The 85,817-nt window shown below is 71.4% G+C and carries 76 protein-coding genes (1 of these 76 cut by a window edge); 40 read left to right on the top strand and 36 right to left on the bottom strand.

Features of this window, described 5'->3' with window-relative positions:
• The coding region (locus tag KME80_RS10790; RefSeq protein ID WP_308125701.1) for a ferritin-like domain-containing protein at window positions 1-953 on the bottom strand (953 nt) is incomplete at its 3' end.
• A gap of 212 nt (window positions 954-1,165) precedes the next feature.
• Between KME80_RS10790 and rimP the strand changes: the two genes are divergently transcribed.
• From rimP to truB, 8 genes are all read left to right on the top strand, one after another.
• Complete coding sequence (rimP, locus tag KME80_RS10785; RefSeq protein ID WP_219503587.1) at window positions 1,166-1,651, top strand: ribosome maturation factor RimP; 486 nt, start codon at window positions 1,166-1,168, stop codon at window positions 1,649-1,651.
• Window positions 1,652-1,663: 12 nt separating this feature from the next.
• Window positions 1,664-2,668 carry a transcription termination factor NusA gene (nusA, locus tag KME80_RS10780; protein ID WP_308125700.1) on the top strand — a complete coding sequence of 335 codons (1,005 nt, stop codon included), beginning with the start codon at window positions 1,664-1,666 and terminating at the stop codon, window positions 2,666-2,668.
• Window positions 2,652-2,948, top strand: coding sequence for a YlxR family protein (locus KME80_RS10775; RefSeq protein WP_219503585.1), 297 nt, complete (start codon window positions 2,652-2,654; stop codon window positions 2,946-2,948). Before nusA ends, KME80_RS10775 begins: the two co-directional genes overlap by 17 nt.
• 126 nt (window positions 2,949-3,074) lie before the next feature.
• A complete protein-coding gene (gene infB / locus KME80_RS10770) occupies window positions 3,075-6,179 on the top strand; it encodes a translation initiation factor IF-2 (RefSeq protein WP_219503566.1) in 3,105 nt (1,034 codons plus the stop codon).
• A 118-nt stretch (window positions 6,180-6,297) separates the two neighbouring features.
• Window positions 6,298-6,594 (top strand): DUF503 domain-containing protein, encoded by a 297-nt coding sequence (locus tag KME80_RS10765; RefSeq protein ID WP_219503616.1) that lies wholly within the window; start codon window positions 6,298-6,300, stop codon window positions 6,592-6,594.
• A gap of 46 nt (window positions 6,595-6,640) precedes the next feature.
• Window positions 6,641-7,093, top strand: a complete 453-nt coding sequence (gene rbfA, locus KME80_RS10760) for a 30S ribosome-binding factor RbfA (RefSeq protein ID WP_219503564.1) — start codon at window positions 6,641-6,643, stop codon at window positions 7,091-7,093.
• Entirely contained in the window at window positions 7,090-8,133 is a 1,044-nt protein-coding gene (locus tag KME80_RS10755) for a DHH family phosphoesterase (protein WP_219503545.1), read from the top strand. Before rbfA ends, KME80_RS10755 begins: the two co-directional genes overlap by 4 nt.
• The gene (gene truB, locus KME80_RS10750; protein ID WP_219503542.1) at window positions 8,133-9,005 is read left to right on the top strand and encodes a tRNA pseudouridine(55) synthase TruB; all 873 of its coding nucleotides are present in this window, start codon (window positions 8,133-8,135) and stop codon (window positions 9,003-9,005) included. Before KME80_RS10755 ends, truB begins: the two co-directional genes overlap by 1 nt.
• On the opposite strand, the gene KME80_RS10745 is transcribed toward truB, so the two are convergent.
• Window positions 9,002-10,021 (bottom strand): TRM11 family SAM-dependent methyltransferase, encoded by a 1,020-nt coding sequence (locus tag KME80_RS10745; RefSeq protein WP_219503537.1) that lies wholly within the window; start codon window positions 10,019-10,021, stop codon window positions 9,002-9,004. The two genes, truB and KME80_RS10745, sit on opposite strands and share 4 nt — an antisense overlap.
• 85 nt (window positions 10,022-10,106) lie before the next feature.
• Between KME80_RS10745 and KME80_RS10740 the strand changes: the two genes are divergently transcribed.
• Window positions 10,107-11,033 carry a bifunctional riboflavin kinase/FAD synthetase gene (locus tag KME80_RS10740; RefSeq protein WP_219503535.1) on the top strand — a complete coding sequence of 309 codons (927 nt, stop codon included), beginning with the start codon at window positions 10,107-10,109 and terminating at the stop codon, window positions 11,031-11,033.
• 8 nt (window positions 11,034-11,041) lie between these two features.
• On the opposite strand, the gene KME80_RS10735 is transcribed toward KME80_RS10740, so the two are convergent.
• Window positions 11,042-11,617 carry a TetR/AcrR family transcriptional regulator gene (locus KME80_RS10735; RefSeq protein ID WP_219503532.1) on the bottom strand — a complete coding sequence of 192 codons (576 nt, stop codon included), beginning with the start codon at window positions 11,615-11,617 and terminating at the stop codon, window positions 11,042-11,044.
• Window positions 11,618-11,687: 70 nt separating this feature from the next.
• Here KME80_RS10735 and KME80_RS10730 point away from each other — a divergent pair, with 70 nt between their 5' ends.
• From KME80_RS10730 to KME80_RS10705, 6 genes are all read left to right on the top strand, one after another.
• Window positions 11,688-12,089 carry a VOC family protein gene (locus tag KME80_RS10730; RefSeq protein WP_219503530.1) on the top strand — a complete coding sequence of 134 codons (402 nt, stop codon included), beginning with the start codon at window positions 11,688-11,690 and terminating at the stop codon, window positions 12,087-12,089.
• A 139-nt stretch (window positions 12,090-12,228) separates the two neighbouring features.
• Window positions 12,229-12,498, top strand: coding sequence for a 30S ribosomal protein S15 (gene rpsO / locus KME80_RS10725; protein WP_049573881.1), 270 nt, complete (start codon window positions 12,229-12,231; stop codon window positions 12,496-12,498).
• Between the two features lie 276 nt (window positions 12,499-12,774).
• Window positions 12,775-15,105 (top strand): polyribonucleotide nucleotidyltransferase, encoded by a 2,331-nt coding sequence (locus KME80_RS10720; RefSeq protein ID WP_219503528.1) that lies wholly within the window; start codon window positions 12,775-12,777, stop codon window positions 15,103-15,105.
• Window positions 15,105-16,412, top strand: a complete 1,308-nt coding sequence (locus KME80_RS10715; RefSeq protein WP_219503613.1) for a M16 family metallopeptidase — start codon at window positions 15,105-15,107, stop codon at window positions 16,410-16,412. Before KME80_RS10720 ends, KME80_RS10715 begins: the two co-directional genes overlap by 1 nt.
• Before the next feature lie 19 nt (window positions 16,413-16,431).
• Window positions 16,432-17,169 carry a 4-hydroxy-tetrahydrodipicolinate reductase gene (gene dapB / locus KME80_RS10710; protein ID WP_219503524.1) on the top strand — a complete coding sequence of 246 codons (738 nt, stop codon included), beginning with the start codon at window positions 16,432-16,434 and terminating at the stop codon, window positions 17,167-17,169.
• A gap of 140 nt (window positions 17,170-17,309) precedes the next feature.
• Entirely contained in the window at window positions 17,310-17,789 is a 480-nt protein-coding gene (locus KME80_RS10705) for a GNAT family N-acetyltransferase (protein ID WP_219503521.1), read from the top strand.
• Between the two features lie 33 nt (window positions 17,790-17,822).
• Here the strand turns inward: KME80_RS10705 and KME80_RS10700 are convergent, their stop codons facing one another.
• Complete coding sequence (locus KME80_RS10700) at window positions 17,823-18,602, bottom strand: AAC(3) family N-acetyltransferase (protein ID WP_219503519.1); 780 nt, start codon at window positions 18,600-18,602, stop codon at window positions 17,823-17,825.
• 271 nt (window positions 18,603-18,873) lie between these two features.
• Here KME80_RS10700 and KME80_RS10695 point away from each other — a divergent pair, with 271 nt between their 5' ends.
• Complete coding sequence (locus tag KME80_RS10695) at window positions 18,874-20,163, top strand: MFS transporter (protein ID WP_219503515.1); 1,290 nt, start codon at window positions 18,874-18,876, stop codon at window positions 20,161-20,163.
• A 3-nt stretch (window positions 20,164-20,166) separates the two neighbouring features.
• On the opposite strand, the gene KME80_RS10690 is transcribed toward KME80_RS10695, so the two are convergent.
• Together KME80_RS10690 and fxsA are read right to left on the bottom strand one after the other, a co-directional pair.
• On the bottom strand, window positions 20,167-22,146 hold the full coding sequence (locus tag KME80_RS10690) for an nSTAND1 domain-containing NTPase (protein ID WP_219503511.1): 1,980 nt from the start codon (window positions 22,144-22,146) through the stop codon (window positions 20,167-20,169).
• A gap of 164 nt (window positions 22,147-22,310) precedes the next feature.
• Window positions 22,311-22,469 (bottom strand): FxSxx-COOH cyclophane-containing RiPP peptide, encoded by a 159-nt coding sequence (gene fxsA / locus KME80_RS10685; RefSeq protein WP_219503507.1) that lies wholly within the window; start codon window positions 22,467-22,469, stop codon window positions 22,311-22,313.
• A gap of 168 nt (window positions 22,470-22,637) precedes the next feature.
• On the opposite strand from fxsA, the gene fxsT reads away from it, so the two are divergent.
• The gene (fxsT, locus tag KME80_RS10680; protein ID WP_308125699.1) at window positions 22,638-25,151 is read left to right on the top strand and encodes an FxSxx-COOH system tetratricopeptide repeat protein; all 2,514 of its coding nucleotides are present in this window, start codon (window positions 22,638-22,640) and stop codon (window positions 25,149-25,151) included.
• 26 nt (window positions 25,152-25,177) lie between these two features.
• Here the strand turns inward: fxsT and KME80_RS10675 are convergent, their stop codons facing one another.
• From KME80_RS10675 to KME80_RS10650, 6 genes are all read right to left on the bottom strand, one after another.
• Window positions 25,178-26,458, bottom strand: coding sequence for an HEXXH motif domain-containing protein (locus KME80_RS10675; protein WP_219503505.1), 1,281 nt, complete (start codon window positions 26,456-26,458; stop codon window positions 25,178-25,180).
• Window positions 26,455-27,687: an FxsB family cyclophane-forming radical SAM/SPASM peptide maturase gene (locus tag KME80_RS10670; protein WP_246644455.1), complete on the bottom strand. Its 1,233-nt coding sequence runs from the start codon at window positions 27,685-27,687 to the stop codon at window positions 26,455-26,457. The genes KME80_RS10675 and KME80_RS10670 overlap by 4 nt, the downstream gene beginning before the upstream one ends.
• 111 nt (window positions 27,688-27,798) lie before the next feature.
• Window positions 27,799-30,474, bottom strand: a complete 2,676-nt coding sequence (locus KME80_RS10665; RefSeq protein WP_219503502.1) for a P-loop NTPase family protein — start codon at window positions 30,472-30,474, stop codon at window positions 27,799-27,801.
• A gap of 9 nt (window positions 30,475-30,483) precedes the next feature.
• Entirely contained in the window at window positions 30,484-31,452 is a 969-nt protein-coding gene (locus KME80_RS10660; protein WP_219503499.1) for a hypothetical protein, read from the bottom strand.
• Between the two features lie 3 nt (window positions 31,453-31,455).
• Window positions 31,456-32,697, bottom strand: a complete 1,242-nt coding sequence (locus KME80_RS10655) for a KAP family P-loop NTPase fold protein (protein ID WP_246644500.1) — start codon at window positions 32,695-32,697, stop codon at window positions 31,456-31,458.
• A gap of 65 nt (window positions 32,698-32,762) precedes the next feature.
• Complete coding sequence (locus tag KME80_RS10650; RefSeq protein WP_219503493.1) at window positions 32,763-32,999, bottom strand: glutaredoxin domain-containing protein; 237 nt, start codon at window positions 32,997-32,999, stop codon at window positions 32,763-32,765.
• A 130-nt stretch (window positions 33,000-33,129) separates the two neighbouring features.
• Between KME80_RS10650 and KME80_RS10645 the strand changes: the two genes are divergently transcribed.
• From KME80_RS10645 to KME80_RS10625, 5 genes are read left to right on the top strand one after another with little or no spacing between them, the layout of a single operon-like run.
• Window positions 33,130-34,743, top strand: coding sequence for an ABC transporter substrate-binding protein (locus tag KME80_RS10645; protein ID WP_219503475.1), 1,614 nt, complete (start codon window positions 33,130-33,132; stop codon window positions 34,741-34,743).
• Window positions 34,716-36,575 carry an alpha/beta hydrolase family protein gene (locus KME80_RS10640; protein ID WP_219503472.1) on the top strand — a complete coding sequence of 620 codons (1,860 nt, stop codon included), beginning with the start codon at window positions 34,716-34,718 and terminating at the stop codon, window positions 36,573-36,575. The genes KME80_RS10645 and KME80_RS10640 overlap by 28 nt, the downstream gene beginning before the upstream one ends.
• On the top strand, window positions 36,575-37,528 hold the full coding sequence (locus KME80_RS10635) for an ABC transporter permease (protein WP_219503469.1): 954 nt from the start codon (window positions 36,575-36,577) through the stop codon (window positions 37,526-37,528). The genes KME80_RS10640 and KME80_RS10635 overlap by 1 nt, the downstream gene beginning before the upstream one ends.
• Complete coding sequence (locus KME80_RS10630; RefSeq protein ID WP_219503466.1) at window positions 37,525-38,337, top strand: ABC transporter permease; 813 nt, start codon at window positions 37,525-37,527, stop codon at window positions 38,335-38,337. The genes KME80_RS10635 and KME80_RS10630 overlap by 4 nt, the downstream gene beginning before the upstream one ends.
• A 1-nt stretch (window position 38,338) precedes the next feature.
• Window positions 38,339-40,084 (top strand): ABC transporter ATP-binding protein, encoded by a 1,746-nt coding sequence (locus KME80_RS10625; RefSeq protein ID WP_219503462.1) that lies wholly within the window; start codon window positions 38,339-38,341, stop codon window positions 40,082-40,084.
• 40 nt (window positions 40,085-40,124) lie between these two features.
• On the opposite strand, the gene KME80_RS10620 is transcribed toward KME80_RS10625, so the two are convergent.
• The 5 genes from KME80_RS10620 to KME80_RS10600 form a co-directional block, all read right to left on the bottom strand.
• Window positions 40,125-40,718, bottom strand: a complete 594-nt coding sequence (locus KME80_RS10620; protein ID WP_219503459.1) for an XRE family transcriptional regulator — start codon at window positions 40,716-40,718, stop codon at window positions 40,125-40,127.
• A 42-nt stretch (window positions 40,719-40,760) separates the two neighbouring features.
• Window positions 40,761-41,636, bottom strand: a complete 876-nt coding sequence (locus KME80_RS10615; RefSeq protein WP_219503456.1) for a 1,4-dihydroxy-2-naphthoate polyprenyltransferase — start codon at window positions 41,634-41,636, stop codon at window positions 40,761-40,763.
• Window positions 41,636-42,196: a GNAT family N-acetyltransferase gene (locus tag KME80_RS10610; RefSeq protein WP_308125698.1), complete on the bottom strand. Its 561-nt coding sequence runs from the start codon at window positions 42,194-42,196 to the stop codon at window positions 41,636-41,638. The genes KME80_RS10615 and KME80_RS10610 overlap by 1 nt, the downstream gene beginning before the upstream one ends.
• Window positions 42,197-42,288: 92 nt before the next feature.
• Entirely contained in the window at window positions 42,289-42,810 is a 522-nt protein-coding gene (locus KME80_RS10605) for a CGNR zinc finger domain-containing protein (RefSeq protein ID WP_219503450.1), read from the bottom strand.
• A gap of 24 nt (window positions 42,811-42,834) precedes the next feature.
• A complete protein-coding gene (locus KME80_RS10600) occupies window positions 42,835-44,232 on the bottom strand; it encodes an aminotransferase-like domain-containing protein (RefSeq protein WP_219503447.1) in 1,398 nt (465 codons plus the stop codon).
• Here KME80_RS10600 and KME80_RS10595 point away from each other — a divergent pair.
• The 3 genes from KME80_RS10595 to KME80_RS10585 are packed head-to-tail and all read left to right on the top strand — an operon-like array spanning window position 44,231 to window position 46,629.
• Window positions 44,231-45,142 carry a DMT family transporter gene (locus KME80_RS10595; RefSeq protein WP_219503443.1) on the top strand — a complete coding sequence of 304 codons (912 nt, stop codon included), beginning with the start codon at window positions 44,231-44,233 and terminating at the stop codon, window positions 45,140-45,142. The two genes, KME80_RS10600 and KME80_RS10595, sit on opposite strands and share 2 nt — an antisense overlap.
• Before the next feature lie 42 nt (window positions 45,143-45,184).
• Complete coding sequence (locus tag KME80_RS10590; RefSeq protein WP_219503440.1) at window positions 45,185-46,207, top strand: hypothetical protein; 1,023 nt, start codon at window positions 45,185-45,187, stop codon at window positions 46,205-46,207.
• Between the two features lie 23 nt (window positions 46,208-46,230).
• Window positions 46,231-46,629 (top strand): ASCH domain-containing protein, encoded by a 399-nt coding sequence (locus KME80_RS10585; protein ID WP_219503438.1) that lies wholly within the window; start codon window positions 46,231-46,233, stop codon window positions 46,627-46,629.
• A 136-nt stretch (window positions 46,630-46,765) separates the two neighbouring features.
• On the opposite strand, the gene KME80_RS10580 is transcribed toward KME80_RS10585, so the two are convergent.
• Both KME80_RS10580 and KME80_RS10575 read right to left on the bottom strand, forming a co-directional pair.
• On the bottom strand, window positions 46,766-47,257 hold the full coding sequence (locus tag KME80_RS10580; RefSeq protein ID WP_219503435.1) for a GntR family transcriptional regulator: 492 nt from the start codon (window positions 47,255-47,257) through the stop codon (window positions 46,766-46,768).
• Between the two features lie 26 nt (window positions 47,258-47,283).
• Window positions 47,284-47,772, bottom strand: a complete 489-nt coding sequence (locus KME80_RS10575) for a GntR family transcriptional regulator (protein WP_308125697.1) — start codon at window positions 47,770-47,772, stop codon at window positions 47,284-47,286.
• Window positions 47,773-47,877: 105 nt separating this feature from the next.
• On the opposite strand from KME80_RS10575, the gene KME80_RS10570 reads away from it, so the two are divergent.
• A complete protein-coding gene (locus tag KME80_RS10570; RefSeq protein WP_219503429.1) occupies window positions 47,878-48,291 on the top strand; it encodes a hypothetical protein in 414 nt (137 codons plus the stop codon).
• A 249-nt stretch (window positions 48,292-48,540) separates the two neighbouring features.
• A complete protein-coding gene (locus tag KME80_RS10565) occupies window positions 48,541-49,359 on the top strand; it encodes an NmrA family NAD(P)-binding protein (protein ID WP_219503424.1) in 819 nt (272 codons plus the stop codon).
• Window positions 49,360-49,687: 328 nt separating this feature from the next.
• On the opposite strand, the gene KME80_RS10560 is transcribed toward KME80_RS10565, so the two are convergent.
• A complete protein-coding gene (locus KME80_RS10560) occupies window positions 49,688-50,386 on the bottom strand; it encodes a JAB domain-containing protein (RefSeq protein ID WP_219503422.1) in 699 nt (232 codons plus the stop codon).
• A gap of 181 nt (window positions 50,387-50,567) precedes the next feature.
• Window positions 50,568-51,284, bottom strand: a complete 717-nt coding sequence (locus KME80_RS10555) for a GntR family transcriptional regulator (protein WP_219503420.1) — start codon at window positions 51,282-51,284, stop codon at window positions 50,568-50,570.
• A 527-nt stretch (window positions 51,285-51,811) separates the two neighbouring features.
• On the opposite strand from KME80_RS10555, the gene dapA reads away from it, so the two are divergent.
• The gene (gene dapA, locus KME80_RS10550; RefSeq protein WP_219503418.1) at window positions 51,812-52,729 is read left to right on the top strand and encodes a 4-hydroxy-tetrahydrodipicolinate synthase; all 918 of its coding nucleotides are present in this window, start codon (window positions 51,812-51,814) and stop codon (window positions 52,727-52,729) included.
• A 66-nt stretch (window positions 52,730-52,795) separates the two neighbouring features.
• Window positions 52,796-54,481 carry a ribonuclease J gene (locus KME80_RS10545; protein WP_219503416.1) on the top strand — a complete coding sequence of 562 codons (1,686 nt, stop codon included), beginning with the start codon at window positions 52,796-52,798 and terminating at the stop codon, window positions 54,479-54,481.
• A 198-nt stretch (window positions 54,482-54,679) separates the two neighbouring features.
• Here KME80_RS10545 and KME80_RS10540 read toward each other — a convergent pair whose 3' ends face one another.
• From KME80_RS10540 to KME80_RS10525, 4 genes are all read right to left on the bottom strand, one after another.
• The gene (locus KME80_RS10540) at window positions 54,680-55,816 is read right to left on the bottom strand and encodes an NAD(P)/FAD-dependent oxidoreductase (RefSeq protein ID WP_219503414.1); all 1,137 of its coding nucleotides are present in this window, start codon (window positions 55,814-55,816) and stop codon (window positions 54,680-54,682) included.
• Between the two features lie 479 nt (window positions 55,817-56,295).
• Window positions 56,296-57,648 carry a YcaO-like family protein gene (locus KME80_RS10535; RefSeq protein WP_219503412.1) on the bottom strand — a complete coding sequence of 451 codons (1,353 nt, stop codon included), beginning with the start codon at window positions 57,646-57,648 and terminating at the stop codon, window positions 56,296-56,298.
• On the bottom strand, window positions 57,641-58,672 hold the full coding sequence (locus KME80_RS52680; RefSeq protein ID WP_219503409.1) for a TOMM precursor leader peptide-binding protein: 1,032 nt from the start codon (window positions 58,670-58,672) through the stop codon (window positions 57,641-57,643). Before KME80_RS52680 ends, KME80_RS10535 begins: the two co-directional genes overlap by 8 nt.
• Window positions 58,669-59,574 (bottom strand): SagB/ThcOx family dehydrogenase, encoded by a 906-nt coding sequence (locus KME80_RS10525; protein ID WP_219503405.1) that lies wholly within the window; start codon window positions 59,572-59,574, stop codon window positions 58,669-58,671. Before KME80_RS10525 ends, KME80_RS52680 begins: the two co-directional genes overlap by 4 nt.
• Before the next feature lie 880 nt (window positions 59,575-60,454).
• Here KME80_RS10525 and KME80_RS10520 point away from each other — a divergent pair.
• From KME80_RS10520 to KME80_RS10510, 3 genes are all read left to right on the top strand, one after another.
• Window positions 60,455-61,876, top strand: coding sequence for a sensor histidine kinase (locus KME80_RS10520; RefSeq protein WP_219503402.1), 1,422 nt, complete (start codon window positions 60,455-60,457; stop codon window positions 61,874-61,876).
• On the top strand, window positions 61,873-62,514 hold the full coding sequence (locus tag KME80_RS10515; protein ID WP_219503400.1) for a response regulator: 642 nt from the start codon (window positions 61,873-61,875) through the stop codon (window positions 62,512-62,514). Before KME80_RS10520 ends, KME80_RS10515 begins: the two co-directional genes overlap by 4 nt.
• Window positions 62,515-62,691: 177 nt before the next feature.
• The gene (locus KME80_RS10510) at window positions 62,692-63,207 is read left to right on the top strand and encodes a DUF402 domain-containing protein (RefSeq protein WP_219503397.1); all 516 of its coding nucleotides are present in this window, start codon (window positions 62,692-62,694) and stop codon (window positions 63,205-63,207) included.
• A 110-nt stretch (window positions 63,208-63,317) separates the two neighbouring features.
• On the opposite strand, the gene KME80_RS10505 is transcribed toward KME80_RS10510, so the two are convergent.
• Complete coding sequence (locus KME80_RS10505; RefSeq protein ID WP_219503394.1) at window positions 63,318-64,466, bottom strand: hypothetical protein; 1,149 nt, start codon at window positions 64,464-64,466, stop codon at window positions 63,318-63,320.
• A gap of 725 nt (window positions 64,467-65,191) precedes the next feature.
• Window positions 65,192-66,463, bottom strand: coding sequence for a glucarate dehydratase family protein (locus KME80_RS10500; RefSeq protein WP_246644453.1), 1,272 nt, complete (start codon window positions 66,461-66,463; stop codon window positions 65,192-65,194).
• 86 nt (window positions 66,464-66,549) lie between these two features.
• Here KME80_RS10500 and KME80_RS10495 point away from each other — a divergent pair, with 86 nt between their 5' ends.
• Entirely contained in the window at window positions 66,550-68,019 is a 1,470-nt protein-coding gene (locus tag KME80_RS10495; RefSeq protein WP_219503391.1) for an aldehyde dehydrogenase (NADP(+)), read from the top strand.
• 310 nt (window positions 68,020-68,329) lie between these two features.
• Here the strand turns inward: KME80_RS10495 and KME80_RS10490 are convergent, their stop codons facing one another.
• The 5 genes from KME80_RS10490 to KME80_RS10470 all read right to left on the bottom strand — a co-directional run bounded on the left by KME80_RS10490 (window position 68,330) and on the right by KME80_RS10470 (window position 73,138).
• Complete coding sequence (locus tag KME80_RS10490) at window positions 68,330-69,235, bottom strand: 5-dehydro-4-deoxyglucarate dehydratase (protein WP_219503388.1); 906 nt, start codon at window positions 69,233-69,235, stop codon at window positions 68,330-68,332.
• A gap of 13 nt (window positions 69,236-69,248) precedes the next feature.
• Entirely contained in the window at window positions 69,249-70,010 is a 762-nt protein-coding gene (locus KME80_RS10485) for an IclR family transcriptional regulator (protein ID WP_219503377.1), read from the bottom strand.
• A 67-nt stretch (window positions 70,011-70,077) separates the two neighbouring features.
• A complete protein-coding gene (locus tag KME80_RS10480; protein ID WP_219503375.1) occupies window positions 70,078-70,938 on the bottom strand; it encodes a carbohydrate ABC transporter permease in 861 nt (286 codons plus the stop codon).
• Window positions 70,935-71,822, bottom strand: coding sequence for a carbohydrate ABC transporter permease (locus KME80_RS10475; RefSeq protein WP_219503372.1), 888 nt, complete (start codon window positions 71,820-71,822; stop codon window positions 70,935-70,937). Before KME80_RS10475 ends, KME80_RS10480 begins: the two co-directional genes overlap by 4 nt.
• Window positions 71,819-73,138 (bottom strand): sugar ABC transporter substrate-binding protein, encoded by a 1,320-nt coding sequence (locus KME80_RS10470; protein ID WP_219503370.1) that lies wholly within the window; start codon window positions 73,136-73,138, stop codon window positions 71,819-71,821. Before KME80_RS10470 ends, KME80_RS10475 begins: the two co-directional genes overlap by 4 nt.
• Before the next feature lie 136 nt (window positions 73,139-73,274).
• On the opposite strand from KME80_RS10470, the gene KME80_RS10465 reads away from it, so the two are divergent.
• The 6 genes from KME80_RS10465 to KME80_RS51765 all read left to right on the top strand — a co-directional run bounded on the left by KME80_RS10465 (window position 73,275) and on the right by KME80_RS51765 (window position 80,274).
• Window positions 73,275-74,069, top strand: coding sequence for an NAD-dependent epimerase/dehydratase family protein (locus KME80_RS10465; RefSeq protein ID WP_246644452.1), 795 nt, complete (start codon window positions 73,275-73,277; stop codon window positions 74,067-74,069).
• 274 nt (window positions 74,070-74,343) lie between these two features.
• Complete coding sequence (locus KME80_RS10460) at window positions 74,344-75,330, top strand: carbohydrate ABC transporter permease (protein ID WP_219503367.1); 987 nt, start codon at window positions 74,344-74,346, stop codon at window positions 75,328-75,330.
• Entirely contained in the window at window positions 75,314-76,183 is an 870-nt protein-coding gene (locus KME80_RS10455; RefSeq protein WP_219503363.1) for a carbohydrate ABC transporter permease, read from the top strand. The genes KME80_RS10460 and KME80_RS10455 overlap by 17 nt, the downstream gene beginning before the upstream one ends.
• 42 nt (window positions 76,184-76,225) lie before the next feature.
• Entirely contained in the window at window positions 76,226-77,515 is a 1,290-nt protein-coding gene (locus tag KME80_RS10450; protein ID WP_219503358.1) for an ABC transporter substrate-binding protein, read from the top strand.
• 63 nt (window positions 77,516-77,578) lie between these two features.
• Window positions 77,579-78,859 carry a Gfo/Idh/MocA family protein gene (locus KME80_RS10445; protein WP_281426929.1) on the top strand — a complete coding sequence of 427 codons (1,281 nt, stop codon included), beginning with the start codon at window positions 77,579-77,581 and terminating at the stop codon, window positions 78,857-78,859.
• 335 nt (window positions 78,860-79,194) lie between these two features.
• Window positions 79,195-80,274 carry a dienelactone hydrolase family protein gene (locus KME80_RS51765; protein ID WP_219503354.1) on the top strand — a complete coding sequence of 360 codons (1,080 nt, stop codon included), beginning with the start codon at window positions 79,195-79,197 and terminating at the stop codon, window positions 80,272-80,274.
• Here KME80_RS51765 and KME80_RS10435 read toward each other — a convergent pair.
• From KME80_RS10435 to KME80_RS10420, 4 genes are read right to left on the bottom strand one after another with little or no spacing between them, the layout of a single operon-like run.
• Window positions 80,264-82,150 carry a DUF6807 family protein gene (locus tag KME80_RS10435; protein WP_308125696.1) on the bottom strand — a complete coding sequence of 629 codons (1,887 nt, stop codon included), beginning with the start codon at window positions 82,148-82,150 and terminating at the stop codon, window positions 80,264-80,266. The two genes, KME80_RS51765 and KME80_RS10435, sit on opposite strands and share 11 nt — an antisense overlap.
• A gap of 5 nt (window positions 82,151-82,155) precedes the next feature.
• Window positions 82,156-83,205, bottom strand: a complete 1,050-nt coding sequence (locus KME80_RS10430) for a mandelate racemase/muconate lactonizing enzyme family protein (protein WP_219503352.1) — start codon at window positions 83,203-83,205, stop codon at window positions 82,156-82,158.
• Window positions 83,202-84,104: a 5-dehydro-4-deoxyglucarate dehydratase gene (locus KME80_RS10425; RefSeq protein ID WP_219503349.1), complete on the bottom strand. Its 903-nt coding sequence runs from the start codon at window positions 84,102-84,104 to the stop codon at window positions 83,202-83,204. The genes KME80_RS10430 and KME80_RS10425 overlap by 4 nt, the downstream gene beginning before the upstream one ends.
• On the bottom strand, window positions 84,101-84,988 hold the full coding sequence (locus KME80_RS10420) for an NAD-dependent epimerase/dehydratase family protein (RefSeq protein WP_219503346.1): 888 nt from the start codon (window positions 84,986-84,988) through the stop codon (window positions 84,101-84,103). Before KME80_RS10420 ends, KME80_RS10425 begins: the two co-directional genes overlap by 4 nt.
• 224 nt (window positions 84,989-85,212) lie before the next feature.
• Here KME80_RS10420 and KME80_RS10415 point away from each other — a divergent pair, with 224 nt between their 5' ends.
• Window positions 85,213-85,817, top strand: the 5' portion of a protein-coding gene (locus tag KME80_RS10415) for a LacI family DNA-binding transcriptional regulator (protein ID WP_219503343.1). The gene runs 367 nt beyond the window's last position; only the first 605 of its 972 coding nucleotides appear in the window; it begins with the start codon at window positions 85,213-85,215; the stop codon falls past the right edge of the window.

Below are 85,817 nucleotides of genomic sequence, written 5' to 3'. Positions count from 1 at the left end.
GGGGTGGCGGGGGCGGGCAGGCCGGGGAAGGGCGTCATGCCCGGGGTGAAGGCGTGGGCGCGGGCCGCCGCCTCCTGCATGGCCGTGGCCCCGTACTGGCGCAGGCCGGCGTCCGTGGCGGCCGTCAGCTCCAGGTAGGCGGCCATGAGGCCCGACTCCACCTGCCCGGCGAGCCGGGTGGCGGCCGCGGCGCTGGAGGGGACCGACGGGAGGGCGTAGGAGGCCTCGGGCTCGACGGGCCGGTCGCCGCGGGCGGTGATGAGGACGCGCAGCTCGTCGCGCCGCTCGCGGTGGGCGTCGAAGTTGCCGGCGAGGCGGGCGCGCAGGGGGCCGGTGGTGCGCGCGCCGAGCACCCCGTACGCGAAGATCGCCGCGTGCTCGGCGGCGAGCGCCTTGCGGAGCTTGCCGAGGTCGGCGGCGCTGGTGGTGCCGGCGGCGGCCGGCGGGGCGGGGGCCTTGACGGAGGTGCGGGCGTGGAGCGCCTCGCAGGCGCCGATGCTGGCGACGAGCTGGGCGAGCGACGGCGTGACGCCGGCGATCTGGCGGGGCCGGGCGGCGGCGGCCTTGCGTTCGATGCCGCGCAGCTGCGACAGCGTCACCTTCGGCGGCGTCGGCGTGGCCGAAGAGGAAGCGGTGGGGCCCGGCGAAGCGGTCCCGGTGGTGGCCGGGGCGGCCGGGCGGAGGGCGGGGAAGCGGCGGCGGAGCTCGGCCAGGTGGGCCTCGTGGCGCTGCCGGTAAGGGACGAGCTTGGCGGACCCCTTGGCGATCATCGCCGCGTACAGGGAGATCGTCCGCTGCTTCTCGGCCATGAGCACGCGGGCAAGCGCTTGGTCAGGGGTGTCCGGCGCCTGCGACGGCGGGCCGGCCTCGCGCGGTGCGCTGCACCCGGCGAGCGCCAGGACGACCGCTCCGGCCGCCAGCGCGGTGCGCCGGGAGAGGTGTGGCTGGCGCACGGGCAGGGACCTCCAGTGTTACGGACCGCAAGAAAGCATCGTACGGGCTCGTACCCCCGCTCGCGGTCAGGCGCGAGCCGTGCCGAGTGACGCTTCCTCCGCCCCTTCCTACAGATAGGGTGTCAACTGTCGTCGCTGGCTGAGCGGCCAGACGACGGGAGAGCCAGGGGCGAGGTCCGCCCGGCTGAGACATGACAATAGGGGAGGTCGATATGGGCAGCGCATCACCCCGCGACCACCTGATGAAGCTCCTGGAGCCCGTGGTCGGCGCGGAGGGCCTCGATCTCGAGGACGTGACGGTCACGCAGGCCGGGAAGCGCAAGCTGCTGCGCGTGGTCGTCGACCGTGACGGCGGCGTGAGCCTAGACGACGTGGCCGACGTGAGCCAGGCGGTGTCCGCGGCCCTCGACGAGGACGACACCATGGGCCAGTCGGCCTACACGCTCGAGGTGTCCTCGCCGGGCGTCGACCGGCCGCTGACGGAGCCGCGCCACTGGCGGCGGGCGGCCAAGCGGCTGGTGAAGGCCGAGCTGCGCGACGGCACGGTGGTCGAGGGCAGGGTCGTGGCCGCCGACGACAGCGGTGTCGACCTCGACGTCGATGGAGCCGGCCGCAGGCTCGACTATCAGGACCTCACCCGGGGCAGGGTGCAGGTGGAGTTCCGCCGGATCGACGACGTCGACGGCGACGAAGGCTAAGGGGGAAGCCTCGTGGACATCGACATGAGCGTCCTGCGCAGCCTGGAGCGGGAGAAGGACATCTCCTTCGACCTGGTCGTCAAGGCGATCGAGGACGCGCTGCTGATCGCGTACTTCCGCACGGACGGCGCGGCTCCCAAGGCGCGGGCCGAGCTCGACCGCGCGAGCGGTCACGTGACGATCTGGGCGGCGGAGCTCGACGACGACGGCGAGATCGTCCGGGAGTTCGACGACACTCCTGGCAACTTCAGCCGGATCGCGGCGACCACCGCCAAGCAGGTCATCCTGCAGCAGCTGCGTGACGCCGAGGACGAGATCAACTTCGGCGAGTTCGCCAGCCGTGAGGGCGAGCTGGTCTCGGGCGTGATCCAGCAGGGCAAGGACCCGCGCGTGGTGCTGGTCGACCTCGGCAAGATCGAGGCCGTGCTGCCCGCGCACGAGCAGGTCCCGGGTGAGGAGTACGGCCACGGCGAGCGCATCCGCGCCTACGTGGTGCAGGTGAAGAAGGGCCACAAGGGCCCGTCGGTCACGCTGTCGCGCACGCATCCCGGCCTGGTGAAGAAGCTGTTCGCGCTGGAGGTGCCGGAGATCGCCGACGGCACCGTGGAGATCGCCGCGGTGGCGCGAGAGGCCGGCCACCGCACCAAGATCGCTGTACGGTCCCGCAAGCCGGGGGTCAACGCGAAGGGCGCCTGCATCGGCCCGATGGGGTCGCGGGTGCGCAACGTGATGACCGAGCTGCACGGCGAGAAGATCGACATCATCGACTGGTCGGAGGACCCGGGGGAGTTCGTGGGGAATGCCCTGTCTCCCGCCCGTGTTTCCCACGTCGAGGTTCTCGATCTCGACGGACGGGTGGCGCGGGTCATCGTGCCCGACTATCAGCTCTCGCTGGCCATCGGCAAGGAGGGGCAGAACGCCCGCCTGGCCGCGCGGCTGACGGGCTGGCGGATCGACATCCGTCCCGACACCCAAGCCGAGGATGCCGCCGGTTCCGTAGATGCGTCGACACGGTAAGCTGGAATATGGTTGCCACGCGGCCCCACAGCGCACCTGTGTGGGCTGCAGGGTTCGCACGGCAAAGTCCGAGCTGCTCCGTTTGGTGCGGGTCGAGGACCAGGTGGTCCCTGACCTGCGAGGACGGCTTCCCGGCCGGGGCGCATCGCTGCACCTGTCCGTGAGCTGTCTTGAGCTCGCCGAGCGTCGCCGAGCGTTCCCGCGCGCGTTTCGCGTGCTGGGGCCGCTTGACGTCTCGCGAGTGCGGGCGCACCTAGAAGGAGAACCACATGTCATGTAGGACGCCGAGTTGATGGGGCGGAGTCAGATTGCTATGAGCGCCTGATGAGCACGCGGCGATGAAGACGTCAAGGTAGCGACGGTCCGGACGGCACAGCCAGCCTCCCGGGCCGAGTAAGGGAGTGCAGTGGCGAAGGTCCGGGTATACGAGCTCGCTAAGGAGTTCGGCGTAGAGAGCAAGGTCGTGATGGCCAAGCTCCAGGAAATGGGAGAGTTCGTCCGTTCGGCGTCCTCGACCATCGAGGCGCCGGTCGTCCGCAGGCTCACCGAAGCTCTGGGCGCATCGAAGGGTGGGCCCTCCAGAGGCGGCGGTTCGTCGTCCAACAGGCCGCAGCCGCCGAAGGCTGCGCCTCGGCCGGCTGACGGCCAGGCAGGCAACGGCGCCCCGCAGGCGCCTGCTCCAGGTCCGCGTCCGGGTCCGGCTCCCAAGCCGGGTCCCCGTCCGGGTCCCGCGGGCGGCGGCACGCCGCGTCCGTCGGTTCCCATGCCCCAGCAGCAGCAGCAACAGCCGCCGCAGCAGCAGGAGCAGCCTGAGGCCGCGCGCGGCGAGACGTCGGGCGCGCCGCAGGCGCGCTTCGACAGCGGCACCCGTCCGCCGGCCCCGGGCCCGCGTCCGGGCCCTGCCGCCCGTCCGGGTCCCAAGCCCGGTCCGGCGCCGCGTCCGGGCACGCCGTCCGGTGGTGGCGGCGGCGGTCAGGCCCCGCGTCCGGGTGCTCCGGCCGGTGGCGGCCCGCGCCCCGGTCCCGGCCCCAAGCCGGGCCCGCGTGGCCCGCGTCCGGGCAACAACCCGTTCTCGTCGAACGCCAGCGGCATGGGCCAGTCCCGTCCGCCGCGTCCCGGCGGCAACCGTGAGGGCGGCGACCGCGGCCCGCGTGAGCGTCGTGAGGGTCCGCCGCGTGACGGCGCGATCCCGCGTCCGCCGCAGAACCGCGGCGCGGGCGGCGACGCCAGGCCGGCGCCCGGCCCCCGTCCGGGTCCGCCCGGTGCGGCGGGTCCGCGTCCGGGTCCCGGCGCCGGTGGCCCGCGTCCGGGTGGGCCGCGTCCCAACCCGATGATGATGCCGCAGGGCCGTCCTGCCGGTCCCGGCGGCGGTGGCCGTCCGGGCGGCGGTGGCGGTGGCGGCGGCCGTCCCGGTGGCGGCGGTGGCCGTCCGGGTGGCGGCGGTGGCGGTCGTCCCGGTGGCGGCGGCGGTTTCGCCGGTCGCCCGGGTGGCGGCGGCACCGGTCAGCGCACGGGCACCGGCGGTCCCGGTGGCGGCGGCTTCGGCGGTCGTCCCGGCGGCGGTGGCCGTGGTCGTGGCGGCGGCACGGCGGGAGCCTTCGGGCGTCCCGGTGGCCGTCCGGCGCGTGGCCGCAAATCCAAGCGTCAGAGGCGCCAGGAGTTCGACAACATGTCGGCTCCGGCGATCGGCGGTGTGCAGGTCGCCCGTGGCAACGGCGCGACGATCAGGCTGCCGCGCGGCGCCTCGCTGTCCGACTTCGCCGACCGCATCGGCGCCAACCCCGCCTCGCTCGTGCAGATCATGCTGCACCTCGGCGAGATGGTGACGGCGACCCAGTCGGTCAACGAGGAGACGCTGCAGCTCCTCGGCGCCGAGCTCGACTACAACATCCAGGTCGTCAGCCCGGAGGAGGAGGACCGCGAGCTTCTCGAGGCCTTCGACATCGAGTTCGGCGAGGACGAGGGCGACGAGGCCGACCTGGCCCCGCGTCCGCCGGTCGTGACCGTCATGGGTCACGTCGACCACGGTAAGACGAAGCTGCTCGACGCCATCCGCAAGACCAACGTGGCGGCGCGCGAGGCCGGCGGCATCACCCAGCACATCGGTGCCTACCAGGTCTCCACCGAGCACGAGGGCGAAGAGCGCCGGGTCACCTTCATCGACACCCCGGGTCACGAGGCGTTCACCGCCATGCGTGCCCGAGGCGCCAAGTCCACCGACATCGCGGTGCTGGTGGTCGCGGCCGACGACGGTGTGAAGCCTCAGACGATCGAGGCTCTCAACCACGCCCAGGCGGCCGACGTGCCGATCGTGGTCGCGGTGAACAAGGTCGACAAGGAGGGCGCCGACCCGAACAAGGTCCGTGCCCAGCTCACCGAGTACGGCCTGGTGGCCGAGGAGTACGGTGGCTCGACCATGTTCGTCGACATCTCGGCGAAGAACGGCACCGGCATCGAGGCTCTGCTCGAGGCGATCCTGCTGACCGCCGACGCCGAGCTCGACCTGCGGGCCAACCCGACGATGGACGCTCAGGGCATCGCGATCGAGGCTCACCTCGATAAGGGCCGCGGCCCTGTCGCGACCGTCCTGGTCCAGCGCGGCACGCTGCGCGTCGGCGACTCGATCGTCTGTGGCGAGGCCTTCGGCCGCGTCCGGGCGATGCTCGACGACAACGGCGACGCGGTCGACGAGGCCACGCCGTCGCGTCCGGTCCTGGTCATGGGTCTGACGGCGGTGCCGAGCGCCGGTGACAACTTCATCGTGGTCACCGACGACCGGATGGCCCGGCAGATCGCCCAGCAGCGCGCGGCGCGCAAGCGCAGCGCCGACATGGCCAAGTCGAGCCGTCGCCGCACCCTCGAAGAGCTGTTCAGCGACCTTGAGAAGGGTCGTGTCGACGAGCTCAAGCTCATCATCAAGGGTGACGTGTCCGGTTCGGTGGAGGCCCTGGAAGACGCCCTGCTCAAGATCGACGTCGGCGACGAGGTCAGGCTCCGTGTCCTGCACCGCGCGGTCGGCGCGATCACCGAGTACGACGTCAACCTGGCCGTCGCCGACGACAACGCGGTCATCATCGGCTTCAACGTCCGGCCCGAGCCCCGGGCCCGCGACCTGGCCGAGCGCGAGGGCGTCGACATCCGCTACTACTCGGTCATCTACCAGGCGATCGAGGAGATCGAGGCGGCCCTCAAGGGCATGCTCAAGCCCGAGTTCGAAGAGGTCCAGATGGGCACCGCCGAAGTCCGCGAGGTCTTCAAGGTGCCGAAGATCGGCAACGTCGCCGGTTCGCTGGTCCGCTCCGGTCTGATCGTGCGCAACAGCAAGGCCCGGATCATCCGCGACGGCGTCGTCGTCGCGGACAACCTGACCGTGTCGTCGCTGCGCCGCTTCAAGGATGACGCGACCGAGGTCCGTGAGGGCTTCGAGTGCGGCATCGGGGTCGGCTACAACGACATCAGGGTCGACGACGTCATCGAGACGTTCGAGATGCGGGAGAAGCCGCGGGCCTGACCCGTGGCCGGGCGCCCGGCGGACCATCCGCCGGGCGCCTTCCGCACGCCTGGGCAGGGTTGCCGCCGCACCAGGCCGGGCGTGCTCAGGACACCAGCACAAGCGGCGCTTGCCAACGATGTATGTGGGTGCCCTTACCCTGGACATCCTGCTCGGCGACGTGCATTCGCTGAAGCAGAAGCGATCTGTCGTGCGGCCTCTGGTCGCCGAGCTCCAGCGGCGCTTTCCTGGTGTCGCCGTGGCCGAGACCGGCCATCACGACCTGCACCGCAGGGCCGAGGTCGGCATAGCGGTGGTCTCCGCCTCAGCGGGTAACTGCAAAGAGGTGATGGACTCCTGCGAGCGGCTGGTGGCCTTCCGCCCCGAGATCGAGCTGCTGTCGGCCAGGCAGCGGCTCTACAACGACGAAGAGTGAACGACAGCACGACGGCCGCCCCGTCGTGCGTGAGGGGGGAGCGAACATGGTGGATGCCGCACGAGCGCGCAAGCTCGCCGATCGCATCCAGCAGATCGTCGCCGAGATGCTGGAGCGCCGGATCAAGGACCCGCGCCTGGGCTTCGTCACCGTGACCGACACGCGGATCACCGCCGACCTGCGTGAGGCGACGGTGTTCTACACGGTGTTCGGCTCCGACGCCGAGCGTGCCGACAGCGCGGCCGCGCTGGAGAGCGCCAAGGGCATCATCCGCTCCGAGGTGGGCCGCCAGACGGGCGTCCGCTTCACCCCGACGCTCACGTTCCGGCACGACCCGCTGCCCGACAGCGCCCGCCAGCTCGACGACCTGATCAACGCGGCGCGGGCGCGGGACGCCGAGGTGGCGGCGAAGGCGGCGGGCGCCGCCTACGCGGGCGAGGCCGACCCCTATCGCAAGCCCGATGAGGAGGACGACGAGCAGGCGGGACCCGCGGCGTGACACCCGACGTGCGCGACAGGCTGGACCGCCCGCCCCGCGTCTACGCCGACACGGCGCAGCCGGCGAGCTCGCCGGTGCCCGAGTCGGCGTGGCGGCGCGCCGTCCAGCTCATCTCGCAGACCGAGGACATCGCGCTGGCCTGCCATGTGTCGCCCGACGGTGACGCGCTCGGGTCCATGCTGGCCGTGGGCTTCGTGCTGCGTTCGATGGGCAAGCGCGTGGCGGCCTCGTTCGGCGACCACGACTTCACGGTGCCGAGGCTGCTGCGGTTCGTGCCGGGGCAGGAGATGCTGGTGCCGCCGGCGGACTACCCGGCCGAGCCCGAGCTGATGATCACCTTCGACTCTCCGTCGGTCGCCCGGCTGGGGCTGCTCGGCGAGAGCGTCAGGCGGGCGCACCAGCTCATCGTGGTCGACCACCACCCGTCCAACGACGGGTTCGGCACCCTCGACCTGATCGACCCGGGCGCCCCGGCGACGGCGATGCTGGCCGAGCAGCTGATCTACCGCCTGGGCGGCTCGCTCGACCGTGACATCGCCACCTGCCTCTACACGGGGCTGGTGACCGACACCGGGTCGTTCCGTCACTCCTCGACCACGCCCGCCGCGCACGAGATGGCGGCGCGGCTGGTGGCGACCGGGCTGCACACCGACGAGATCGCCAGGGAGCTGTGGGACCGCTCCCCGTTCGGCTATCTCAAGGTGATGGCCGCCGCGCTCGACCGGGTGGTGCTCGACGACGGCCTGGTGTGGACGTACGTCACCCGGGTCGACCGGGCGGCCCGCGGCCTGCCGTACTCCGAGCTCGAAGGGCTGATCGACGTGATCCGCCGCACCGACGAGGCGGAGGTGGCGGCGGTGCTGAAAGAGGACGACCAGGGCGCCTGGCAGGTGTCGACGAGGTCGAAGGGCCGCGTCGACGTGGCGGCGGTCTGCGCCGCGCTGGGCGGCGGCGGTCATCACAACGCGGCAGGGTTCACCTCGCACGACAGTGTCGAGGAGACCGTGGCGAAGTTCCGGGAACTGCTGAGAGAGGCGTGATGGCCGAAAGTGGCCTGATCATCGTGGACAAGCCGGCCGAGTGGACGTCGCACGACGTGGTGGCCAAGCTGCGCCGCCTGGCGGGCACCCGCCGCGTCGGCCACGCGGGCACGCTCGACCCGATGGCGACGGGCGTGCTGGTGGTGGGCGTGGAGAAGGCGACCCGCCTGCTCGGGCACCTGGCGCTGACGGAGAAGGTGTACGAGGCCACGATCCGGCTGGGCGTCACCACCAACACCGACGACGCCGAGGGGCTGGTGACGGCGACGGCTTCGGCGTCGGGCGTGACGCCGGAGGCCGTCCACGAGGGCGTCGCCGCGCTCACGGGGGAGATCATGCAGATCCCGCCCCAGGTGAGCGCGATCAAGGTGGACGGGCAGCGCGCCTACAAGCTGGCGCGCGCCGGTGAGGACGTGGAGCTGAAGGCGCGGCCGGTGACGGTGCACGGCTTCGAGGTCACCGACGTGCGGGTGAAGGACGACCTGGTGGACGTGGACGCCACGATCCGCTGCTCGTCCGGCACGTACATCCGGGCGCTGGCCCGTGACCTGGGCGCCGGGCTCGGCGTCGGCGGCCACCTGACGGCGCTGCGCCGCACCCGGGTGGGCCCGTACGACCTGAGCGGGGCCAGGACGATCGAGCAGCTCACGGAGGAGTGCGTGGTGCTGCCGATCGGCGAGGCGGTCGCGGCGGCGTTCCCGCGCCGGGACGTGACGCCCGAGGAGGCGCGCGTGGTGCGGCACGGCGGCCGGCTGCCGGCGGCGGGCCTGGGCAAGGGGCCGATCGGCATGTTCGGGCCCGACGGGGAGCTGCTGGCGCTGGTGGAGGAGCAGGGCAGGCTGGCCAAGCCGCTCGCGGTGTTCGTCTCCTAGGCGGGTTTGCGGGCGACCATGATGTCGCGCACGATCGCCTGGTCGACCCAGTGCTCGAAGTCGGGGTAGGCGACCACGTCGAGGCCGGCGGAGGCGAGGATCGCGGCGAGGTCGTCGCGGGTGCCGCCGTAGGTGTTCCAGGAGATGCCGAGGGCGCCGCCGGGGCGCAGCAGGCCGGCCCAGACGGGCGCGGCCTTGGCGATCAGCTCCAGCGGGCTGCGGGACAGCCCGCTGCCGCCCTTGCTGCCGTGCTGCACGCCGTAGGGGGCGTCGGTGGCGACGAGGTGGAACGTGCCCGGCTTGAAGAACTCGCGCGAGCGCAGGGTGTCGGCGTTGACTACCGTGACGTGCTGGGTGTCGCCCGCCTTGAACGCCTCCTTGGTGAGCCCGAACGTCACCTGCAGCCGCCGCCCGACCAGGGCGCGCTCGCGCCGGACGGGGACGGTCTCGGCGGTGTGCTTGAGCCGCTTGTCGCGCAGCCACTTCTTGATGAAGCCGGAGTAGGCTTCGAAGTCCTTGGCGTCAACGTCAACGCCATAGGCGTCATATCCGTACATGAGGGCCTGGTTGAGCGTCGTGCCGCGCCCGCACATCGGGTCGAACACGGACAGCCGGGCGTCCATCGGGAAGTCGGTGGCCAGCGCCGTGACGTTGAGCAGCAGCTTGGTGAAGTGCTCGTTCGTCTTGCCGGCGTACTTCTGGATCGTGATCAGGTCGCTGCTCAGCCGGTCGAGCGGGCGCATCGTCAGCGGGCGCAGCAGCTCGCCCTCCCGCTCGAACAGCGCGTAGACCGACGACAGGTTGGACAGGCGCGCGACCTCGTCCGCGCCGAGCGGCCCGGCCGTCTCGAACGTGACGTAGGGCAGGCCGCCGATCAGCCGCTCCTCGATGCCCGAGACGCCGCCCGGCAGCGCCCGTCCGGCGAAGACCGCCAGCTCGGAGCGGGTGAGCCGGGGCGCGCTCTCCCCGTAGACGCGGTTGAAGGCAGGCAGGATGAGAAAGGCGTACTGAGGCATGGTGGGGACGATCGTACCCGCCCGATTGCGGGTAACGGGGCCGCGCATGGCAGGCTTGTTCAGGGATTGATCCGCCACGAAGCGAATGGGGCCGGGCGTGCGGGATTCGGAGAGGTCTGTCGTCACGATCGGCGTGTTCGACGGGGTGCACCGGGGTCACCAGCGGGTGGCCGGGCGGGCCGTGGAGATCGCCCGCGAGCGCGGGATGCGGTCCGTGGCGCTCACGTTCGAGCCGCATCCGGAGGAGGTCGTGCGGCCCGGCTATCGGCCGCTGCGGCTGACGGCGGCGCGCCGCCGGGCCGGCCTGCTGGCCGGGCTGGGCGTGCAGGAGGTGCGGGTGCTCGGGTTCACGGTGGAGATGTCGGAGCTGAGCCCGGCCGAGTTCGCCCAGGAGGTGCTCGCCGACGACCTGCGCGCGGCCGTGGTCGTGGTGGGGGAGGACTTCGCGTTCGGCCACCGCGCCGCCGGTGACGCCGAGGTGCTGCGCGCGCTGGGCGACAAGTTCGACTTCACGGTTGAGGAGGTGCCGCTGCTCGACGCGGTCTCCTCGACGGAGATCCGCAGGCGGGTGGCCGACGGCGACGTCGCGGGCGCCGCCGCCGACCTGGGCCGCCCGCACCGGGTGGAGGGCGTCGTGGTGCGCGGCTACCAGCGCGGCCGTCAGCTCGGCTTCCCGACGGCCAACGTCGAGACCCCGCCGCAGACGGCCATCCCCGCCGACGGCGTCTACGCCGGCTGGCTGGAGTGCGTGCCCGTGGCCAACCTGCCGGCCCTCTACGAGGGCGAGCGCTGGCCCGCCGCCATCTCCGTCGGCACCAACCCCACGTTCGAGGGAGTGCCGCGCACCGTCGAGGCGTACGCGCTCGACCGCGACGACCTGGAGCTGTACGGCGTGCACGTGGCGGTGGAGTTCGCGGCGCGGCTGCGCGGCAACACCCGCTTCGACTCGATCGAGGAGCTCGTCGCGCAGATCCACGCCGACGTCGACGAGGCCAGGCGGCTGACCTCCTAACACGCTCCTCAACGCAGGGAGTCGAGCAGTCTCGACAGCGCGGCCTGGGTGTCGGCCAGGTCGCCGGGCCGCGCCGATCCGGCCAGCCAGAGCGCGGCCTCGTTCATCGCCCCCGACAGCAGGTGGGTCAGCGGGGCGACCGGCTGGGGCGCGATCACGCCCTCGTCGATCAGCGCGGTCAGCGCCTCGGCCAGGTGGCGGGCCGAGGCGGCCTCGTCCATCGCCCGCCACTCGCTCCAGCCCAGCACGGCGGGCCCGTCGACCAGCATGATGCGCTGCACCTCGGGGTCCGCGCCCGCCGCCAGGAACGCGGCGCAGCCCGCCTTGAGCTGCGCCCACGCGCCGGACTCGGCGTCGGCGGCGGCCGCCACCCGGGCCGCGACCTCCTGCTGCACCTCCTCCAGCACGGCCCTGAACAGCTCGGCCTTGCCGTCGAAGTGGTGGTAGAGGGCGCCCTTGGTGACGCCGGACTCGCGCACGATCTCGGCCAGCCCCACCGCCGCGTAGCCGTGCCCGGCGAACAGCCGCCTGGCCACGCTGATCAGCGTCTTCCTGGTGCGTTCGCGCTGCTCTGCCCTGGTCATCCTGCGCTCCTCTTTGACATACCGTCGGTATGCCATTTAGCGTACCATCGGTATGTGAAAGGAGTTGGGCATGGAGCTCAGCAGTTACTATCCGGTCATCTGCACCGACAAGGTGGCCGAGTCGCGTGACTTCTACGTCGAGCGGTTCGGGTTCGAGGTGACGTTCGAGGCAGACTGGTACGTGAGCCTGCGCCGGGGCGCGTACGAGCTGGCGTTGCTCGACCACACGCACCCGACGCTGCCCGAGGCGTACCGGAAGAGGGCCGCCGGCGTGCTGCTCAACTTCGAGGTCGCCGACGTCGACGCCGAATGGCGGCGGCTCGTCCTCGACGGCGGCCTGAAGCCCGAGCTGGAGCTGCGCAGCGAGGACTTCGGCCAGCGTCACTTCATCGTCGCCGACCCCACGGGCGTGCTCATCGACGTGATCACCAACATCGAGCCGACGGAGGAGTACGCCGCGCAGTACGCATGAGGTGGTAACCTTGCATGTCGGCTCTGTAACGGCGGTGCTGTGCGCTGCCCTGACGGCCTTCGCGCGGCGACTGTAGGCACGCACGGTCGTTCGCAACATTTCTGTTTCATTCACGCGTGCCCGTAGAAGAAGGAGAGCCGTGTCCCTCGACACCGCTGCCAAGAAGACCATCATCGCGGAGTACGCGACCGTCGACGGTGACACCGGGTCGCCCGAGGTGCAGATCGCGCTGCTCAGCAAGCGCATCAGCGAGCTCACCGAGCACCTGAAGACCCACAAGCACGACCACCACAGCCGTCGTGGCCTGCTGCTGCTCGTCGGTCGCCGTCGTCGCCTGCTGAAGTACCTGCAGAAGGTCGACATCGCGCGTTACCGTTCGCTCATCGAGCGGCTCGGCCTGCGCCGATAACATGGAAAGGGAGCGGCGTGCCTCGCCGCTCCCTTCTCATATGGTCCGGCGCGTCGAGCGGCACCGCCGCACGCGCCTGACGTACAACTGAATATCCGAGACACTGAGAGCCCCCGCGTCCGCTCAGCACCATGCGACCCGCGACGCCTGCGGGCCGGTCCTCGGTAGTGGCTTCCGGTAACCAAGACCGGGCGCTTCGATCGAAGACCGGCGCTGCACCTAACGAGGGTGCCGGTGAAATGGGCGCGGGAGACCGACTGACCAAGGAGGTCCCCCGTGGAGGGTGTCCACACTGCTGAAGCCGTCATCGACAACGGCTCATTCGGCACGCGCACGGTCCGGTTCGAGACCGGCAGGCTCGCGCGTCAGGCGGCCGGCAGCGCCGTCGCCTATCTCGACAACGACACGATGGTCCTGTCCGCGACCACCGCGTCCAAGAACCCCAAGGAAAACCTCGACTTCTTCCCGCTCACGGTCGACGTCGAGGAGCGCATGTACGCCGCGGGCCGCATCCCCGGCTCGTTCTTCCGCCGTGAGGGCCGTCCCTCCGAGGACGCCATCCTCACCTGCCGCCTGATCGACCGGCCGCTGCGCCCCTCGTTCGTCAAGGGCCTGCGCAACGAGATCCAGGTCGTCGCGACGATCATGGCGCTCAACCCCGAGCACCTCTACGACGTGGTCGCCATCAACGCCGCCTCGCTGTCCACCCAGCTCGCCGGGCTGCCCTTCTCCGGCCCGATCGGCGGCGTGCGCGTCGCGCTGATCGACGGCCAGTGGGTCGCCTTCCCGACCCACCCCGAGCTGGAGCGCGCCACGTTCGACATGGTCGTGGCCGGCCGCCTGCTCGACGACGGCGACGTCGCGATCATGATGGTCGAGGCCGAGTCCACCCGCGACACGCTCAAGCTGGTCGCCGACGGCGCCGTCGCCCCCACCGAGGAGACGGTCGCCGAGGGCCTGGAGGCCGCCAAGCCGTTCATCAAGGTGCTGTGCGAGGCCCAGGGCCGCATCGCCCAGGTCGCCGCCAAGGAGACGGCCGAGTACCCGGTCTTCCCCGACTACCAGGAGGACGTCTACGCCGCGGTCGAGGCCGCGGTGAAGACCGAGCTGGCCGCCGCCCTCACCATCGCGGGCAAGCAGGAGCGCGAGAACGAGCTCGACCGCATCAAGGCGGTCGCCGCCGAGAAGCTGCTGCCGGAGTTCGAGGGCCGCGAGAAGGAGATCTCCGCCGCCTACCGCTCGGCGATGAAGAAGCTCATGCGCGAGCGGGTCATCAACGAGGGCGTCCGCATCGACGGCCGCGGCACCAAGGACATCCGCGCCCTGTCGGCCGAGGTCCACGTGGTGCCCCGGGTGCACGGCTCGGCCCTGTTCGAGCGCGGCGAGACCCAGATCCTGGGCATCACCACGCTGAACATGCTGCGCATGGAGCAGGTCATCGACACGCTCAACCCCGAGCGGACCAAGCGCTACATGCACAACTACAACTTCCCGCCCTACTCCACCGGTGAGACCGGCCGCGTGGGCTCGCCCAAGCGCCGCGAGATCGGCCACGGCGCGCTCGCCGAGCGGGCGCTCATCCCGGTCCTCCCCTCGCGCGAGGAGTTCCCGTACGCCATCCGCCAGGTCTCCGAGGCGCTCGGCTCCAACGGCTCCACCTCGATGGGCTCGGTCTGCGCCTCCACGATGGCGCTGCTCGACGCCGGTGTGCCGCTCAAGGAGATGGTCGCGGGCATCGCGATGGGCCTGATCGGCGAGGGTGACGACTACGTCACGCTGACCGACATCCTCGGCGCCGAGGACGCCATGGGCGACATGGACTTCAAGGTCGCCGGCACCCGCGACGTCATCACCGCGCTCCAGCTCGACACCAAGCTCGACGGCATCCCCGCCTCGGTGCTGGCCGGCGCGCTCAAGCAGGCCAAGGGCGCCCGCCTGGCGATCCTCGACGTCATGCAGGAGGCCATCGCCTCCCCGGCGGAGATGAACCCGACGGCGCCGCGCATCATCACGATCAAGGTCCCGGTGGACAAGATCGGCGAGGTCATCGGCCCGAAGGGCAAGATGATCAACCAGATCCAGGACGACACGGGCGCCGAGATCACCATCGAGGACGACGGCACGATCTACATCGGCGCCACCGACGGCCCCTCGGCCGAGGCGGCCCGGTCGGCGATCAACGCCATCGCCAACCCGCACATGCCGGAGGTCGGCGAGCGCTACCTGGGCACGGTCGTCAAGATCGCCGCCTTCGGCGCGTTCATCTCGCTGATGCCCGGCAAGGACGGCCTCCTGCACGTCTCGCAGATCCGCAAGCTGCACGGCGGCAAGCGCATCGAGAACGTCGAGGACGTGATGAGCGTCGGCGAGAAGATCCAGGTGGAGATCGCCGAGATCGACCAGCGCGGCAAGCTCTCCCTGGTGCCCGTCGAGGTCATCGAGAAGGAGGCGGCCGAGAAGGAGGCCAAGGCCGAGGCCGGCGGCGACGCCGAGCCCGAGGCCGCGGCCCCGGCAGGCGACGACAAGCCGCGCGAGGAGCGTCCGCGCCGCACCCGCACCCGGGTCCGCGCGCCCCGCGCCGACGACGGGGACGACCGCAACTCGTGATCACAACCACGCTGCATCCCGGCCGGGACGGGGCCGGGGTCGTCAAGCGCACCGTCCTCCCCGGTGGGCTGCGCGTGGTGACCGAGACCATGCCGACCGTGCGCAGTGTCGCGGTCGGCATGTGGGTCGGCATCGGCTCGCGTGATGAGGCCCCCGAGCACATGGGGGCCACCCACTTCCTCGAACACCTGCTGTTCAAGGGCACGCCCACCCGTGACGCCATGGAGATCTCGGCGTCCGTCGAGGGCATCGGCGGGGAGATCAACGCCTTCACCGCCAAGGAGTACACCTGCTACTACGCGCGGGTGCTCGACGAGGATCTGCCGATCGCCGTCGACGTGCTCGCCGACGTGGTGACCAGCTCGCTCGTCACCGAGGACGACGTCGAGTCGGAGCGGGGCGTGATCCTGGAGGAGATCGCCATGCACGACGACGACCCGTCCGACGTGGTGCACGAGCAGTTCGCGGCCGCCCTCTACGGCGACTCGCCGATCGGGCGGCCCATCCTCGGCACGGTCGAGTCGATCAACGCGCTCGGCCGCGACCGCATCGCCGAGTACTACCACCGCTACTACCGGCCGCTGCGCACGGTCGTCTCGGTGGCGGGCAACGTGCGCCACGAGGAGGTCGTGGAGCTGGTCATGCGGGCCTACGAGCGCTCGGGCGCCCTGACGGGCCCGGTCGACTACGCTCCGCCGCGCACCAGCGGCCCCGGCGCCCCGGCCCGCTCCGGCGTCCGCGTCCTCGACCGGCCGACCGAACAGGCCAACCTCGTCCTCGGCACCACCGGCATGTCGCGCACCGACGACCGCCGCTTCGCGCTCGGCGTGCTCAACGCCGCGCTCGGCGGCGGCATGTCGTCGCGGCTGTTCCAGGAGATCCGGGAGAAGCGCGGCCTGGCCTACTCCGCCTACAGCTACACCTCGGCCTACGCCGACACCGGCCAGTTCGGCATCTACGTCGGCTGCCTGCCGTCGAAGATCGACGACGTGCTCAAGATCTGCCGGGACGAGGTGGCCAGGGTGGTGGCCGACGGCCTGACCGAGGACGAGATCGTCCGCGGAAAGGGCCAGATGCGCGGCGGGCTCGTGCTCGGCCTGGAGGACACCGGCTCGCGCATGTCGCGCATCGGCAAGAACGAGCTCGTCTACGAGGAACTGCTCTCCGTGGACGAGGTGCTCGCCCGCATCGAGGCCGTCACCGCCGACGAGATCGCCGGCGTGGCCGCCGACGTGTTCAACCGGCCGCTCACGCTCGCCGTCATCGGCCCGTACGGGGACAAGGACTTCTCCGGCGCGATCGCCTGAGCGGTATAAGGTTGACCCCGTGATCAGGGTAGGTGTGCTCGGCGCGCGAGGCCGCGTGGGCGTCGAAGTGTGCAGGGCGGTCGAGGCGGCCGCCGACATGGAGCTGGTGGCCGCGCTCGACAAGGACGACCCCATCGAGGGCCTCGACGGCGCGGAGGTGGTGGTCGACTTCACCCATCCCGACGTGGTCATGGGCAACCTGGAGTGGGCCATCGCGCACGGCGTGCACCCGGTGGTGGGCACCACCGGGTTCGACGCCGGGCGGCTCGACACCGTGCGCGGCTGGCTGGCCGCCTCCCCGGGCACCAACTGCCTCATCGCCCCCAACTTCGGCATCGCCGCCGTGCTCATGATGCACTTCGCCGCCCAGGCGGCGCGTCACTTCGAGTCGGTCGAGATCGTCGAGCTGCACCACCCCGGCAAGGCCGACGCCCCGTCGGGCACCGCCCGGCGCACCGCCGAGCTGGTGGCCGAGTCGCGCGCCAAGGCCGGGTCCCCCGCCATGCCCGACGCCACCACCACCGAGCTCGACGGCGCGCGCGGCGCCGACGTCGACGGGGTCAGGGTGCACGCGGTGCGCCTGGCCGGGCTGATCGCCCACCAGGAGGTGCTGCTCGGCGGCGACGGCGAGACGCTCACGATCCGCCACGACACCATGAGCCGCTCCGCGTTCGCCCCCGGCGTGCTGCTCGGCGTGCGCCGGGTGCGCGAGCTCCCTGGCCTCACCGTCGGCCTGGAGCCCCTGCTCGACCTCTAGACGGAGGCCGTGCCCGCCACCTCGGGACGAGGTCGCGGGCACGGGTGAAGGAGGGGTTCCCGGCTCCGCACAGCCGAGCCTACGATCATCACACTAATATTCGCGGGCGTCCGCGTCGGCAATCATGAGACCGTGTCGGCATGGTGCGATGGGCTGAATCCGCGGATCTTCCCGGCCTGACGGCTGTGGAGCTGGCCGCCGACGGGCTGTTCGAGCAGGTGGGCATCACGTTCCCGCCGGGCACGACGATGATCGAGGAGGTCACCGACCCCGGCCCGGTGCTGGTGGAGGGCGACCCGCCCGACGGTTTCGCCCTCGTCGGCCACGTCGACGGCAACCTCCACCTCGAACAGCTCGCCGTACGCCCCGAGCGGATGCGCCGGGGCATCGGCGGCCGGCTCGTCGCCGCCGTCCTCGACCACGCCCGCGCCACGGGCGCCCCCGCCGTGACGCTGACCACCTTCCGCGACGTGCCCTGGAACGCCCCCTGGTACGAGCGCCACGGCTTCCACGTCCTGCCCGCCGAGGACTGGGGCCCTGAGCTGCGCGCCCTGGTGGAGCACGAGCGCGCCCTGGGCATCGACGTGGCCCCCCGCGTCGTCATGAGCGCCATCCCCTGACAGCGGGGCCCCTGCCGTGACGGCGGAGTGCTTCTAGCGGTTGGCGGTGAGCCAGGCGACGGCGAAGTCCACGGCCGTCCTCAGCGGGAACAGCCGCGCGGTAGCGTCCCCCACCGGCCCGCGCCGCACCCGGCAGGCCCGCTCGAACGCGGCGCCCAGCGCGGCGAAGTCGCCCGCGTCGAGGTCCACGTCCTCGAACTCGCACCACTCCCGCCCCCGCCCGTCGTCCACCACCCCCCGGTACGACCGGCGCGGCGGATCGTCACGGAAGCGGTACTCGGCCAGGTGGAAGGCCGTGCACCGGTCGTAGCCGACGCCGAGCAGCAGCACGAGCGCCCCGGCGTCGTACAGCCGGCCGAGCGGCGAACGCTCGCCGAGCAGGCAGTCACGCGCGTGACCGTCGATGACGGCGGCGGCGTGCGGCCCCACGGCGGCGAACGAGGTGTGCGGGTGCGCGCTGCGCCGGGCCCCGGGAAGCTGCCGGACGTGCTCGGGTATGCGCCCCATCAGCGCCGTCGGCGTCGTCGCCGGGTCGTACGCGGGCATGGCGGCCCGATGCCGGGCGACCTCCTCGGCGCTCATCCCGGCGACGAGGGCGCGATAGCAGGAGGAGGTGTCGGAGTTGGCCGGGGTCCCGGTGGGGACCACGAGCGTGCCGCCGGGCCCCAGCAGGTCACGCAGCGCGGCGACGACGGCCGGAGCACCGCCGTGAACCCGGCCGATGGCACTGAGCGAGGAGTGCACCAGGACGACCTGTCCGGGCGCGACGCCCAGCGCCGCGAAAGCGTGCCTTAAATGGTGATAATTGGGCATCTAACACCTCATTCCTGCTCAATGGCGCTTTCTATACACGAGAGTCGAATAAATGATCTTTCGCAAGCAAATGGCCATATTTCGTGCTGGTGAGGCGTGCTTTCCGGGGTGAGAGACGGCTGACGGGTCCTGATCGCTCCCATATAATTCGACGGGCCGTACGCGGCCAAAATCCTGTATCCACTCCCCACTGAGGCGGGTCGTCGCCGTGGCAATCGCCTCCTGTGAGCCTAAGGTCAACTCCGGGAAAGAACGGGGTGAGGCGAGGGGATTGAGGAGTACGGGTGGGGCACGCGGCCGCCCGCGTCTGCCCAAGCGGCTGGAATTTCCGGTCGCCTGGACCAGCTCCGCCCTGTCCACGGTCGGCACCCGGACGCTCCACGTCGCCTATCCGCTCCTCGCCCTCGCGCAGACCGGCTCGCCCACCGCCGCCGGTTGGACCGGGTTCGCCCTGACCATTCCCATTCTGGTCTTCTACGTCCCGGGTGGCCTCGTCGTCGATCGCCTGTCACCACGGACGATCATGTTCGTCGCCGAGCTGGGCCGTTTCCTCACCGTGCTGTCGGTGCTGGCCTCGCTGGCGTTCGGCGAGCCCCACCTGGTGCATCTCATCCTGGCCGCCCTCCTGGAGGGCACGCTCTGGGTGATGTACAACCTCGCGGAGACGTCGCTCCTGCCGTCGCTGGTGGAGCCGGTGAAAGTACGCAGCGCGCTGGCCAAGAGCGAGGGGGCGGGGCATCTGGCCTCGCTGGCGGGCCGGCCGCTCGGCGGCTACCTGTTCGGGCTGGGGGCGATGGTCCCGTTCGTGCTGAACGCCGTCCTGTTCTTCCTCTCCTCGCTGCTGACGCTTCCGCTGCTGCGCCGCTCCGGCCCCCGGCCGCCCCGCGCGTCGCTGCTGCACGACCTGTCGGGAGGGTTCCGCGTGCTGCGCAGGCAGGTCTTCCTGCGGGGCGCGATCACGCTGGTGACGCTGACCAACCTGCTCGTCAACACGCTCGTGATGATCTTCATCGCGGGCTCCGAGGGCATGTCGCCGCTGACCATCGGGCTGGTGCTGGCCGTGGGCGGCGTGGGCGGGGCGCTGGGCGCCCTGCGGGCCCACTACAGGAAGCCGAGCGGCTCCACCCTGCTGGTCCACGCGTGGATCTGGGCCGGGGCGATGTTCCTGGCGATGGTCGGCGCGCTGCTGCAGGCGGTGCTGGGCACCACCTGGCAGTTGTGGCCGATCTTCTTCGCCCTCGCCTTCATCACCACCGGCTACGGCGGCGCGATGAGCAACGTGGCGATCAGGGTGACGGAGGTGGAGCACATCGCGCCCCGCGAGCTGGCACGGGTGATCGGCGTCTCCCGGCTGTCCTCCTACGGCGCCCTCTGCTTCGCCGCGCCGCTCGGCGGCCTGCTCGTCACCTGGTGCGGCATCGAGGGCGGGTCGATCGTGCTGTTCGTACTGATGCTGGTCCTGGCGCTCGCGGCGACCTACCTGCCGGGCGTGCGGAACTGGCTGACCCCACCCCTGCCGAGCAGGCTGTACGAGCAGCACACCCCCGCACAGGCCGTGTGACCGCTACACGCTGACGAGCCGCCTGGCGTCCTTCTCCATGTGGCCGGGCAGGGGCGGCGCCGAGGCGGAGATGGCCCGCCGCGCCAGGTCGGCCGCGGACGTGGTCTGCCCCGCCAGCTCCTTGACCTTGGCCGCGTAGAGCAGCAGGGGGCCGTGGTCGCCGACCTCGGCCAGCGCGTCGGCCATCTCCCGCTCGGCCTCGGCGAGGCTGTCGACCTGAGCCAGCGCGAGCGCGTGCGCCACCCGGGCGAACGGCCGGCGGAGCGGCCGGGCCCGCTCCAGGTCCCGCAGCGCGTCGCGGCCCCGGCCCATCCCGGCCAGGATCTGCCCCCGGCCGAGCAGCGCGTCGAGGTTGTTGCCCTCGCGGTCGAGCACGCCGTCGAGCACCCCGAGGGCCGCCTCGGGATGGCCGCCGTGCCACAGCGCCCAGGCCAGCTCGGTCTGGACGGCGAGGTCGGCGGGCAGGCGGATCATCGCCGCGCGCAGGTCGCGGACCGCCTCCTCGGGCGAGCCCTGAGCCAGCCGCAGCCGGCCGATGGCCGTGAGCAGCGGCCCGACGGCGGTCGCCACCCCGGCGCTCTCGAAGCCCTTGGCGGCCCTGCTGTAGCGGGAGACGGCGGCGGCCAGGTTGCCGCGCCGGTGGTCGACGTTGCCCAGCAGCGATTCGATCTCGGCGCGCAGCTCCAGCTCGTCGTCCTGGGAACGCGCCAGCGCCTCCTCGCCGCGTCTGGCGGCGAGGGCCAGGTCACCCTCCCGCAGGGCCCCCTCGGCGGCCCGCAGGCAGTCCTCGGGCGGTGACGGCGCCCTGGGAGGGGCGTGCACCGGCTGGACGTCCTGAGGGCGTGGCAACCGGTCGTAGGCGAGCTCGTACCAGCCCTCGCCCTTGTGCCGGCCGGCTCGCAGCAGGTGGCGCTTGACGAGCAGCTCGAACGCGGGCTCGCCGATCCCGGTGACCCCGGCCAGGCCCTGGCCGACCGCCCGCCCGCCCGCGGGCGAGGCGCCGAAGGTCAGCCGCAGCCAGGTGCGCAGCCCGTGCTCGTCGCCGTCGAACCGCTCGGCGGCCAGGTCGGCGATCAGCCGGTCGTAGTGGCGGGCGAGCACCGAGTCCGCGTCGCCGTGCCGGAGCACGTCGCGTACCGAGATCGTCCCGCCGTGCGGCGGCAGCGCCTTCCACAGAGCCTCGCAGACCACCTGGAGCTGGACCGGCTCCACGCCCTCCCCGTGGCGCGCGATGTCCGAACGGGCCCTGATGTCGGCCAGGTCGTTCACCAGTTGCTCGGCGGCGGCCTCGGACAGGGCGCGGCCGGTGCCGGCCATAGGCCGCGTGACCGCTTCCAGTGCGGCGTCGGGCCCGAGGGGCCCCAGCTCGTAGCGTGCCGCTGCGGAGCCGGCCAGCGCCCGCTCGTACGGTTCGACGTCGGCGAGGTGATCGGCGCGGACGGAGAGCAGGACGCGCAGGCCCGGATCGGCCTGGAGCGCCTCGGCGAGCTGGCCGAAGAACCAGTCGCGGTAGGGCTGGTCCCGCCCGTCGGCGGTGAACAGCTCCTCGGCCTGGTCGATGCTCACCATGGTGAGCGTGCGCTCCCCGTGGACGTCGCGCTTGACCGGACGGGACCGCAGGAACGCGCGGATTGTCAGACCGGCCAGCCGCGTGGGCGGCGCCATCGGCGACCACGACAGCAGAAGGGCCAGCACGTACGGATCGTGGTCGGGCAGCGCGGCCTGTGGATAGGCCGAGCCGTACGTGACCCGGCCGACCGGGAGCACGTCGGTCCGGTTGGGGCTGAGCAGCGGGATGACCCCGGCCTGGAGCAGGGACGTCTTGCCCGTGCCCGACGCGCCGTACAGGACCGTCAGCGGCCGGCTCTCCCAGAGCTCGCGGATGTCACGGGCTTCGCCGTCGCGTCCGAAAAAGGCGTGGTGATCCTCGGCGTGATAGGGGCGTAAACCTTTGTACGGTCCCGCCGCCCGCCGCGTTCTCATGCCGGAAGTCACCATGTCGATCCCATCCGCAGCCGCGTTTCACCGCACAGGTCCCCGGTGTAATGGTGCGCGATATCCTCGCACGTGCGGTCGGACCGGCACACCTGCCCGCGGGGACAAAGTGTTCTCCGGAACGCGGTTTACCGCCCCTCCGGGGAGGCGTGTCAGATCGAATTCGAGAATGCGGCGACCTGCTCCTTGTCGTCGCCCAGGCAGGAGGCCACCGCCGCACGCAGGGCCGCGCTCTCCAGGTCCTCCAGGTTGCGTAGCGACACGGAGGTGACGTCGATCAGCTGACCTGATCCGTACTGCCGGTCACGCATGTGCACTCCTCTGTTTCGGCCTGCCCGAATACCGATTGGCGCGATGGCAAATTATGAGCGTGCGTGATACTTCTGATTATGATTCTGTGATAAGCGGGTCGAGTAATCAAGCTCTAGGATGAGCCATATGATTGCCCGGCGCGTCCGGGTGCGGAGCGGAGGATCGACGTGACGGAGAATTCGTACTCCATGGCGCAGGGACCGAAGGTCTGGGAAAAGGTGCCCAAACGGAATCCGAACTTCACCGGCCGCAACGATCTTCTGACCGCTCTTCGCAAGAGCATCAACACCGTCACCGCCGTCGTGGCGCAGCCGCAGGCCCTGCAGGGGCTCGGCGGCGTGGGCAAGACCCAGCTCGCGATCGAGTACGCGTGGCAGTACCGCGCCCACTACGAGTTCGTCTGGTGGATCTCCGCCGACCAGCCCGTGCTCGTGCCGTCCGCGCTCGCCGCGATGGGCCCGGCGCTCGGCCTGCCCCCGGCCACCGGGGTGGAGCAGGCGACCCAGGCGGTGCTGCGCACGCTGGAGAGCGGCACGCCGTACCGGAGCTGGCTGGTGATCTTCGACAACGCGGAGGAGCCGGAGTACATCAAGGACTTCATCCCGCGAGGTCCCGGCCACGTCCTCATCACCTCGCGCAACTCGCGCTGGAGCGACCACGAGCCGACCATCCAGGTGGACGTCTTCGAGCGCCAGGAGAGCGTCGACTTCCTGCGCAAGCGTCTCAGGGGCACGGTCGGGGAGGCGGACGCGGACCTGATCGCCGAGAAGCTCGGCGACCTCCCGCTTGCGCTGGAGCAGGCGGGCGCCCTGCTGGCCAGGACGCTCATGCCGGTGGAGGAGTACGTGGCGCTGCTGGACGAGCAGACCAGCCGGCTGCTCAGCCTGGAGAAGGCGCCGATGTACCCGCAGTCGATGACGGCCGCCTGGCAGTTGTCGGTGTCGCAGCTGGAGGACCGGGTGCCCGAGGCGGTCGAGGTGCTGCGCTGCTGCGCGTTCTTCGGCCCTGAGCCCATCCCGCGCGACGTCTTCCGGCGCGGCGGCAACCGGTCGGTCGGCCCGCGGCTGGCGCCCATCCTGTCGGACCCGATCCTGCTGGCCAGCGCCCTGAGCAACCTCGAACGCTACGCGCTCGTCAAGGCCGAGCCCAACACCCGCACCCTCCAGGTCCACCGGCTGAACCAGGCGCTGCTGCGCGACGAGACGCCGGAGAAGGAACGCGGCGAGTTCCGCCACGAGGTGCACCTGCTCCTGGCCGGCAGCGCGCCGGACAACCCGGACGACACGAGCAAGTGGGCCAGTTTCGAGGAGCTGGCCGCGCACCTGCGGCCCTCCGGGCTGATCGACTGCGTGGATCCCGGCGTGCGCAAGTTCGCCCTCGACCTGGTGCGCTACATGTACGTGCGCGGCAGCTACACCCAGGCCCAGGCGCTGCTCGACGAGTACATCGAGAAGTGGACCGAGAAGAGCGGGGCTCGCCATCCCAACGTGCTGTCGGCCCGCGTCCACCTCGGCAACGTCTACCGGGCGCTGGCCCTCTACGACAAGGCCTACGACCTCGACTCGGTGACCTGGGAGCTGATGCGGGAGTCCCTGCGCCACGACCACGCCGACACGATCTGGGCCACCAGCAGCTACGCCGCCACCCTGCGGGGCCGCGGCGAGTTCAGCCGGGCGCGGGAGGTCGACCAGGAGGCGGTGGAGGCCTACGAGCGGCTGCACGGCGAGGACGACATCCTGACGCTGCGCTCCCGCAACAACCTGGCCGTCGACTACGCGCTCACCAGCGACTACGACCAGGCGCGCGAGATCCTGCAGAAGGTCTACCGGAAGGTGAGCGTCGAGGAGAACATGGGCAGCCGGTTCTTCCTGCAGATCTGGAGCAACCTCAACCGGGCCGTGCGGTTGAGCGGGCGGTTCCAGGCGGCTGCCGACATGGGCGAGGACCTGCACACCTACGGCGGCACCCACCTCGGCGAGGACCATCCCAACACGCTGCTGGCGGCCAAGGACTACGCGATCTCGCTGCGCAGGACGGGGCAGTTGGGCGAGGCCGTGGAGCTCATGCGTGACACCTACAAGCGCCTGCAGCGGCTGTACGGCGACCGGCACGGCGACACGATGGCGGCGGCGCTGGGCCTGTCCAACGCGTTGCGCGCCGCGGGCGAGCTCGAGGCGGCCGGGCAACTGGCCGAGGAGGCTCTGCTCTACTATCCGTCGGTGTTCGGCGACGACCATCCCTTCACCCACGCCGTACGGATCAACCAGGCTCTGCTCCTGCGGCTGAGCGGCGACGTGGCCACGGCGCGGCAGATGAACCAGCGCGCGCTGGCCGGTCTCACCGAGCGGGTCGGCCGCGCGCACGACTACACCGTCTCCTGCGCCGTCAACCTGCAGAACGACCTGGCCGCGCTCGGCGAGCACGACAGGGCCCGGCAGCTCGGCGAGGAGAACTACCGGGCGATCCGGACACACTTCAGCGAGGATCACTACCTGAGCATGATCTGCGCCGCCAACCTGAGCATCGACCTGCGCGAGACGGGGGCGGCGGAAGAGGCCGACCGGCTGCACGCCGAGACGATGAAGCGCTTCGCCCTGCACATGGGGCAGGATCATCCCGACAGCCTGGCGGCGGCCTCCGGCCTGCGCATCGACACGGACTTCGACCCGCCGCCCCTCTGACCCGCCGCCCGTCCGACCCCGGCGTCTCAGCGGAGGCGGGTCTGCCGGCGGTGGCGTTCGGAGAGCAGGCCCGCGCGGGCGGCCGCGGCCGGGGTGACCGGCTCGGCCCGCCAGCGGCCGAGCAGGCCGCGCAGCTCGCCGACGAGCTCCTCCCCGGCCGGGGTCAGGCCGCCGCTGCCGAGCAGCGTCGCGCAGACCTGGTAGGAGGCCTCACGCCAGCGGGCGAACTCCACCTGGGCCCGCGGGCCGATCCCGGTGTCGGCGGCGTGCACCCGCCAGAACCCGGCTACGGCGGCGTGCGCGTACGCGCCGTGCAGCAGGCCGAACAGCGGACGCGGATCCGGGCGCCAGGGCGCGTAGTAGCGGCGGCCGTCGTCGGGACGGACCAGCTCCACCACCTCGCTCAGCGCGTTCAGCTTGGCGTGCTGCAACTCGTGCGCCAGCGTGACGGCCATGCCGATCCCGTCGAGCGGGTCGGACAGCGCGATCGCGCCGAAGGCGTCGCGCGCGGAGGCGCTGTGCTGGTCGCGCTCGCCCGCCAGCACGGGGGTGAGGACCGAGACGGCGGCTCCGAGTTCCGCCGCGACCGCCGGGTGCCGGCCCGTGAGCACCTCCCAGGCGCCGCGCGCGCAGGCGAACCACCGTTCCCGCCGCTCGTCCGTCAGCCGCCCGTCGACGTCGTCGCCCGGCCAGCGGCACGGGTCCAGGTCGTCGATCGTCAGCGACAGGCCGGGGGTCCCCGGCACCTGGTGCAGCACCTGCCAGCCGGGACCGTCACGTACCGGCGAGATGTCGATCTTGTGCCTGCCGGCCCGCAGCTCGGCGCCGCCGGACGCCGGCTCCACGGCCACCTCCGTGACCTCGGGCAGGCCGCCGGGCAGCGTCACCAGGCCCAGCGTGGGCAGCATGAGCATGCCGTCGGACGCCGGGACGCGCAGGCGGCACGGCGCGCCCGCCCGCACGGCCGCCGCGAGCGCGAGCGCCGCCAGTTCGCCGGGGGACCCGCCGGGCAGCGCCCGGCAGGTGCGCAGCAGCCACGCGCCGGTCACCGGATAGCGCAGGCAGCGGTCGACCTGCTCGGGGAAGCGCTCCTCCAGCTCCGACAGCGTCTCGTAGGCCGCCGACACCAGTGCCGCGTCGCGGTGGCCGATCCGGCGGGTCTCGTCCACGAGGAAGCGCGCCAGCAGGCGGTGCTTGCTCGCCTGGGCGGCGCACAACTCCGCGACCGCCGCCGCTCCGCCCGTGCCCGTCCCCGTGGCGAGCGTCGCGAACGCCGCGGCCGAGATCCGATGGCCTGCCGCGCTCACCCGGCTCCTCTCAGGCGCGCCATGTCCCGCTCGCACCGGGCCGAGATGTGGCTGATCAACCGGTACAGGTCCGGGCAGTAGACGGAAGGCTCGGCGAACCCGGTGGCCGGGCTGTAGCGGTGCGCGTACTGGCCGCCGCCGCAGACGTTCACGAGGTCGCAGGCGCGGCAGGTGCCGGACAGCGCCAGCTCGCCGATCTGCCGGGCCACGATCGGCGGCTGCAGGAGCGCCTTGTCCAGCGGGTCGGTGAGCACGTGCAGGCTGGTGGCCGTGGCGCCCTCGAAGGCGCTCTTCAGGATGTCCGACTGTTCGATGCCGCCGTTCGTCTCGATCACCACCATGCGCACCGGCGACAGGCCCACCGCCTCCGCACGCGAGGCCCCGCCCATCAGCAGCCGCATGATCTCCCGGAACAGGCGGATCTCCGTCTGCAGGACCGGGCTGTCGTACCAGCGGTCGAAGATCGGGATCAGCCAGTCGGCGTACGGTGTCGCCGGCGAGCCCGGGATGCGGAACGGCGGCGGGGTGGCCCAGTTGCCGTGCGGCAGCAGGAAGTCGACCGCCGGCGGGTCGAACTCCAGCAGCGCCTCATAGGTGCGCAGCGGGTCGTTGCGGACATCGATCGTGCACAGGATGCCGTTGAACAGGTGGTGGTAGGGGCCCGAGGTCAGCCTGCGCAGCGACTCGCTGACCAGCGCGTGACTGCCGCGCCCGTCGGCGAAGCGCCGGTGCCGGTCCTGCCCCTCGGCGTCGCCGTCGAGGCTCACGCCGACGTGCACCTCCAGCGAGTCGAACAGCTCCAGGAAGGCCGGGCCGAGCCGGACGCCGTTGGTCTGGACGGTGACGTTGACCCGGGTGCCGGTGCCCACCGCGCCGCGGACGCCCAGGACCAGGCGGGAGATGAGGTCGGGGCCTGCCAGCAGGGGTTCGCCGCCGTGCAGGATGACGTCGATCTCCGGGAGGTCGTAGCGGGCGGTGTGCTCGCCGATCCGCTCGATCGCGCGGTCGGCGATGGCGTCGGACATGCGCCGGGGCTGGCCGCGCCAGCTCTGGTCGGCCATCTCGTACACGTAGCAGTGGCGGCAGGCCAGATCGCAGCGGCTGTGGATCTTCAGGATGAACTGCTGAAAGGCCAGCGGGGTCCAGCCGCCGGCCAGCAGTGCGTCAACGTCGAGGAATTCCGGGAACCTCCGCGTGAGCAGTGGCTCCGAATCAGGCCTTCCCAGCAACGGCTACCTCATTATGCGTCGTGCACGCCATTGTGCCCTTCTGACAAGGACTTCCGCTTTCGCGGATTGTGCGCTACGCCCCTCCCTATCTCTCACGACAGGGAAGACAAGTCAAGATTTGGGCCGGTTGGAAGTCATTTCTTCCTGGTGGTAGAGCAATTCCTCGAAGAATAGGTACAGGCCGTCGATTTCGGCGACGAGCGGAAGCCAGTCGTAGGTGCCGAGCCCGTCGGGCTCCAGGGGCGACAGAAGATGCGCCGCCGCTCTCAGCTCGTTGCGCGGGATCTCGATCGGCACGCTGCCGGGCGGCCCGCCGCGCGCCCTGGCCAGCGGGTGCCCGGGGCCCCGTACGCCCAGCGCGGCCAGCACCAGCTCCGCCGGATGCCGGGAGATCGCGCCGTCGGCCAGGTCGGGCGCGCCCGGGTTGGCCAGCGCCACCAGCACGCGCAGCTCGGGAGGCAGGTCGCGCAGCACCCGCGGCGGCCGGTCCACCTCGCTGTGCCGCTGGGCACGCGCCAGGAGCAGCAGCACCTCGGGGGTCCGCTCGCGCAGCCCGCGCTGCACCTCCGGCACGCAGTCCGCGGGGGAGCGTTCGGTCACGGCCATCCGGTGGCCGATGGCCTGCCGGACGAGGGCGAGCGGTTCGCCCAGCATGGCCGTCGCCAGCCGCCGGTAGTTGTCGTCCGGGTCCTCGGTGAGCGCGTAGGCGTAGCGGCAGACGGGATCGGCGGAGCGCGGGTCCGCGTACCGCCGCAGCTCCCGGGCGATCAGGTCGAGCTCGCGCCTGGACTCCAGCGGCACGGCGGCGAGACGGATGCGCGAGGTGATCAACCGGCTCCCGTGGTAGGCGGCCACGGCCGCCGCGACGAGCGCCGCCCCCAGACCGGCCCCGAGCAGGCCGGGGTGTTGCGCCGCGGTCGCGAGCGTCACGAAGGCCAGCGCCACGGCCGCCGTCAAGGCCACGGCCAGCCACCTGATCCGGTTCAGCCGCAACAGCACGACCGCGTCGCGGATCTTGCGGAACTCCTCCCAGTCGGACGTCGCGCGCCGCCGCCTGGCCTCGGCGATCGCCGCCGCCAGCTCCGCCCGCCTGGCCGGCCAGCCGGACGCCGGCTTCTCCTCGCCGCGTTCGAGCCGATCGGCCACCTCTGCCAGGCTCCGCTGCAGCGTGACGGCCTCCTCGCGGCGTACGGAGTTCAGCTGCTCCAGCGAGGCCGTCAGCGCTCGCAGGGTCTCGTCGAGCTCACCGGGATCCCGTACGGGCTGCTCGTCGCCGGCGAGCACGTGGCCGATCTCCGCCAGGACCGCGTCCAGCCCGCGCGAGAACACGGCCGAGCCGTCGGCCACCAGCACCCGGTGCACGGCCTTGCGCAGGTGGTCCAGCACGGCGGGGCTGACGTAACCGGTGACGACGAGCGCGGTGAAGACGGGGTTGCCGCCCGACCTGGCCTTCCTGCTCAGGCGGACCAGCTCGGTCGCGCGCGCCGCCTCGTCGTCGAAGAAGATGGCCTCGCTCAGCCTGATCACGGCGCGGGGAGCGCGCCCGCCGGGGAAGCAGAACTCGGTCGTCCCGCCGTCGGTCCTGCCGCGTTCCGCCGTCAGCCCGGCGGCCAGCAGCTTCGCCTCCACGAGCATCTCCAGCCCCGGGAGGTCGGGCGAGCGGCCGTGCCGGGCCGCCGCGGCGTCGACCGCCGTGGCGCCGACGGCCGCGCCGGGCTCGGCGTCCTCGAAGCTCGCCCAGCTCAGCTGCAGCAATAGGCGGACGTTGCCGCCGCTGTGGCGCAGCAGCGCCAGCAGGCCGGAGTCGGTGAACGGCCGGATGTCCGGCGCCGGGGTCGCGAGATACGCCGACAGCACCAGCCTGGCCTCGTCCGGGGTGAGCGGCAGCAGCCGCACGGCGCCGGCGCCGATCCGCTGGCGGAAGTCGGGCGGCACGCAGTCCCAGCCCGCCTCGCTGGTCACCAGGAGCAGCATCCCGCCGGCCCGGGGGATCGCCTCGACCAGGCTCTGCAGGAGGCCCACGTTCGCCGGGATCGGGTCGCCGTCCTCCAGGAGGAACTTCTCGCACTGGTCCAGGACCACCATGAACGGGCGGCCGCTCCCGGTCATCAGCGCCGTCAGCAACTGCACGCCGTAGCGGCACATCACCGGGTCGTCGAGCTGCCCGCGCACCCCGATGGCCAGGGCCGCCTCCGTGCTGATCGGCCTGCCGCACAGCCAGTCGTAGGCGGCCTCGGAGAAGCCGGGGTTGGCCAGGAACGACAGCGCCCGCTGGAACTCGGCCCCGTTGCCCGCGACCGCGGAGATCTCCTTGGCCTGCTCCTCCAGCACCTGCCCGGACGGGACCAGATCCGGGTCGCCGGCCCGGGCCACCAGGTCCTCCCACACCCGGTCAAGGTAGCGCTCGTTCAGATCCGTCAGCAGCGTCTGCGGAAGCTGCGACACCAGCCGGCGGTAGGCGGCGACGAAGTCGTCCTCCTGGAACCGCAGGTAGAGCTGGACCGCCTCGGGAGCCTCCCGTCCGGCCTGCGCCATCATGTGCCGGGCGGCGTGCGTCTTGCCCACCCCGTGCGCCCCGTACAGGCAGCCGAGGCCGCCCTCGCCGGCGGCCCCGCCGCGGAAGGCGCGCAGGTACTCGCCGGACAGACGGACCGCGCCGCGCACGCCGGGCAGCAGCGCGGTCGGGGTGTGCCGCGCCCAGTCGTCACGGAAGTCGCGTCGTGAGGTCTCCTCCGCGCTGGAGGTGCCGCGCGCGGGGAACGGGTTCCTCGTGGGGTGACCGGCCATGGGAGCCTCCTAGCCCGCGTTCCATTTCTCGCCCTGCCACATCCTGAGCCGCAACCAGCTCTCGCTCATGTGCAGCCCCTCGGTGGGCCAGGGATCGTCCTTGTCGTACTCGCTGAGCCGGAAGTCGAGCAGCAGCTGCAGGTGCCGCATGGCCTGGCCGATCGTGTACGGGCGTCCGCTGAAGGCGCTCTTGACGCCCTCCGGCTGGAAGGGAGAGGGCGGCCGGCCGTTCCAGCGGCCCGTGGCCAGCTCGCAGATCTGCTCCGGGGTCAGCGTGCCGAGGTCGACGACATGGCCGGCGAACTGCTCCCGGTCCGCCTTGGTGAGCTGGACGGTGTTGGCGTGGTCGTACGTCTCGACGGTGAACACGACGACGCAGGCCGTGTCCTCGAAGACCCGGGTCGCCAGGGTGATCAGCTTCTTGGTGGACACGTCCTCGTAGCAGACCCCGAAGCCCGCCTCGCGGCCCGCGAACGTGGCGCCGATCGAACCGGCGATGTCCTGGAGGTCGTAGTCGTCCATCCGGTCGGCGGTGGTGCGCCGGCTCAGCTCGGTGAAGCGGGCGCGCAGGTCGGGCGGGACGCTGATGGCTGCGGCGTTCATCCTATTGCGCAGCGAGAGCAGGGTGGAGCACATCATGGCGTAGGCGTCGTGCGTCATGTCGGTGCGCCCGGCGCGGTGGGTGACGAACGTGTGACCGGGGCCCGTCGAGGTGGCCTTCCGATACAGGTGCATGATGTGGTTGGCCAGCGAGGTCCGCCCGCTCTTGCCGACCCCGGTGATGAGGAAGAAGGCCGGGCGCCCGGCGTCGGCGGCCTCCCGCACGGCCGTCTCGATCGCGGGCAGCTGGATGAACCCGGCCAGCGGCAGCAACAGCTCGTGGTCGGCGTCCAGGCTGACGGCGTCCAGCGGGCGGCAGACGTACGGGTTGCCGGACCGGAGGCCGTACAGCTCGTAGCGGACCTCGCCGATGTCCATGCCTCAGCCGCCGATCATCGTGAGGTAGGCCGGCAGGTCGGCGGCCGACGCCTCGAAGGCGGAGCCGGTGAACAGGTGCGGGTAGAAGTCGTGCTTGCCGTGGTAGGCCCTGGCCAGGTGCTGGATCTGGTCGGCCCGGCCGCGGAAGCGGGTCTGGAAGCCCTGGGCGACGTCGAGGACGAGCCGGTCCTGGTGGACGAGTTCGAGCGCGACGAGGAGGTCGGGGTGGCGGACGACGTCGGCGAACAGGTCGGGGCTCTGCACGCGGAGCACGACGAGGCGGACGATGAGGTCGGTGTGGAGGGCGGCGAGGCCGGGGGTGGCCTCGATGACCGCCTCGGTCACGCGCAGGAGGTTGAGCACCCGTTTGATCTTGCGGGGGTTCGGGGTGACGATCTTCTCCAGGGTGGCGGCGTGCCTGGCGGCGAGGGCGCCGGGGCCTGAGGCGTGGATGAAGCGGCCGACCTCGGCGGGGCCGAGCGGGTAGAGGTGCAGCGGGAGCTGGATCATCTTGTCGAGGTAGTCGTCGCCGATGGCGGCGTGGTCGGCCTCGGGGAAGCCGAACGGTTGATACTTGACCGAGATGCCGCGGTTGACGACGTCCTTGGCCAGGGCGATCAGGACGAAGACGTGTTTGAGGTCGAGGAAGAGCTTGATGGACTCCAGCACGTCGATGATCTGGTCGGGTTCGCAGCGGTCGAGGTCGTCGACGAAGAACACGATCTTCTTGCCCTGGGCGGCGAGGCGGTCGGCCTCCTCCTGGAGCAGTCCGCGCAGGCGGCCGGTCTGGCTGTCGACGCGGCCGCGCATCTCGGCGTACTGCCGGGCCAGGTTGCCGATCTTCTCGACGCTGACCGAGGTCAGGCTGAGTTTCTTCAGCATCTCGTCGGCGGCGAGGTTGAGCATGATGAGGCCGAGGCGTTTGACGGTGCCGGCGAAGCGGCGGGCGGGGTCCTTGTCGAGTTCGTCGTGCAGCGCGTTGAGGAGGGGGAGCAGCATCTCGGGCTCGCGCCGGTGGACCCAGGGGTTGAAGTGCACCCGGACGAAGGCGTCGCCGTGCCGGTCGAGCAGCCGTTCGTTCACCATGTCGAGCAGGGTGGATTTCCCGCTGCCCCACGCGCCGTAAACACCGATCGTAAAGGGTGTTTCCGTCTGGGGATTGGTGATGACCGAAACGAGCGGGTCGACGTAACGCCGAAACTGGAGAAGGTCGCCGCGCCAATTGGCGGGAGCGTCCGAGAGCATTGCGATATCGGGCATTGTCCCTCCAGAAACGAGGATGCATCGTTCCGGAGGCCCAATACCGCGTGTTATCGAACTGTGATCGCTTCCTGGATCTCCTGGATCGAGGGGTTCACGAGGGCGGAGCCGTCCGGGAGCACGACGGTGGGGATGAGCCAGGAGCCGCCGCCCAGCTCGGTGATCAGCTCGATGGCGCCGGGCGTCGCGTCCACGTCGACCTCGGCGTAGGGGATGCCGGCCCGGCCGAGCTGTCCCTTGAGGCGCTGGCAGTGGCCGCACCAGGGGGCGCTGTAGACGGTGATCATGTATTCCCCATTCGAACGGTGGGTTTGACCCGCGGGCGAGGCAGCGAATACTCTCATGTGCCAATTGGATGTTACCGGTAGACACTGCAGCTAGGCGGGTTGACCGGACACGTGAAAGTAGGGTCCACCGGTGACCGAACTCCCCCTCTCCCGGCGCTCTCTGTTGCGGGCGGCCGCCCTCGTGGGCGGTCTCGCGGCCCTGGCCGCCTGCGGCAGCGACGACGCCCCCGGCGGCGCCGAGCCGCAGCGGCAGAGTCAGGACGTGCTGCGCGTCGCGCTGCCGTCGTCCATCGGCTCGCTCGACGCCGCCAAGGAGTCGGGCATCATGAACTACGTCGTCGCCCTGCTCGTCCAGGAGGCCCTGGTCGGCGTCGGCCGCGACGGCAGCCTCCAGCCCTCCCTGGCCGAATCCTGGACCAGGAAGGACGCCACCACCTACGTCTACACACTGCGCAAGGGCGTGACCTTCTCCGACGGCAGCCCGATGACCGCCGCCGACGTCCTGGCCAGCCTCGACCTGCACGCCAAGAAGGGCTCCACCAGCGGCTTCGCCTACGCCTACGCGGGCGTCGAGACGATCGAGGCCACCGGCGACGCCGAGATCACCATCAGGCTCAAGAACCCCGACGCGTCGTTCGCCTGGACGCCCTCGCCCGGCACGCTCCTGGTGACGAGCGAGAAGTTCATCCAGGCCACCGGCGAGCGCATCGGCACCCCCGAGGGCAAACTGCTCGGCACCGGCCCGTACAAGGTGGCCGAGTTCGCCCCCGACTCCCACGTGACGCTGGAGCGCAACGACGGCTGGTGGGGCGGCAAGGCGCCGTTCCGGCAGATCAGGATCGACTTCATCCCCGAGGAGTCGACCCGGCTGCTCGCCATGCGCGGCGCCGAGCTCGACGTCGCGCTCAACGTGCCCGCCGAGCAGATCGACCAGTGGAAGACGATCTCCGGCGTCGAGCTCAGGACGGCCGCCGACCGCTCCCTCGTCACGCTCGCCTTCAACACCGCCAAGGCGCCGTGGGACGACATCCACGTCCGCAAGGCCGTCGCCCACGCCATCGACCGCGAGGGCGTCGTCAGGAGCGTGCTGCGCGGCCACGCCCAGGTCGCCGCCACCATCCCCGACCCGGCCCAGTGGGGCGGCGTGCTGCCGCCCGACGAGGTGACCGCCCTGTACGCGAGCATCCCCCAGTACGGGTTCGACCTGGCTGCGGCCAAGGCCGAGCTGGCGCGGTCGGCCACCCCACAGGGCTTCACCGACGTGCTCTCCTACCCCAGCAGCGGCCCCCAGCTCGGCCGCGCCGCCCTCACCCTGGCGCAGAACCTCAAGAGCCTCGGCATCACGCTGGAGGTCAAGGAGGTGCCGCTGGAGCAGTGGATCGCCGACCTCGGCAAGCACGCCTCCGGCATCTACCTCGGCTGGTACTTCGCCACCACCGGCGACCCCGCCGAGTACGCCCAGCAGCTCCTGCACCGCTCGGCCCGAGGCGAGAACGGCACCAACATCGCCGAGTACGACGACGCCGAGGTGAGCAGGCTCCTGGACGAGGCCAAGGCGAGCACCGACGACGCCGCCCGGGGCAAGCTGCTAGGCCAGGCCCTGGTCAAGGCCGCCGCCGACGTCCCGTACCAGCCGCTGTGGTGGGGCGAGGCCGCGACCGCGTTCGGCCCGGCCGTCACCACCGGGGAGTTCGGCCCGTACTTCTTCGTCGGCCCGTGGGCCGCCAACGTGACCGCCCGCTGATGGGGCCGCTCGACGTCCACCGGGAGCTGGCCGGGCTGCGCTACCCGGAGTCGGTGGCGCTGCACCCGGACGGCGACCGCGTGGCCTGCGTGCTGGGGACGCGCGCGTACGTGCTGGCCCTCGACGGCGAGCGGCGGCCGGTGCCCGGCGGCGAGCCGCAGGCGCTGACCCGCTGGCTGCCCGACGGACGCCTGCTGCTCGCGGCCGGCGGCGACCGGGTCGAGGTCAGGCACGGCACCACGCTGGAGCCGCTCTGGCAGGCCCGCGTCACCGGCGAGATCGAGGACCTGATCCCCGGCGGCGACGGCACCGTGCTCGTCCGCCTGGCCGATCCCGGCAGCGAGCGCGACGGCAGCCACCTCGGCCTGCGCGTGCCCGACCCGGGCGACCCGTTCGTGCGGGTGCCGGGCGGGCGGCTGCGGCGGCTGGTCCGGTTCCGTGTCGGCGACGCCACGCCCCGGCCGCTGCCGGCGCCCACGGTGTGGGACGCCGACTGGCGCGACGGCCGCGCGCTCGCGGTCACCTCCGCCGACGAGACCCCGGCGGGCTACTACCGCCCCCGCCTCGACCTGATCGACGACACCGGCCTTCGCACCCTGCACCGCACCGCGTGGCAGCTCAGCAGGCCCAGGCTGGCCCCGGGCGGGCGCGCCGCCGTCGTGGTCGAGGGCCTGTCGATCGTCTCGGGGCGCGTCCTGTACGTGGACCTGGACGGCGGCGGCGTGAGCCGTCTGGGCGAGATCGACGACGTGACCGACCTCGGCTGGCTGGACGAGCGGACGCTCTGGTTCACCGGCTGGGACGGCACCGGCGTGCACGGCGGCGTGCTCGACACCGGCGGCCGGGTGATCCATCGCTGGACCGCCCGGGGCACGATCGGCGGGCGCGACGGCCAGCCGTCCCTGTCGCCCGACCGGTCCGGCACGCTGGTGGCGGCCTGCTGGGAGAGCCCCGGGCAGCCGCCCGAGGTCGCCGTCGCCGCGCTGGCCGACGGCGACTGGAAGCCGGTCACCGCGCTCAACGCAGCCCTGGCCCGGCTCGCGGTGAGCCAGGAGGAGATCACCTGGACCGGCCACGACGGCCTGCCCGTCTCCGGCCTGCTGCTCACCACGCCGGGCGACGGGCCCCGGCCGCTGGTCGTCATCGCGCACGGCGGGCCCACCTGGCTGTGGTCCAGCTCGTTCGCGCCGGCCGAGTCCAACCAGCTCGCCGTGCCGCTCGCGCACGCCGGAGCGGCCGTGCTGCTGCCCAACCCGCGCGGCAGCAGCGGGCGCGGCCAGGACTACGCCCGCGCCGTCATCGGCCGGTTCGGCGAGGCGGACCTGGCCGACGTGCTCGCCGGGGTCGACCACCTGACCTCGACCGGCGTCGCCGACCCCGACCGGATGGCGATCATGGGCCTGAGCTACGGCGGCTACCTCACCGCCTGGGCGGTCACCCGGACCCGGCGCTTCCGCGCGGCGGTCGTGCTGTCGGGCGTGAGCGACTGGCTGAGCTTCTCCACCGGCAGCAACCTGGGCGGCGGCTTCGACCCGCTCTACCACGCGGGCGCCGACCCGGCCACACCCGAGGGCCGCGAGTTCCTGGCCGCCCGCTCGCCCGTCCATCACGCCGCGAACGTCACCACCCCGACGCTCGTCCTGCACGGCGACCAGGACCGGACCACCCCCGTCGGCCAGGCCGAACAGCTCTATCGCGCCTGGTCGGGGGCCGGAGTGAGCACCCAGCTCGTCGTCTACCCTCGGGAGGGTCACGAGCTGGTGGAAGACGCGCACCGCGCGGACGCGGCCGAGCGCGTGATCGGCTGGCTGACCGGGGGCGGGGTGTTGTGATGGGGTGGGGCCGCTTCGCCCTGCGCAGGCTCGCGGGCACCGCCGTCGTGGTGCTGCTCCTGTCGGCGGGGGTGTTCGGGCTGCTCTACCTCGCGCCGGGCTCCGTCCAGCAGACGCTGCTCGGCACCCGGCCCGCCACCGCCGAGACCATCGCCGCGATCCAGGCCCGCTACCACCTCGGCGACCCCGTCACCGTGCAGTACCTGCGCTGGTTCGGCGACGTGCTGCGCGGCGACCTCGGCACCTCCATCAGGACCGGCGCCCCCGTCTCCGGCATGCTCGCCGACCGGGTGCCGCTCACGCTCGCCCTCACCGCCTACGGCACGCTGCTGGCCGCGCTCGCCGGCATCCCGCTCGGCGTGCTCGGCGCGCTGCGGCGCGGCCGGGCCGCCGACCGGCTCGTGGTGACGGCCGGCGTCGCCGGGCTGAGCGCGCCGCCGTTCGCCGTCGGGCTGCTGCTGCTCGTCGTGTTCGCCGGGTGGCTGGGCTGGTTCCCCGGCTACGGCACCGGCGAAGGGCTCGCCGACCAGCTCTGGCACCTCACGCTGCCGGCCGCCGCGCTGGCCGTCGGCGCCGTCGGCATGCTGCTGCGCTTCAGCCGCGCCGCGCTCGTCCGCGAGCTCGACCAGGACTACGTCGTCTTCGCCCGCGCCCGCGGCCTGGCCGCGCCCGTCGTGCTCGGCTACGCGCTGCGCAACTCGCTCGTGCCGATGCTCACCGCCGCCGGGCTCGTCGTCACCGGCATGCTGGCCGGCACCGTGCTCGTGGAGGTCGTCTTCGCGCTGCCCGGCCTCGGATCGCTGCTCGTCGACTCGGTCACGTTCAAGGACGTGCCCGTCGTGCAGGCGCTCGCGCTCCTGCTCACCCTGCTGATCGCCGCCGTCAACCTGCTCGTCGACATCGGGTACGCGCTCGCCGACCCCCGCGTACGGCTCGGCGGAGGCGCGTCGTGAAGCGGACCCCGATCAGCGTGTGGGCCGCCCTGGCCGTGCTCGCCGCCGTCACCGCCGCCGCCGCGTTCGCGCCCTGGCTCGTGCCCGGCGCCACCGACCAGGATTTGATGACCGGCATCACCGGCCCCGGCCCCGGCCACCCGCTCGGCACCGACGACCTCGGCCGCGACGTGCTCGACCTGCTCATCGCCGGGGCGCGCACGGCCGTGCCCGGCGCGTTCGCCGTCGCCGCCGGCTCGATGCTCATCGGCAACCTGATCGGGCTGACCGCCGGCTACTTCGGCGGCTGGGCCGACACCCTGGCCATGCGCTGGGCCGACCTGATGTTCTCGCTGCCCGCGCTGCTCGTCGCCATCGTCGTCGCCGGAGTGCTCGGCGGCGGCTACGGCCTGGCCATCGCGGTGCTCGTCGTCCTGTTCGCGCCCACCGACACCCGGGTGGTGCGCGGCGCCGTGCTGGAACAGCGCCACCGGCCCTACATCGAGGCCGCCGTGCTCAAGAACCTGTCCGCCTGGCGCATCATGACCCGCCACATCTGGCCCAACATCGCCTCCGTCGCCCTGGCCAACGCCTTCCTCAACTTCGCCTACGCCCTGGTGTCGCTGTCGTCGCTGTCCTTCCTCGGCCTCGGCGTGGCCGCCGGGTCGCCCGACTGGGGGCGCACGCTGGCCGACAACCGCACCCAACTCCTGGCCAACCCGTGGGCCGTCATCGCCCCCGGCCTGGCCGTCATCGCCACCGCCGCCGCGCTCAACATCGTGGGCGACTGGCTGCACGAGCGCGTCGACCGGCGCGGAAGGGCACGCTGACATGCTGCGCGTCGAGGGATTGTCGGTACGCCAGCCCGCCACCGGCCGGACCCTGCTCTCCGAGGTGTCGTTCGACGTCGCGCCGGGGGAGTCGGTGGCGATCGTGGGCGAGTCCGGATCGGGCAAGTCGCTCACCGCGCGGGCCGTGCTCGGCCTGCTGCCCGCCGGGCTGGCGGCGTCCGGGCTGGTGGAGGTCGGCGGGCGGCGCGTCGACGACGACCCGCGCGCCCAGCGGCGGCAGCGCGGCTCCACCGTCTCCCTGCTCATGCAGGACCCGTTCACGCTGCTCAACCCGCTGCGCAAGGCCGGCAAGCAGATCGCCGACGGGCTGCCGCGCGGCGCCGACCCGAAGACCGAGGTGCCCCGGCTGCTGGCCGAGGTGGGGCTGCCCGCCGACGTGGCCGGGCGCTACCCGTTCCAGCTCTCCGGCGGCATGCGCCAGCGCGTCGGGCTGGCGGCCGCGCTCGCCGCCGCGCCCCGCGTGCTGCTCGCCGACGAGCCGACCACCGCCCTGGACGCCACCACGCAGCGGGAGGTGCTGGCCCTCATCCGGCGCGTGCAGCGGGAGCGGGACATGACGTTCCTGCTCATCACGCACGACCTGCGGCTGGCGTTCAGCATGTGCGACCGCGTCGTGGTCATGTACGCCGGGCGCGTCATGGAGGTGGGCCGGGCCGCCGACCTGCGGCGCGAGCAGCGCCACCCCTACACGCGGGCGCTGCTGGCCGCCGAGCCGCCCGCCGACCGCCGCCTGGCCGCCATCCCCGCCGTCCCCGGCTCGGTCCCCGCCCACGACGCGGTCGCCGGGCAGTGCGCCTTCACCGACCGCTGCTCTCTCGCCCTGGCCGAGTGCCGCGCGAGCGTCCCGCCGCTCCGCCCTGCCGGGGACGCCGGCCGCCTGTCGGCCTGCGTGCGGGCCGGCGACCTGCCCGCCGCCCCCGCGCCCCCGCTCGGCGTGGCCGCGCCCGTACGGACCGCCTCTGAGCCGGTGCTCGACCTCCGCGGCCTGCGCAAGACCTTCCCCGGCTCGGCCAGGCCCGCGCTGGCCGGAGTGAGCCTGACCGTCGCCCCGGGCGAGATCGTCGCCGTCGTCGGCGAGTCGGGCTCCGGCAAGACCACGCTGGCCCGCTGCGTGACCGGCCTCGAACGCCCCGACGCCGGGACGATCCTGCTGGGCGGACGCGACTGCTCCGACTACGCCCGCATGTCGCGCGAGGCCGTCCGCCAGGCCCGCCGCACGGCACAAATGATCTTCCAGGACCCGTACTCGACCCTCAACCCCGCCCGCACGGTCGGCGCCACGCTCAAGGAGGCGCTCGTCGCCGACGGCCGCCCCGCCGACGTGGCCGCGCTCATGGAGCTCGTCGGCCTCGACCCCGCCCTGGCCGCCCTGCGCCCCGCCAACCTGTCCGGCGGCGAGCGCCAGCGCGTCGCGATCGCCCGCGCCGTGGCCGGCGAGCCCGCGCTGCTCGTCTGCGACGAGCCCGTCTCCGCCCTCGACGTCTCCGTCCAGGCGCAGGTCCTCGGCCTGCTCGCCGGCCTGCGCGAGCGGCTGTCGACCGGCATGCTGTTCATCACCCACGACCTCGCCGTGGTCCGCCAGCTCGCCGACCGGCTGTACGTGCTGAAGGCGGGGGAGTGCGTCGAGAGCGGCCCCGTCGACCGGGTGCTGGACGAGCCCGCCCACCCCTACACGCGCGACCTGCTGGCCAGCGTGCCCGACGGGACCAGCCGCTGGCCCGGCTGATCCCGGTGCTCAGTCGTCAGCCATCAGCCGTCGTCAGTCGTCAGTCGTCGGAGAAGGAGATCAGCGTGAGCACCCGGCAGGCCAGCTCGCCGGTGGAGTAGACGTGGTCGTACTCGGCGGCGAAGCGCAGCGCGTCACCCTCGCCGAGCGTCACCGACCACGCGTCGGTCGCCACCGTCACCTCGCCCGACACCACGTACGCGTGCTCCATCGAGCCGCGCCCGTGAGCGCTCTTGGCGCTGCGCGTCGCCGGCGGCAGCAGCCCCTCCGCCAGCTCGAACCGCCGCCGGTCCGGCGCGTCGAACAGGCTGCGCACCGCCGTGTCGCCGGTCATCACCGCCTCGCCCTCACCGCGCCGGATCACCTCGGGCCCCGCCGGATGCGTACGGGTCAGCTCGGCGAACGTCAGCCGCAGCGCCGCCGCCAGCCGGGTCAGCACCTCGATCGTCGGATTGGCCACCCCGCGCTCGATCTGCGAGATGAGCGCCTTGCTCACCCCGGTCAGGTCGGCCAGCTCCCGCACGCTGTGGCCGCGCGCCAGCCGGGTGCGGCGCAGGTTGCCGGCGATCGCGCCCCGCACCCCGGCGCCGGGCCCCGCGGTCACGCCCAGATCGGGGGTCTTGTCGTGGCGCACGTGGCTCCCCTCCCTGGATACTGACTCCATCATGCCGGACGGCTACAGCGTCAGGGCCAGGCCGATCGCGAGGAGCAGCCCGTAGGCGAGCTGGAGCTTGCCGGTCTGCTGCAGCACCGTGATCAGCGCCGGGCCGGCGGCGCCGCCGAGCACCGCGCGCACGGGCGCGATCGCCAGCGGGGCGGCCAGCACCGCGAGCGCGGCGGCCGGCGCGACCGGCGTCATCGCCAGCGCCACCGCGAACGGCAGGACGAGGCAGGCCGCGTACAGGTGACGGGTGCGCGGCGCGCCGAGCACGACCGCGAGCGTCCGCTTGCCGGACTCCGCGTCGGTGCCCACGTCACGCAGGTTGTTGACCACGAGCATCGAGCACGACAGCAGCCCGACCGGCACCGACGCCACCAGCGCCGCCCAGGTGAGCTGCTCGGTCTGCACGAACGCGGTGCCGACCACCGGCACCACCCCGAAGAACACGAACACCGACACCTCGCCCAGCGCGCGGTAGCCGTACGGCCTCTTGCCCCCGGTGTAGAACCAGCCCGCGGCGATGGCCGCGGCGCCCACCAGGAGCACCCACCACGCCTGCGTGACCAGCACCAGCACCAGCCCGAACACCGCCGCGGCGGCGAAGCTGCCGAGCGCGGCGGCGAGCACCTGCGGCGGCGTGGCCACCCGCGAGCCCACCAGGCGCATCGGCCCGACCCGCTGGTCGTCCGTGCCGCGGATGCCGTCGCTGTAGTCGTTGGCGTAGTTGACGCCGATCTGCAGGAGCAGCGCGACGAGCAGCGCCAGGATCGCGCGCCACCAGACGAAGCCGCCCTCGCCGATCGCCACGCCGGTGCCCGCCATGACGGGGACGACGGCGTTCGGCAGCGTGCGCGGGCGCGCGCCGGCCAGCCATTGTGCGGGGGTGGGCATCAGCTGATGTCCGTCGTGAGCCTGACCATGCGGATCGGGCGGCCCATGTCGAGCACCCGCTCGGCCATGTCCTCGCCCCAGCCCGCCGACTCCAGGAAGCCGAGGACCGCGTAGTTGTCGGCGAACACCCAGGTGACGATCTGGCGGTAGCCGTCCTCACGCAGGTGGTCGACGGTGGCGTTGAGCAGGCGGCTGCCGTGGCCGCGCCGGACGAAGTCGGGGTCGACCAGCAGCGTCAGCATCTCGGCCACGACCGTCGGGTCGAGATCGGGGTCCTCGGCCGGCGCGTGTGAGGCCAGGCCCACCACCCGCTCGCCGCCGCGCGGCGTGGCCGGGGCGGCGTTGCCGCCGGCGCCCAGCGCGGGGAAGCCCTCAGTGTCGAGGATGGTCTCCACCGCGACCAGCACGCGATGCCGTGAGGTCGGCGGGGCGACGATCGCCTCGTCCCACTGGCGCAGCCACATCTTCTCGGCCGCCGGGCCGGTCATCTGCTCGAGGGGACCCTCGGGCAGGAAGTCCCGGTAGCCGTAGCGCCAGGCGCGGACCTGAACATTCGCCACTTGGAGAACATCCTCGCGCCGGGCCGCCCGGACGCCTACGTCTGCCATCTCGGCCCGCTCCTTCGACTGCTGTTCATGCCACGAGGCACGAGTTACACCGTATCGGTGTTTGAAGGTTGGAGACGACGCGAACCCTGCTTCCTGGCCCGGTATGCGCGCGTTTTGGTGCGGTTACCGCAGACCCTCATCGAACACCACGAGCGGGAACGGTTCTTGGAGGCGTCGATGAACGCCCACTGGCAGGTGTCCTCCGCGCACACCTTGAGCCGGTCCCACGAGGCGTCGGTCGCCGCGGCGGCGATCCTGGCCAGCGCGCCGGGCACGCCGCCCGCCACCGGGGCCAGGCCGGGCCGCGAGCCGATCACCACGGTGAGCGGCAGGCGCGGCAGCTCGGGCGGGCCGGCGCCGGGCAGCCGCCGCAGCGCCGCGCGCAACCCTTCGCGCAGCGCGATCGCGGTCGCCAGGTCGTCGTCGGTGGCGCGGTCACGGGGCCCGGCCAGCGCGCGCTCGCGCAGCCAGACGCCCAGCTCGGAGGGAGTGCCCAGATCGTCGGCGTCGGACTCGACGTCATAGGTGTTCACGAAGTCACGCACCAACTCCGCCGCCACCAGCATGGGGCCACTCTACTCGCCGCGTGATCAGCCGAGCGCGCGCAGGGCCCGCGCCAGCCGGCTCACGCCCTCGGCGAGCTCCGGCAGGTTCGCCGGCGCCATGTGGGTGACGCGCACGCGCGGGCCGGGCGGCTCGGCCGGGTAGTACATGCGCCCCGGGCTCACCAGCACGCCGTGGCGCTTGGCGGCCTCCACCAGGGCGTGCTCGTCCGTTTCCGGCGGCAGCCGCAGCCACAGGTGCATGCCGCCGCCCGGCACCAGGAACGGCGGCGCCTGCGGCATCCGTGCGGCCAGCGCGGCGGCGAGCGCGTCACGCCGGGCCGCGATCTCGGTGTGCACCGCGCCGAGATGCCGCCGCCAGGCGGGCGAGCCGACGAACTCCAGCGCCGTCTCCTGCAACGGCCGCGCCACGAAGAACGACTCCACGAGTTGCCCGGCCCGCAGCCGGTGCGCCGCGGGGCCCCGGGCGACGACCGCCGCCACCCGCATGCTTGGCGACAGGATCTTGGTCAGCGAGTGGATGTGCACCACGGTCCCGTGCGCGTCCGCCGACACCAGCGACGGCGGCGCGGACGCGGTCAGGTAGCGGGCGTAGTCGTCCTCGATCACGAACGCTCCGGCCGCCCTGGCCACCTCCAGCACCTGCCGGCGGCGTTCCTCCGTCAGCGTCGCGCCCGTCGGGTTGTGCAGGGTCGGCTGGCACAGGAACACCCGCGCCCCCGACACCGCGAACGCCTCCGCCAGCAGGTCGGGCCGGACCCCGTCGCGGTCGATCGGCACGCCGGTGGCCCGCAGCCCGGCCGCCTTCGCCGCCGCCAGCGCGCCCGGATAGGTCGGCGTCTCCACCAGCACCTGCGTGCCCGGCGCGGCCAGCGCCCGCAGCGCGTGGGTGAGCGCCGCCTGCCCGCCGCTCACGATCAGCGCGTCCGCGGCCGTCACGTCGCCGCCCGCCTGCTTGGCGAACCAGCCGCGCAGCTCCGCCAGCCCGCTCAGCGGCGGCATCGCCCACGCGTCCGGCCTGCGCACCGCCCGCGCCGCCGCGGCCGCGAGCTGGCGGTCCGGCCGGATGCCCGGATGCAGGTAGCCGCCGGTCAGCGGCACCACCCCCTCCGGCGCGGCCCCCAGCAGCGCCTCCACCGGCTCCCCGGACACCGCCCGGTCGCCGAGCGCCACCGTCTGCCAGGAGAAGTCGGCCGCGTCGGGCGCCCACTCCCGCCGGGCCGCCACGAACGCCCCGCTGCCCGGCCGGGTCACCACCGTGCCCTCGGCCGCGAGCTGCCCCAGCGCTCGCGACACCGTCACCGGGCTCACGCCGTGCCGTCGCACGATCTCCCGGCTCGGCGTCAGCCGGTCGCCGGGCCGCAGCCGCCCCGCCTCCTCCCGCAGGATCGCGGCGATCGTGGCGATACTGCTATCGTTGTCCATGAAGGAACAGGATAGCGCTATCGCCACGACCGCAGTAGCGGTCCCCGCCCCCGACGCCCGCCGGGGCACCGCACTGGCCTTCCTCGGCGTCCTGGCCTTCTCCGGCTCCTTCCCCGCCACCGTCTACGCGATGGAAGGCTTCGACCCCTGGCTCGTCGCCATCGGCCGCGCCCTCATCGCCGGCGTCGTCGCCGTCATCTGCCTCAAGGCCGCCCGCCTGCCCCTCATCCCGCCGAACCCGCGCCCGTACCTGCTCATCTCCCTCGGCGTCGTCTTCGGCTTCCCCGTCCTCAGCGGCCTGGCCCTCGACCTCGGGGCCGGCACCGCCCACGCCGCCGTCGTGATCGGCCTGCTGCCCGCCGCCACCGCCGCCTGCGCCGTCCTGCGCGCCGGCGAGCGCCCCCGCCCGCTCTTCTGGGCCGCCTGCGCCGCCGGCGCCGTCGCCATCACCGTCTTCACCCTCACCCAGGGCGGCTCCGGCGCCGCCTGGCCCGACCTCCTCCTGGTGGGCGCGCTCCTCTCCGCCGCCGTCGGCTACACCGAGGGCGGCACCCTCTCCCGCACCACCCCCGGCTGGCAGGTGATCTCGTACGCGCTCGTCCTGTCCCTCCCCGTCACCGCGCCCGTCACCGCCGTGCTGGCCCTCACCACCCCCGTCACGCCCACCCCCGCCTCCCTCGCCGGCCTCGCCTACGTCGGCCTCGTCTCGATGTTCCTCGGCTTCTTCCCCTGGTACGCGGGCCTCGCCAGGGGCGGCATCGCCAGAGCCGGACAGACCCAGCTCACCCAGCCGCTGCTCACGCTCGTGTGGGCGTGGTTCCTCATGGGGGAGCGGTTCGGCCTCGCCACCGTGGCCGCGGCACTGGCCGTGCTCGTGTGCGTCGCCATCACGCAGCGCGCCCGTACTTGAAAGCCGTGACGCCTGGCCGCAGGATGGGGGTGGAGGTGTCACATGGCGGACCTCACGATCCCCGAAGGCGGCTTCTGGCCCGCGCCGGAAATCCCGCAACCGAACATCTACCCGATGGAATGGCGCGTCGAGACCGAGAAGCTCGCCGCCATCTACGAGAAGTCCAAGCGCATGCTCTGGAACCCGGCCGACCTGCCCTGGGACGAGCTCGACCCGGCCGACTTCACCCGCGAGCAGCGGCTCGGCATCATGTACTGGTTCGCGGTCCTGGCGAACTTCGACGCCTCGGGGCCGGCGGTCTTCGCCCGCGCCACCATCCAGGCGTTCGAGAAGCACGAGGAGGACCCGGTCAGGAAATGCTTCTTCTCGATCACCCGTGACGAGATGAACCATGAGGAATGCTGCCAGCGCGCCATCGCCAAACTGTGGCCCGGCGGTCCCCTCGACTGGACCCCGTCCGACGACCTGGAAAAGGCCGCCCACAACAACATCGGCTGGCTTTACCACAACGGCGGCCGCTACTGGAACGGCTACAACAGCGCCGTCGGCAAATACTCGCTGCCCGTGCTGTTCACCAGTTTCATGATGGGGGAGATGGCCGCCTCCACATTGTTCCGCGGAATGGCGTCCGGCACCCGGCACCCGGTGTTCGAGGAGATGTTCCAGCGCATCGGGCGTGACGAATCCCGTCACCTCCAGATCTGCATGACGATCCTGGAGAACGAATGGCCCGGCCTCACCGACGACACCCGCGTCCTCATCACCCGCCAATTGCGCGCCGGGTTCGTCTTCCTGTCCATGATCCTCTGGGAGCCGCCCGAGGGGTTCTGGGAGCTGCCCCCGTACTTCCTGGCCAACCACCGCGTCCTGATGGACCACGCCCGCGACGCCGGCCTCGGCCTGCTGTCCTACGACGAGCAGGCGGAGAACTGGCGCGTGGCGATGGCCCGCGTCCGCGCCATCGTCGAACGCTGGGGCATCGCCTTCCCCGCCATCCCCGAGCTCGACCTGGAAGGCGTCCCCGTCGACTTCGTCGACCCCGAGGAGATCATCCCGGTGTTCTGACCTCGTGGCGTACGATGCCGCGCATGTGGGGACGTATGAACGGCCTGCGGGTGCTGGAGCTGGGCACGCCCGGCGAGATGCGCACCTGGCTGACCGGCCTTGCCCTGTCCGGCGCCAAGCAGGGCACGGCCGGCCTGCTCGAACTCGACTACCACGCCGAGAACGAGCCCCTGGAACGCGTCGGCGAGCGCCTGGCCCTGGTCGGCGACGCCGGCGCCCAGGTCGCCACCGTCGAGGTCACCGGCGTCACCCAGGTCCCCTTCGCCGAGGTCTCCTGGGAATTCGCCGATTCGGAAGGCGAGGGCTACACGTCGATCGACGGCTGGCGGGAATCGCACCGCCGCTATTGGCGCGCCGAGGGTTACGAGGTGAACGACGACACGACGGTGGTGTGTTTGTCGTTCCGGCTGGTTTCCGAATAGCGGCGCGGCCATCGCGATCCCCCCCGAAAGGCGCAGTACAACAGGGGATCGGGCCGATGGCCGCGCAAAAAGATTGTCCTCCCTGCCCGCCACCTTGCGCAGGCATTTCCTGGAAATCGTGGAATGCCGGCGGCCGCTAGGGTGATATTTCGTTATCTGGCGGCCATTGTTCCTTCGGGGAGACGTAACTGCCCCGCTGCGGGACCGTGTAGATCCAGCCCTGCTCCCTGAGTAGCGCCACGGCCCGTCGTACGGTCTCGCGGGCGACGTCGTACTGCTGGACGAGCGCGGCCTCGCCGGGGATCGCGCGCCTGGGGGTGAAGGTGCCGCGGCTGATGTGCTGGGCGATCTCTTCCGCTATTTGCCGATATAGCGGCGTTTTGCGGGGCACGCGGGGTGCTTCGGCCGGCGCGCCGACGTACGTGCCCTCGCCGTGCACCGTGTGAACCAGCCCGTCGTCGCGTAGCCGCCGGATCGCCCTGCGTGCCGTGGTGCGGGCCACGCCGAACTCCCGCTGGATGTCCGCCTCGCTCGCCACCGGATCGCCGGGCGAGCCACGCAGGACCCGCGACCTGATGATTTCCGAAATTTGCAAATAGAGGTGGGTGTCGCCCTCGCGATCGAGCATGAGGTCAGGCTAGAACCCCGCCGGATTCATTCGGGCGAGGATGCGGGCCACTTGTCGCTCGGCGCGACGAAAGTCCCTCGATAGGGAACGGTGAACACCCATCCCTGTTCCCTGAGATATGCGACCGCCTGCCGGGCGGTCACCTTGGCGACGCCGAATTGCTGCATCATCGCCTTTTCTCCGGGAATCGCGCGGTTCGGCGGAATCTCGCCCCGCTGAATCCGTTCGGCGATCTCGTTGGCGATGGCCTGGTAGAGCGGGACCTTGCGCGCCGAACGCGGACCGCCAGGACTGCCGACGAACGTCCCCTCGCCCTGGATCGTATAAGCCATGCCCTGTTCGCGGAGCTCGCGCGCCACTCGCCGCGCGGTCGTCCTCGCGATCTCGTAGTCCTTCTCCAGCTTGGCTTCGCTGGGCACCGGGTCGCCGGCCTTCAGTTCGCCTCGCTCGATCTGCTCGCGAATCAGATCGGCTACCTGCTTGTAGATGGGTACGGGCCCTTCACGGTCAAGCACGCCCGGATTATAGACGAAAGTAGACATGCCTGCACAAAACAGACGCTCACTAGGTCTATAGATACGGACTAGACCAGTAGATAGGTGGAGGGTTATAGTGAGCGCATGTTCTGGGAGACGGATGACGAGCACGGCCGTCACGTGCCGGCTGGCCGAGCCGAGGAGCTGTCCATCGCCTGGACGCCCGAGGCGGTCCGGCCCAGCCCGGTCCGGGTGCGCGACTACTCATGCCCGTGCCAGGTGCCGTATTACGAGCTGTGCCAGGCGGAAGGCGTGCGGTTCATCCGCAGGGTCCACGTCAACGGCGACGAGTCCATCGTCGACGAGAGCCCCCGTGACCGCGCCCCCAAGGTCGACGAGCTGTGGGCCCGCTTGCTGGCCGCAGAGGTCCCGTCGCTACGCGACAGCCTCGGCCGCCCCGCGCGCCGCCTGGCACTCCCGGCGCCGCGACACAACCACCAGGGCGGCCGGACTTTGCGGCTTCACGCACAAGTGATCGAGGGCGCCGCGAAGCCATGACCGCCGGGCAAGCTCAGGTCCAGGCTTGTCCATTCCCCCGGCAGGTGTCATCCCAACGCGTCAGCGCCTGCCGGGTCCATCGCCCTCGTGAGGTCTGGATACGGGCCCGGGCCTCACGAGGGCCTTGGGGGCTCCGGCGCCTCCATCGCTCTGTCCGCCGGAGCCCCCTCCGAACCACAGAAGACACAGTTGACCTCAAGTTAGGTCGGGGTTCTACGGTCACATCGACCGACGAGATGGAGAATGCTCATGACCTACCTTGTGACAGGCGCCACCGGAAAGGCCGGCCGCCACGTCGTCAGCCACTTGCTCCGAGCCGGACACCAGGTCCGCGCCCTGACCAGGAACCCGGCCACGGCCGATCTGCCGTCCGAGGTGGACGTGGTGGCCGGTGACCTCACCAAACCCGAGACCCTGGGCCCGGCGTTGGCCGGCGTCGTCGGCGTACACCTGCTGACCGTCGGCGGCGACGACTACGCCACGCTCACCACGGGCCCCGAGATCGTCGAGCTGGCGCTGAAGGCCGGCGTACGACGCGCCACCGTGCTGTGGAACGGCCGGCTCGGCCCGGTGGAGGAGGCCGTCGAGTCGAGCGCGCTCGAATGGACCCGCCTCCAGCCCGTCGACTTCATGGGCAACACCCTCGGATGGGCAGATGCCATCCGAAAGGAGGGCACCGTACGTGAACCGTTCGGCGACGTGCCGGCGGCGATGGTCGACGAGGCCGACGTCGGGGCCGTCGCCGCGGTGGCGCTCGCCGAGCCCGGCCACGCCGGCAAGGTCTACACGCTGACCGGCCCGGAGGCGCTGACCCCGCGCGAACGGCTGGCGGTGATCGCCAGGACGATCGGCCGGGACCTGGAGTTCGCCGAGCTGACCGAGGCCGAGGCCCGTGAGCGCTGGCGGCGGGCCGGGCACGCGGAGGAGCTCATCGACCTGCTCGCCGCCTGGCAGGGCAACCCGCCGCCCGAGGCGTACACGGTGGTGCCGACCGTGGAGGAGCTCACCGGGAGGCCGCCCGGTACGTTCGCCGACTGGGTCAGCAGGCATGCCGACCGGTTTGCGTAGGAATGCCTGCCGCCGGGCCGACTGGCCCGTCACCATCAACCGGGCCGGTTACCTTCGGATGCGGCTGATGGGTGCCCGGCAGCAGGCAACATGGCCGCACGTCCTTCCGGGAGGCCGTGCGGCCACACACTACGAGTAATCGGCCGCCTGACGTCCTCAACGGCCGACCCGCGGACTCAGGATGCCACGGGGGTATGCGGGGCGACGGGGCTTCAGCGCTTTCGTAGGGATCGCGCGCTATCGGGTGACCTGCGGCAATGACCCGTCTTCATCACCCCGGCTCCCTGGGCGCAACCCCGGGCGTCGGCCGCGCTGGGCCGCGATCCCGTCATGCCGCCATCGCGTCACCCGCCGGACCCGCCGGACTTGCCGGACCCGCCACGCGCCGCCAGGCCGTGTCCGTGATGACGAGATGGTCGAGGAACCGCAGCCCCACCGTCTCGGCGGCATCCCTCAGCCGCCCCGTCGCCACCACGTCGTCGTCGCTCGGCTCCAGGCAGCCGCTCGGATGGTTGTGCGCGATCCCGAACGCCGCGCCACCCGCCGTCAGCACCGCCGTGACGATCTCCCGCACCGGCACCATCGTGTGGTCGGTGCCGCCCTCGCTCATCACCGTCCGTCGCAGCACCGCCCCCCGGCCGTCGCACACGACCAGCACCAGCCTCTCGTACGCGTGCCCGCGCAGCAGCGGCGCCGCGACCGCCGCCAGGTCGGGTGTGCCCGTGATGCGCACGCGTTCGGGCTCGGCGTCGGCCCGCCGTACGAGATGGAACGCCGCCGCCACCCGCGCCGCCTTCGCCGGCCCCACCCCCGGAACGGCCAGCAGCCGATGCGGCTCCGACCTGGCCAGCCCGTCGAGGTCGCCACAGTGTGCGATGACCCGCGCGGCCAGATCCATCGCGCTCATCCCGCGAAACCCCGAGCCGAGCAGCACCGCCAGCAACTCGCGATCGGCCAGCGCCCCGGCGCCGCTGTCCATGAGCCGCTCACGGGGCCGCTCCCGTCGCGGCAGGTCTTTGACGCGCACATCCCCCACCTCCTGCACGGTTCTATCAACGACCACCGACAACCTCCGGGCGGGCGTCTGCCTGCTGGCCGGCCAGCGCCCGCGTTCGGGGACGTGCCGGTGTGGCGGGCGGTGGCGGTGCCACTGACCTGCGGCGAGAGAGTGGTGGGGGATAGGCGGAGATGTGGTGATCCAGGGTGCCTCAGACGGGCATGCTGTACACCATCTTGAACCGGTCGCCCGGGATGATGATGTCGCTGGTCTCCACCGGCCGGTCGCCCGCCCAGTGGGTCCGCTCGACATGCAGGACGTGGACACCGGCCGACAGGTCCAGAACCTCGCTCTCCCGGGGCTCGGGAACCCGGGTGTGGATGCTCTCGACGACTTCGGTGATCTTTATCCCGTGCGCGTCCAGCCTGGCGGCCAGACTGCGCCGCTCTTCCTCGGTGTGCGGCGCGAACTCCAGCGGCTCGTACGCGGTCGCCAGCTGGAGCGGCCGCCCGTCGCCCCGGAAGACGTAACGCGTCTTGGTCAAGGTGGCCGTCCGATCCACCCGGAGCCGCCGGGCGAGGTCGGGCCCCGCCTCGGCGGGTTCGCTGTACCAATCCCACGTCACGCGCCGCCCCTGGGACTGGAGATCCGCTGCGAAGGGCGTAGGGTGATCAAGGAACCGCCATCGGTGCAGCGATGAGAGATCAGGCCGTTCCTTGACGTAATGGCCCGAACCCACACGGCCGATGATGAGACCTTCACCCGCCAGCACACGCAGAGCGTGACGAGCCGCGGTCTCGCCGACCTGATACTTGCGGGTCAGCTGCGCCCGGGAAGGAATGGGCGCGCCAGGAGGAAGGGTACCGTCGTTGATCTGCCGTCGAATGTCTTCAACGACACGCAGGTAGACCGGATCTGAGGTCGTCACTAGTCCATCCCTGGGGGTTCGTGTGAGGCGTTGCCCCATGTTGCCGTATTCGGCAGGTAACCGACCGTCATCGAGGACCGCTGGAGCCCCAACTTTGCGATAGCGGAAAATTATCGGAGAAACCCTGTAACGCGGGCGTAAGGCCCACCGATTCTCCGGTAGAGGTCGTCGATGTGTGTACCCCCGAGCACATATCGGCGACCTCTTCCATTGCCCGCCCCTGGTGCAGGGCCTGCCCGCCGGGTGCGCGGGCGATCTCCGGCCGCGACCCTCCGTGATCGCCCCCCGGAGCGAAGCGACGACCGCCGGCTCCCGTGAACGGACCCTGATCCCCCCGGAAGTCGTCACACGCGCCAGGAGTGGGGCCGTGGAGGGCGGGCATGGATGGGGGGAGCGATCGACAACGGTGGAGCGTAGTCGGATGTGCCCTGAGATGCCGGAGAACGGTGTGACAAAAAGCGGCTCCAGGCAGGCAATTCGGGGTGGCGGCGTCCAACGGATTTCGGAATCCAGGTAGCGTTCGCACTATGGCATCGCCAACTGGAACCACGGACGCGCCCTTCGGCCGCATGCTGACCGCCATGGTCACGCCGTTCACCGCCGACGGCGAGGTCGACTACAAGACCGTGCGACGCCTCGCGACCTACCTGGTGGACGAGCAGCACAACGACGGGCTGGTCGTCAGCGGCACCACCGGCGAGTCGCCCACCACCACCGACGAGGAGAAGGCCCGCATCCTCGGCACGGTGCTCGAAGCGGTGGGCGACCGGGCGACCGTGGTGGCCGGAGCCGGCACCAACGACACGCGTCACAGCGTCGAACTGGCCAAGCGCGCAGCCCGCGAGGGCGCCCACGGCCTGCTCGTCGTGACCCCTTATTACAGCAAGCCCCCGCAGGAAGGGCTCTACCAGCATTTCACCGCCGTGGCAGACGCGACGGAACTGCCGGTTATGCTCTATGACATCCCCGGTCGCAGCGGCGTGCCGATCAAGACCGAGACCCTGATCCGGCTGGCCCAGCACGAGCGCATCGTGGCGGTGAAGGACGCCAAGGGAGACCTGTTCGCCGGCAACACGATGATGACGGTGACCGATCTCGCCTACTACTCCGGCGACGACCTGCTCAACATGGCCTGGCTCTCGCTCGGCGCGGCGGGGTTCGTGAGCGTGGTCGGGCACGTGGTCGGCAGCGACCTCGCCAACATGATCAGGCTCCACGCGAACGGTGACATCGACGGCGCGCGCGCGATCCACCGCCAGGTGGCGCCGGTCGTCGAGGGGATCATGATGAGCGCGGGTGGCGCGATCATGGCAAAGGCGGCGCTGAGCATGGTGGGAATACCGGTCGGTCCGGTACGCCTGCCGCTCGTGCCCGCGACTGAGAAGCAAATCGCCGAGCTACGTGCTTGCCTGGTGGCCGGCGGGGTGAAGTTGACAGACGTATAGGAACGGGGAGGATCCGGGAGTTTTGAGAACACGATTTGACCATGGGGTCGACCTTGGGAGCCGGGTATGAGCCATCCGCATCCTGATCTTGGCCCTCCTCCGGTGCTGCCGGAAGGCGGCCTGCGCATCGTCGCACTCGGCGGGCTCGGCGAGATCGGCCGCAACATGGCCGTCTTCGAGTACGACAGCCGCCTGCTGATCGTCGACTGCGGGGTGCTCTTCCCCGAGCCCGACCAGCCTGGCGTGGACCTGATCCTGCCGGACTTCGAGTACATCAGAGATCGGCTCGACCAGGTCGAGGCCGTGGTGCTGACGCATGCGCACGAAGACCACATCGGAGCGGTCCCGTACCTCCTGCGCGAGCGGCGCGACATCCCGCTCATCGGCTCCAAGCTGACGCTTGCCCTGATCGAGGCCAAGCTCAGCGAGCACCGAATCCAGCCGACCAAGGTCCAGGTCACGGAAGGCGAACGGCACTCCTTCGGGCCGTTCGACTGCGAGTTCCTGGCGGTCAACCACTCGATCCCCGACGCCCTGGCGGTCGCCATCAGGACGCCCGCCGGCATAGTGCTGCACACCGGCGACTTCCGCATGGACCAGCTGCCGAGCGACGGCCGCCTCACCGACCTGGGCGGATTCGCCCGGCTCGGCAGCGAGGGCGTCGACCTGCTGATGTCCGACTCGACCAACGCCGAGGTGCCGGGGTTCGTCACCAGCGAGCGTGAGATCGCGCCGGTCATCGACGAGGTCATCCGTACGTCGGAGCAGCGCGTCATCGTGGCCAGCTTCGCCTCTCACGTACACCGCATCCAGCAGGTCATGGACGCGGCGGCCAAGCACGGCCGCAAGGTCGCCCTCGTCGGCCGCTCGATGGTGCGCAACATGGGGGTGGCCCGCGATCTCGGCTACCTCAAGGTGCCCCCGGAGCTCATCGTCGACTCTCGCGACATCGAGGCGTGGCCGCCGCAGGACGTGGTGCTGATCTGCACCGGTTCGCAGGGCGAGCCCATGGCCGCGCTGTCGAGGATGGCCAACCGCGACCACCCGATCCGCATCGCGAAGGGCGACACGGTCCTGCTCGCGTCGTCGCTCGTGCCGGGCAACGAGACCGCGGTCAACAAGGTGATCAACGGCCTGTCCCGCTGGGGCGCCCGCGTGGTGCACAAGGGCAACGCCAAGGTGCACGTGTCCGGCCACGCTGCGGCCGGCGAGCTGCTCTACGTGCTCAACCTCACCCGGCCGTCCAACTTCATGCCGGTGCACGGCGAGTGGCGGCACCTGCGGGCGCACGCCAAGCTCGCCGCGCTCACCGGCGTGCCGGACGACCACATCGTCATCGCCGAAGACGGCGTCGTGGTCGACCTGGTCGACGGCCGAGCGAAGATCGTCGGCGCGGTCCACGCCGGGTACGTGTACGTCGACGGGTCGTCGGTGGGAGAGATCACCGACGTCTCGCTGAAGGACCGGCGCATACTGGGTGACGAGGGCTTCATCTCCGTGGTCGTGGTGGTGGACTCCACCACGGGCAAGCTCACGGCCGGGCCGGAGATACACGCCCGCGGTTCGGGAATAGACCCTGCGCAGTTCGAGCAGTTCATCCCGCAGATCGAGAAGGCCCTCGAGGAGAAGGCCGCCGACGGGGTGATCGACATGCAGGAGATCCGCCGCGTGGTCCGCCGTACGGTGGGGCGCTGGGTGAGCGACACCTACCGCCGACGCCCGATGATCATCCCTGTGGTGGTCGAGGTCTGACCCGAGGGTCGCCGCAGCCGGCAGATCCGGCTTGAACGAAAGGTGTGGCGGGCGCATCCCAACCCCTCAGCGGGGCCCCGGGAGAGCCCGCCCTCACCCGGGGCCGCGACGGCCGCAGCGCAGCACGTCCCGTGGGGCCACGGTGCTGAAGCATTGCCCAGATCGCATGGTCCTCGCGACTCCGCCTCGGCGCCGGCGTCAGGGGATGCCTCCGTAGCGGCGCAGGAAGCGGTCGACGTAGACGGGGTCGTGCTGGTGCTGGACGAGGTCCGGCGGGAGTTCGTCGGCGTCGAGCCGGGCCGTGCGCAGTGCCGACTCGTACGCCGGGGTGAACTGACACAGAAGGTCCCGACCGTAGCGGGACAGTGCCGCCTCCACCTCGCGGGGATCGTCGAGAGGGATGGACAGCCGGTCGGCGAGCATCTCGGCCTGGAGGAAGGCGTCGGTGATGCCGCGGGCGGTGATGGGATCCTTGTTGTGCGCGGCGTCACCCACGAGGGCCCAGCCCGGGCCGTGGGCGCGGCGGAAGAAGTTGGGCTGATCGGCGCAGCAGTACAGGCGGTCCTCCTGGCGGCCGTCGGCCAGTTGCCGCCGAAACTGCTCGCCGTTGCGCCGTAGCCGTCCTTGGTAGAGACGCTCCCGGTCCTGAGGCGCGACAGACCCGTCCGGGCGGAACTGCAGGGCGATGAGCGTCAGCCCGTCCTGAGTGGGGACGCAGGCGGTGCCGGCCCCGTGGAGGAAGTGCAGACGCAGGCCCTGCTCAGGAATGCCGCCCCAATAGGTGTAGTAGAAGCACGTGAGCGCAGGGTCCTGACGCACGTACGGGGCCCGGACCAGGCGAGCCACGGTGGAGTGGCGCCCGTCCGCGCCCACGGTCAGCCGAGCGCGCTCCACCACCTGTCCGCCGCGTCGGCTGCCGTGGCGGACGCCTGCTACGGCCCCGTCCTTCCACACCAGGTCCAGTACGGTCGCCCGCGGCCGGAACTCGGCACCGGCGGCGACAGCGGCCTGCACCAGGAGGTGATCCAGCGTCCTGCGGCGGGGAGCGCAACCGCCCGCGATCGAGCCGAATGCTGGTGCCGGGCCGGACAGGCAGGCGCCGGGCAAGTGGAAGGTGATGCGGGTGATCAACGGACAACCGGTGGCGAGGACCTGGTCCAGCACTCCCCACCGGTCCAACCGGGCCACGCCGGGCTGGTGGATGTAGAGGGTGGACAGGGTGTCGCTGGGGAAGGACATGCGATCCAGCAGCAGGACCCTGTGCCCGGCACGTGCCAGGAGCATCGCGGTGGCCGCTCCCGCGCAGCGCGCACCGACAATGATCACGTCATACATGCCGCGTCCTTTCCAAAACCGACCCGCCTGCCGAAGCAGAAGCCCAGTGCCACGCAGAAGCCCGGTGCCACGCAGAAGCCCGGTGCCGCGCAGAGACCCGAGGCCGCGCAGAGGGCCGAAGTTGTGCCCGGTAGGCAAGGGTCGCGCCAAGGGCCGAGGCCGCGCGGCAGGCGAGCGCCGCGCCGAGGGCCGTGGTCGTGCCCGGCGGGCCAGGACCACGCTGAGGGCGAGGCCGCGGGGCAGGGCCGAGGCAGCGCGCGGAGGACTGAAGTCGCGCGCACCAGGCCGGGTCGCACCAAGGGCCAGATCGCGCGCAGAGCCGAGGCAGCGGGCGCGGAGCCGAGGCAGCGCGCAGAGCCGAGGCAGTGCGCGAAGGTCGGGGCCGCGTACGGAGGGGCGTAGCCGCGCGCGGAGAGCAACGGTCGCGCGGGAGAGCAACGGTCGGGGCGACCTGGCCAGGACCTGGGGCGCACCGGTGATCAGGGGTAGGGATGGGGTTCAGGGTTGACGGCTCCTCCATAGGCGGCGAAGCGGGGATGCAGCAGCGGAGGCGCGCTGGGAAGGCACAGGCTCAGCGTGTCGGGCGACCAGACACGGCAGACGGTGAGCCCCAGATGACGGATGTCGGGCGTGGTGAGGTCAAGGTAGGCGAGCTGCTTGCCGGTCGCCGCGAAGGCGTCAACCAGCCGCCGCGCGCAGCTCCGGGGGTCGGCGGGGCCGTCGGGTGGCAGATCGGCCGCGGCGGTCACGGTATGGGCGGCGAAGCGCTTCTCGATCAGCGCGGCATTGGCCGGGGCGGTGTAGTAGGCGACGTTGTCGTCCAGGTCGAAGAATCGCGTCTTGTCGGCGTGGCCGGTCTCGTCGATGGCCGTCTTGACGGTCATCCAGGTCGCGTAGCGGAACACGGCCACGGCTTCGAGCAGCGCCTTATACATCGCGTACGCCAGACGCTGGTCGCTGCCCAGACCGGCGACGACGGGCGCGATGGCCGGATTACCGTGATGGTACAGGCAGGCGATGGTGAATCCGGGCAGGTCAGGACTCGGCAGCAGGTGAAACTCCGGTGCCGGGGTGCCACGGGTCCAGTGGTGCTCGATCAGCCGGTCGAGTACGCGAAGGCGGCGGTCGAGCCGTATCTTGACCGACGGCAGTGCCCCGTACCAGTGGCCGACGACGCAATCGAGCTGGACGAGCTCTTCCAGGGCGCCGAGGAGGGCCTTGCCCGGCTCGCTGTGGGCGGCGGTGCCGGTCGTCACGGCGGAGTTGATCCACCGTTCGCCGTCCCGGCGCCGTGGCCGGTAGCCGACGAGGGCGAGTTGCGCAGGCAGCCAGTACGGGGCGTCCGACGTGAGTGAGTCGGCCGGCAGCCAGCTCATCGGGGTGTCAGCGTCGAACCGCCGGAAGAGGAAGCCGTCGCGGTCGAGTTGTTCGCCGGAGAAGAAGGTCAGGCACTGTTCGGGCGGCAGCATGGCGCGCTCACGGCTGACCGTCCGGTAGCTGTCGAAGCGCAGCCGCTCGGGATGGTGGGCGAGGTAGGAGTGGTGGCAGTAGCGTTCGGCCGATTCTCCCAGTGACTTGATGAGGGGTTCGTCGAGGAGGATGCCGGCGCCGCCGAGGTGGTGCCGTTCGGCGGGGATCTGGGGACCGCCGTTCAGGACGTGCACGCCGGTCAGTTCGGTGCCGGAGATGGCGACGCGCGGCTCGCCGCGAGAGCGGACGCTGAACTTCAGCCGTGGGGTCAGGCCGCACACGGGGTTCAGCATCCGGCGCATCAGCTTCCGGGTGGTCGCCTCGAACGGCAGGGTCCGGCGGCTCAGCCGCGTCTCAGCCATGGAGCCATTCCTTGGCCTGGAAGTAGAGCTCGGGCTCGTCGCGGTGGGCGACGGGCGAGCAGGCTTGGCAGCCGGGCACCTGCAGGACCTCGCTGACGGTGGTCTCCCACGTCGGCAGGTATGTGCCGAACATCTTGCCGCCGGTGAACGAGGCGCCGGTCCGAGCCAGATTGATGGCTTCCAAGGCAAGGTGGGAGCACAGCAGCGCCGACAGCGCGGGCAGGATGGGCGCCTGACCGCCGGACACCTTGGCCTCGGTGAGCGCGTTCTTGTAGCGGTGGTAGGCCGCGCCGTCGGTGAGGTTCATGGTGACACGCGTCTCCAGGCAGGCGTAGCAGGGACCCGCGCCGGGATGGAAGGTCGGACCCACGAACAGGAAGGGCCCGTCGATCGCGCCGTGCAGCCATGTCATGCCGGCCTGCAGGGCGATCCTGTTGAACAGGCTCACCGCGGGCGGATCCATCCGGGAGCCGGCCCACACGACGATGTCCTCGCGCCAGGCGGCGAACGTCTCGGCCACCTCGTGCAGCCGCAGCCCGTGGGTGGTCCAGCCGGTGTCGGGATCGTCCAGCACGCCGAGGACGGGATCGGCGCTGGCGTCGGCCACGTCGAGGTGCGGATCGCTGGCCGCGATCAGTCGCGTCACCTGCGCGGCCGTCACGGGCTCGCCGATCACTCGTACGGGCCGGGCAGGGGATGGCGGCCCGGCCAGCACGCCCCCGTAGTGGTCGAGGTAGTGATCGAGCGCGGTCGTGGCGCGATCTTCCAAGGCGTCGAGCTCGCGCAGATGAGAGAGCAGCTCCGACATCTCCTGCGTGCCGACGCCGATGTCGGCGGCCAGCTCGGTCATGTCGCGGGACCCGTCCAGCCCGTTGACTGCGGAGAAGAGCCAGCCGCGCCGGGCCTCGTCGGTGATGGTGTGCGAGGTGGCGTTCCACACCCCGGACCTGAGCTCGACGGTGTCCGGATCATGACCGATGATCGCGTAGGAGCGTTTGACCCGGGGCGTCGGTCCGGCCGTCACGTTGCGCTCCCCGCAGCTCGCGGGCGGCCCAGGACGATCAGGTGCAGCAGGGCAGTACGCAGCCCGTCGATGCCGAGCACGGCGTGCGCCTCCTCGTCGTAGTAGGTGGACCAGTCGGTGCCGGCCAGACCGAGCGCGGTCGCGGTCAGGTGCACGTGCTGTGCCATGGCGCCCACCTCGTGCAGCACGAACCGCAGGCCGCGCGGCCCGTACTTGCGCATGGAACGCCACGGCCGGGCGACGAACAGCACCAGCAGTGCCGCGCGGTCGATGGCCAGCAGGTCCGGGTGCTCGCCGGGACCGCAGGCCAGCAGCGCGGTCACCTCCGCCGGGCCGCCGTACCGGTCCAGCGCGTCCAGGCGGGGCGCATACCGGTACAAACCGGAGTCGAGGCCCGTCACGCTCCGCGGGGCCAGGTGCAGTTCGACCGGATACAGGCCGCCACCGCTGGCCACGGCACGGTGAGGCCGCCCGGCCTCGTGCTCGTGGTGCGCTCCGGCCGCCCGCAGCACCGCCGCCGCTTCCGGCAGGGTCACGGGCGCGCCGCTGAAGGATCGGATGCTGCGCCGTGCCGCGAACACGTCCTCCAGCGCTGCCCGGGCGGGCGCCGACGCGGGCAGCTCGACGCGGCGCGCGGCGGGAATGGTTTCCTCGTCGGTGTGGCTCAGCACCTGCATGATCTCGGGGCGAAGATAGTCGGCCACCGAACGTTGCAGCTCACGGTCGTGACGCCTGATCCGGGTCTCGTACAGGAACTGCTCGGCCGCGGACACCTGTCGGGCGAGTCCGAGCTGGGCGTGGCGCGCCTGGTGGGTGTGGAACGCCGTGCTGTCCGGCCAGGCGCTGACCGCACGGTAGAAGTTGGCGCTGAGCGCAGGGCCCAGCCCTGGCGACGGCTCCACTGACGCCTCCCTTCGTGAGGTGGTCCGGCCGGTGCCGCCCCTGGCCGGGGCGGCACCGTCTCTCGTGCTAGTCCTCACTGGTGAGGGCGATGGTGGTGGTGCTGAGCGGGGCGACCAGCAGCCTGTCGTCGTCCGCCTTGATCGGGCGGGCGCTCAGGTCTTCCTTCGCCGTGATGGTGGAGAACATCCTTGCCTCCTCTCGGTGATAGTGGTGGACGCGGCCGGGAAGCAGGTGCGCTTCACCGGCCCTGATCCAGCCGCTCGAGGGGGTCGGCGGCCGGACACGTGCGTCCGGATCAGGCATGGCCGATCCGGACGGGCTTGCCATCGGCACGACTCGGGCCGCCCTGCCCGCCCTGTCTCGCCCAGCTCGGCCCGGGCAACGGCAGAAGCCGGCGCGGACGACGGCGGCATGACGTGAGGTGTTGCGCAGCGGAGTGCCGGCATGGCGAGCGCCTCGGCCACTTCATAAACGGCCACTTCATGAGCGAGGCGGGATCTGTCGGCCCCCGGTGTGGTGAACGTGTGGCTCTGGCGCGGTGGCAGCCTCCTTGTAGTGGCTGTTCAGTCCGACACCAGATTTATCGCCCACCAATAAACTACCTACCGTTACTTTAAGTCACTCAATGTAGTCTTTGCTGGTAGGAAGCTATGGCGCGGCCCTTCTTTCCTGAGCCCGGCCGGCCGGGCGGGCAGGACCCTGAAGGAGAGGCCGCCGACGGCCAGGGTGGCGTCGTGACGTTTCGTCGGACGCTTGAGTTCGATCACGCCGTAAAGGGTGCGGCATGCGAGGCCTTCGCCACATCGGACCACAGTCCGAACCTCAACATCAGACCCCGGGTTGACGTGCGAACTCCGGCCCACCGGCTACCTTCATCGCGTGAACGAGTCGCACCCTCTTTTCGCCAGGCGCCTGGCCCGCCGGCAGCTGATCATGCTGGATCTGGCTGCCGGGCTTGGCCTCTCGTTCGTGTTCTTCACGCTGACGGCCTCCGCCGCGGTACTGCCGCCGTGGGCCCGGATCGCCCTCCCGCTCGGGCTGGGCCTTCCGCTGGCCGTGCGGAGGCTGTGGCCTGTGCCGGTCTTCCTTGTCACGCTGTCGATCGCCATGGTGGCCGTCGTGGTCGACGTCGTGAGCATCGCGTACGTCGCTCCCGCGTATGCGATCTACCTGGTCGCCGTGTCGGAGAATCGCGGCGCCTGGTTCCCGACCTCGGCCATCGGGATGCTCGCGGCGATCACCGGGGCGGCCCTGGTGCTGGTCGGGGGCGTGCCTCAGCCAGGGGTGCCGGGGTGGCTGTTGCGCAGTGACACGTTGCTGTTCGGCGTCGCCGCGCTGGGCGGAGCCTGGACGGTGGGGCGTGCCGTGCGCGAGCGGAGGATCTACATTGCGCACGACGCGGACCGGATCGCGGCTCAGGCGGTGGCGGACGAGCGCCTGCGCATCGCCCGCGAGCTGCACGACGTCGTCACACACAATGTGGGGCTGATCGCCGTGAAGGCCGGTGTGGCCAACCACGTCTTCGCCTCCGATCCGGACGAAGCGCATGACGCCCTGCGTGTGATCGAGAGAGCCAGCAGAAGCGCGCTGCGGGAGATGCGACATTTGCTGGCAGTCCTGCGCTCGGCCGACCCGCCCGCACGCGGGCCCACGCCGGGCCTCAGCGGCCTGGGCGAGTTGGCGGACCAGGCACGGCTCTCGGGGGTGGACGTGGATCTCGACGTACGTGTCAGGTCTCGTGAGGCCGGTCGCCCTGACCGCGTGAGTGCGAGAGATCGTCAGCGGCCTGCTGGGCAGGCGGGCCGGCCTGAGGCTGTGGGTGATCTTCGAGACGTGGAGGTTGCCAGTGGGATTCGTGGCCGGCGGGGCGATGACGATGCCGTGGAAGGCGACGATTCTGTAGTCGGCGCGGGGGAGAGGCGTGCTGGTGATGGGGTGCCGAGCGGGTCGGGACATGGCGGTGGCGGAGGAGCCGATCCAGCCGAAGGGCGAAGGCTCCCGGAGGGCGTTGAGCTGTCCGTGTACCGGATCGTTCAGGAAGCGCTCACCAATGTGGTGAAGCATGCGGCACCTGCTCGCTGCTGGGTGTCGGTGATCGACGATGGGAGGGCGGTACGCATCGAAGTCAGGGATGACGGCCCCGGGCCGCGGGTGGGGCAGGGGAGCGCTGTGGTGCCGGGGCATGGGCTGATCGGGATGCGGGAGCGGGTCACGATGTACGGGGGCGCGTTCGAGGCGGGCGGGCTTCCGCGGCGCGGGTTCCGGGTGGCGGCCCACCTGCCGTACGGGGCCGCGTCATGATCCGGGTCGTGATCGTCGACGATCAGGCGCTGCTCCGAGGCAGCTTCAGGGTGCTGGTCAACTCCGAGCCCGATCTTGAGGTCGTGGGTGAGGCGGCCACGGGAGTCGAGGCCATTGCGGTCGTCCAGGAGACGCAGCCCGACGTCGTCCTGATGGATGTGCGGATGCCGGAGATGGACGGCATCGAGGCGACCAGGCGTATCAAGGATGTGTCGCGGATCCTCATCGTGACGATGTTTGATATCGACGCTTACGTCTACGACGCGCTGAGGGCCGGGGCGAGCGGGTTCATGCTCAAGGACACGCCGCCGACGGACCTGCTCGCCGCCATCCGGGTCGTGGCCGGTGGCGAGGCGTTGCTTGCGCCGACGGTAACGCGACGGCTGATCGAGGAGTTCGCGCGCACGCCTGCTTTACCGGCGGTTCGCGGGCTGGACGGGGTGACGGAGCGGGAGCGCGAGGTGCTGGCGCTGATCGCGCGTGGCCTGTCCAATGCTGAGATCGCCGACCATCTCCAGGTGACTCTGGCGACGGTCAAGACCCACATCACGCGCTTGCTGGCCAAGTTGGACGCGCGTGATCGGGCGCAACTCGTCATTGCGGCGTACGAGAGCGGGTTGGTGACCGCGGCACGGTGAGATGGCACCGATGGGATCGGTCACGGGGGTGGGGCTGGCTGTCGTACGTGATCGAGTGGGGACCCCCCTTCCGGCGTCCTCCGCTTGGCCGGTTGTTCGCCGGCTGTGGGAGTGAAGGCGGAGCGTTATAGGGCTGGGTGAGTGTCGGCTGTAGTGGCTGAGTGGTTGTAGGTGGGCATGCGGCGGGGCGATAAGTTCCAGTTTGTGGATGATGTGAGGATCGTTTTCCGGAAATACGGCGGCGCGTTGCATTGGAACCATGCGGCGAAGGTTCTGGGTGAGGACGAGTACGGGCTCTGGGTGACGGTGCCGGCGGGGACGGTCGCTCGTAAAGGGGAGGGGCCGCCCGTGGTCTGGGAGAACCACTGCTTGATGCTGTTCCCGCGTGATGCGTGGTGGGCTGCGACTTTTCACTCGCCGCCGCACAGGACTGAGGTCTATGTGGACGTCACCACCGTTCCCGAGTGGCGGGACGGGGAGGTGTCCATGATCGACCTGGATCTCGATGTGATCAGGATGCGGGATGGGCGGTTGATCCTGGATGACGAGGACGAGTTCGCCGAGCATCAGGTCGTACTGGGATATCCGGAAAATGTGATCCTTCGTGCGGAAGAGACCGCCAAGTGGCTGATGGATGAGGTCGGGCGGCGGCAAGGCGTCTTCGGGGGCGCGCATCTGCGCTGGCTGGGCTAGGGATGGGCTGATCTGGTGAGGGCTGGAGTGGGAGCCGCCGCCGAGGGTGGGCTGGTGGCCTGAGCCACAGCATGAGGGTCTGACGCGAAGCCGCTGGAGGCCCGGGTGGGTTACTGGTTGGTTTGGCGGAGGGCGGCCGTCATGGCTGCCAGGCGTTCGGGGCCGGCCAGGCCTGCGTGGTAGAGGTGAATTTCGGAGGCGCCTGCCTTGGCGTAGGCGGTGAGGAGCTCCGCCAGGGCGGTGGCGTCGGTGGGGCGAGGGGGGAGGGCCAGGACGTAGGCGCCGACTCGTTGGCCGGGGGTGCACAGGTCGCGGAGGTGGGACAGGCGGGCGGCGTCCTTCGCCGGGTCGCCCCAGCAGTTGCCCACCAGGACGTCGGCTTCGGGCTCGCCGGTGGGGAGGGCGGCGAAGGGGCCGGTGGCCCAGGGGTCCGGGTTCGCGTGCAGGGTGATGGGGATGTTCGGGGCGACCTCGCGGGCGGTGGCGATCAGGCGGGTGCGGAGCGAGGCGGACAACGAGACACGGGCGGCGCGTACTTCGTCGGCGAGCGGGCCGAGTGCGGCGTCGATGGGGGAGACGGGAGGTTCCGGGGAGGGGGAAGCTGGGCGTTCTGGGGTGATGGGCGTGTCTATGGCGGTGCGGATTCTGGCTCGGCTGCCTTCGGGATAGCGGGGGGCGCAGGCGGTGCAGAAGCAGAGGGACAGCAGGTCGGCGTCGTAGTCCGCGCCTGAGGTCTTCTCGTGTACTCCCTGGTGGGAGAAGCCCATGGGGCCGCAGCCTTCGAGGATGAGGCCGTCCGGTTCGCCGGCCGTCAGCACCTCCTGGACGAGGCGGGAGCAGTAGTCCACGACGTCCTCGAAGGCGGGGCACAGGGCGTACGGGTACGGGTCGCCGAAGGCGTTGCGCACCACCAGGTCGGGGTGGGCGCCGCCTAGGTGGGCGTTGTGGGTCAGGACGGTCCACGCGTGGACGCGGAGGCCGGCGCGGCGCAGGGCGTCCTGGGCGACCAGGTACGCGTCAGGGGCGGTCCAGGAGGGGGCGGCGGGGGTCAGGCGGCCCCAGGCAGCCGGCCGTATGGGCAGATAGAAGGCCGAGTGGGGGACGTCGAGGATTCGGTGTGCCGGGTGGAAGGGAGTTGCGGCGCGGGTGGAGTGGTAGGAGGCGGCCAGGGCTACCGCCTCGACGCCGAGGGCAGCGATGCGGTCGGGGGCGGCGGGGTCGCCTGCGATGTCCCAGGGGTAGGCGTAGGCGATCCTCATGGGTCTGGTCTCCTCAGGGTGTGGCGGGTGTTCGTTGGTGTGGTGGCCTTATGGATTGGGGTGGGTGTCTACGGCTTGGGCGGGCGCTTGTCTTCCCGGCCGCGGTGGGGGCTGTAGGCACCGGGACCGACGACTTGGGGCGCGGGGCGTCGGTCAGTGCAGCGTGCCGTTCCGGCGAGAACCGCGCTGGCGCGTCGGGACGTGGGGCGTCGGCGACCGCTGGGCATGGGCCAACCATGCGGACCTCCGTAACCGCACGCAAGCGCGGGGGCCGTGGTGCCGGTGGTGGCCATATGCGGCGGTTCGGTGAGCGTGCGCGGTGGGGTGGCCGCGGGCGTGGTGGTCACTGTTCGCGTGGTGGTGACCGTGCGCGTGGTGACGGCGCGCTTGGGCGAGGTGGTGACCCGTGCGGGTGGTGACGGCGCGCGTGGGCGTAGTGGTGACCCGTGCGGGTGGTGACGGGCGCGCGTGGGCGTGGTGGTGACCGTATGTGGCGTGGTGACGGGACATAGGACCGTGACCGTATTTGGGGCGGTGACCGAGCGTAGGGCCGTGACCCGTACGGGGGCGGTGATCGGAGGCGGGGCGGTGATCGTGCCTAGGGCGGGGACGGTACGTACGGCGGTGGCCGTGGCGGGGGCGTGGCAGGACGCGGGGTGGTGGCCGTTCGAGGGGACACCGGCCGTGCGTGGGGTGGTGGGTGTGGGCAATGGGGGCTGCCGGGGTTACCAGCGGGGGCGTTGGGCGGTGTAGTCCGGGTTGAAGCGTTGCATGTACGTGGTGTCGTCCCGGGCGGTGATGCCGCACTTCACGTACTGCTCGTGCATCTGCGCGAGGGCGTCGCGGTCGAGTTCGACGCCGAGGCCGGGGGCGGTGGGCACCGGGACGGCGCCGTCGACGAAGCGCAGGGCGCCGGGGGCGACCACGTCCTGCCCGTCCTGCCAGGGGGTGTGGGTGTCGCAGGCGTGGGTGAGGTTGGGGGTGGCGGCGGCGAGGTGGGTCATGGCGGCGAGGCTGATGCCCAGGTGGGAGTTGGAGTGCATGGAGAGCTCCAGCCCGAACGTCTCGCACAGCGCGGCGATGTGGGAGGAGCGGACGAGGCCGCCCCAGTAGTGGTGGTCGAGCAGGAGGACGCCGATGGCGCTGGAGGCGATGGCGGGGGGGAGGTGTTCGGGGGTGACGACGCACATGTTGGTGGCGAGCGGCATGGAGACCTGGGCTGCTACCTCCGACATTCCGGAAATGTCCGGGGTGGGGTCTTCCAGGTACTGGAGGATGCCGTCCAGTTCGCGGCCGACCCAGGTGGAGGTCTCCACCGTCCAGGCGGCGTTCGGGTCGAGGCGCAGCGGTACCCCGGGGAACGCCTCGTGCAGTGCCCGGATCGCCGCGACCTCGTCGGCCGGGGGGAAGACGCCGCCCTTGAGCTTGATCGAGCGGAACCCGTACTCCTTGATGAGCAGCGCCGCCTGCTCGACCACGCCCGCCGGGTCGAGGGCCTCGCCGAAGCGGTCCGGTTCGGCGCCGGGGTGGCCGGCCCACTTGTAGAAGAGGTAGGCGCTGTACGGGACGGCGTCGCGGACCCGGCCGCCGAGCAGGTCGACCACGGGCACGCCCGCCGCCTTGCCGCGGATGTCCAGGCAGGCGACCTCGAAGGCGGCGAACACCCGGTCGACGCTCTTCTCCTTGGTCGCGACGCCGGTCAGGCCGTGCAGGTCGGTCACCGCGTCGCCGACGGTGGCGGCGATCCGCCGGTACATCTCGTTGGTGGCGTGCACGTCCAGGCCGACGAGGGTCCGGGCGCACTCGCGTACTTTCGACAGATGTCCCAGGTCACCGTACGTCTCGCCGAGGCCGCTGAGTCCCTCGTCGGTGACGATCTCGACCACGGTGCGCAGGGCCCACGGCTCGTGCGCCCCTGCGGCGTTCAGCAGGGGCGGGTCCCGGAACGCGACGGGAGTGACGTGGACCTGCGTGATGATCATATGTTCGCCGTCCATGTATGTGAACGATGGTCAGGATTGTGGACAGTTCTGGCAACTGTAAGAATGAGCCGGAGAAGGTGTCAAGACTGAAGGACCATTCGATGATCTATGGATACGACCCCAGGACCGGCGAGACCGTGGGTGACGCGGTTCCTGAGACGGATCGTGCCGGGGTCGACTTGATCGTCTCCGCCGCGGCCGCCGCCGGTTCGGCATGGCGTGCGACACCGGCCGCCGAGCGCGCCGAGGCGCTTGAAGCCGTCGCTGACGCGCTCACCGCCCACGTCGAGGAGCTCTGGCAGCTCGCCGACCGGGAGACCGCGCTCGGTGAGGTCCGGCTGCGCGGCGAGGTCGCGCGCACGGCGGGGCAGTTCCGCCTGTTCGCCCAGGTGATCAGGGACGGTGGCTACCTCGAGGCGATCGTCGACCACGCCGACGCCTCGGCCACGCCGCCCAGGCCCGACGTGCGGCGGATGAAGCAGCCGCTGGCCGGGGTGGTGGCGGTGTTCGCGGCGAGCAACTTCCCGTTCGCCTTCTCGGTGGCCGGTGGCGACACCGCGTCGGCGCTGGCCGCGGGCTGTCCCGTCGTGGTCAAGGCGCACCCCGGGCACCCGGGCACCTCCGCGCGGGTGGCCAGGATCGTCCGGGACGCGCTGCCGTACCCGGATCTGCTCGGGCTGGTGCAGGGCATGCAGGCGGGTGTGAACCTGGTTCAGCACCCGGGGGTGGTGGCGGCCGGGTTCACCGGGTCCATCGCCGGGGGCAAGGCGATCCAGGGGCTCATCGACCAGCGCGAGACGCCGATCCCGTTCTACGGCGAGCTGGGCAGTGTCAACCCCGTCGTGGTGCTGCCGTCGGCGGCTAAGGGGGAGGTGGCGAATGGGTTCGCGGCGTCGCTGACGCTCGGCGTGGGGCAGTTCTGCACGAACCCGGGGTTGATGTTCGTGCCGGAGGACGAGGAATTGCGCACGGCCCTGGTCTCGGCCGTGGAGGGCACGAGCGGCGGTGCGATGCTGGGTGAGCGCATCAGGGACGGCTACCTGGGCGGGGTCGAGCGGCTGGGTGAGCTGACGCTGCTGGCCGAGGGCAAGCCGGGGGAGAGCGGCTGGGCGGTGACGCCCAAGGTGTTCACCACCGACGTGAAGTCGTTCGCCGACAAGCTGCCAGGGGTCGCGGAGGAGTGCTTCGGGCCCGCCTCGGTCGTGGTGACCTACCGCGAGGTGTCGGAGCTGCGGCCGGTGCTGGAGCGGCTCGACGGGTCGCTGACCGCCACCATCCACGGCACCGACCCCGACGAGGCGACGCAGGTCGCCGAGGTGCTCTCGCGCAAGGCCGGGCGGCTGATCTGGAACGGCTGGCCCACCGGGGTGGCCGTGACCTGGGCGATGCACCACGGGGGTCCGTGGCCGGCGTCCACGTCGGCGACCACCTCGGTCGGGGCCACGGCCATCGAGCGGTGGCTGGCGCCCGTGGCGTACCAGGACTGGCCTGTCGAGCTGCTGCCCGACGAGCTGAAGGACGGCAACCCGCTGGGCATCCCCCGCCGCGAGGACGGCACCCTCCGGGCCTAGCGACGTGGCGGGCGTAGGGGCCGTAGGGGCTGATAGAGGGGACCGGCCCAACGCGACAAAGTGGCTAAACGGCCGTGCGGACCAGACGGCCCGCACGGCTGACGGGCCGGACGGGTCGGACGGGGCGACCGGGCCGAACGGGCGGAACGGGCCGAACGGGCCGAACGGCCGAACGGGTGGAACGGTCGGGCGGGCCCCAGCGGCCGAGCGGGCCGCAGGTCCCGAGCGGCCCCCAGGGCCCCGAGCGGACGGAACAACCCCCGCATGCACGAGACGGCCCCCGGAAAACCGAGGCCCGTTCGCTGCCTGGTCAGGAGCTGGCGATTTCCAGGCCGGCTGCGATGATCTTCTCCAGCTCGGCCACGTGCTCCGGTGCCGGGTCCGCCAGTGGGGCGCGGACGCCGCCCACCTCGAGCCCGCGCAGCCGCACTCCCGCCTTCACCAGCGAGACCGCGTACCCGGGCACCAGGTCGCGCAGTTCGACGAGCGGCAGGTAGAAGCCGGTCAGCAGCCGCCGCACCAGCGCGTCGTCGCCGCCGGTGACTGCCCGGTGGAAGGCGAGCGCGACTTCGGGAGCGAACGCGAACGCCGCGCTGGAGTAGAGGTCCACGCCCAGCCCCCGGTAGGCGGGCACGGTGAACTCGGCCGTGGGCAGCCCGTTGAAGAACGTGAAGCCGGCGGCGCCCGCCTCGCGTACGCGCAGGATGATGCGCTGGAGCAGGTCGAGGTCGCCGAGCCCGTCCTTGAAGCCGATCACCGACGGGTCCTGGGCGAGTTCGGCGACGGCCTCGGGGGTGAAGCGGGCGGTGCCGCGCTGGTAGACGATCACGGGCAGCCCGCCGGCCTCCGCCACGTCGCGCACGTAGGCGACGAGCCCGCTGGGGGGCCCGCTGACCAGGTACGGCGGCATGAGGAGCAGCCCGTCGGCCCCGGCGGCGGCGGCCGCCCTGGCGACGGCCCGGGCGGCGGGCAGCGCGCCTCCGGCTCCGCCGAACACCGGGACGCGGCCGGTCGTGGCGGTGACGGCGGTGGTCACCACCTGGGTGTACTCGTCCGGGTCGAGGGCGTTGAACTCGCCGGTGCCGCATGCGGCGAACACGCCTCCGGCCCCGGCTTCGACTCCTTGGGCGACGTGCCGCCTCAGGAGTTCCTCGGACACGCCGCCGTCGGGCGTGAACGGGGTCACCGGGAAGAAGAGAACACCATCTAGCCGCATCTATGCCTCCATGTCAGCGGATGCCCTCTCGGCGGAGAGTGGCAGCCAGCTTTCGGGTGTGTCTGATCACCGCTTGGGTGACCCGCTCGATCTCGGCGGGCGGCAGGCCCACCGGCATCGAGCAGCTGATCGCGTCCGTGGCCGGGATCCGGTAGTCGACCGCGACCGCCACGCAGGCGACGCCGGGCGTGCCCTGCTCGCGTTCGTAGGCCCAGCCCCGGGTGCGGACCTGGTCGAGCTCATCGGTGAGCTTCTCCAGGTCGACGATCGTGTGCTCGGTGACGGCGGTCAGCGGCGTCGGGAGCAGGGCGGCGACCTCGTCGTCGGTGAGCTGGGCGAGCAGCACCTGGCCGAGTGCCGTGACGTGGGCGGGCAGGCGCCTGCCGACCCTGGGGATCACGTGGTGCGCCTCGCGGGAGTCGCGGGTGGCCAGGTAGAGGACGTGCGCGTCGTCCCGCCGGGCGAAGTGGGCGGTCTGCCCGACTTCCTCCCGCAGGTCTTCGAGCGTCTCCTGCGCGAACGGCAGTGCCGGGTCCTTGTCCAGGTACGCGGTGCCGGTGAGCAGCGCGTGGGGCCCGATGCCGAACGCGGATCTGGCGGTGTCGGTCTCGACCCAGTTGAGCTCGACGAGCGTGCGCATCAGCGCGTGCAGGCTGCTGCGCGGGAACCCGGTCGCCTGCTGGAGCTCCGACAGCGTCAGTGTGGTGGGGGACGCGGCCAGGGCCTCCAGGATGCGAACCGTCCGCTCGGCGGACTTGACCAGCTGCGGCTCCATGATCATCCCATCTCGACGGCGGCTTCGACCAGTCAGCATACGGGATGGCGTTCAGATACATGGACACCTACCCCTTGATGGCGCCGCTTGTCAGGCCACGCATGAACTGACGCTGGAAGGCGAGGAACGCGATGATCGACGGGAGCAGGGCCAGCAGTGAGGCCGCGAGCACCACGCCGATGCCCACCTCCTCGTCCGAGCGGAGCGAGCGCAGCGCGATGGGCAGCGTCCACATGCCCGACTCCGGAGCCACGATGAGCGGCAGCAGGTACTGGTCCCAGATCATGGTGAAGCCGAAGACGCCGATGACCCCGAGCGCCGGCCGGCACAGCGGCAGGATGATCGTGAAGAACGTGCGCAGCTCGCCGGCCCCGTCGATGCGCGCGGCCTCCTCCAGCTCGACCGGCACCTCCTTCATGAACTCGGTCATGACCAGGATGGAGAACCCCCAGGCGCCCACCGGCAGGATCATGCCCGCGTACGTGCCGATGAGGTCGAGGTGCAGCACCGGCAGGTCGGCGAGCACGAGCGACAGCGGGATCGCGATGATCTCCTCGGGCAGCATCATCGTGGTCAGCATGATCAGCATGACGATCGACATGCCGCGGAACTTCTTGCGCGCCAGCGCGTACGCGGCGAACACGCTCACGATCACCTGGAGCAGCAGCCCGAACCCGACGACCACGAAGGAGTTGAACAGATAGAGGTAGACGTTGCGCTCGCCCGCCTGGACGAAGTTCTCGAACGTGAAGGAGTCCGGCCACAGCGTGAACGCGGTCGGGTCGAGCGTCTCGTTGAACGCGCTGATCAGCAACGCGACCAGCGGCCCGGTGAAGATCAGCACCATGCCGGAGTAGAGCAGGACCTTCACGGCCACGGCCACCGGCCCGCGCCTGGCCTCCAGCCCCAGCGCGCTGTCGAACCTCATGATGCCGCCTGCCTTCTGCGCATGAGCTGGACGAGCACGGTCAGCAGCAGCGTGGCCGCGAACAGCACGATCCCGCCCGCCGACGCGATGCCCAGCTCGCCCGTCTGGAAGCCGAGCTTGTAGATCAGTGTCATGAGCACCTCGGACGACCCGTTCGGCCCGCCGTTCGTGAGCACGTACACCTCGACGAACACCCGCAGGCCGCGGATGGCGGCGAGCGTGAACAGGATCCAGAACACCGGCCGCAGCGCCGGCAGCGTGATGTGCCGCAGCCGCCGCCAGGTGGACGCCCCGTCGACCGCGGCGGCCTCGTACAGCGTCCGGTCCACCCCGACCAGCCCGGCCAGGAAGATCATCATGTCGTACGGGGTCCCGCGCCAGATGCTCATGCCCATGATCGACAGCAGGGAGGAGTCCTCGCTGGCCAGGAACGGCTGCGGGTCCAGCGCCACCCAGCCGAGGATGCTGTTGAGCATGCCGGTGTCGCCCGGGTGGTACATGATCCGCCACACCTCGGCCACGGCCGCCATCGTGGTCACGACCGGCAGGAACGCCGCGGTCCTGACGAACCACAGGTAACGCGCGGGCCCCTCGATGAGCAGCGCGAACCCCAGGCCCAGCACCAGCGACCCGGCCGTGGTGCCCAGCGCCAGCACCAGGCTGTGCCAGATGGCCGAGGCGAAGGCGTCGTCGGTGAGGATCGTGCGGTAGTTGTCCAGCCCGACCCACTGGCTGTCGATGTAGCGGATCTCCTGGAAGCTCATCGTCAGCCCGGTGAACATCGGGATGAACTTGAAGTACAGGAACAGCAGCAGGGCGGGCGCCAGGAAGGCCCAGGCGATCAGCGCGCCCCGCCGCCGCGCCCGGGTGGGCGTGGGCGTCATGATGCCTTCTGGCCCTGCAGTTCCCGCGTGAGCTCGGTGGTGAGGGTGCCCATCTCGGCCTGGACGTCCATGCCGCAGTCGGCCCACGCGGAGTTGATGGAGTCGGCCGAGGTCTGGCGGATCGGCGCCCAGTTCGGCACGGGCGGGGCGTAGACGGCGTCGGGGTAGGCGTCCTGGAACACCTTCCAGCGCGGGTCCTTCCGCTCGGCGGCCAGGTCGACCTCGGAGTTGACCGGCAGGCGGACGATGGCGCCGTTGTTGTCCTTGTTCATGCCGATCCGCTGGCCCTCTGCGGAGATCGCGAACTCGGCGAACTTCTTCTGGCCCTCGGGGTTCCCGGACCCGGCCATCAGGTAGACGTTCTCGCCCTCGCCGAGCGTGCCGGGGCCGCCGGAGGGGCCCTTGGGCACCGGGAAGACCTCGATCCTGTCGCTGCCGATGCTCTCCACGAACCGGGCGAGCACGTACGGACCGGTCAGGTAGAGGCCGCCCTGGCCCTTCTCGAACACCTCGTGGGTGACGGTGGTGTCGTTGCTGACCGCGCCCGGGTTGACGGTCTTGGCGGTGCAGAACTGGTCCTGGAGGAACCGCACGGCCTCGACGGTCCTGGGGTCGCTCGTCATGGCGGCGAACGTGCCGCTGCCCGTGGTCCTGAGGAAGTCGCCGCCGTTGGCGTAGATGAACGAGGAGGCGTACCAGGAGGCGTAGCCGCGCTTGGTGCCGGCCGGGATCACGAAGCCGGAGGTGTCGTTCTCGCCGTTGCCGTCGGGGTCCTTCTCGGTGAACGCCTTGGCCAGCGCGGCCAGGTCCGCCCAGGTGCGGGGGACGTCCATGCCGAGCTTCTCGCGCCAGTCCTTTCGCGCGATGATCGCGAACGCCTGCGCGGAGAACGGCGCCGCCCACGTCTTGCCGTCGGCGGCCGTGGCCGCCTTCCAGGCCAGGTCGGACAGCTTGTCCCCGCCCGCGAGCGAGGCCCGGTCGACCTCGGTGAGCCAGCCCTGGGTGTGCATGTTGCCGATCTGGGCGGTGTCGTTGATGACGATGTCGGGCAGTTTGCGCTGGGCCGCCTGCTGCTGCAGCTTGGTCTCGAAGTCGTCGAAGAGCGCGACCACGTTGGTCGGCACGCCCGCGGCCTTGGTGAAGGCCTCGGCCAGGCGCTGGGCCGTCTTGGCGGAGTCGGAGTCGGGCGTCTGCCTGATCCAGATCTCCAGAGCCTCGTCCGAACCGGAACCCGAACCCGATGATCCGGAGCCGCAGCCCGTCAGCGTTACGGTCAGGGCCGTCGCGATCGCGACCCCGAGCAGATGACGTGACATCAGACCGCCTCCTGTTCACATATGTGGACATCTATCGCGGACGTGAATTTGGTACCTGCGAACGTAACGAGTGACGCACATCACGGTCAATATTCAAGAATGTGAATTCGAGCCAGGCTTGTGTACAACAGAAGTCATGCGCATTCTCATGACCGGCGCCGCCGGCAAGGTCGGCACGCTGCTCCGTCCCCGTCTCGCCCGCGAGGGCCGGACCCTGCGCCTGTCCGACCTGCTCCCGCTGGAGCCGGGGCCCGGCGAGGAGGTGGCCGTCGCCGATCTGGCCGACGAGTCCGCCATGGCCAAGGCGATGGCGGGCGTCGACGCGGTGCTCCACCTGGGCGGGCAGAGCCGCGAGCACCCGTGGGCGGACATCGTCCGGGCCAACATCGACGGCACCCAGGTGCTGATGGAGGCCGCGCGTCGGGAGGGCGTACGGCAGCTGGTGCTGATGGGCAGCCATCACGCGGCCGGGTTCCAGACCAGGCCGCCGTCCGGCGAGGACCTGCCCGACTACGCCTTCCCCCGCCCCGACACCTTCTACGGGGTCAGCAAGGTCGTCATGGAAGGGCTCGGCAGCCTCTACCACGACAGGTTCGGCATGAACGTGACCGTGATCAGGCTCGGCACCTGCAACGAGGGCCCGGCCGACACGCGCGGCCTGGCCACCTGGATCTCGCCGGACGACCTGGCGCGCCTGGTCGAGGCCGCGCTCGTCGCGCCCGGCTTCCACGTCGTCTGGGGCGTCTCGGACAACGCGCGCCGCTGGTGGTCGCTGCGCGAGGCCGAGGCCATCGGGTACGTCTCCCGCGACGACTCGGAGGTGTTCGCCGGTCCCCTGGTCGCCGAGCTGGGCGAGCCGGACCTGAGCGACCCGGTGCACGACCGCGCCGGCGGGGTGTTCACGATGAAGGAGCTCGGCGGATCCTGGTGAGCGTTACCGCTCGGTAGCCGCCCCGGCCGGACAGGACGGGGCGGCTTTCTGTTGCCCTCCCATGATGCAACCGGTTGTAGTGGATCTGAGCCAACGGCAAAATGTTGTGATTCCGTCATCTGAGATCCTGCCCACTTGACCTGCGACGACGGCGTTGACGATATATCGGTAACGGCTTTGTAACACCTGCAAAGGGTTGACGAAACTTTTCGCCTGCCTATAGGAAGGCGCTATCCGATCCCGCCGTGCCGGGCAGGGCCTGGAAGAGGGATGTATGTCCGAATCAATCTCTGTGACGCCGGAGCGAGCACTCGCCCCGAAGCGTGCGCCCGATCAGCCGCCAGGACGCCGCAGGAGGACCCCCCACGTCAACGTTCACAGGCGGCGTGAGGCCCGCGCGGCCTACGTCTTCCTCGCGCCGTGGTTCATCGGCCTCTTCGTCATCACCGTCGGCCCGATCCTGGCCTCGCTCTACCTGTCGTTCACCAACTACAGCCTCCTGGAGGAGGCCAAGTGGGTCGGGACCGACAACTACACCAAGATGTTCTTCGAGGACGACCGCTTCATCACCTCGCTGAAGGTCACCACCGTCTACGTGGTCGTCTCGGTGCCGCTGCAGCTCGCCTTCGCCCTCGGGCTCGCTCTGGCGCTCGACCGCGGACTGCGCGGCCTGTCGTTCTACCGCTCGGTCTACTACCTGCCGTCACTGCTCGGCGGCAGCGTCGCCATCGCCATCCTGTGGCGCAAGATCTTCGGCACCGACGGCCTGGTCAACGGCCTGCTCGCGGTCTTCGGCATCCAGGGGCCCGGCTGGGTCTCCGACCCCGACACGGCGCTCGGCACGCTGATCCTCCTGCACGTGTGGACGTTCGGCGCGCCGATGGTGATCTTCCTGGCCGGACTGCGCCAAATCCCGCAGAGCTACTACGAGGCGGCCGCCGTCGACGGCGCCACCAAGCTGCGCCAGTTCCGCTCGATCACGCTGCCGCTGCTCACCCCGATCATCTTCTTCAACCTCGTCCTCGAGGTGATCAAGTCGTTCCAGTCCTTCACGCAGTCGTTCATCGTGAGCGGCGGCAGCGGAGGCCCGGTCGACTCCACGCTCTTCTACACGCTCTACCTCTACCTGAAGGGCTTCAAGAGTTACGAGATGGGCTACGCGGCCGCCATGGCGTGGGTCCTTCTGCTCATCATCGCCGGCCTGACCGGCGTGAACTTCCTCGCGTCGAAGTATTGGGTCTTCTATGGCGACTCGAAGTAAGCAGGTCCCGCTCCTGTTCCGGCCGATGCCGCGGGGGAGCCGCCTGCTCAAGCACCTGCTGCTGATCGCCTTCGGGCTGGTCATGCTCTACCCGCTGCTCTGGATGATCTCCAGCTCGCTCAAGCCGGAGGAGCTCATCTTCCGGGAGCCCGGACTGTGGCCCAGCGCGGTGACGCTGGACAACTACGGCGACGGCTGGACCGCGCTCAAGCACTCCTTCGGCTACTACCTGTGGAACTCCGCCGTGATCACCGGCCTGTCGGTGCTGGCGAACCTGGTGGCCTGCTCACTGGCCGCCTACGCGTTCGCCCGGCTGAACTTCCCGCTGAAGAAGCTGTGGTTCACGGTCATGCTGGGCTCGATCATGCTGCCGCACCACGTGACCGTCGTGCCGCAGTACATCGTGTTCGCCGAACTCGACTGGATCAACACGATCTGGCCGCTGGTCGTGCCCAAGTTCCTGGCCACCGACGCGTTCTTCATCTTCCTGATGGTGCAGTTCATCAGGACCCTGCCCAGGGAGCTGGACGAGGCCGCCGCCATCGACGGAGCCGGCTACTGGCGGGTGTTCCTCCAGGTCATCCTGCCGCTGTGCATGCCCGCCCTGGCCACCACCGGCATCTTCACCTTCATCTGGACGTGGAACGACTTCTTCAGCCAGAACCTCTATCTGACCAACTCCGACAACCTCACGGTGGCCGTGGCGCTGCGCCAGTTCCTCGACTCCAGCGGCGAGTCCTCGTGGGGGCCGATGTTCGCGATGTCGATTGTGTCGCTGGGACCGATCTTCGGGTTCTTCCTGGCGGGGCAGAAGTACCTGATCCGGGGCGTGGCGACGACCGGTTTGAAGTAGTTCCTCTTCACCCCCTGCAACTCTCCAAGAGGAGGTAGAGCTGTGAACCTCAGCTCTCGCAAGACCATGTGGAAGGTCGCCGCGCTCTCGGTGGCCGTGCTCACGGCGGTCACCGCCTGCGGCAGCGGCGACAGCGGCGAAGGCGGTGGCGGCGAAGGCGGCAAGACGACCATCACCTTCGCCTACTGGGGCAGCGACGCCCGCCAGAAGCTGACCGAGCAGGTCATCGCCAAGTTCGAGGAGAAGAACCCGACGATCGACGTCGAAGGCGACTTCTCCAACTGGGACAGCTACTACGAGAAGCTCGCCACCAAGGTCGCCGCCAACGACGCCCCCGACGTGCTCAGCATCGAGATCCGCGGCCTGAGCGAGTACGCGGGCCGCGGCGCGCTCGCCGACCTCGCCGGCAAGGTGCCCACCGCCGACCTCGACCAGCAGGTCCTCGCCAGCGGCCAGGTCGACGGCAAGCAGTACGCGATCCCCACCGGCGTCAACGCCTTCTCCATGGTCGCCAACACCGCGGCGCTGGAGAAGGCCAAGAAGGAGCTGCCCAAGGACACCGACTGGACCTGGGACCAGTGGATGGCCCTCGCCCAGGAGATCTCCGGCGCGGGCGGCGTCACCGGCGCCGAGTACAACTTCAACCCGGCCTTCCTGCAGATCTACGCCGCCCAGCGCGGCGAGAAGTTCTACGACGGCAACAAGATCGGCGTCTCGCCCGACACGCTCAAGTCCTGGTGGGCCATCCACCAGAAGCTCATCGAGACCAAGGGCTCGCCCGACGCCGCCAAGAGCGCCGAGATCGGCGCCACCGGCCCCGAACAGTCGCTGCTCGGCACCAACGCCGGCGCCATGGGCATGTGGTGGAGCAACCAGCTCAACGCGCTGACCAAGTCGTCCGGCTCCGAGATGACGCTGCTGCGCATGCCCAAGCTCGAAGGCGCCACCACCGGCGGGATGTTCCTGCAGCCCGCCATGTTCTACGCCGCCTCCGCCAAGTCCGAGCACTCCGCCGAGGGCGCCAAGCTCATCGACTTCCTCGTCAACGACCCGGACGCCGCCGCCATCCTGCTCAGCGACCGCGGCCTGCCCACGAACACCAAGGTGCTCGACGCCGTCAAGACCAAGCTCCCCGAAACCGACCAGAAGACCCTCGCCTTCATCGACGAGGTCAGGAGTGAGCTGAGCCCCATCCAGGTCCCGCCGAAGGGCGCCCTGGAGATGGAGGACATCCTCAAGCGCAACTCCGAAGAGGTCATGTTCGGCCGGGCCACCCCCGACGCCGCCGCGCAGAAGTTCCTGACGGAGGCCAACGCCGCGATCGCCGGCTGACACGATCACCGCCGGGGGCCGGCCTGGCCCCCGGCCGCCACCTCGACTCGGGGAGAAGAGCAGTTGAGCACCAAGTACGCCTTCGTCGGCCTCGGCCACCGGGCGCAGATGTACGTCGACGCTCTGCTGGGCGACTGGCAGGACACCGGGACGATCGCCGGCCTGTGCGACACCAACCGGACCCGCATGGACTACTACGCCGAGCGCATCGGCCGCCCGGTGCCCTGCTTCGGCCCCCAGGAGTACGGCAAGCTCCTGGACCTCGCCGACGCCGTGATCGTCTGCACGGTCGACGCCACCCACGCCCAGTACGTGATCGCCGCCCTCGACGCCGGCCGTGACGTGATCGTCGAGAAGCCGCTCACCGTCGACGCCGAGAGCTGCGCCGCCATCGCCGAGGCCGCCGAGCGCAGCACCGGCAAGCTCGTCGTGACGTTCAACTACCGCTACTCGCCGCGCAACTCCGCCGTCAAACGGCTGCTCAGCGAGGGCGCCATCGGCGACGTCACCTCCGTCCACTTCGAATGGGCGCTCGACACCATCCACGGCGCCGACTACTTCCGCCGCTGGCACCGCGACCGCGCCAGCTCCGGCGGGCTGCTCGTGCACAAGTCGACCCACCACTTCGACCTGGTCAACTGGTGGCTCGACGCCGCCCCCCAGCTCGTCTTCGCCCAGACCGACCTGCGCTTCTACGGCGACGCGCTGCCCCGGGGCGAGCGCCCCGCCCGCGGCCAGGGCGCACCCGGGCTGGGCAGCGACCCGTACATCCTGGACATCTCCGCCGACGAGCGGCTCAAGCGGCTCTACCTGGACGCCGAACACGAGGACGGCTACATCCGCGACCAGGACGTCTTCGCGCCCGGCGTGACCATCGACGACACCATGGCCGTCATGGTCCGCTACGCCAACCGGGCCATCCTCACCTACTCGCTCACCGCCCACGCGCCCTTCGAGGGCTACCGGGTCGCCTTCAACGGCACGCGCGGGCGGATCGAACTGGAGGTGTGCGAGCGGGCCTGGACGCCGCCGCACGCCGCCGTCGACCCCAGCGCCGCGAGCAAGGAACACGCCGCCGGCGCCTGGGACCGCCTCACCCTCCACCGCCACTGGGAGCAGCCCGAACAGGTGCCCATCGAGCAGGGCGCCGGCGGGCACGGCGGCGGCGACCGGCTGCTGCTCGACGACGTCTTCCGCGGGCCCGGCGACGACCCCCTCGGCCGCCCGGCCGGCTACCGCGACGGCATCCGCAGCGTCCTCGTCGGCGTCGCCGCCACCCGCGCCGCCGCCACCGGCCTCCCCGTCCCCCTCACCCCCGACGGCACCGCCCTCCTGACCCCCTGAACCCCGCCCCATGAGCGCCCCGCCCCTTCCGAGAAGCTGCGCACACGAAGGCCCGCGCCTTCGGGGATTTGCTCGGGAGGGCGGTGCCCGTGAGAGGCACCCCGCCCCCAGGAGGCACAAGCCCTCCGGGCTGGCCGTCCGCCTCTGAGGGGCTGCGGCTCCCCGGGAGGCGCACGTTCGCGAGGGGCCGCGCCCTCACGGGGTTGCTCGGGAGGATCCGGTGTCCCAGGGGGGCGGGCCGGGGAAAGGCGCCCGGTTCTGGGGGTGGCTGGCCGGTGGAGGGCTGAAGGGCGGGCCCCGAAAGGGGCGATCAGGCGGAGAGGAAAGGACGGGTAGTGCGGCATCTTGGGGTGTTCTCGGGGCTGGTGGAGGTGGCCGGGCGGCGGCGGGGGCTGTTCGCGGATGCGGTGCCCGGGGCGGCGCTGGCCGAGGCGGCGAGGGAGACGATCGGGACGCTGGACCTGGTGGCGGCCGACGTCAGGACGGAGCGCACCTGGGAGGCGGGTGACGTGGCGGGGGAGGAGCTGTCGTGGGACGTGGGCTTCGGCCCGCGGACGCGCGCGTACCTGGTGAGGCCGCGCGGCGAGCGCGGCAGGCTCCCGGGGGTGGTGGCGCTGCACTGCCATGCCGGGATGAAGTGGGCCGGCAAGGAGAAGGTCGCCGACGGCCCGGAGGGTCCGTCGGCGGAGGTGCGGCGGCTGCGGGAGGAGATCTACGGCGGCCGCGCCTATGCGGGGGAGCTGGCCGGGCGCGGGTTCGCGGTGCTGGTGCCGGACGTGTTCGGCTGGGGCAGCCGCCGGTTCCCGCTGGCGGATATGCCGGACCGGGTGGCCGCGTACGCCGGTGATCCGGCGCTGTCGGAGGCGGACCGCTACGACGCGGCGGCGGGTCACCACGAGCACGTGCTGGAGAAGTACTGCACGCTGCTGGGCACGTCGATGGCGGGCGTGGTGGCGGGCGAGGACCTGGCGGCGGCGGCGTACCTGCGGGGCCGTCCGGACGTCGGTGAGGTGGGCTGCGTGGGGGTGTCGGGCGGCGGCCTGCGGGCGGCGCTGCTGGGCGCGTTCGACCCGGAGGTGCGCGCGGTGGCGGTGGTGGCGATGGTGTCGGCGTACGCGGATCTGCTGGACGGGTACGTCGCCTCGCACACGTGGATGCTCTACCCGCCGGGCCTGTCCCGCCTGTGCGACTGGCCGGCGCTGGTGGCGGCGCGGGCGCCGCGTCCGCTGCTGGTGCAGTACGCCGAGCGGGACGCGCTGTTCCCGCCGGAGGGGATGCGGCGGGCGCACGAGGCGATCGCCCGCCGCTACCCCGGGGGCGGCTACGAGGGAGTCTTCCACGACGCCCCGCACTCCTTCGACGTCCCTATGCAGGAGGCCGCCTTCGCCTGGCTGGCGAAGCGGCTCAGGACCTGAGCTCGGCGACCAGCCCGGCTGCCTCCTCGCGGGTCAGCCGCCCGTCGGCGACGACGACGGCGACCCGCCGGGCCAGCACGGGGCCGAACTCCAGCGGCGTGTCCCAGGCGAGCGCGGTGCCGACGCCGGGGTATTCGGCGACGCGCACGAACCACGGGTCGTCGTCCTGCGCGAACACCAGCGTCCAGTCGTCGGAGGCGAGCGCCAGCCACGGCGCCCGCGACCCGTGCACCCGCGCCTCGCCCTCCTCGGCGGCCGTGAACGCGTGCAGTCCAGGCGATCCGGCGGGCGCCCGCCAGAAGAAGCCGCCGTAGCCGGCCCCGGCCCGGCCCTTGGTGGCCGAGCTGCGCACGGTCAGCGGCCGGTCGGTCAGGTTGTGCAGCGTGAACGCGAAGTCGAGCGCCCACCCGCGCGACAGCGGCGCGGCGCGCACGGTGCGCTCCTCGCGCACGATCGGCTGCTCGCCGGGCCGCTCCCACACCAGCCGCTCGGCGAACCCGGACGACTCCCGCACGGGGAACGACAGGTGCCGCTGCGTGCCGTGGTCGTCCAGCCAGGCGGGCCCCCGGTCGCGGACGTACGTGCGGCCGCCCCAGAAGTTGCGCCCGCCGAGGTCGGTGACGGCCACTCCGGCGCCGAGGTGGTGCGGATGGTCGTCGGGCCGCACCTCGGTCACGACGGTCCCGCCGAGCGTCCGTACGGGATGCAGGAACGGCCGGGGGGCGGCCTCCAGCGGCAGGTCGCTCACGGTGGTGTACTCGGCCACGACGGTCCCGGAGACGGTCAGCGGGGTCGCCCAGCTCACGCCGAGCTCGGAGAAGAGCGCCAGCCGGTCGGCGCAGGCGTCGACGACGCCGGCGATGCCGGGCAGCACCCGCCCCTCGCCGGACAGGTCCTGGTGGGCGTCGTCGATCGGCAGCGGGTCGGGCGCGAGCCGGATGGCCTCCATGACCTCCATGAACGCCCCGGTCCGGTGCACGGGCACGAGCAACTCGGCGCCGGAGCGGACGTGCTCGACGAGGTTGGCCAGCAGGTCGGCCCGCTCGTAGGAGCGCACGGGCCCGTCGTCCACCTGGACCTGGTCCGTCGTGTACGTGAGCCGCACGCGGCCCTTGGTGCCGTGGACGAGCACGTACGGCTCGTCGCGCGTGGCGGCGCAGAGCGTCACGGCCGCGACCACGGGCACCCCGGAGGTGAGGTCGATCCGGATCGCGGAGGTGTCGTCGGACTCGATGGGGTTGGCGTGGAACAGCTCCGCGGTGACGGAGGAGACGGCGCCGCGCTCCTCGGCCCCGGCGACGGCCAGGGCGGTGGCCAGGGCGTGCGCGAACGGGTTGGTGAGCGCCCCGTCGACCACGTCGACGCCGTCGAGCACCCGGCGGCCGGCCCACGGGCTGCGGGTGAAGTAGGCGGCCGGGCGCGGCCACGAGCCGGCCACGCCGATCCCGGTGACGCGGCCGACGGCGCCGCTCGCGACGAGCTCGCGGACGGCGGGCACGGCGGCCGAGCCGAGGCTCTGGAAGCCCACCTGGCAGGCCAGCCCGGCGGCGTCGGCGGCGGCGCGCATGCGTTCGAAGTCGCGCAGCGTGGCCGCCGTCGGCTTCTCCACCAGCACGTGCGCGCCCGCGCCGAACGCGGCCAGCGCCAGGTCGGCGTGCGTCGGGATGGGGGTGGCGAGGATGGCGATCTCCGCCCCGGTCCGCTTGATCAGGCCGGGCAGGTCGGCGGACACCTCCGGCTCGCCCAGCCCGTCGAGCAGCTCCGGCGCGACCGGCCGCACGTCGCACACGCCGGCCAGCTCGATCCCGGGCATCCGGCGCAGCCGGTCGAGGTAGTGGGAGCCGAACCCGTGGGCTCCGGCCAGCACGACACGCACGATCGTCACCTCCAGCGGAGGCCGAGCCCCCGGTGCCCGCCGGCGCGCAGCTCCGCGCCGGACACCTCGACAGGGTACGGCTCGGCCAGCAGCCCGAGCGCGGCGAACGAGGCGTCCTCGACGACCTCGGCCATGCACGGCAGCGGCAGCGCGAGCGCGAGCTGCCCGGACAGGTCGGGCAGCAGGTGCGGATGGACGGGCACGTCGTAGGCCCGCGCCAGCTCCGCGATGCGCAGGAACGGCGTGATGCCGCCCACCCGGACGACGTTCGGCTGCACGACGTCGCAGGCCCCGGCCGCGAGCAGGTCGCGGAAGCCGTAGACGGTGTAGACGTTCTCGCCCACGGCGATCGGCACGCCGACGGACCGGCGCAGCTCCACGTGCGCGGCCACGTCGTCGGCGGGCAGCGGCTCCTCCAGCCAGTGCACCCCGTACGGGGCCAGCGCGTCGGCGGCGCGTCTGGCCCGGTGCAGGTCCCAGCGCTGGTTGGCGTCGATCATGAGCAGCGTGTCCGGCCCGACGACCTCGCGGACCGCCGCCACCCGTTCGACGTCCTCGCGCAGGTCGGGGCGGCCCACCTTGATCTTGACGCCGGGGTGCCCGGCGGCCTTCCAGCGTTCGGCCTGGGCGACCAGCTCGTCCAGCGTGTAGTGCAGGTTGACGCCGCTGCCGTAGACGGGCACGCTGTCACGCCGCCGGCCCAGCACGTCGGCCAGGCCGCGCTCGCCGCACCGCAGGTCCCACAGAGCCAGGTCCACCCCGGCCAGCGCCACCGTGGTGACGCCGCCGGGCCCGGCCTCGCGCAGGTGCCGCCAGAGCCGGTCCCACACCACCTCCGGGTGCGGGTCCAGGCCGATGAGCGCGTCGCGGACGTCGTGCTCCAGCAGGGCCTGGACGGCCTTCGCGCCGATCTGCGGCGTCCAGGAGAACCCGGTGCCGGTCCGGCCGTCGGCCAGCGTCACCTCGACGACCAGGACGTGGTTGGCGGGCACGTCCGGGCCCCACGGCCGGCGCAGCGCGACCGTCCGCGGGGTGACCCTGAGGTCGCGGATCACAGCGCCCGCCCTTGCTCGATCGACCGCCCCTGCTGGATCGACCGCGCGTGCTCGATCAGCCTGGCCAGCTCGGCCACGTCCTCGGGCGCGGCGTCGGTCAGCGGCGGGCGCACCGGCCCGGCGTCCAGCCCGCCGAGCCGCACCCCGGCCTTGACCAGGGACACCGCGTAACCGGGGGCCTTGGACCGCAGCCGTACCAGAGGCTCGTAGAACTCGGTGAGCAGCCGGTCGGCGCCGTTCAGGAACGCGGTGGCGATGTCGGGCGCGAACGCGAACACGGCGGAGGAGTAGAGCTCGACGCCGATGCCGCGGTAGGCGCCCATGGTCAGCTCGGCGGTCGGCAGGCCGTTGAAGAACATGAAGCCGTCGCCCACCTCCCGGCGCACGGCCAGGACCGTGCGCTGGATGAGGTCGATGTCGCCCAGGCCGTCCTTGAGCCCGATCACGCCGGGGACGCGCGCCAGCTCGACCGCCTGCTCGGGCGTCGGGACGACCGAGCCGCGCTGGTAGATCACCGTCGGCAGGATCGCCGCGACCTCGCGCACGTAGGCGAGGAAGCCCTCGGGCGTGCCCTTCATCAGGTACGGCGGCATGAGCAACAGGCCGTCGGCGCCGGCGTCGCGGGCCGCCCTGGCCTGGGCGAGTGCCGAGCCGAGCGGGCCGCCCGCGCCCGCGAACACCGGGACCCGGCCGCGCGCGGTCTTGACCGCCACCCGGACGGCCGCCGCGTGCTCGGCCTCCGACAGGGCCGGGAACTCGCCCGTGCCGCAGGCCGCGAACACCGCCCCCGGATGGTGTTCGAGGCCCCGGCCGATGTGCTCGGCCAGCACGTCCTCGGCCAGCTCCCCGGCCGCGGTGAACGGGGTGACGGGGAAGAAGAGGACTCCGGTGAGGTTCATCCGATCTCCAGTTCGGTGCGCCAGCTGCGCTTGGCCGTCCAGCCGAGCATGCGTTCGGCCTTGGCCGAGGTGAAGGCGGGACGGGTGCCGGTCAGGTGGATCGCCGCGGCCCTGGTGGCGGGCATGACGGCGGGAAGCAGGTCGGCGAGGGGGTCGCGGGCCAGCGCGTCGGCGGCGCCCGCGAAGAACACCTCGCCGTTGGGCAGGCCGGGCAGCTTGTCGACGAGCACCGAGATCATGTCGGAGGCGTCCCTGGCGTCGATGTAGTTGAACAGGGAGACGCCGGCGATCTCCGGCCGGTCGAGGCGTTCGGCGATCGTGTGGCCCGACTGGGTCGGCGCGCCCGCCCACTCCTCGGGGGCGACGACGAAGCAGGGCCGCACCGCCGCGAAGCGGGTGTCGGAACAGCGCGCGAAGGCCGCCATCGTCTGCTCGGCGACCAGCTTGGACAGGCTGTAGGAGTTCCACGGCCGGGGCGGGTGGTCCTCGTCGATCGGCAGGTAGTCGGGCGTCCAGCCGGAGGGGGCGCCGTAGCCGATCACGGTGGGGCTGCTGGCCACCACGACCCGGCCCACGCCGGTGGCGCTCGCCGCCGCGCACACGTTGAACGCCAGCTCGGTGTTCGTGCGGAAGGTGACGCCGTCGGTCCGGCTGAACGGGGTCGCGATGGCCGCCAGGTGCACGACGACGTCGGGCCGGAAGCGCGTGAGCACGTCGTAGGCCTCGCCCAGGTCGGTCAGGTCGGCGGGCAGGACGGCGGCGGCCTCGTCGGGCGTGCCGGCGGTGACGTCGACGCCGATCACCTCGTGACCGGCCTGCGCCAGGGTGGTGACGAGGCTGCGGCCGAGCCTTCCGGCGCTGCCCGTCACCAGTGTTCGTGTCATCGCTCGCTCACCTTCCCGCAAGGGGCTCGAATACCGCAACCGGTTGCAAAAAGTATCGAGGCGGGGTCGGGAGAACGTCAAGCCGCACGGTCCCCGCTCACACGGGCGCCGACGCCCGTATAACCGGTATGGTGGGCATTGGCGCTCTGGCAGAGGCTCTCGAAGTCCATTGACAGCGATACAAGCGCTTGCATTAATGTACAGGGCATGCACGGAGGCCTAGCGTGGCGGTGACGATTCGTGACGTGGCGGAGGCGTCGGGCGTGCACGTCTCCACGGTGTCGCGCGCATTCTCCGCGCCCCATCTGGTCAACCCCGCGACGCGCACCCGGGTGCTCGCCATCGCCGAGGACCTCGGCTACCGGCCCAACCGGGCCGCGCGGGCGCTGACCACCGGGCGCACCCACAACATCGGCCTCATCGTGGCCGACATCGCCAACCCGTTCTTCCCGCCGCTGATCAAGGCCGCGCAGGCGCAGGCCAGGCTCCGCGACTACCACGTGTTCGTCGCCGACACCGACGAGGACCCGCAGGTCGAGGAAGAGCTCATCCAGACCCTGACCAAGCAGGTCGACGGCGTGCTGCTGTGCAGCCCCCGCCTGACCAACCGGACGATCGAGCGGCTGCGCGAAGAGGTGCCGTTCGTCGTGGTCAACCGGCGGGTCAAGGGCATGCCGACGGTCCTGATGGACGTCGGGCGCGGCGTCCGGCTGGCCGTCGAGCACCTGACCGGCCTCGGCCACCGCAGGCTCGCCCTGGTCACCGGGCCGAGCGGGTCGTGGACCAGCAAGGAGATGCAGTCCGCGGCGGCCGCGATGAGCGAGGCCGA

This window comes from Nonomuraea ceibae (assembly GCF_019396325.1).
Taxonomy (GTDB): domain Bacteria; phylum Actinomycetota; class Actinomycetes; order Streptosporangiales; family Streptosporangiaceae; genus Nonomuraea; species Nonomuraea ceibae.
The sequence above is the reverse complement of the archived record's forward strand: the minus strand, read 5'-3'. Positions and strand labels throughout refer to the sequence as shown.

What these genes read in the sequence shown, in the direction of transcription:
- rimP (WP_219503587.1), top strand. Translation starts at nt 1,166, where the DNA reads ATGGGCAGCGCATCACCCCGCGACCACCTGATGAAGCTCCTGGAGCCC.
- KME80_RS10775 (WP_219503585.1), top strand. Translation starts at nt 2,652, where the DNA reads ATGCGTCGACACGGTAAGCTGGAATATGGTTGCCACGCGGCCCCACAG.
- KME80_RS10765 (WP_219503616.1), top strand. Translation starts at nt 6,298, where the DNA reads ATGTATGTGGGTGCCCTTACCCTGGACATCCTGCTCGGCGACGTGCAT.
- rbfA (WP_219503564.1), top strand. Translation starts at nt 6,641, where the DNA reads ATGGTGGATGCCGCACGAGCGCGCAAGCTCGCCGATCGCATCCAGCAG.
- truB (WP_219503542.1), top strand. Translation starts at nt 8,133, where the DNA reads ATGGCCGAAAGTGGCCTGATCATCGTGGACAAGCCGGCCGAGTGGACG.
- KME80_RS10745 (WP_219503537.1), bottom strand. Translation starts at nt 10,021, where the DNA reads ATGCCTCAGTACGCCTTTCTCATCCTGCCTGCCTTCAACCGCGTCTAC.
- KME80_RS10740 (WP_219503535.1), top strand. Translation starts at nt 10,107, where the DNA reads ATGGGGCCGGGCGTGCGGGATTCGGAGAGGTCTGTCGTCACGATCGGC.
- KME80_RS10735 (WP_219503532.1), bottom strand. Translation starts at nt 11,617, where the DNA reads ATGACCAGGGCAGAGCAGCGCGAACGCACCAGGAAGACGCTGATCAGC.
- KME80_RS10730 (WP_219503530.1), top strand. Translation starts at nt 11,688, where the DNA reads ATGGAGCTCAGCAGTTACTATCCGGTCATCTGCACCGACAAGGTGGCC.
- KME80_RS10705 (WP_219503521.1), top strand. Translation starts at nt 17,310, where the DNA reads ATGGTGCGATGGGCTGAATCCGCGGATCTTCCCGGCCTGACGGCTGTG.
- KME80_RS10700 (WP_219503519.1), bottom strand. Translation starts at nt 18,602, where the DNA reads ATGCCCAATTATCACCATTTAAGGCACGCTTTCGCGGCGCTGGGCGTC.
- KME80_RS10690 (WP_219503511.1), bottom strand. Translation starts at nt 22,146, where the DNA reads ATGAGAACGCGGCGGGCGGCGGGACCGTACAAAGGTTTACGCCCCTAT.
- fxsA (WP_219503507.1), bottom strand. Translation starts at nt 22,469, where the DNA reads ATGCGTGACCGGCAGTACGGATCAGGTCAGCTGATCGACGTCACCTCC.
- KME80_RS10665 (WP_219503502.1), bottom strand. Translation starts at nt 30,474, where the DNA reads ATGGCCGGTCACCCCACGAGGAACCCGTTCCCCGCGCGCGGCACCTCC.
- KME80_RS10660 (WP_219503499.1), bottom strand. Translation starts at nt 31,452, where the DNA reads ATGGACATCGGCGAGGTCCGCTACGAGCTGTACGGCCTCCGGTCCGGC.
- KME80_RS10655 (WP_246644500.1), bottom strand. Translation starts at nt 32,697, where the DNA reads ATGCTCTCGGACGCTCCCGCCAATTGGCGCGGCGACCTTCTCCAGTTT.
- KME80_RS10650 (WP_219503493.1), bottom strand. Translation starts at nt 32,999, where the DNA reads ATGATCACCGTCTACAGCGCCCCCTGGTGCGGCCACTGCCAGCGCCTC.
- KME80_RS10635 (WP_219503469.1), top strand. Translation starts at nt 36,575, where the DNA reads ATGGGGTGGGGCCGCTTCGCCCTGCGCAGGCTCGCGGGCACCGCCGTC.
- KME80_RS10625 (WP_219503462.1), top strand. Translation starts at nt 38,339, where the DNA reads ATGCTGCGCGTCGAGGGATTGTCGGTACGCCAGCCCGCCACCGGCCGG.
- KME80_RS10615 (WP_219503456.1), bottom strand. Translation starts at nt 41,636, where the DNA reads ATGCCCACCCCCGCACAATGGCTGGCCGGCGCGCGCCCGCGCACGCTG.
- KME80_RS10605 (WP_219503450.1), bottom strand. Translation starts at nt 42,810, where the DNA reads ATGCTGGTGGCGGCGGAGTTGGTGCGTGACTTCGTGAACACCTATGAC.
- KME80_RS10595 (WP_219503443.1), top strand. Translation starts at nt 44,231, where the DNA reads ATGAAGGAACAGGATAGCGCTATCGCCACGACCGCAGTAGCGGTCCCC.
- KME80_RS10600 (WP_219503447.1), bottom strand. Translation starts at nt 44,232, where the DNA reads ATGGACAACGATAGCAGTATCGCCACGATCGCCGCGATCCTGCGGGAG.
- KME80_RS10590 (WP_219503440.1), top strand. Translation starts at nt 45,185, where the DNA reads ATGGCGGACCTCACGATCCCCGAAGGCGGCTTCTGGCCCGCGCCGGAA.
- KME80_RS10585 (WP_219503438.1), top strand. Translation starts at nt 46,231, where the DNA reads ATGTGGGGACGTATGAACGGCCTGCGGGTGCTGGAGCTGGGCACGCCC.
- KME80_RS10580 (WP_219503435.1), bottom strand. Translation starts at nt 47,257, where the DNA reads ATGCTCGATCGCGAGGGCGACACCCACCTCTATTTGCAAATTTCGGAA.
- KME80_RS10570 (WP_219503429.1), top strand. Translation starts at nt 47,878, where the DNA reads ATGTTCTGGGAGACGGATGACGAGCACGGCCGTCACGTGCCGGCTGGC.
- KME80_RS10565 (WP_219503424.1), top strand. Translation starts at nt 48,541, where the DNA reads ATGACCTACCTTGTGACAGGCGCCACCGGAAAGGCCGGCCGCCACGTC.
- dapA (WP_219503418.1), top strand. Translation starts at nt 51,812, where the DNA reads ATGGCATCGCCAACTGGAACCACGGACGCGCCCTTCGGCCGCATGCTG.
- KME80_RS10545 (WP_219503416.1), top strand. Translation starts at nt 52,796, where the DNA reads ATGAGCCATCCGCATCCTGATCTTGGCCCTCCTCCGGTGCTGCCGGAA.
- KME80_RS10540 (WP_219503414.1), bottom strand. Translation starts at nt 55,816, where the DNA reads ATGTATGACGTGATCATTGTCGGTGCGCGCTGCGCGGGAGCGGCCACC.
- KME80_RS10535 (WP_219503412.1), bottom strand. Translation starts at nt 57,648, where the DNA reads ATGGCTGAGACGCGGCTGAGCCGCCGGACCCTGCCGTTCGAGGCGACC.
- KME80_RS10515 (WP_219503400.1), top strand. Translation starts at nt 61,873, where the DNA reads ATGATCCGGGTCGTGATCGTCGACGATCAGGCGCTGCTCCGAGGCAGC.
- KME80_RS10510 (WP_219503397.1), top strand. Translation starts at nt 62,692, where the DNA reads ATGCGGCGGGGCGATAAGTTCCAGTTTGTGGATGATGTGAGGATCGTT.
- KME80_RS10505 (WP_219503394.1), bottom strand. Translation starts at nt 64,466, where the DNA reads ATGAGGATCGCCTACGCCTACCCCTGGGACATCGCAGGCGACCCCGCC.
- KME80_RS10500 (WP_246644453.1), bottom strand. Translation starts at nt 66,463, where the DNA reads ATGGACGGCGAACATATGATCATCACGCAGGTCCACGTCACTCCCGTC.
- KME80_RS10495 (WP_219503391.1), top strand. Translation starts at nt 66,550, where the DNA reads ATGATCTATGGATACGACCCCAGGACCGGCGAGACCGTGGGTGACGCG.
- KME80_RS10490 (WP_219503388.1), bottom strand. Translation starts at nt 69,235, where the DNA reads ATGCGGCTAGATGGTGTTCTCTTCTTCCCGGTGACCCCGTTCACGCCC.
- KME80_RS10485 (WP_219503377.1), bottom strand. Translation starts at nt 70,010, where the DNA reads ATGGAGCCGCAGCTGGTCAAGTCCGCCGAGCGGACGGTTCGCATCCTG.
- KME80_RS10480 (WP_219503375.1), bottom strand. Translation starts at nt 70,938, where the DNA reads ATGAGGTTCGACAGCGCGCTGGGGCTGGAGGCCAGGCGCGGGCCGGTG.
- KME80_RS10475 (WP_219503372.1), bottom strand. Translation starts at nt 71,822, where the DNA reads ATGACGCCCACGCCCACCCGGGCGCGGCGGCGGGGCGCGCTGATCGCC.
- KME80_RS10470 (WP_219503370.1), bottom strand. Translation starts at nt 73,138, where the DNA reads ATGTCACGTCATCTGCTCGGGGTCGCGATCGCGACGGCCCTGACCGTA.
- KME80_RS10465 (WP_246644452.1), top strand. Translation starts at nt 73,275, where the DNA reads ATGCGCATTCTCATGACCGGCGCCGCCGGCAAGGTCGGCACGCTGCTC.
- KME80_RS10460 (WP_219503367.1), top strand. Translation starts at nt 74,344, where the DNA reads ATGTCCGAATCAATCTCTGTGACGCCGGAGCGAGCACTCGCCCCGAAG.
- KME80_RS10455 (WP_219503363.1), top strand. Translation starts at nt 75,314, where the DNA reads ATGGCGACTCGAAGTAAGCAGGTCCCGCTCCTGTTCCGGCCGATGCCG.
- KME80_RS10425 (WP_219503349.1), bottom strand. Translation starts at nt 84,104, where the DNA reads ATGAACCTCACCGGAGTCCTCTTCTTCCCCGTCACCCCGTTCACCGCG.
- KME80_RS10420 (WP_219503346.1), bottom strand. Translation starts at nt 84,988, where the DNA reads ATGACACGAACACTGGTGACGGGCAGCGCCGGAAGGCTCGGCCGCAGC.